Source organism: Aeromonas sp. s7(2024) (assembly GCF_040907825.1).
GTDB lineage: Bacteria > Pseudomonadota > Gammaproteobacteria > Enterobacterales > Aeromonadaceae > Aeromonas > Aeromonas veronii.
The window spans coordinates 400230-512549 of record NZ_JBFOCM010000016.1; the positions used below are offsets into that span (position 1 = coordinate 400230).

The 112320-nt window shown below is 56.4% G+C and carries 116 protein-coding genes, 3 tRNA genes and 3 pseudogenes (2 of these 122 running past the window's edge); 51 read left to right on the forward strand and 71 right to left on the reverse strand.

Annotated features, from left to right (window positions below; translation table 11 throughout):
- From rsxC to AB5Y73_RS06820, 4 genes are all read right to left on the reverse strand, one after another.
- Window positions 1-590: the 5' end (the start) of an electron transport complex subunit RsxC gene (gene rsxC / locus AB5Y73_RS06805; protein WP_107682338.1), read on the reverse strand. Its footprint begins 2164 nt before the window's first position; only the first 590 of its 2754 coding nucleotides appear in the window; the start codon lies at window positions 588-590; the stop codon falls past the left edge of the window.
- A 14-nt stretch (window positions 591-604) separates the two neighbouring features.
- Entirely contained in the window at window positions 605-1183 is a 579-nt protein-coding gene (rsxB, locus tag AB5Y73_RS06810) for an electron transport complex subunit RsxB (RefSeq protein ID WP_005350799.1), read from the reverse strand.
- Window positions 1184-1185: 2 nt separating this feature from the next.
- Window positions 1186-1767 (reverse strand): electron transport complex subunit RsxA, encoded by a 582-nt coding sequence (gene rsxA / locus AB5Y73_RS06815; protein WP_107682339.1) that lies wholly within the window; start codon window positions 1765-1767, stop codon window positions 1186-1188.
- Between the two features lie 182 nt (window positions 1768-1949).
- Complete coding sequence (locus tag AB5Y73_RS06820) at window positions 1950-5093, reverse strand: DUF3427 domain-containing protein (protein WP_107682340.1); 3144 nt, start codon at window positions 5091-5093, stop codon at window positions 1950-1952.
- 154 nt (window positions 5094-5247) lie between these two features.
- On the opposite strand from AB5Y73_RS06820, the gene AB5Y73_RS06825 reads away from it, so the two are divergent.
- Window positions 5248-5715 (forward strand): hypothetical protein, encoded by a 468-nt coding sequence (locus AB5Y73_RS06825; protein WP_107682341.1) that lies wholly within the window; start codon window positions 5248-5250, stop codon window positions 5713-5715.
- Between the two features lie 163 nt (window positions 5716-5878).
- The gene (locus AB5Y73_RS06830) at window positions 5879-6247 is read left to right on the forward strand and encodes a VOC family protein (protein ID WP_107682342.1); all 369 of its coding nucleotides are present in this window, start codon (window positions 5879-5881) and stop codon (window positions 6245-6247) included.
- A gap of 123 nt (window positions 6248-6370) precedes the next feature.
- Here the strand turns inward: AB5Y73_RS06830 and AB5Y73_RS06835 are convergent, their stop codons facing one another.
- On the reverse strand, window positions 6371-7951 hold the full coding sequence (locus AB5Y73_RS06835; RefSeq protein ID WP_107682343.1) for a carboxylesterase: 1581 nt from the start codon (window positions 7949-7951) through the stop codon (window positions 6371-6373).
- 345 nt (window positions 7952-8296) lie between these two features.
- Between AB5Y73_RS06835 and AB5Y73_RS06840 the strand changes: the two genes are divergently transcribed.
- On the forward strand, window positions 8297-8419 hold the full coding sequence (locus tag AB5Y73_RS06840; protein WP_005337590.1) for a hypothetical protein: 123 nt from the start codon (window positions 8297-8299) through the stop codon (window positions 8417-8419).
- Window positions 8409-9425: a 23S rRNA pseudouridine(2604) synthase RluF gene (gene rluF / locus AB5Y73_RS06845; protein ID WP_107682344.1), complete on the forward strand. Its 1017-nt coding sequence runs from the start codon at window positions 8409-8411 to the stop codon at window positions 9423-9425. Before AB5Y73_RS06840 ends, rluF begins: the two co-directional genes overlap by 11 nt.
- Before the next feature lie 67 nt (window positions 9426-9492).
- Here the strand turns inward: rluF and AB5Y73_RS06850 are convergent, their stop codons facing one another.
- On the reverse strand, window positions 9493-10755 hold the full coding sequence (locus tag AB5Y73_RS06850; protein WP_107682345.1) for a cyanate transporter: 1263 nt from the start codon (window positions 10753-10755) through the stop codon (window positions 9493-9495).
- A gap of 176 nt (window positions 10756-10931) precedes the next feature.
- On the opposite strand from AB5Y73_RS06850, the gene AB5Y73_RS06855 reads away from it, so the two are divergent.
- Entirely contained in the window at window positions 10932-11774 is an 843-nt protein-coding gene (locus AB5Y73_RS06855) for a LysR family transcriptional regulator (RefSeq protein ID WP_107682346.1), read from the forward strand.
- A 73-nt stretch (window positions 11775-11847) separates the two neighbouring features.
- Here the strand turns inward: AB5Y73_RS06855 and rsmS are convergent, their stop codons facing one another.
- Window positions 11848-12003: a pleiotropic regulatory protein RsmS gene (rsmS, locus tag AB5Y73_RS06860; protein WP_005359642.1), complete on the reverse strand. Its 156-nt coding sequence runs from the start codon at window positions 12001-12003 to the stop codon at window positions 11848-11850.
- Between the two features lie 95 nt (window positions 12004-12098).
- Window positions 12099-12566, reverse strand: a complete 468-nt coding sequence (locus AB5Y73_RS06865; RefSeq protein ID WP_181497433.1) for an acyl-CoA thioesterase — start codon at window positions 12564-12566, stop codon at window positions 12099-12101.
- Window positions 12567-12704: 138 nt separating this feature from the next.
- Between AB5Y73_RS06865 and AB5Y73_RS06870 the strand changes: the two genes are divergently transcribed.
- Together AB5Y73_RS06870 and AB5Y73_RS06875 are read left to right on the forward strand one after the other, a co-directional pair.
- The gene (locus tag AB5Y73_RS06870; protein ID WP_042656069.1) at window positions 12705-13343 is read left to right on the forward strand and encodes a tellurite resistance TerB family protein; all 639 of its coding nucleotides are present in this window, start codon (window positions 12705-12707) and stop codon (window positions 13341-13343) included.
- Window positions 13344-13497: 154 nt separating this feature from the next.
- Complete coding sequence (locus tag AB5Y73_RS06875; protein WP_181497432.1) at window positions 13498-13956, forward strand: GNAT family N-acetyltransferase; 459 nt, start codon at window positions 13498-13500, stop codon at window positions 13954-13956.
- A 91-nt stretch (window positions 13957-14047) separates the two neighbouring features.
- On the opposite strand, the gene AB5Y73_RS06880 is transcribed toward AB5Y73_RS06875, so the two are convergent.
- Window positions 14048-15463, reverse strand: a complete 1416-nt coding sequence (locus AB5Y73_RS06880) for a PLP-dependent aminotransferase family protein (protein ID WP_058058766.1) — start codon at window positions 15461-15463, stop codon at window positions 14048-14050.
- Window positions 15464-15585: 122 nt separating this feature from the next.
- Here AB5Y73_RS06880 and AB5Y73_RS06885 point away from each other — a divergent pair, with 122 nt between their 5' ends.
- From AB5Y73_RS06885 to cydX, 3 genes are read left to right on the forward strand one after another with little or no spacing between them, the layout of a single operon-like run.
- Window positions 15586-17157: a cytochrome ubiquinol oxidase subunit I gene (locus AB5Y73_RS06885; protein WP_107682348.1), complete on the forward strand. Its 1572-nt coding sequence runs from the start codon at window positions 15586-15588 to the stop codon at window positions 17155-17157.
- Complete coding sequence (gene cydB, locus AB5Y73_RS06890) at window positions 17157-18284, forward strand: cytochrome d ubiquinol oxidase subunit II (RefSeq protein WP_039215757.1); 1128 nt, start codon at window positions 17157-17159, stop codon at window positions 18282-18284. The genes AB5Y73_RS06885 and cydB overlap by 1 nt, the downstream gene beginning before the upstream one ends.
- Before the next feature lie 27 nt (window positions 18285-18311).
- On the forward strand, window positions 18312-18425 hold the full coding sequence (gene cydX / locus AB5Y73_RS06895; protein WP_005310033.1) for a cytochrome bd-I oxidase subunit CydX: 114 nt from the start codon (window positions 18312-18314) through the stop codon (window positions 18423-18425).
- A 63-nt stretch (window positions 18426-18488) separates the two neighbouring features.
- Here the strand turns inward: cydX and AB5Y73_RS06900 are convergent, their stop codons facing one another.
- Window positions 18489-19661: an MFS transporter gene (locus AB5Y73_RS06900; RefSeq protein WP_107682349.1), complete on the reverse strand. Its 1173-nt coding sequence runs from the start codon at window positions 19659-19661 to the stop codon at window positions 18489-18491.
- A gap of 348 nt (window positions 19662-20009) precedes the next feature.
- Between AB5Y73_RS06900 and AB5Y73_RS06905 the strand changes: the two genes are divergently transcribed.
- A complete protein-coding gene (locus AB5Y73_RS06905; protein WP_233267785.1) occupies window positions 20010-21020 on the forward strand; it encodes an HAD family phosphatase in 1011 nt (336 codons plus the stop codon).
- A gap of 160 nt (window positions 21021-21180) precedes the next feature.
- On the opposite strand, the gene dkgB is transcribed toward AB5Y73_RS06905, so the two are convergent.
- The 3 genes from dkgB to AB5Y73_RS06920 form a co-directional block, all read right to left on the reverse strand.
- Complete coding sequence (gene dkgB, locus AB5Y73_RS06910) at window positions 21181-21984, reverse strand: 2,5-didehydrogluconate reductase DkgB (protein ID WP_181497431.1); 804 nt, start codon at window positions 21982-21984, stop codon at window positions 21181-21183.
- A gap of 46 nt (window positions 21985-22030) precedes the next feature.
- Entirely contained in the window at window positions 22031-22327 is a 297-nt protein-coding gene (locus AB5Y73_RS06915; protein WP_118854015.1) for a putative quinol monooxygenase, read from the reverse strand.
- A 634-nt stretch (window positions 22328-22961) separates the two neighbouring features.
- Window positions 22962-23348 carry a DUF6404 family protein gene (locus AB5Y73_RS06920; protein ID WP_118854781.1) on the reverse strand — a complete coding sequence of 129 codons (387 nt, stop codon included), beginning with the start codon at window positions 23346-23348 and terminating at the stop codon, window positions 22962-22964.
- Window positions 23349-23539: 191 nt separating this feature from the next.
- Between AB5Y73_RS06920 and AB5Y73_RS06925 the strand changes: the two genes are divergently transcribed.
- Window positions 23540-24442, forward strand: coding sequence for a LysR substrate-binding domain-containing protein (locus AB5Y73_RS06925; RefSeq protein WP_107682356.1), 903 nt, complete (start codon window positions 23540-23542; stop codon window positions 24440-24442).
- Window positions 24443-24613: 171 nt separating this feature from the next.
- Here the strand turns inward: AB5Y73_RS06925 and AB5Y73_RS06930 are convergent, their stop codons facing one another.
- The 4 genes from AB5Y73_RS06930 to AB5Y73_RS06945 form a co-directional block, all read right to left on the reverse strand.
- The gene (locus AB5Y73_RS06930; RefSeq protein WP_113738681.1) at window positions 24614-24847 is read right to left on the reverse strand and encodes a hypothetical protein; all 234 of its coding nucleotides are present in this window, start codon (window positions 24845-24847) and stop codon (window positions 24614-24616) included.
- Window positions 24848-25039: 192 nt separating this feature from the next.
- Complete coding sequence (locus AB5Y73_RS06935) at window positions 25040-27016, reverse strand: methyl-accepting chemotaxis protein (protein ID WP_118854014.1); 1977 nt, start codon at window positions 27014-27016, stop codon at window positions 25040-25042.
- Between the two features lie 225 nt (window positions 27017-27241).
- The gene (gene glpK / locus AB5Y73_RS06940; protein WP_005337546.1) at window positions 27242-28744 is read right to left on the reverse strand and encodes a glycerol kinase GlpK; all 1503 of its coding nucleotides are present in this window, start codon (window positions 28742-28744) and stop codon (window positions 27242-27244) included.
- Between the two features lie 54 nt (window positions 28745-28798).
- Complete coding sequence (locus AB5Y73_RS06945) at window positions 28799-29647, reverse strand: MIP/aquaporin family protein (RefSeq protein ID WP_005350866.1); 849 nt, start codon at window positions 29645-29647, stop codon at window positions 28799-28801.
- Window positions 29648-30136: 489 nt separating this feature from the next.
- On the opposite strand from AB5Y73_RS06945, the gene glpT reads away from it, so the two are divergent.
- The 9 genes from glpT to AB5Y73_RS06990 all read left to right on the forward strand — a co-directional run bounded on the left by glpT (window position 30137) and on the right by AB5Y73_RS06990 (window position 40048).
- The gene (gene glpT, locus AB5Y73_RS06950) at window positions 30137-31495 is read left to right on the forward strand and encodes a glycerol-3-phosphate transporter (protein ID WP_005337540.1); all 1359 of its coding nucleotides are present in this window, start codon (window positions 30137-30139) and stop codon (window positions 31493-31495) included.
- Window positions 31496-31597: 102 nt separating this feature from the next.
- Complete coding sequence (locus AB5Y73_RS06955) at window positions 31598-32356, forward strand: DeoR/GlpR family transcriptional regulator (protein WP_005347045.1); 759 nt, start codon at window positions 31598-31600, stop codon at window positions 32354-32356.
- 317 nt (window positions 32357-32673) lie between these two features.
- Window positions 32674-34161, forward strand: a complete 1488-nt coding sequence (gene glpD / locus AB5Y73_RS06960) for a glycerol-3-phosphate dehydrogenase (RefSeq protein WP_118854013.1) — start codon at window positions 32674-32676, stop codon at window positions 34159-34161.
- A gap of 106 nt (window positions 34162-34267) precedes the next feature.
- Window positions 34268-35356 (forward strand): glycerophosphodiester phosphodiesterase, encoded by a 1089-nt coding sequence (glpQ, locus tag AB5Y73_RS06965; protein WP_005337531.1) that lies wholly within the window; start codon window positions 34268-34270, stop codon window positions 35354-35356.
- A gap of 218 nt (window positions 35357-35574) precedes the next feature.
- A complete protein-coding gene (gene eco / locus AB5Y73_RS06970; protein WP_005337529.1) occupies window positions 35575-36057 on the forward strand; it encodes a serine protease inhibitor ecotin in 483 nt (160 codons plus the stop codon).
- A 298-nt stretch (window positions 36058-36355) separates the two neighbouring features.
- The gene (locus tag AB5Y73_RS06975; protein WP_005350885.1) at window positions 36356-36727 is read left to right on the forward strand and encodes a DUF413 domain-containing protein; all 372 of its coding nucleotides are present in this window, start codon (window positions 36356-36358) and stop codon (window positions 36725-36727) included.
- Window positions 36727-37599: an HTH-type transcriptional regulator HdfR gene (gene hdfR, locus AB5Y73_RS06980; protein ID WP_040067774.1), complete on the forward strand. Its 873-nt coding sequence runs from the start codon at window positions 36727-36729 to the stop codon at window positions 37597-37599. The genes AB5Y73_RS06975 and hdfR overlap by 1 nt, the downstream gene beginning before the upstream one ends.
- A gap of 170 nt (window positions 37600-37769) precedes the next feature.
- Entirely contained in the window at window positions 37770-38711 is a 942-nt protein-coding gene (locus tag AB5Y73_RS06985; protein ID WP_279499259.1) for a hypothetical protein, read from the forward strand.
- 146 nt (window positions 38712-38857) lie between these two features.
- Window positions 38858-40048 (forward strand): amino acid aminotransferase, encoded by a 1191-nt coding sequence (locus tag AB5Y73_RS06990; RefSeq protein WP_019446765.1) that lies wholly within the window; start codon window positions 38858-38860, stop codon window positions 40046-40048.
- A 106-nt stretch (window positions 40049-40154) separates the two neighbouring features.
- Here AB5Y73_RS06990 and AB5Y73_RS06995 read toward each other — a convergent pair whose 3' ends face one another.
- Window positions 40155-40658: a DUF2062 domain-containing protein gene (locus AB5Y73_RS06995; RefSeq protein WP_107682359.1), complete on the reverse strand. Its 504-nt coding sequence runs from the start codon at window positions 40656-40658 to the stop codon at window positions 40155-40157.
- Window positions 40652-41170, reverse strand: a complete 519-nt coding sequence (locus AB5Y73_RS07000) for a DUF2062 domain-containing protein (RefSeq protein ID WP_005350890.1) — start codon at window positions 41168-41170, stop codon at window positions 40652-40654. The genes AB5Y73_RS06995 and AB5Y73_RS07000 overlap by 7 nt, the downstream gene beginning before the upstream one ends.
- Window positions 41171-41197: 27 nt before the next feature.
- On the opposite strand from AB5Y73_RS07000, the gene AB5Y73_RS07005 reads away from it, so the two are divergent.
- The 11 genes from AB5Y73_RS07005 to AB5Y73_RS07055 all read left to right on the forward strand — a co-directional run bounded on the left by AB5Y73_RS07005 (window position 41198) and on the right by AB5Y73_RS07055 (window position 51405).
- Window positions 41198-43399 (forward strand): DNA internalization-related competence protein ComEC/Rec2, encoded by a 2202-nt coding sequence (locus tag AB5Y73_RS07005; RefSeq protein WP_162895373.1) that lies wholly within the window; start codon window positions 41198-41200, stop codon window positions 43397-43399.
- A 104-nt stretch (window positions 43400-43503) separates the two neighbouring features.
- Entirely contained in the window at window positions 43504-45267 is a 1764-nt protein-coding gene (msbA, locus tag AB5Y73_RS07010; RefSeq protein WP_107682360.1) for a lipid A ABC transporter ATP-binding protein/permease MsbA, read from the forward strand.
- Window positions 45267-46262: a tetraacyldisaccharide 4'-kinase gene (gene lpxK, locus AB5Y73_RS07015; RefSeq protein ID WP_279499258.1), complete on the forward strand. Its 996-nt coding sequence runs from the start codon at window positions 45267-45269 to the stop codon at window positions 46260-46262. The genes msbA and lpxK overlap by 1 nt, the downstream gene beginning before the upstream one ends.
- A gap of 122 nt (window positions 46263-46384) precedes the next feature.
- Window positions 46385-46573, forward strand: coding sequence for a Trm112 family protein (locus AB5Y73_RS07020; protein ID WP_005347033.1), 189 nt, complete (start codon window positions 46385-46387; stop codon window positions 46571-46573).
- On the forward strand, window positions 46570-47319 hold the full coding sequence (kdsB, locus tag AB5Y73_RS07025; protein WP_107682362.1) for a 3-deoxy-manno-octulosonate cytidylyltransferase: 750 nt from the start codon (window positions 46570-46572) through the stop codon (window positions 47317-47319). The genes AB5Y73_RS07020 and kdsB overlap by 4 nt, the downstream gene beginning before the upstream one ends.
- A gap of 212 nt (window positions 47320-47531) precedes the next feature.
- On the forward strand, window positions 47532-48176 hold the full coding sequence (gene uvrY / locus AB5Y73_RS07030; protein WP_005337448.1) for a UvrY/SirA/GacA family response regulator transcription factor: 645 nt from the start codon (window positions 47532-47534) through the stop codon (window positions 48174-48176).
- Between the two features lie 127 nt (window positions 48177-48303).
- On the forward strand, window positions 48304-50157 hold the full coding sequence (gene uvrC / locus AB5Y73_RS07035) for an excinuclease ABC subunit UvrC (RefSeq protein ID WP_162895372.1): 1854 nt from the start codon (window positions 48304-48306) through the stop codon (window positions 50155-50157).
- Between the two features lie 199 nt (window positions 50158-50356).
- Entirely contained in the window at window positions 50357-50911 is a 555-nt protein-coding gene (gene pgsA, locus AB5Y73_RS07040) for a CDP-diacylglycerol--glycerol-3-phosphate 3-phosphatidyltransferase (protein WP_031227442.1), read from the forward strand.
- Between the two features lie 181 nt (window positions 50912-51092).
- A tRNA-Gly gene (locus AB5Y73_RS07045) sits at window positions 51093-51168 on the forward strand.
- 35 nt (window positions 51169-51203) lie between these two features.
- A tRNA-Cys gene (locus tag AB5Y73_RS07050) sits at window positions 51204-51277 on the forward strand.
- Between the two features lie 41 nt (window positions 51278-51318).
- A tRNA-Leu gene (locus AB5Y73_RS07055) sits at window positions 51319-51405 on the forward strand.
- 377 nt (window positions 51406-51782) lie between these two features.
- Here the strand turns inward: AB5Y73_RS07055 and AB5Y73_RS07060 are convergent.
- Window positions 51783-52505: a peptidase M15 gene (locus tag AB5Y73_RS07060; protein ID WP_234829675.1), complete on the reverse strand. Its 723-nt coding sequence runs from the start codon at window positions 52503-52505 to the stop codon at window positions 51783-51785.
- A gap of 883 nt (window positions 52506-53388) precedes the next feature.
- The gene (locus tag AB5Y73_RS07065; RefSeq protein WP_107682363.1) at window positions 53389-54030 is read right to left on the reverse strand and encodes a TetR/AcrR family transcriptional regulator; all 642 of its coding nucleotides are present in this window, start codon (window positions 54028-54030) and stop codon (window positions 53389-53391) included.
- A gap of 93 nt (window positions 54031-54123) precedes the next feature.
- Here AB5Y73_RS07065 and AB5Y73_RS07070 point away from each other — a divergent pair, with 93 nt between their 5' ends.
- Window positions 54124-54822, forward strand: coding sequence for a hydrolase (locus AB5Y73_RS07070; protein ID WP_107682364.1), 699 nt, complete (start codon window positions 54124-54126; stop codon window positions 54820-54822).
- 127 nt (window positions 54823-54949) lie between these two features.
- On the opposite strand, the gene AB5Y73_RS07075 is transcribed toward AB5Y73_RS07070, so the two are convergent.
- The 25 genes from AB5Y73_RS07075 to AB5Y73_RS07195 form a co-directional block, all read right to left on the reverse strand.
- On the reverse strand, window positions 54950-56566 hold the full coding sequence (locus AB5Y73_RS07075; protein WP_107682365.1) for a hypothetical protein: 1617 nt from the start codon (window positions 56564-56566) through the stop codon (window positions 54950-54952).
- Window positions 56563-57132, reverse strand: a complete 570-nt coding sequence (locus tag AB5Y73_RS07080; protein ID WP_279499257.1) for a hypothetical protein — start codon at window positions 57130-57132, stop codon at window positions 56563-56565. Before AB5Y73_RS07080 ends, AB5Y73_RS07075 begins: the two co-directional genes overlap by 4 nt.
- Complete coding sequence (locus tag AB5Y73_RS07085) at window positions 57129-57989, reverse strand: hypothetical protein (protein ID WP_234829674.1); 861 nt, start codon at window positions 57987-57989, stop codon at window positions 57129-57131. Before AB5Y73_RS07085 ends, AB5Y73_RS07080 begins: the two co-directional genes overlap by 4 nt.
- Before the next feature lie 17 nt (window positions 57990-58006).
- Window positions 58007-58246 (reverse strand): hypothetical protein, encoded by a 240-nt coding sequence (locus AB5Y73_RS07090; protein WP_118854010.1) that lies wholly within the window; start codon window positions 58244-58246, stop codon window positions 58007-58009.
- On the reverse strand, window positions 58246-58854 hold the full coding sequence (locus AB5Y73_RS07095) for a hypothetical protein (RefSeq protein WP_279499255.1): 609 nt from the start codon (window positions 58852-58854) through the stop codon (window positions 58246-58248). The genes AB5Y73_RS07090 and AB5Y73_RS07095 overlap by 1 nt, the downstream gene beginning before the upstream one ends.
- Window positions 58820-59389: a hypothetical protein gene (locus AB5Y73_RS07100; protein ID WP_279499254.1), complete on the reverse strand. Its 570-nt coding sequence runs from the start codon at window positions 59387-59389 to the stop codon at window positions 58820-58822. Before AB5Y73_RS07100 ends, AB5Y73_RS07095 begins: the two co-directional genes overlap by 35 nt.
- The gene (locus tag AB5Y73_RS07105; protein ID WP_279499253.1) at window positions 59389-60114 is read right to left on the reverse strand and encodes a phage tail protein; all 726 of its coding nucleotides are present in this window, start codon (window positions 60112-60114) and stop codon (window positions 59389-59391) included. Before AB5Y73_RS07105 ends, AB5Y73_RS07100 begins: the two co-directional genes overlap by 1 nt.
- A 42-nt stretch (window positions 60115-60156) precedes the next feature.
- The gene (locus AB5Y73_RS07110) at window positions 60157-60849 is read right to left on the reverse strand and encodes a hypothetical protein (RefSeq protein WP_368147402.1); all 693 of its coding nucleotides are present in this window, start codon (window positions 60847-60849) and stop codon (window positions 60157-60159) included.
- Complete coding sequence (locus AB5Y73_RS07115) at window positions 60842-62029, reverse strand: baseplate J/gp47 family protein (RefSeq protein ID WP_257725874.1); 1188 nt, start codon at window positions 62027-62029, stop codon at window positions 60842-60844. Before AB5Y73_RS07115 ends, AB5Y73_RS07110 begins: the two co-directional genes overlap by 8 nt.
- On the reverse strand, window positions 62026-62364 hold the full coding sequence (locus tag AB5Y73_RS07120; protein ID WP_257725877.1) for a DUF2590 family protein: 339 nt from the start codon (window positions 62362-62364) through the stop codon (window positions 62026-62028). The genes AB5Y73_RS07115 and AB5Y73_RS07120 overlap by 4 nt, the downstream gene beginning before the upstream one ends.
- Window positions 62364-64283, reverse strand: coding sequence for a phage tail tape measure protein (locus tag AB5Y73_RS07125; RefSeq protein WP_257725873.1), 1920 nt, complete (start codon window positions 64281-64283; stop codon window positions 62364-62366). Before AB5Y73_RS07125 ends, AB5Y73_RS07120 begins: the two co-directional genes overlap by 1 nt.
- Window positions 64284-64474: 191 nt before the next feature.
- Window positions 64475-64738, reverse strand: a complete 264-nt coding sequence (locus AB5Y73_RS07130; RefSeq protein ID WP_029299933.1) for a putative phage tail assembly chaperone — start codon at window positions 64736-64738, stop codon at window positions 64475-64477.
- The gene (locus AB5Y73_RS07135) at window positions 64735-64929 is read right to left on the reverse strand and encodes a hypothetical protein (protein WP_368147404.1); all 195 of its coding nucleotides are present in this window, start codon (window positions 64927-64929) and stop codon (window positions 64735-64737) included. Before AB5Y73_RS07135 ends, AB5Y73_RS07130 begins: the two co-directional genes overlap by 4 nt.
- Window positions 64862-65305: a hypothetical protein gene (locus AB5Y73_RS07140; protein ID WP_257725871.1), complete on the reverse strand. Its 444-nt coding sequence runs from the start codon at window positions 65303-65305 to the stop codon at window positions 64862-64864. Before AB5Y73_RS07140 ends, AB5Y73_RS07135 begins: the two co-directional genes overlap by 68 nt.
- Window positions 65302-65763: a glycoside hydrolase family 104 protein gene (locus tag AB5Y73_RS07145; protein WP_279499250.1), complete on the reverse strand. Its 462-nt coding sequence runs from the start codon at window positions 65761-65763 to the stop codon at window positions 65302-65304. The genes AB5Y73_RS07140 and AB5Y73_RS07145 overlap by 4 nt, the downstream gene beginning before the upstream one ends.
- Window positions 65753-66076, reverse strand: coding sequence for a phage holin, lambda family (locus tag AB5Y73_RS07150; protein WP_029299936.1), 324 nt, complete (start codon window positions 66074-66076; stop codon window positions 65753-65755). The genes AB5Y73_RS07145 and AB5Y73_RS07150 overlap by 11 nt, the downstream gene beginning before the upstream one ends.
- A 21-nt stretch (window positions 66077-66097) precedes the next feature.
- Entirely contained in the window at window positions 66098-66307 is a 210-nt protein-coding gene (locus AB5Y73_RS07155) for a TraR/DksA family transcriptional regulator (RefSeq protein ID WP_042067759.1), read from the reverse strand.
- 9 nt (window positions 66308-66316) lie between these two features.
- Window positions 66317-66772, reverse strand: coding sequence for a DUF2597 family protein (locus AB5Y73_RS07160; RefSeq protein ID WP_257725869.1), 456 nt, complete (start codon window positions 66770-66772; stop codon window positions 66317-66319).
- Window positions 66773-66775: 3 nt separating this feature from the next.
- Window positions 66776-67900 carry a DUF2586 domain-containing protein gene (locus AB5Y73_RS07165; RefSeq protein ID WP_279499249.1) on the reverse strand — a complete coding sequence of 375 codons (1125 nt, stop codon included), beginning with the start codon at window positions 67898-67900 and terminating at the stop codon, window positions 66776-66778.
- Window positions 67901-67904: 4 nt separating this feature from the next.
- Complete coding sequence (locus AB5Y73_RS07170) at window positions 67905-68591, reverse strand: phage virion morphogenesis protein (RefSeq protein WP_279499248.1); 687 nt, start codon at window positions 68589-68591, stop codon at window positions 67905-67907.
- Window positions 68588-69100: a phage tail protein gene (locus AB5Y73_RS07175; RefSeq protein ID WP_368147406.1), complete on the reverse strand. Its 513-nt coding sequence runs from the start codon at window positions 69098-69100 to the stop codon at window positions 68588-68590. The genes AB5Y73_RS07170 and AB5Y73_RS07175 overlap by 4 nt, the downstream gene beginning before the upstream one ends.
- Before the next feature lie 8 nt (window positions 69101-69108).
- On the reverse strand, window positions 69109-69570 hold the full coding sequence (locus tag AB5Y73_RS07180; protein ID WP_368147407.1) for a head completion/stabilization protein: 462 nt from the start codon (window positions 69568-69570) through the stop codon (window positions 69109-69111).
- A 117-nt stretch (window positions 69571-69687) separates the two neighbouring features.
- A complete protein-coding gene (locus AB5Y73_RS07185) occupies window positions 69688-70413 on the reverse strand; it encodes a terminase endonuclease subunit (RefSeq protein ID WP_368147408.1) in 726 nt (241 codons plus the stop codon).
- Between the two features lie 3 nt (window positions 70414-70416).
- On the reverse strand, window positions 70417-71466 hold the full coding sequence (locus AB5Y73_RS07190; RefSeq protein WP_203091160.1) for a phage major capsid protein, P2 family: 1050 nt from the start codon (window positions 71464-71466) through the stop codon (window positions 70417-70419).
- Between the two features lie 9 nt (window positions 71467-71475).
- A complete protein-coding gene (locus tag AB5Y73_RS07195) occupies window positions 71476-72348 on the reverse strand; it encodes a GPO family capsid scaffolding protein (protein ID WP_279499245.1) in 873 nt (290 codons plus the stop codon).
- A gap of 174 nt (window positions 72349-72522) precedes the next feature.
- Between AB5Y73_RS07195 and AB5Y73_RS07200 the strand changes: the two genes are divergently transcribed.
- Genes AB5Y73_RS07200 through AB5Y73_RS07210 form a run of 3 tightly spaced genes read left to right on the forward strand, consistent with a single transcriptional unit; the run spans window position 72523 to window position 75657 of the window.
- On the forward strand, window positions 72523-74337 hold the full coding sequence (locus AB5Y73_RS07200; RefSeq protein WP_279499244.1) for a terminase family protein: 1815 nt from the start codon (window positions 72523-72525) through the stop codon (window positions 74335-74337).
- Window positions 74334-75347 (forward strand): phage portal protein, encoded by a 1014-nt coding sequence (locus AB5Y73_RS07205; protein ID WP_279499243.1) that lies wholly within the window; start codon window positions 74334-74336, stop codon window positions 75345-75347. The genes AB5Y73_RS07200 and AB5Y73_RS07205 overlap by 4 nt, the downstream gene beginning before the upstream one ends.
- A gap of 58 nt (window positions 75348-75405) precedes the next feature.
- A complete protein-coding gene (locus tag AB5Y73_RS07210; RefSeq protein ID WP_042067783.1) occupies window positions 75406-75657 on the forward strand; it encodes an ogr/Delta-like zinc finger family protein in 252 nt (83 codons plus the stop codon).
- Window positions 75658-75763: 106 nt separating this feature from the next.
- Here the strand turns inward: AB5Y73_RS07210 and AB5Y73_RS07215 are convergent, their stop codons facing one another.
- The 13 genes from AB5Y73_RS07215 to AB5Y73_RS07275 all read right to left on the reverse strand — a co-directional run bounded on the left by AB5Y73_RS07215 (window position 75764) and on the right by AB5Y73_RS07275 (window position 83730).
- Window positions 75764-76807: a hypothetical protein gene (locus AB5Y73_RS07215; protein ID WP_279499242.1), complete on the reverse strand. Its 1044-nt coding sequence runs from the start codon at window positions 76805-76807 to the stop codon at window positions 75764-75766.
- A 522-nt stretch (window positions 76808-77329) separates the two neighbouring features.
- Window positions 77330-78133: a hypothetical protein gene (locus tag AB5Y73_RS07220; protein WP_368147410.1), complete on the reverse strand. Its 804-nt coding sequence runs from the start codon at window positions 78131-78133 to the stop codon at window positions 77330-77332.
- Window positions 78120-78395, reverse strand: a complete 276-nt coding sequence (locus tag AB5Y73_RS07225; RefSeq protein ID WP_368147411.1) for a hypothetical protein — start codon at window positions 78393-78395, stop codon at window positions 78120-78122. The genes AB5Y73_RS07220 and AB5Y73_RS07225 overlap by 14 nt, the downstream gene beginning before the upstream one ends.
- Window positions 78396-78643: 248 nt before the next feature.
- Window positions 78644-80872, reverse strand: coding sequence for a replication endonuclease (locus tag AB5Y73_RS07230; RefSeq protein ID WP_279499238.1), 2229 nt, complete (start codon window positions 80870-80872; stop codon window positions 78644-78646).
- 3 nt (window positions 80873-80875) lie between these two features.
- Window positions 80876-81121, reverse strand: coding sequence for a hypothetical protein (locus AB5Y73_RS07235; RefSeq protein ID WP_236351446.1), 246 nt, complete (start codon window positions 81119-81121; stop codon window positions 80876-80878).
- Window positions 81118-81567 carry a hypothetical protein gene (locus AB5Y73_RS07240; RefSeq protein ID WP_279499236.1) on the reverse strand — a complete coding sequence of 150 codons (450 nt, stop codon included), beginning with the start codon at window positions 81565-81567 and terminating at the stop codon, window positions 81118-81120. Before AB5Y73_RS07240 ends, AB5Y73_RS07235 begins: the two co-directional genes overlap by 4 nt.
- Window positions 81564-81761 carry a hypothetical protein gene (locus AB5Y73_RS07245; protein ID WP_279499235.1) on the reverse strand — a complete coding sequence of 66 codons (198 nt, stop codon included), beginning with the start codon at window positions 81759-81761 and terminating at the stop codon, window positions 81564-81566. Before AB5Y73_RS07245 ends, AB5Y73_RS07240 begins: the two co-directional genes overlap by 4 nt.
- Window positions 81758-82018 carry a DNA-binding transcriptional regulator gene (locus AB5Y73_RS07250; RefSeq protein ID WP_252412272.1) on the reverse strand — a complete coding sequence of 87 codons (261 nt, stop codon included), beginning with the start codon at window positions 82016-82018 and terminating at the stop codon, window positions 81758-81760. The genes AB5Y73_RS07245 and AB5Y73_RS07250 overlap by 4 nt, the downstream gene beginning before the upstream one ends.
- A 2-nt stretch (window positions 82019-82020) precedes the next feature.
- The gene (locus tag AB5Y73_RS07255; RefSeq protein WP_041213699.1) at window positions 82021-82209 is read right to left on the reverse strand and encodes a hypothetical protein; all 189 of its coding nucleotides are present in this window, start codon (window positions 82207-82209) and stop codon (window positions 82021-82023) included.
- A 66-nt stretch (window positions 82210-82275) separates the two neighbouring features.
- Window positions 82276-82734 (reverse strand): hypothetical protein, encoded by a 459-nt coding sequence (locus AB5Y73_RS07260; RefSeq protein ID WP_252412270.1) that lies wholly within the window; start codon window positions 82732-82734, stop codon window positions 82276-82278.
- Between the two features lie 10 nt (window positions 82735-82744).
- Window positions 82745-83254, reverse strand: coding sequence for a phage regulatory CII family protein (locus tag AB5Y73_RS07265; RefSeq protein ID WP_279499234.1), 510 nt, complete (start codon window positions 83252-83254; stop codon window positions 82745-82747).
- Window positions 83247-83516, reverse strand: a complete 270-nt coding sequence (locus AB5Y73_RS07270; protein WP_368147413.1) for a regulator — start codon at window positions 83514-83516, stop codon at window positions 83247-83249. The genes AB5Y73_RS07265 and AB5Y73_RS07270 overlap by 8 nt, the downstream gene beginning before the upstream one ends.
- A 25-nt stretch (window positions 83517-83541) precedes the next feature.
- Window positions 83542-83730: a Cro/CI family transcriptional regulator gene (locus AB5Y73_RS07275; RefSeq protein WP_075111818.1), complete on the reverse strand. Its 189-nt coding sequence runs from the start codon at window positions 83728-83730 to the stop codon at window positions 83542-83544.
- 124 nt (window positions 83731-83854) lie between these two features.
- Between AB5Y73_RS07275 and AB5Y73_RS07280 the strand changes: the two genes are divergently transcribed.
- The 12 genes and pseudogenes from AB5Y73_RS07280 to AB5Y73_RS07335 form a co-directional block, all read left to right on the forward strand.
- Window positions 83855-84550, forward strand: a complete 696-nt coding sequence (locus AB5Y73_RS07280; RefSeq protein ID WP_368147415.1) for a LexA family protein — start codon at window positions 83855-83857, stop codon at window positions 84548-84550.
- Window positions 84550-85167, forward strand: coding sequence for a WYL domain-containing protein (locus AB5Y73_RS07285; RefSeq protein ID WP_139401284.1), 618 nt, complete (start codon window positions 84550-84552; stop codon window positions 85165-85167). The genes AB5Y73_RS07280 and AB5Y73_RS07285 overlap by 1 nt, the downstream gene beginning before the upstream one ends.
- Window positions 85168-85236: 69 nt before the next feature.
- Complete coding sequence (locus AB5Y73_RS07290; RefSeq protein WP_252601038.1) at window positions 85237-85680, forward strand: hypothetical protein; 444 nt, start codon at window positions 85237-85239, stop codon at window positions 85678-85680.
- 180 nt (window positions 85681-85860) lie between these two features.
- Window positions 85861-86916 (forward strand): site-specific integrase, encoded by a 1056-nt coding sequence (locus tag AB5Y73_RS07295; RefSeq protein ID WP_107682149.1) that lies wholly within the window; start codon window positions 85861-85863, stop codon window positions 86914-86916.
- A 185-nt stretch (window positions 86917-87101) separates the two neighbouring features.
- Window positions 87102-88178, forward strand: coding sequence for an acyltransferase (locus AB5Y73_RS07300; RefSeq protein WP_107682181.1), 1077 nt, complete (start codon window positions 87102-87104; stop codon window positions 88176-88178).
- A 381-nt stretch (window positions 88179-88559) separates the two neighbouring features.
- Window positions 88560-89582, forward strand: coding sequence for a site-specific integrase (locus tag AB5Y73_RS07305; protein ID WP_107682150.1), 1023 nt, complete (start codon window positions 88560-88562; stop codon window positions 89580-89582).
- Between the two features lie 226 nt (window positions 89583-89808).
- Window positions 89809-89994, forward strand: a complete 186-nt coding sequence (locus AB5Y73_RS07310) for a hypothetical protein (protein ID WP_147277440.1) — start codon at window positions 89809-89811, stop codon at window positions 89992-89994.
- A gap of 110 nt (window positions 89995-90104) precedes the next feature.
- A complete protein-coding gene (locus AB5Y73_RS07315) occupies window positions 90105-91502 on the forward strand; it encodes a DUF5906 domain-containing protein (protein ID WP_107682151.1) in 1398 nt (465 codons plus the stop codon).
- An 854-nt stretch (window positions 91503-92356) separates the two neighbouring features.
- A complete protein-coding gene (locus AB5Y73_RS07320) occupies window positions 92357-93397 on the forward strand; it encodes a plasmid recombination protein (RefSeq protein ID WP_235655488.1) in 1041 nt (346 codons plus the stop codon).
- A 381-nt stretch (window positions 93398-93778) separates the two neighbouring features.
- Window positions 93779-94504, forward strand: a complete 726-nt coding sequence (locus AB5Y73_RS07325) for a hypothetical protein (RefSeq protein WP_107682152.1) — start codon at window positions 93779-93781, stop codon at window positions 94502-94504.
- Window positions 94492-96219: a hypothetical protein gene (locus AB5Y73_RS07330; protein WP_107682153.1), complete on the forward strand. Its 1728-nt coding sequence runs from the start codon at window positions 94492-94494 to the stop codon at window positions 96217-96219. The genes AB5Y73_RS07325 and AB5Y73_RS07330 overlap by 13 nt, the downstream gene beginning before the upstream one ends.
- Window positions 96220-96268: 49 nt before the next feature.
- A pseudogene (locus AB5Y73_RS07335) lies at window positions 96269-96376 on the forward strand (IS1595 family transposase); the annotation flags it as partial.
- Window positions 96377-96474: 98 nt separating this feature from the next.
- On the opposite strand, the gene AB5Y73_RS07340 reads toward AB5Y73_RS07335, so the two are convergent.
- The 3 genes from AB5Y73_RS07340 to AB5Y73_RS07350 all read right to left on the reverse strand — a co-directional run bounded on the left by AB5Y73_RS07340 (window position 96475) and on the right by AB5Y73_RS07350 (window position 98402).
- Window positions 96475-97023, reverse strand: a complete 549-nt coding sequence (locus tag AB5Y73_RS07340; RefSeq protein ID WP_146163473.1) for a hypothetical protein — start codon at window positions 97021-97023, stop codon at window positions 96475-96477.
- A gap of 131 nt (window positions 97024-97154) precedes the next feature.
- Entirely contained in the window at window positions 97155-97928 is a 774-nt protein-coding gene (locus tag AB5Y73_RS07345; RefSeq protein ID WP_107682154.1) for a hypothetical protein, read from the reverse strand.
- Between the two features lie 3 nt (window positions 97929-97931).
- Window positions 97932-98402, reverse strand: a complete 471-nt coding sequence (locus AB5Y73_RS07350; RefSeq protein ID WP_162895370.1) for a DUF2846 domain-containing protein — start codon at window positions 98400-98402, stop codon at window positions 97932-97934.
- 757 nt (window positions 98403-99159) lie between these two features.
- Between AB5Y73_RS07350 and AB5Y73_RS07355 the strand changes: the two genes are divergently transcribed.
- The gene (locus tag AB5Y73_RS07355) at window positions 99160-99324 is read left to right on the forward strand and encodes an Arm DNA-binding domain-containing protein (protein ID WP_234829673.1); all 165 of its coding nucleotides are present in this window, start codon (window positions 99160-99162) and stop codon (window positions 99322-99324) included.
- A 56-nt stretch (window positions 99325-99380) separates the two neighbouring features.
- On the opposite strand, the pseudogene AB5Y73_RS07360 reads toward AB5Y73_RS07355, so the two are convergent.
- Window positions 99381-100280: pseudogene (locus AB5Y73_RS07360) on the reverse strand (IS3 family transposase); the annotation flags it as partial.
- A 61-nt stretch (window positions 100281-100341) separates the two neighbouring features.
- On the opposite strand from AB5Y73_RS07360, the gene AB5Y73_RS07365 reads away from it, so the two are divergent.
- Window positions 100342-101490 (forward strand): IS110 family transposase, encoded by a 1149-nt coding sequence (locus tag AB5Y73_RS07365; RefSeq protein ID WP_234829672.1) that lies wholly within the window; start codon window positions 100342-100344, stop codon window positions 101488-101490.
- A 135-nt stretch (window positions 101491-101625) separates the two neighbouring features.
- On the opposite strand, the pseudogene AB5Y73_RS07370 reads toward AB5Y73_RS07365, so the two are convergent.
- The 5 genes and pseudogenes from AB5Y73_RS07370 to AB5Y73_RS07390 form a co-directional block, all read right to left on the reverse strand.
- A pseudogene (locus AB5Y73_RS07370) lies at window positions 101626-101886 on the reverse strand (transposase); the annotation flags it as partial.
- Between the two features lie 118 nt (window positions 101887-102004).
- On the reverse strand, window positions 102005-102181 hold the full coding sequence (locus tag AB5Y73_RS07375) for a DUF3606 domain-containing protein (RefSeq protein ID WP_005337420.1): 177 nt from the start codon (window positions 102179-102181) through the stop codon (window positions 102005-102007).
- A gap of 254 nt (window positions 102182-102435) precedes the next feature.
- A complete protein-coding gene (gene lpxH / locus AB5Y73_RS07380; RefSeq protein ID WP_107682156.1) occupies window positions 102436-103167 on the reverse strand; it encodes a UDP-2,3-diacylglucosamine diphosphatase in 732 nt (243 codons plus the stop codon).
- Entirely contained in the window at window positions 103164-103961 is a 798-nt protein-coding gene (locus AB5Y73_RS07385; protein WP_107682157.1) for a DUF4269 domain-containing protein, read from the reverse strand. Before AB5Y73_RS07385 ends, lpxH begins: the two co-directional genes overlap by 4 nt.
- Window positions 103951-104448, reverse strand: coding sequence for a peptidylprolyl isomerase (locus AB5Y73_RS07390; RefSeq protein WP_005337417.1), 498 nt, complete (start codon window positions 104446-104448; stop codon window positions 103951-103953). The genes AB5Y73_RS07385 and AB5Y73_RS07390 overlap by 11 nt, the downstream gene beginning before the upstream one ends.
- Window positions 104449-104660: 212 nt before the next feature.
- Here AB5Y73_RS07390 and cysS point away from each other — a divergent pair, with 212 nt between their 5' ends.
- Complete coding sequence (cysS, locus tag AB5Y73_RS07395) at window positions 104661-106037, forward strand: cysteine--tRNA ligase (RefSeq protein WP_041208491.1); 1377 nt, start codon at window positions 104661-104663, stop codon at window positions 106035-106037.
- Between the two features lie 608 nt (window positions 106038-106645).
- Here cysS and AB5Y73_RS07400 read toward each other — a convergent pair.
- From AB5Y73_RS07400 to AB5Y73_RS07410, 3 genes are all read right to left on the reverse strand, one after another.
- The gene (locus AB5Y73_RS07400) at window positions 106646-109627 is read right to left on the reverse strand and encodes a DEAD/DEAH box helicase (RefSeq protein ID WP_368147419.1); all 2982 of its coding nucleotides are present in this window, start codon (window positions 109625-109627) and stop codon (window positions 106646-106648) included.
- Window positions 109628-110923: 1296 nt separating this feature from the next.
- Entirely contained in the window at window positions 110924-111679 is a 756-nt protein-coding gene (locus tag AB5Y73_RS07405) for an ABC transporter substrate-binding protein (RefSeq protein ID WP_107682159.1), read from the reverse strand.
- 139 nt (window positions 111680-111818) lie between these two features.
- Window positions 111819-112320, reverse strand: partial view of an ABC transporter substrate-binding protein gene (locus AB5Y73_RS07410; RefSeq protein ID WP_107682160.1) — the 3' portion only. It continues 245 nt past the right edge of the window; the window shows 502 of its 747 coding nt (coding positions 246-747); its start codon lies off the right edge, out of view; it ends in the stop codon at window positions 111819-111821.

Sequence of the window (112320 nt, forward strand, 5' to 3'; positions counted from 1 at the left end):
CCATCCATGATCTCGTCGGCATACTGCTGCATCAACCGATCGTCGGTGGTGATATAGGGTTCGCACTCCAGCCCATTGACGATCAGGATCTCGGTGAGCTGGCCGCGGCCGTCGAGTTTGCTGTGAGTGGGGAACACGGCGCCGCCAAGGCCCGCAACTCCCGCCTGCTGGATGCGCTCGAGCAGCTCACCCCGCTCCAGATTCCAGTAATCGGCTTTGCCATTGCGCTCGCCCCATTCATCTTCCCCATCCGGGGTGAGGATGACACAGAGATCGCCGAGTCCGGAGGGGTGGGCAACCGTGTGGTTGCCAATCTCGGTGATGGTGCCGGAGGTGGAGGCATGGACAGGGACGACCCGCCCCTTGGCATAACGGGTCAGCGGTTGCCCTTTTTTGACCTTGTCGCCCACCTGCACCAGCAGATCGCCGGCGGGGCCTGCGTGCTGGCGCAGTGGAATAATGAGGCGCGGCGGTAGACCGGCGTCTACTACAGGGCTCTGGCTTGATTGCAGCTTGTTGTCGGCGGGGTGAATGCCGCCGTGAAAGTCCCAGAGCGTGCCGGCTTTGATACGTTCGAGTAAGGAATGCATGGTTGCTCCGCTGTTTATTCCACTATCTTGACCGGAATCTTGCCCGGAACATGCACGTTATTGAGATCCCACTTCCAGTTATCGACCGTGGTGGGCACCGGGATCATCTCGATGCAGTCGGTCGGGCAGGGATCGACACAGAGATCGCAACCGGTGCACTCGTTGGCAATCACGGTATGCATCGCCTTGGTGGCGCCGACGATGGCATCCACCGGGCAGGCCTGAATGCACTTGGTACAGCCGATGCACTGATCTTCGTGGATAAAGGCGACCTTCTTGACTGGCACGGCGGCCTCGTCACTGCCCCCCAGTGGCTGGGGCTCGACCCCCATCAGATCGGCAATCTTGCGCATGGTGGCCTCGCCACCGGGCACGCACTTGTTGATCTGATCGCCGTTGGCGAGCGCCTCGGCGTAGGGTTTGCAACCGGGATAGCCGCACTGGCCACACTGGGTCTGGGGCAGCAGGGCATCGAGCTGATCGACGATGGGGTCTGCTTCCACATGAAACTTGACGGCGGCAAAGCCCAGGATAATCCCGAACGCCAGCGCCAGCAGGGTGAGCACCAGAATGGCAAAGAGAATATGGATCATGGTTATATCTTGATAAGGCCGGTAAAGCCCATAAAGGCCAGCGACATCAGACCGGCGGTGATCATGGCAATCGACACCCCGCGAAACGGCGCGGGCACATCGGCGGCGACCAGACGCTCGCGCATGGCGGCAAACAGGATCAACACCAGCGAGAAGCCGATGGCGGCGCCAAAGCCGTAGATCACGCTCTGGATAAAGTCGTGTCGCTCATTGATGCTGAGCAGCGCCACCCCGAGCACCGCGCAGTTGGTGGTGATGAGGGGCAGGAAGATCCCCAGCAGGCGATAGAGGGTCGGGCTGCTCTTGCGCACCACCATCTCGGTAAACTGCACCACCACGGCGATCACCAGAATAAAGGCGAGGGTGCGCAAATAGGCGATATCCAGCGGCAGCAGGATATAGTGCTCCACCAGATAGGAGCTGGCACTGGCGAGGGTCATAACAAAGGTGGTCGCCAGCCCCATGCCGATGGCGGTTTCCAGCTTGCCGGAGACCCCCATAAAGGGGCAGAGGCCGAGGAATTTCACCAGCACGAAGTTGTTAATCAGCACGGTGCCGATCAATAAAAGCAGGTACTCAGTCATCAATTACCGTCACTGAAAGTCGGGTTATCGGGGTTTGAAGGCGGGCGGTATTATCTGACGTTAGGGCCAGTTAAACAACCGCAAGGCCGCATGGTTATTATGCAACTGGATAATTTAGACGGGGTTTTGGGCGAGAATCCGGTGGGTTTTGCGTCATATCACCCACCGGGTGAGAAGCCTTACTAACCAACAGCCAGTTTGGCGGCCTCTTTCCACATAAATGGCGGCATCGGAGTAGTGAGACGCCATTTAATGTTCATCGGTTGGCTGCCAGTGTGGGATACGTACTCCACCTCACCAAAGTTCACAAAGCCAAGGGTGCGGCCAAATTCATCTTTGCTCTGCTCGCGGACGAACAAAAACAAGCGCTTACCTTCTGCTCTGTGGTTTATGTAACTCAGCCCCTTGCCCCGTTCTGGGCGAGCGCTGTTTTGGCTCTGCCAATGAAACAGCGACTCGTTGATGGCGTAGTCGTGATAACGGGTAGTGGGGGAGAAGTGCTGTTCCGTTTTGTTCAAGGTCACGAACAGCAACTCGATATTTTGCTCTGCGATGACATAGACCCCTTCGCGAGCCGTGGGTTGCTGCGCGAAGGTGGTCGCGCCAAAGCCAACCAGCACCTGCTCTCTGGCATAGCGAGCATGCAGTTGCAGCGGATTACCGGGAAGGTTTGGCATGGCGCTTTGTTCGTGTTGCACCCGGTTGATCAGCATGGGCAACAGATCTGCCAGCTCGGCCCTTAATTCAGGTTGATTGAGTTGTTTCAGGCTGTGCGCCAAGGAGCTAAAGCCTGCAGTGGGGCCGCTCTGTTGCCAGAAGTCGTAATGGCACATCAAGGCCATCCGCTCATCGTGCTCAGCCGTTAAGGTAAAGGCGCTTTCCACCAAGGTTTGTAAGAAGTTCAAGTAATGGAGCGCATCGCAGCCCAATAGCCGGGTTTTGATGGCCCGGGTGTAGAGGGTCGACAGCTTCTCATCGCTCATTTCAGAAATGGTATGGTTGCGGGCCTGTTTGACCAAGTTGGTCCAATTGCCGCGCTTGTAGATCTCCTCAAGGCTGATGTGAGGGTAGAACTTCAAAAAGTTCGCCAGCGTCAGTGGTAAATCACAGTCCTGTGAGAAACGGCGGATCAGGCCCATGAGGCGTGAGGTATTGAGGGTCGCCTTTTTGATATTTTTCAGAATTAACTCTTGGGTTTGTTTTGAGAGTTCGATGCGGCAGCCCAAGGGGGCATGAGGGAAGCCCTGTTTGATCTCGTGGCTGATCGCCTTATTAGTTTTACCCACCAGTGCCCGGAATTTCTGGGCAAAGTCATACTCAGCACGGGCATTGCCAACAAAGTCCAACACGGTGCAGCACTCTTTATCGCTCGCCAGCCGCAGGCCGCGCCCTAATTGCTGCAAGAAGATAGTGAGGCTTTCCGTTGGTCGTAAAAACAGCAAGGTATCGACTTCCGGGATATCAACCCCTTCGTTGAAGATGTCCACCACGCAGAGAATATTGATAACCCCAGTGCGCAAATCTTGTTGTTTACTATGCCGCTCGTCTCGATTATCGCTGGTGAGGATGTCAGCCTTGATGCCCTTCAATAAAAATGCCTTGCACATAAAGTCGGCATGTTCACGGCTCACACAAAATGCCAGCGCTTTGATCTTGGTAATATCGGTGACGATCTCATTGAGGCTCTGGACTATTTTCTGTACCCGCTGCTGATTGTGGGTATAGATATTGGTGAGTTCAGTGATGTCATAACGGCCATTTTTCCAAGCCACTTGGCGCAAGTCAGTATCATCATCGATACCAAAATATTGGAACGGACAGAGATGGCGACGATTGATGGCCTCGGGCAAGCGGATCTCTGCTGCGATGACACCACAAAAGTCGGCAAGAATATCACCGCCATCATGGCGCTCTGGCGTTGCGGTTAACCCCAACAGAATGTGAGGTTCAAAGGCGGCGAGCAAACCACGATAACTGGCCGCCGCAATATGGTGAACCTCATCAATGACGATGTAATCGAAATAATCTGGGCTAAGACGTAAATTAGCCAGCTGGTTATTCAAGGATTGCACCGAGGCAAATAGTTGACGGTAGTGGGTTGGCACGGCGCCGCCGACTAAGAGTTCGCCAAAATTGGATTGCTTGAGCACACCGCGGTACGAGGCTAATGCTTGGCGCAAGATCTCCTCTTTGTGGGCGACAAACAGGAACTTGGCGTCGGGTTTGGTTTTCAGAAAACGCGTAAAATCAAAAGCGGAGATCAGGGTTTTCCCTGTACCGGTGGCCGCAACCACCAAGTTACGGAAGCGCTGGTGTAAAGCGCGCTCCATCGCCAATTGTTCAAGGATCTCCAGTTGATGGGGAAACGGCGTGATATCAAAGAAATAGGCAGGGCTATTTTTGTCCCCATCCCCACGGGCCTCTTGTAGTGCATGCTGCAATTTTGTACGGCTTTCGAGCTTGCCATCAAACAGCTCAAAATCATCGGATTCCCAATAGGTTTCAAAGGTACTCAGAGATTTCTCGATAATATGAGGGATCTCTTGCGAGGTGATTTTTAGGTTCCACTCCAAGCCGCTAGTGAGGGCTGAGTGAGAGAGATTGGAGGAACCTATATAGCCGGTATGAAAGCCGGTATTTCGGCAAAAGAGATAGCTCTTGGCATGCAACCGCTCGCGCTGGGTGTTATAGCTGAGTTTGACTTCGGTATTGGGGAGGTTGGCTAAAAATTCAACTGCCTTGGCATCGGTCGCCCCCATATAAGAGGTAGTAATTACTTTTAATTGGCGGCCGCTGCGAGTGAACTCTTCCAGCTCATGACGGAAAATCCGGATACCTGCCCATTTGATAAATGAGACCAGCCAGCAGATGCTATCTGCAGACAATATCTCCCGTTTAATCTCCGACTCCATCGACAAACCCGCATTGCTGCCGCAGAACAGCTCACTTTGCGTTAGACCGGTCAGAGGGAAAATATCCTCGGCATATTGCTTTAAATTGGCGGAGATGGGGTTATCCAACTGGTAGAGCGCGGTCAGAATTTTTCCCTGACTATCAATGAGGTTCTCGCCAATAAAGTCTGGGTCTTGTGTGCGATCCTTTAGCCAAAGTAATAACTGGTTAGCCAGCTCAATCTGCCGTTGCAGCTGATCCTCTCCAGTTACCGAGCCCACCGCATATTCCAAAACCCGGCTCAGAAATCTGGATAACCAAACTGCCGCTTCGGCAGGCTCAAGTTGGCGTTCCCCCACGTAAAAGCGCTCGCGGTCGAGTCGAGATGTCAGCAGTTGAGTAATGAGCTGTTCATAAATACCGCATTGTTGCATCGCACTTTAGCCTTGAACGTTGTACATGTGGGTGGCGAGAAGAGTATCATTTTTTCCAACCAAATCAGTAAGCTGTTGTCACCTGTTACTCGTTTGAAAATCGCCCCGGTTTTCGGTAATAAAGCCCGGCAGTGACAACCACAGGGAGGTGGTGATGGATCCGGTTTCCTATCTTTTTTCGGCTTATCTCAATCTGGTACAGCAGCAGGTTGCGGATATCTATGGCACTGAGGCCAAGACGCTGGTGGTGCAGTATGAGGGGGAGTCGGTCCCGTTCTCTTTTCAGCTGTGGCAGATCCAGCAGCCGAGCGTTTGTCGTCCCTACCAGCAGGATGTTCGGCGTTTTAGCCAGTGCACGGTCAAGGCGTCCGCCCTGTTTCACAAGCTGTGCGATGACTTGACCCGGCAGGATGACAGCAGTTGGCAACTGCCCAAATTTCGCACCATGTACTGCTCGGCGGCCATCAGTTATCGGCCGATGATTGCAGAGATTGGGGATGCCAAGCAGAGTCCTGCCAAGCTGGCGGAGCGCGCCTGCAATCAGGCGATTCTGGCGGCAATGGACAGTGACGATGAAGCCCTGCTGGCCCAGCGGGAGAAAGCGTGCGCTGCGGTGCAGTAACGCGAATTTATCTGACCAGAACATTTGCGCTCTCTTTGCGCGCCACGGCACACATGGGTTTCCCCTTGCCGGGTATGATGGGGTAGCCCGCTGTGGTGGCAACAGTCGGATGTTTGCGGGCATATGTCGGTCACATCAGCCAGATCACCACCAGGAGGTAACCATGATCAGCCATATCGACCATCTGGTATTGACGGTCAGTGATATCGAACGGGCCGTGGCGTTTTACAGTTCGGTGCTCAATATGGAGGCCATTACCTTCGGTGCGGGGCGCCGGGCGGTAGGGTTTGGCAACCAGAAGATCAATCTGCAACTGCTTGGGCAGGAGCCGCGCAACCGGGCGCAGGTGGGGTCGGGGGATGTCTGCCTTATCACCCGCTGGCCGCTGAAGCAGGTGATGGCCCAGCTGGCCTGCCACGGGGTGGAGATTGTCGAGGGGCCTGTGACCAAAAGCGGGGCTTGCGGGCCTATAGAATCTGTCTATTTCCTCGATCCAGACCAAAACCTGATTGAGGTCAGCCGTTATCCCTGAGTCCACCAAGCCATCAGTTCCATCGCCATCATCAATAGAAAGGGGCCGTCACTTGACGGCCCCTTTCTCGTATCGCTATCGCGCCAAGTGCCCGCGCAGCTTCGCCGATTCGCCACACACGCCCTAGAAAGGCGGGCTGCTCTCGTCGCTCTCCTGTAAAAACTGCTCCAGCTCGGCCTGATAGGCCGCATCATATTGACCGCTGCTGGCAGGGGGGACGGCAGCAGACGGGGCGACGGGAGGGGCGGTGAGGGTCTCCATTACCCGCTGCTGCAGATAGGGGTAGAAGGGGTTGGAGGAGGTGCGGGTGAGGGCGCCGGGGTTGACGATCAGCACGCCGCGCTCGCCACGCAGGGCCAGACCGCCGAGATTGATGCCGTATTGCTCCCGCTGCTGCGGGCGCGCTGCCATGCCATAGAGGGGGTCGTCCATCGGGAAGGGGAGCGCCACATGGGAGAGGGAGTAGATCTCCTTGGGATAGTCGATACCCAGCGAGCAGAGCTGCTCAGGCTGATCTGCGCTGGCCAGCGTTCTGGCCTGCGTCGCGGGGGCGGTTGGTGCGACATTGCCCACCACGGTGAGGCGATAGTGCCCGGGGGCGTTTGGCAGCAAGCGGTGCAGCGCCAGCTCGGAGGCCGAGCTCATCAGCGGGCCAAACAGGGTGCTGCGGTTGATATCAAACAGCACCAGTTCGCTGCCGTTGGCCGGCAGGTAGTGGTAGAGATCGGCAATGATGGAGCGGGTGCTGACGGTATAGTCCATCACCGACTGGAAGGTGAGGGCGGGGGGAAACGCCGCCAGCTCGCCACTGGCGGCCAGTTGGCGCACCTGCTGCTGGATGGCGTGGGTCAGGCGATAGGACTGGCGCGCGCCGTTGACCGGGAACGAGTTGTACTTGAACGGGTTGAACTCCGGCATGGTGTCGAGCCAGGCGGCGTTGGCAAAGGCGGGCAGCAGGGCAGGCACGGCCTTGAGCCCGGCGAAGCGGGCAAAGCGGGTCACCCCGATCATCGGAGAGATCAGCACCAACCGATCCGGTTTTGCCAGAGTGCCGCTCGGGTCGGCCAGCGCATCGAGCGCATATTTCACCGCCAGCGCGCCGCCGTTGGAAAAGCCCACCAGATGGAGCGGCTGCTTGCCCGGTGCCAGCAATCTGGCCTCCCGCACCGCCAGTCGGGTGGCGGCCAGCCAGGTCTCCCAATCCACATCCACGAGGCCAGCGGGCACGGTGCCGTGGCCGGGGATCCGCAGCCCCAGCGCGATAAATCCCTGCTGCTGATAGCGTCTGGCCAGATGGCGCAGACTGTAGGGGGAGTCGGTCAGGCCGTGCAGCAGCACCGCCACCCCTTTGACTTCCCCCTCGGGGCGCAGCAGGTAGGAGCGATTCCAGTTCTGCTGAAAGCGGGCGGGATTGATGGGGGCGTCCTGATAGTAGCGATTGCTGGCCAGTTGCTGCTCCGGCGGTGTCTTGGCGACCACCTCGGTGGCCACCAGTTCGAACAGCTCTGCTTCGCGGGCCAGATAGGTTTGCCAGTCGCTACTGTCGAGCTCATCGGCGCTGAGTTCGGGGGGCACCACTGTGTGCCACAGCTGCAGCGGCGCCGCCTGCCAGGCGAAGTAGGCGATCACCGCCCATGCAGTCAGCAACAGCAGCAACAGGGTCAGCAGAGCACGGCGAACAAGGCGGCGAGTGTGAGCCAGCATGGTGCAATCCTTGGCGATAGGGGTAGGGCCGCCTTTGGGCGGGCGAGTTTGGCGCAGCACATTGGGCGCAGCCAACCGGCTTAAAGCCTAATGGAAACAAGGTGATATGTATAGTTGATGGCGTTCGTCCGCGCTGGCTGTGGGCGCCTGATCCTGCCGTTGGCATCAGGCTGGCCGTTCGAAGGCTGCATCGCGGGCCATCTGGTGGCGTGAACTTGTCCGCAGATGCCCGCTTGGGCGCTGCTATCTTGCAACTATCTGCCCCTGAAAGGGGGCAATTATGCTACTGTAGCGGCGTTTTTTGATGGATAAGCTGGCATTGGCCTTTTTTGAAGATGGAATGGTATGCAGAACTTTGACGTAGTGAATTGGCTGATGCAGCAGACAGCCTCCCCGGCGCAGCCGGAACAGGCGATGGCACAACCGGGCGCGGCCCAGAACCTGTGGCAGGTGACTCATGCTGGCTAACGAATCCATGCGCCTGAACAAATACATCAGCGAGAGCGGCATCTGCTCGCGCCGTGAGGCCGACCGCTTTATCGAGCAGGGCCACGTCTTTATCAACGGCAAGCGGGCCGGGATCGGTGATCAGGTGCAGGTTGGCGATCTGGTCAAGGTGAACGGTCAGGTGATCGAGCCGCGCGAGGCGGACAGTCTGGTGCTGATCGCCCTCAACAAGCCGGTGGGCATCGTCAGTACCACAGAGGCGGGCGAGAAGGACAACATCGTCGATTTCGTCAACCACAGCACCCGGGTCTTCCCCATCGGGCGGCTCGACAAGGATTCGCAGGGGCTGATTTTCCTCACCAACCACGGCGATCTGGTCAACAAGATCCTGCGGGCGGGCAACGATCACGAGAAAGAGTATCTGGTGACCGTCGACAAGCCGGTGACCGACGAGTTTGTGCGCGGCATGGCGGCCGGGGTGCCGATCCTCGGTACTGTAACCAAGAAGTGCAAGGTGAAGAAAGAGGCGCCGTTTGTCTTTCGCATCACCCTGGTGCAGGGGCTTAACCGCCAGATCCGCCGCATGTGCGAGCACTTCGGTTTTGAAGTGACCAAGCTGGAGCGCATCCGCATCATGAACGTCAGCCTCAAGGGGCTGCCGGTGGGCGAGTGGCGCGATCTCACCGACGACGAGCTGATCGATCTGTTCAAGCTGATTGAGGACTCCTCCTCCGAGGTGAAACCGGCCAAAGGCGACAAGCCCAAGGCGGCCAAGGCTCCTGCGGCGCCAAGCGCCAAACCGGGGCAGGGCAAGAAGCCGCGCCGCGATGACGATCACGAGATTGGCGGGCGCCCCAATGTGCCGGGCCCGGAAGCCTTTGAGAAGAAGCTGCCGGTGGTCAAGGGTGGTGCGGGCAAAGGTGCAGCCAACAAGGGCGGTGCTGGCAAAGGGGCTCCCAAGGGAGGCAAACCGGCCGCTGGCAAGCCGCGCACCGCTAACACCGGACGGCAGAAGAAGGGGCGCTGAGTTGCTCCCCTGAGTGGCGTCAGCCTACCTTGTCATCCCTAACACGGTTATCCCCAACACACCGGCCTCAGGCCGGTGTGTTGCTTTGGGTCGCAGAGTCGGTTGGGCGGGGCGCCGAAAGGGTTGGCTCGCTGGCGGTCGGTAACCGCATAACGCGGGGATAGTGGCGTGGGTCGAGGCGCAGCACCAGCAGGCTCATCAGCAGCAAGCCCCCCAGTTGCCACTGCCAGGCGGCCGCAAAGTCGCCCATATAGTGATAGAGCCGCGCCGCCACCCAAGGGCCGGTGGCCGCCAGCATAAAGCCGAACCCCTGCATCAGGGCGCTCAGGGTGCCCGCGCGGCGCGGGTCGGGCAGGTGATCGAGCGCAATCACCATGATCAGCGAAAAGCTGCCGCCAAGACCGGCACCACACAGCATGCACCAGAGAATGGGAGCACTGGCTGGCGCCAGCCAGAGGCCGGCAAATCCCGCCAGCTGCATGGCGATGGCAAGGCCCATCCACCGTCGCCGATCCAGACTGCGCGCCGCCAGCAGCGGCAGACCGAGGCCGCTGGCGGTCTGGGCCAGTGCCAGCCAGGCGACCAGCTCGCCCGCCTGTGCGGCGCTCCAGCCATTCGCCATATAGGCGGGGGCCAGCCAGGCCACGACGATGCCGTAGCCACTATTGATGATGCCAAAGCAGACGATCAGCAACCAGCTGCGGGGCAGGGTGATCAGCCGCTGTTCGCCGTGAGGAATAGCGACTGCCGCGGTGCTTGGCAGACGCACTTTCCACCCCAGCCAGATGAGGGCCAGCAGCACCGGCAGGCTCCAGAGCGCCAGCGTCCGCGACCAGTCGAGGCTGACTGCCAGCCTTGGGGTAAGGCTGGCACCGAGCGCCCCGCCCCCCATCATGCAGGCAGAGAAGATCCCCATCACTTGCGGCACCTTGCGGGCAAAGTGCTGCTTGATAAGGGCGGGCAGCACCCCCTGCACCAGCGCCGAACCCAGGCCACAGAGCGCAGCTGTGGTGATCAGCAGGGCGCCGCTCTGGGCATCAAAACGCAGGGCACTGCCCGCCGCGAGCAGCAGCAGGGCCGCCCCCAATAGTTGGCACGCACTGGCGCGTCTACGCAGGCTGGGAGTGAGCAGCACGCCAATCCCGATGAGCCACAGCGGCAGCAGGGTGAGCCAGGCCAGGGTATCCATCCCGAGCGACAGGGCGCGGCCAATCTCGCCGCTCAGCGGGCCGATGGCGGTAAGAAAGGGGCGCAGATTAAGGCCAATCAGGATCACCAGCACCAGCAGGGCAGTCTGGCCTGCGGGTTGATCCGCATTTCGTTGATTCATCGGGTGCAGTTTCCGGTTCTGGGAGAAGTGGGATGCATTCGGGACGCGGAGTCATCGGGGCTGAACATGGCAGATCACCGTCAAAGGAGGCAAAAGCGCCAGCCTAGCGGGCTCGAAAGTCATTTGGAAATTAAATGATAGAATGGAGTTCAGTGGTTTTGTAAATGGAGTGCCCCATGCTGGATCCCCTGTTACTGCGCAGTTTTGTCGCCATTATCGACACCGGCAGCTTTACCCGCGCCGGTGAACGGGTCCATCTGACCCAATCCACCATCAGCCAGCAGATCCGCCGCCTTGAGCAGCAGCTCGGCTGCCCGCTGCTCGATCGTGCTGGCCGTCAGGTGGTGGCGACGGCGGAGGGGGAAAAATTGCTGGGGCTGGCCCGCCGCATTCTGGCGCTGCTGGCGCAGGCCGAAGAACAAGTGACGGAAGGGAGCGTGGCGCTCAGCCTCGGGGTGCCGGAGGATTTCGCCGCAGGTGCCATTACCCCGGTGCTGGCCGCTTTTGCCCGCGACTACCCCGAGGTACGGCTGGAGGTGCAAAGTGGCCTGAGCCACGAGATCTGGCAGCGCTTCGAGGCGGGAGAGCTGGATCTGGCGCTGGTCAAGCAGGTGCGCGGACAGGGTTCGCCCCTTGCCAGTTGGCGCGAGCCGCTGGTGTGGGTCGACAGTCGCGACTGGCCCGCACGGGAACGGGATCCGCTGCCGCTGGTGGTATTCCCGAGCGAAGGGCTCTATCGGCGGCAGATTACCGAGGCGCTCGATGGCCTCGGTCGGCGTTGGCGTATCGCCTATGTCAGCGCCAGCCTTGCCAGCTTGCAGGGGGCGGTGAGCGCGGGGATCGGGGTGAGCTTGCTGCCCAAACGGCTGATGCCCGCCGATCAGCTGGCCCTGACCCATTGGCCCAAGGTGGCGCCGGTGGAGCTGGCCCTCCATGCCGGGGGAAGCGGGAGCGAGCCGCTCACTCGCTTGAGCGCGGCCCTGATCGCCCTCTGTGACAAGGTGATGGGGCCGCAGTGAGTGGCTATGTGAGGAAAAATTCTGTGGGGAAAAACTGAAGCCGGAAAGATAAGGCGGAAAAAGTGCGGGGGGATCAGTGATCCTTCCCCTCCGCCAGCTTGCGCTCGTAGTCATTTTTGACGATGGCCAGCGCCGCCAGCACCAGTTCGGGGGCCAACTGGTTGGTTTCCAGCAGTTCAATCAGATCCACCGCGAGTTTCACCTCGGGCGGGGCAGTTTCCAGTGACATGGGCAGGGTTCCGGTTGCGGGAAGAGGGGGGATTATACAGGGGCGCCGCCGTTGGCCGAAAGCGCCCCCTCTATCGGGCAGGGGAATCACCAAGGTCAGAGGTGCTGGCGCATCTCCTTGTCGATCTCCTCGCGCAGGGCAATCAGCTTTTTGGCGTACTGCTGCAACTGCAGATCGCTCTCGCTCACCGGCTGCCACTGAGGCACAGGGGTCGGTTTGCCCTGCTCATCCATCGCCACGAAGATGATGATGCAGTGGGTGGTCTTGTGGCGCTCGGTGTCGGTGGGGTGGCGGCTGTAGACATCCACCGCCAGGTGCATGCTGGTGGTGCCGGTGTGGATAACCTGGGCGTGCACCTCTACCAGTTGGCCAATCTGGATGGGGCGCAAAAAGCGGATCCCCCCCACATAGACGGTCACCGCATAGCCACCACACCAGCCAGCGGCGCAGGCATAGCCCGCCTGATCGATCCACTTCATCACCATGCCGCCGTGTACCTTGCCGCCGAAATTGACGTCGGAGGGTTCGGCCAGAAATTGCAGGATCAGTTCGCGATTGGGCACAGTTACATCCTTATTGCCTGAAGGGTTTCCCTGAGCTTTGCCCCATCGGCCTGCCCGGTCAAGGGTTCATCCCCGATTCAGGGGGGCGGGGTCACTATCTTGCTCTATCGACGGGAACATAGCCGCAGGAGTGACACCATGAAACAGATGCTGGAACAGTTGCTGGGGGCTGGCAAAGGCTGGCTCAACGAAGGCGGAGACAAGCGCAAGGGGCAGATGCAGGGGGCGCTGGCCGGTGGTGCGCTCGGTCTGTTGCTGGGCAATAAAAAAGTGCGCAAATATGGCGGTAAGGCCGCTGCCGTGGGCGGCGCTGCGGCCCTTGGCGGGCTGGCCTACAAGCTCTATCAGGATTGGCAGGCCCAGCAGGCGGCACCGGCCCAGCCCACCCATCCCATCAGTGGGCTGGAAGGCAATGCGCTGGATGCCCGCGCGGCGCTTTTGGTGCGCGCCATGGTGGCCGCGGCCCGGGCCGATGGACATATCGACGGCGCCGAGCGCCAGAAAATTCAGGAGTACCTGACCGAACAGGGTCAGAGCGATGTCGCCCGCTGGATTGACGCCGAGCTGGCCCGTCCCCTCGATCCCCACGCGCTGGCGCGGGAAGTGACCGATATGGAGCTGGCCACCGAGGTCTATCTCGCCTCCCTGCTTGCCATCGAGGTGGATCACTTTATGGAGCGCGGCTATCTCGACGAGCTGGCGCGGGCCCTCAAACTCGATGACAACCTCAAAGGGAGCATCGAGCGGCAGGTGGCCCAGCTTAACGCCCCCGCCTGATAGCCCTCATCGCCATGGATTGCCGATAACGCCCCGCTCAAGGGGCGTTGTTTTTTCTGCTGCCCGCCAAAAGATGCGGATGAGCCTATTTGGATTACGGGGTACAGCCCCTAAGATGGCGCAGGACCATCACCTTTTTTGCAAGGAGCAACCGTTGGAGATACGCAAGGCGACCGAACTGGATATCGACGCCATTGTCGAGCTGAACCGGCAGATAGGAGAGATCCACCATCAACACTATCCCGAAGTGTTCTGCCCCCCTTCGCCAGAGGAGCGGGCATTTTTGCTGAGCGCCATCGGCGCGGAAGGGCGTCTGTTCTGCGTTGCCGAGCAGGATGGCAGGGTGGTGGGCTTTTTGACGGCACGGATAGACATAAATGAGAGCGTGCCGTTTCTCACCCGTGCGCCGATTTGCCGCATCGGCTCGGTGGTGGTGGATGAGCAGCACCGCTCCCGCGGGATTGGCAAGGCGCTGATCGCCCATTGCGATGAGTGGGCCAAGGCCCGTGATGCTCAGCAAATCCGGCTGGAGGTGATGGCCTTCAACGAGCGCGCCAAAGCCCTCTACGAGGCGCTGGGCTTCAAGGTGCAGTCGCAGATCATGGCCAGATGATCAGTTTTTTATGGCGAGACAAGGCGCGTCCCCCCAATCACAAAGGCCCGTTGCGGGCCTTTGTTCGTTTCGCCAGCGGCTCCTTGCCTCGTTACTTTTCACCGAGCTGCGCGGCAATCAGTGCGGCCAGCCGGGTGAGGGCCTGCTCCAGCTGTTCGCTCCAGGGATGGGAGCTGTTGAGGCGCAGGCAGTGGTTGTGTTGCCCCTGACTGGAGAAGAGCGCGCCGGGGGCCACTGAAAAACCGCTGCCCAGAGCCTTGGCGTGCAGGGCGCGGCTGTCGAAATGGGCAGGCAGCGCCAGCCAGAGGAAGTAGCCGCCATCGGGGGAGGAGATCCGCACCTCGTCCGGCAACAGCCGTTGCAGGGCCGCCCGCATCTGCTGCTGGCGCTGGGCCAGGGTGTGGCGCAGGCGGCGAAAGTGGGCATCGACCCCGCCCTGGCGCAGCATCTCGGCCAGCGCCAGCTGGCTCGGCACATTGGTGGAGAGGGTGGACATCAGTTGCAGCCGCTGCACCCGCTCGGCATGGGGCCCGGCCACCACCCAGCCGACCCGAAAGCCCGGCGCCAGACACTTGGAAAAGGAGCTGCAGAGCAGGCTGTCGCCACGCTGATCCCAGTGGCGGATCGGCTTGGGGCGTTCGCGGCCAAAGTAGACCTCCGCATAGACGTCATCCTCCACCAGCGGCACCCCATGGCTGTTGAGCAGCGCCATCAGCTGCGCTTTGTGGCTATCCGGCATGGTGTGGCCCAGCGGGTGCTGCACATTGCCCATCAGCCAGCAGGCCTTGACCGGAATGCGGGTGAGGGCGTCTTCCAATAGCGCCAGATCGATGCCCACCCCCGGAATGACCGGGATCTCCACCGCCTTGAGTTTCAGCCGCTCGATGGCCTGCAGGGCGCCATAGAAGGTGGGGGACTCCACCACCACCCAGTCACCGGGCTCGGTCAGAACCTGCAGGCTGAGGGAGAGCGCCTCCATGGCACCTGTGGTGATGATGATCTCCTGCGGATTGACCGCCACCCCATCGCTGGCGTAACGCTGGGCGATGGCGCGGCGCAGCGCTTCGTTGCCGGGGGGCAGATCGGCCACTGTGCTGAAGGGATCGAGCTTGCGCATGCAGCTGGCCAGGGCCCGCCCGAGCTGGGGATGGGGGAACAGGGTCGGGTCTGCTACCGACATGCCAAGGGGCACCAGATCCCGCGATTTGCTCGCCTGCAACACCTCGAACACCAGATCGTTGATATCCACCGAGCCGCTGTAGTGGGTCTGGCTCGGGGTGTGCTGCACGACCTGCGGCGAAGCGGCTTTGACGTAGTAGCCGGACTGGGGGCGGGCGAGGATCCGCCCCTGACTTTCGAGCAGTTGATAGGCCTGCAGCACGGTCATGGGGCTGAGCCCGTGGGTCTTGCAGCTCTGGCGAATGGAGGGGATGCGCTCCCCCGGTTGCCAGATACCATCGTCGATCTGGCTTTGCAGGCGGTCGGCCAACTGCTGGTAAAGGGACATGATCTGGATCAACTGTTATAGGTGTAATTCAATATAACTGCATCTGTTATAGGTGTCATGCTCCGTGATGTACTTGTCACGCACGAAACGTGCAAGGCAAATACAACAAAAGAGAGTGACGCATGATCAATCCGGATGACGTGGTCAGCCTGTCTCGCCTGCAATTTGGCGCCACGGCCCTGTTCCACTTCCTGTTTGTGCCCCTCACGCTGGGGCTGTCCTGGATCCTGGTGATCGCCGAGTCGGCTTATGTGATGACCGGCAAGGTGATCTATCAGGACATCACCCGCTTCTGGGGCAAACTGTTTGGCATCAACTTCGTGATGGGGGTGACCACCGGCATTACCCTGGAGTTCCAGTTCGGTGCCAACTGGGCCTACTACTCCCACTATGTCGGCGACATCTTCGGCACGCCGCTGGCGGTGGAGGGGCTGATGGCCTTCTTCCTCGAGTCCACCTTGGTGGGTCTGTTCTTCTTTGGCTGGGACAAGCTCTCCCGCGGTCAGCACCTGCTGGTGACCATGCTGGTGGCGCTCGGCTCCAACCTCTCCGCGCTCTGGATCCTCATCGCCAACGGCTGGATGCAAAACCCGGTTGGCGCCGAGTTCAACCCCATGACCATGCGCATGGAGCTGGTGGACGTGGCCGCGGTGATCTTCAATCCGGTGGCCCAGGTCAAGTTCGTGCACACGGTGGCGGCGGGTTATGTGGCGGCCTCCCTGTTCGTGATGGGGGTGAGCAGCTGGTATCTGCTGCGCCGCATGGAGGTGCGCTTCGCCCTGCGCTCCTTTGCCATTGCCTCGGGCTTTGGTCTGGCGGCCATCCTCTCGGTCATCGTGCTCGGCGACGAGTCGGGCTATCGCACCGGCGAGGTGCAGCAGGTGAAGCTGGCCGCCATCGAGGCGGAGTGGCACACCGAGCCGGCGCCGGCCTCCTTCACCCTGTTCGGCTTTCCGGATCAGGCTGCCGAGACCACCCATGCCGCGGTGAAGATCCCCTATCTGATGGGCATCATCGCCACCCGCTCCCTCGATGAGCAGGTGACGGGGCTCACAGATCTCAAGGCGCGACACGAGGCGCGCATTCGCAGCGGCATGCTGGCCCACGAGGCGCTCGAAGCGATGCGGGCCGATGGCAGCAATCAGGCGGCGCGAGCCACCTTCGAGCGTCATCGCCAGGATCTGGGTTACGGCCTCTTGCTCACCCCCTATGCCAAGGAGATTGGCAAGGCGGACGAGGCGGCCATCGCCAAGGCGGTAGCGGACTCCATCCCCCAGGTGGCGCCGCTGTTTTGGAGCTTTAGGCTGATGGTGGGCATCGGCGTGGTGCTGTTGGCGCTGTTTGCTGCCGCCTTCCTGCAACTGTGCCGGGGCAAGCTAGTGCAATCCCCGCGTCTGCTCAAGGCCCTGTTCTGGTCTATTCCGCTGCCCTGGATTGCCATCGAGGCGGGCTGGTTCGTGGCCGAGTTCGGTCGCCAGCCGTGGACCATCAGCGACGTGCTGCCGGTGTCGGCGTCCGTCTCCTTGCTGACCCCGGGCCAGCTCTGGTTCAGCCTGATATCCATCTGTCTCATCTACACCAGCCTGCTGGTGGTGGAGTTGTTCTTGTTGCGTCATGTGATCCGCAAAGGGCCCGCCAGCCTGCAGACGGGTCGCTATCAAGGTGAAGTGTTGCAAAACGGGAGTCCTGCCTGATGGATTACGAAACCCTGAAATTGATCTGGTGGGGGCTGGTGCTGTTCATGCTGGTCGGCTTCGTGGTGATGGATGGCTTCGATCTCGGCGTGGCCATGCTGCTGCCGGTGGTGGCCAAGAACGACGAGGAGCGGCGGGTGCTGCTCAACAGCGTGGGGCCGGTGTGGGAGGGCAACCAGGTGTGGCTCATCGCCGGGGCCGGCGCCCTGTTTGCCGCCTGGCCGCTGGTCTATGCCGCCGCCTTCTCGGCGCTCTACGTGCCCTTCATGTTCCTGCTGTTCGGCCTGTTCCTGCGGCCGGTCGGTTTTGACTATCGCAGCAAGCTGGCGGACCCGGTCTGGCGCCGCTGGTGGGATCGCGCCCTGGTGGTGGGCGGTCTGCTGCCGACCCTGGTGTTTGGGGCAACCCTCGGCTTTTTGCTGCAGGGGCTGCCGTTTCGCTTCGATGCGGCCCTTCGCATCCACTACGGAGCCTTTGACTTCCACTGGCCGCTGCTGTTGACCTGCATGGGAACGGCGCTGGCGCTGCTGTTGCTGCACGGCACCAGCTTCCTGCAGTGCAAGACCCAGGGGGAGATCGCCCGGCGCTGCGCCCGCCAGAGCCTCTGGCTCGGTCCGCTGGCGAGCGGCCTGTTTGCCCTGGGCGGCGTCTGGCTCAGCCAGATGGCCGGTTACCGGGTGCTGGAGATTGGTGATATCAACGGGGCGCTCACCCCGCTGATGAAGGAGGTGGGGGTGGCCCAGCAGGGCTGGCTTGCCAACTTCGTCGCCCATCCCTGGCTCTGGTGCGTGCCGGCACTTGGCCTGGTGCTGCCCATGGTGAGCAGCCTGGCCAGCGCCCGCGAGCTGCCGCGCACGGCCCTGCTCGCCAGCGGCGGCGCCTGCGCCAGCATGATGCTGACCATCGCCATCGCCCTGTTCCCGTTCGTGCTGCCCTCGTCGCTGGATCCTTCCAGCAGCCTGACCCTGTGGGACAGCACCTCCAGCGAGCGCACCCTCTTTATCATGCTGGGGATTGTCGGGGTGCTGATGCCAATCAACATCGGCTACACCCTCTGGGTCTACCGGGTGGTGCGCGGCAAGATGAGCGCCCAGCAGATCCGCCAGCACGGCCACAGCCTCTACTAACCCTCTTTAACCAAAGGATCATGCGATATGTGGTATTTCACCTGGATTCTGGGGCTGGGCTTCGCCCTGTTGTGCGGGCTGGTCAACCTGCTCTGGCTGGAGGCGCGCTGGGCCGCCGATGAGGATCTCAAGGAGTCTTGAGACGCAGCCATGAAAAGGCCGACACAGGTGTCGGCCTTTTTTGCATCTTGCTGGAAGGGTCACTTAGGCGGGGAGGGCAACCCGGGCGGCCTGCCGCTCGCTGACATGGGTCAACCCGTAGGCCAGCAGCACGATAAGGGCACCGATCCATGGGGTGTGCATTAGGCCGAGGTGCTCTACCACAAAACCACCAACCACGGAGCCGAGCGCAATGCCGACGTTGAAGGCGGCAATATTGAGGCCCGATGCCACATCCACTGCCTTGGGGGTGTGCAGCTCGGCCTGTTTGACCACCAGCACCTGCAAACCCGGCACGTTGCCGAAGGCAAAGGCACCCCACACCAGCACGGTGAGCACCGCCAGCACCGGATGGGGTGCGGTGAAGGTGAGGGCAAGCAGCACCAGCGCCAGACCGGCAAACAGCAGCTTCAGCGCAGGCAGGGGGCCCATCTTGTCGGCCAGCTTGCCACCCCAGATATTGCCGACGGCAACCGATACCCCGTACACCAGCAGGATCAGGCTCACCCCACTGGCGCTAAAGCCGCTCACCTGCTGCAGGATGGGGGCGAGGAAGGTAAAAGCCGTGAAGGCGCCGCCATAACCGAGGGCGGTTTTGGCGTAGACCAGCAGCAACGGTTTTTTGGTGAGCACCGAGAGCTGTTCGCGGATGGTCGAGGCAGCCCCCTTGGGCAGGTTATTCGGGATCAGCAGCAGGCTACCCACCATGGCGACGAGGCCCAGCAGGCTTACCACCAGAAAAGTTTCACGCCAGCCAAAGACCTGACCAATCCAGGTGCCGAGCGGTACGCCGGTTACCAGTGCCACGGTAAGGCCGCTGAACATGATGGCGATGGCGCTCGCCGCCTTCTCTTTGGCCACAAGACCCGTGGCGATGGTGCTGCCCACCGAGAAGAAGACCCCGTGCGCCAATCCGGTGAGGATGCGGGCCACGGTCAGGCTCTCGTAACCGGGGGCCTGCCAGGCTAGCAGGTTGCCGGCGGTAAAGAGCGCCATCAGCCCTACCAGCAGCCACTTGCGCGGCACCTTGCCGGTCAGCGCCGTGAGCACGGGGGCACCGATGGCTACGCCAAGGGCATAGAGGCTGACCAGCAGGCCCGCCGAGGGGAGCGAGACATTGAGCTGCTCTGCGATGGTGGGGATAAGCCCCACAATCACAAATTCGGTGGTGCCTATCGCAAAGGCACTCAGGGTAAGGGCAAATAACGCCAGTGGCATAACAACTCCTTGGTTAGGGACTCCCGACGGGAGAATGGCGCCAGTATGCCGATGGGTTTTGTTGGCAAAAATGACGGTGACATCAAATTACTTTTGCCAAATCAGCAGCAATGGCGATGGGGGGGGGGTTGTGCTGCCCGCTGCGTGAGCGCAACGCAGTGATCTGCCTCGCAGAACGGGATGAACGCTGCTCCTTTTCTGAGCTTGCTTAAGCTCCAGTACAAGCTGGCCGCCATAGGATTTTCCCTGTGAAACCCGTGTGTGTTGAACCCATGCGCGCCGGTGTTGTGATGGCCGTGCGCTTTCATCTACAGGCAATAGACAGGCAACATCCAGCTGACAGGTAACATGATGACATTGAATCGACTCTCCTCTCTTTTGCTGCTGTGCGGCGCTTTTGCGGTACAGGCTGGCCAGAGCGATCCCCTCTCTGCCTGGAATGACACGGCAGCCAAGCAGGCGATCACCCGCTGGGTAACCAATGCCACCGATCAGCAGCAGGCCACTTTTATTCCGCCAGAGAAGCGCCATGTGGTGTTTGACAATGACGGCACCCTCTGGCCTGAAGCGCCCATGACCTATCAGCTGCAGTTTGCGATGGACGAGATCAAGCGCCTGGCGCCGGAACACCCGGAGTGGAAGGCCGACCCCATCGTCGCGGCAGTGCTGAACAACGACCTCAAGGCCGTGGCCAAATCGGGGGAGAAGGGGCTCGCCAAGCTGGTGGGACTGACCCACAGCGGCATGACCACCACCGAGTTTGCCGAGCGGGTCACTCGCTGGGTCAACAGCAGCAAGGATCCCCGTTTTGGCTGCCACTACGATCAGCTCGGTTATCTGCCGATGAAGCAGCTGCTGGGGTATCTGCGGGATAATGGCTTCCAGACCTGGATTGTCTCCGGCGGCGGCGTCGATTTTATGCGGGTGATGTCCGAGCAGATGTATGGCATCCCGCCCCAGCAGGTGATTGGATCCTTTACCCTCGGCGAGTTTGCCCTGACCGGGGAGGGCAGCGAGATCCGCAAGACCATGAACGGCGCCTATTTCGATGACAGCAAGGCGAAACCGGCCGCCATTCACCTTTTTATGGGGCAGCGTCCGGTCGGCGCCTTTGGTAACAGCGATGGCGACGTGCCCATGCTGCAATACACCTCGACCAACCCGGATTACCACACTTTTGGTTTGTTGGTGCACCACACCGATGCCAAGCGCGAATACGCCTACGACAGTCATCCACCAGCCAGCGGCAAGCTGATCGACGGGCTGGCACAGGCAAAAGCGCGGGGCTGGGTGGTGGTCGATATGAAATCAGACTGGAATCAGGTGTTCGATCCCGCCCTTTGCCAGAACGCGCCCTGATTGCGGGGCTGTATCTGGCATCAATATGGCGACGGGACGTTCAGCAAGCGCTGCAAAGCGTGAGGCAAGAAAAGAGACAGGGAGAGCATGATGCTCTCCCTGTTTTATCTGGCTTGCTGGCGAGCCAGCCTTTTCTTCGCTTAGTCTCACGCCTTTCGCGTCAGTCCCACGCGGGGGCAAAGTCGGGATTGACGCAGCGCTCGCCCCGATCCAGCGTGGCGATGGCGGCCATCTCCTCGCTGCTCAAGGTGATATCGAGGGCGGCCAGATTGGCGGCCTGATTCTCCCGCTTGGTGGAGCTCGGGATCACTGTCATGTCCTGCTCCAGCAGCCAGGCCAGCGACACCTGCGCCGCTGAGACGCCGTGGCTCTGGCCGATCTCCATCAGCAGCGGCTCGGCGAGCACCTTGCCATAGGCGAGCGGCATATAGGCGGTGATGGCGATACCCTGGGCTTTGCAGAACTCGACCACCTTGCGGTTTTGCAGCAGTGGATGAACCTCGATCTGCTGGTGGGCGATGGCCCCCGGCCCCAAAATATCGATGGCCTGTTTGAGTTGGGCCACGGTGAAGTTGGAGACCCCGATCTCGCGGGCCAGGCCTTGTGCTTTGGCCTCGGCCAGCTGCTCCAGATAGACCGCCATCGGCACTTCATCCTTGGGGGAGGGCCAGTGGATCAGCGCCAGATCCAGATAGTCGGTACCCAGTTTTTCCAGGCTCACCTCAAGGCTCGGGATCACCTTGCTCGGGCCAAATTCGCTGGTCCACACCTTGGTGGTCAGATAGATATCCTGGCGGGGCACGCCGCTCTCGCTCATCAGCTGGCCCACTTCGGCTTCGTTGGCGTAGATCTGGGCGGTGTCGATATGGCGGTAACCAAGTTCCAGCCCCTGCAACAGAGAGTCGTGCAGGGGTTGGCCGGTCAGGCGAAAGGTTCCAAGACCCAGGTTGGGCATCTTCATCATGCTACTCCTCAAACGGGTTGCAAAGGGCGCTCAGTGGCGCGGCGGATCAGGCGTCCAGCGGCTGATAGCGGCGAATGGTGCTGCCAGCAAACCAGGGCTCGGCCTTGGCGACAAACTCGGTAAAGTGGGGTCGGCCCTGATGGGCGGTAAGGGCCGCTTCGCTCTCCCATACCTCATAGAGCATCCAGCTGTGGGGATTGTCCAGATCCTGATGCAGCTGATAGCGCTGGCAGCCAGCCTCTTGCAAGGTGGCCGCAATCAGCGGCTCAAGGGCTGCACGAAACTGTTCGGCATATTCGGGTTTGGCTTCAAGCTGGGCAATCACAATCACGGGTGATGACATCTGAACCTCCTTGGCAAAAACGAAGGGTCAGTATGCCTGCCGTGACTTGCAGGAAACAGGGCGCTGGTCGCAAAACAGTATTGGGGGGAGAGCAGCAATAGCAGTAGTGAGAAATTTTTATGAATGATTGTCTGAATTTGTAGTCAACACCCCTGTTTCTGCATGAGTCACCAGCTCACCTTCGCTGATTGCGCGTTCAATGGCAAACCACCTAAAACCCGCAAAGAGATATTACTGGCCCGTATGGACGCTTTGATCCACTGCTTATCTCACAGTGAGGGCACAACTGTTTGATCATCTGGTGAACTACTTGATTGAACGTCCAAGCTATGGCCAATCACTACAAGGCTGCCATGATGGCCGGATGAAGCTTTTTTGCGATCACCATGCCAAGGAAAATGGAGGCAAATAGAGGGAGAGGATCCCAGCTTCGTCGATAGCTGCGCCAGTTGCCATTGTGGTGGCGGAAAAGCCTGTAGGCGAGAACCAAGAGGCCAATGGCGGTTTGGATGAGGCAGTTAATTGAAAAGCTGATAAAAAATTTAACGAAATCTGGCAAGGTGAGAGTCCGAGTCTGTGAAAGTGTGCTCTTCAGAGCCTGTATTGCACTCAGTTTCAATCGGCAGCAGGAGTTTTAACCTTCTTCTGCTGTGCCTTCACTGATGTGCAGGTGCTCCAACTGCTCCCATGGGGTCAATCCAAGCTGCCGGCGTTTGAGCCAGAGTCTAATTAAGGTGAAAAGACCAAATACGCCAGCGAACATGGCTGTGTTGAACAGGGCTGATAAAAGATCCCTTCCCTCTGGATGCCAGACGAATGTCCACATAATCAGACCCCATAACGGCGCAATAGAGAGGCCGGAACAGAGGAAATTGGTAAGCCAGCCCGCGTAATAAGGCGGCTTGACGGGGACGCCGAGTTTACGCAGCAATTTGAACAGCCACGGATTGTAGTGAAATTCCTTGAGGCCACTGTCAGCCAGTAGTTGATGGGCAATAGCCAGCCGTTCTTCAAACTCCATTAATGTATCCCCTTGATAGCATGGCTTCATACGATTCCTTTTGATAGCATTCAACTGATTAAACAGGGCGAGAGATAGTGATTCTCTCTGGTTATTTCTCTTCGAAAAACAAGATCGTCTCTCTGAGCACGCTTGCTAATCCACAGCGGCTGCGCCTATAAAGGCCCATTAATCTTGTCCGGATAACAGCAATGAAGACCCATTCTGATGAACTGACCCTGTTTGTGGCGGTGGTGGAGGCGGGCAGTTTTCGCCAGGCGGCGGAGAACCTCGGCATGGACAACTCGGTGGTGAGCCGTGGCATCAAGCGGCTGGAGGAGAAGCTCTCAACCGTGCTGCTCAATCGCACCACCCGCCGGGTCAGCCTGACCGAGGAGGGGAGCTGGTTCTATCAGCGGGCGGTGAAGATCCTGACCGAGATGAGCGAGGCGGAGGGGCATCTGCTGATGCGCCGGGAACAACCCGAAGGGGTGTTGAGAGTCGATGCCGCTACCCCCTTTATTCTGCACCGGCTGGTGCCAATTATCGGCGAGTTTCGACGTCGCTATCCTGCCATCGAGCTGCAACTGCACAGCTCGGAGGGCTTTATCAATCTGATGGAGCGGCGGGTGGACATGGCCATCCGCATCGGCGAGCTGACCGACTCCTCCCTGCGTGCGCTGCCGCTGGGCCGTTCGCGGTTGCGGCTGCTGGCCTCTCCCGCCTATTTGAGCGAGCGCGGCACCCCGCGCCAACCGACGGATCTGCTGAGCGGTCACGAGCTGCTTGGATTTTTGCATCCCGATCACCTCAACCACTGGCCGCTGCTAAGTGCCGAGCAGGGGGATCGCTTTGCCATTACCCCCAGCCTGCGAGCCAGCAGCGGCGAAACTTTGCGTCAGCTGGCGCTGGCGGGACAGGGGATTGTCTGTCTGTCGGATTTCATGACCGGGCCGGATCGGGAGAGCGGCGCGCTGGTGGAGGTGCTGGCCCGCAGCAACAGTGGCGCCTCGCGCCCCATCAATGCGGTCTTCTACTCCGATGCCCAGCGGGATATCCGACTGCGGGTCTGGCTCGACTTTCTTAAAGAGCAGCTTGGCAGCCATACCCTGTAGTGCAGGTTGGTTTGTACGGTTTGTTTGAACGGTTCGTCGCTGCGGTTTGCTTGGCGAAGAACAAGCCGCGCCTTCGTTGCGGCCAATCAGCATTAGCCTGGTGGCAGATAAACAGACGGCCGACTTGAGGGTCGGCCGCCGGTTCGGGAAGGTGTGTGAGCTGAAGCGCAGTTAGCGGGGGAGTTTGCCCCATACCCGGCTGAGCAGGGCGCCGCCGATCACCGGTGGAATGGCCAGCAGCAGGGTCCACTGCCAGGAGAGGCCGCCGATGGTGGCGGCCAGTACGATGCAGGTGAGCACCACCAGTTGGGCCACCATCATCAGGAAGGTGCCTTCGCGGGGGGTCAGTGTCTCTTTTTGAGTGGCGACGTGGGCTACGGGCGCTTGATTGGTGGTCGGTTTCATGGCGATATCCCTCTGTTGAGTCTGATATCACTAAGCAATGGCCATTCCACATTTTTTATGTTAATTATCAATGGCTTGCGAGCTTTGTCGTCATTCCCGTTTCGAGATCGCAGGCAAAATGATTTGCAAAATGAAAACGCCATCCTGCGGTGGCGTCTTGGTTATTGAGAGGGAGAGAGGGACGCGCCGGGCCTAGCCAATCCGGTATTGGCGGATCTGCTCGTCGATGGCCTTAGCCAGTTCGAACAGTTCGCGGCTGGCGGCATTGCTCTCCTGCGCGTGTTCCCGCTGGTGTTCGGCCACCATGGCCAGCTCGTCCAGCGCCGTTCTGGCTTGACCCATCTGTTGATTCTGCGCCTGCGCCAGCGCGTTGATCTCGTTGATCTCGAGGGCGGTCTGGTTGATCTGGCTGGTGGCATCAACCAGCACCTCTCTGGCCTGATTCATCCGGTTGTATCCTTCTTCGCTCAGGTTGCGGGAGTCTGCCATCGAGCTGCTGGCCTGCCGGGTTCCCTCCTGCAGGCGCAAGATAAGATCCTGCACATCCTTGGTGGCTGTCTGGGTACGCACCGCCAGCTGGCGTACCTCGTCGGCCACCACCGCAAAGCCCCGTCCCATATCCCCTGCCCGAGCCGCTTCGATAGCCGCATTGAGGGCCAGCAGGTTGGTCTGGTTCGAGACATCGCGGATGAGGTTCATGATCTGGGTGATGTTGTTGCTGTCTTTCACCACCTCATCTAGCAGGGCCGAGGAGCTGCCGATGCTGCTGCGCAAGCTGTCGAGTTGCGCGGCGCTCTGGGTCACATCCTGCTCGATGCTGAGCATATGGTTGGCGATGCGTTGGGTCACGTCGTTGACCCCTTCAGAGCGGCTGGCGATCTGCTCGGCGTTGTCACCGATGGTGGTGACCACAGTGGTCAGCTCCTGAATGCTCTGGGCCTGCTGGCATGCTTCTCCTGCCAGTGCCTGGGCCTGCTGCATGGATTGGGACGACTGGGCGGAGAGGGCGCTGCCTGACTGCTGGAAGCGGGAGAAGCTCTGGTTCAGGCTCTGGATCAGCCGATTGAAGCTTTGGGCCATCAGCCCCAGCTCCGACTCGTCAGAGAAGTCGAGGCGGGTCGCCAGATCCCGATCGGCGGTGATGTGGTGCATGCCATCGGCAGCCTGACGAATGGGGCGACTGATGGAGTGAGCCAGCCAGGCGGAGGCCAGCATGGCGATCCCGCCGATGGCGAGCGAGACCATGATAATGAGCTGGCGGGATTCCTGCAGGCCCTCTTCCAGCTCGGCGCTGTTGATCTCGCCAATCAGCAGCCGGTTGAGGGTGGGGATGTAACGCACCGCGATGAGGTAGGTTTGTCCCTCCAGCGTTAGCGCCTCTACGGCCACCTGTTCCCGGGCATTGGGAATAAGCCGCTTGACGGTATCGAGGAAGGATTGCTGGTGGTGGGCGGCCCCCTCCACCTCCTGCTCGGGGTGGATCTCGATATTGCCCTCCATGTCCGCCAGATAGACCTGACCGCTCTTGCCGATCCGATAGCCGCTGATGAGCTTGCTCAGGGCACTCATGTCAATGGAGGTGCCTGCCACCGCCAGAGTCTTGCCCTCGTGGGTGACGGCGGTGTTGATATAGAGGGAGGCGCGCTTGTCAAAATCCGAGATGTCGAGGTTCAGCTCATAGGGTTTGCTGCGTTTGAGAAAGCCGAAAAACCACCCATCTTTCGGGTCTGATTCGCTCAGCGATTTCTGGGCGGTGGGACCGCCGCTGAAGTTGATCAGGATGTTGCTCTGGCGGGGGGCGATAAAGACGTTGCCGCCGATCCGCCGTTGCAGATCCTGAAAGTAGCGCTCCATGGCGGGCCACTCTTGCTCTGGCATGCCAGTGGTCAGCCAGTCGATGACAAAACGGTTGCTGGCCAGCGCCTGCGCTTCGGTCAGGTGCTGGATAAGCTGGGCGGTCAGCTGGTTGGCAATGCGATCCACGCTGCTTGGCAGCTCGTAGCGTTCGACCCGCTGCTGGGCCTGACTGTGGGATATCTGCTCGAGGATCAAGGTGATGCAGCTGATGGCGATGGCCATCAGTATCGCCACGCCAGCGAGGATCCGGGTGCGGATCCCGAGCCCTGACCAGAGTGAGTGCAGTGTAAAACGGTGTATCGCCCTCTCCATATCGCTCTCCTCATAAATAAGGTCGCATATGCGACCCAGATGATGATTATAGATAGAGAACTCAATTGCGTTGTGACGGATGGTAACAACAGAGGGCGGCAGAAAAAGGGAGGGAGCAATGAGCGGGGAAGGGGGCAGAAAGCGGCAAGGGAAAGCATAAAAAGAGAGGCCGACATTGCGGTCGGCCTCTTTGTTGTTTATCTCAACGGAATGTCGGGTGCCCGATCAATCCTCTTCAGCCCAACGGCGTGAACGTTCAACCGCTTTTTGCCAGCCGCTGTAACGTTTGGCGCGATCGTCTCTGTCCATCTGCGGGATGAACTCGCGGTCCACGCTGAACTTGTCTTCCAGCTCGTCCGAGCTTTTCCAGAAGCCGACGGCCAGACCTGCCAGGAAGGCGGCACCCATGGCGGTGGTCTCGATACGGGTCGGACGTACCACCGGGGTGTGCATCATGTCAGCCTGGAACTGCATCAGGAAGTCGTTAGCCACAGCACCACCGTCTACTTTCAGGGCTGCCAGCTTGATGCCGGAGTCCTGCTGCATCGCATCCAGCACGTCGCGGCTCTGATAGGCGATGGATTCTAGCGCAGCACGGATGATGTGGTTGCGGTTGGCACCACGGGTCAGACCAACCATGGTGCCGCGAGCATACGGATCCCAGTAGGGCGCGCCCAGACCAACGAAGGCCGGTACCAGATAGACGCCGTTGGTATCGCCCACCTTGGAGGCGAAGTAGTCGGTGTCGCGGGCATCGTGGATGATCTTCAGCTCGTCACGCAGCCACTGGATGGTGGCGCCGCCCATAAACACTGCACCTTCCAGCGCGTAGTTCACTTCCCCTTTCGGGCCGATGGCAACGGTAGTCAGCAGGCCGTTGCTGGAGCGAACCGGCTCGGTGCCGGTGTTCATCAGCATGAAGCAGCCGGTGCCGTAGGTGTTTTTGGCCATCCCTTTTTCAAAGCAGAGCTGGCCGAACAGGGCAGACTGCTGGTCACCGGCAATACCGGCGATGGGGATGCGGGAGCCGCCGCCACGGGTGGTGTAGCCGTACACTTCGGAAGAGGGTTTCACTTCCGGCAGCATGGACATGGGGATGCCCAGCTCGTCCAGCATCTTCTCGTCCCACTTCAGCTCGCGGATGTTGTAGAGCATGGTACGGGAGGCGTTGGTCGGGTCAGTGACGTGAACTTCGCCATTGGTCATCTTCCAGACCAGCCAAGTATCGATGGTGCCGAACAGCAGTTCGCCGTTCATCGCCTTCTCGCGGGCACCTTCCACGTTGTCGAGGATCCACTTCACCTTGGTACCGGAGAAGTAGGCATCCAGCACCAGACCTGTGTTCTCGCGAACGTACTCTTCCAGACCGCGAGCTTTGAGCTCTTCGCAGATGGCGGCGGTGCGGCGGCACTGCCAGACGATGGCGTTGTAGATGGGCTTGCCGGTGGCCTTTTCCCATACCACTGTGGTTTCACGCTGGTTGGTGATACCGATGGCGGCGATCTCTTCGCTGCGCAGGCCGGTCTTGGCCAGCACTTCGGTAAAGACGGAGGATTGGGTCGCCCAGATCTCCATCGGGTCGTGCTCTACCCAGCCCGCTTTCGGGTAGTGCTGGGTGAATTCGCGCTGGGAGGTACCGACAATGTTGGCATCCTGATCAAACACGATGGCGCGGGAAGAGGTGGTTCCCTGGTCCAGAGCGACGACATATTTCTTTTCAGCAGACATGATGTTCTCCACGTTTCTATTTTCCACGTTTTTATACGTTGGAGGGGGCCGCTCTTATGCGGCAGCCTCTTCTTTGGCGGTTTGGGTCGCTTGCTCGGTGGTGACGACACGGTTGCCCGGGACGCAGGGAGCCAGCACTTTGACATACAGAGCGGTACCAATCTGGGCGCCAACGATGGGGCCAAGGATCGGAACCCAGAAGTAGGGGTTGTCACGACCACCGGTCAGGGCAACATCACCCCAGCCAGCAAAGAACGCGAACAGTTTCGGACCAAAGTCACGAGCCGGGTTCATGGCAAAACCGGTTAACGGGCCAAGGGAGGCGCCGATCACCGCGATCAGGATACCGATCAGCAGAGCGGCTGCGAAACCTTTGGGAGCGCCGTTGTTGTTGTCACCCAGCGCCATGATGCCCAGCATCAGGACGGCGGTGATCACCAGCTCGACGGCAAAAGCTTGCATATTGGTCAGCAGGGCATTGGGGTAGGTGGAGAAGATCCCGGCGGTGCCGAGGCTCTCGACGCTGCCGCGCACCACGTTATGGGTCACTTCCCACTGGGTGAAAAGGTTACCATAAAGGAAGTAGACAAGGGCTGCGAAGCAGAAGGCACCGGCCATCTGGGCGATGATGTAGGGTACCACTTTGCGCTTGTCGAAACCGCAGAAGGTCATCAGCGCCAGGGTTACAGCCGGGTTCAGGTGAGCACCTGAAATGCCGCCGGTCACATAGATGGCGATGGCCACACCCAGACCCCAGGTAATGGAGATTTCCCACTGCCCGAAGTTGGCGCCTGCCAGCACCAGTGCCGCCACACATCCGACGCCGAAAAATATCAGCAGGCCGGTTCCGATAAACTCGGCGATGCACTCGCCAAGCAGGGTATTGGGTCTTTGTATGCTCATACTTTTGTTCCTTATATCCACCCGTAGAGGTTTGATGTTCCGTTTTATCTTTTTGTGTCTATCCGTTGCTGCCGAAAACGTTTCCTTGTTGTTTTTGCGTCTTGCGCAAACGTTATGCTCGTTTGCGCTCGTTATCGGTCGTGACAGAAAATAACCCTTCCCAATAATTTCACCATCCCCCCTCCATAGGAAATGTGGACAAGATCCCACTCATTGCTAAGAAAATGTGACGTAAAGCATCTTGATAACCGCCGGTTACCACTTAGGGGGTAGCTTGCGACCCTTGCCACACAAGGGCTGGCGCTTGCTGAGCGATTTCTCATTTGGAGCTTTTATTTGTAATAAAACTGCAATATTTGAGCATGCATCACAGATTAAATGAGCGCATATGAGCACAATAGGCTCGCTTACGAATCAGCGGACTCACATGATTCGTCGGAATGGTCAGGGCATCCTCAACCGCCCATAACAACAATAAGGAAGCAGAACATGCTTAGTCTCTTCAGGCCTGCGGCGCACATCGACAGGCTCCCGGCTGACAAGGTCGACCCCTTCTACAAACGCATGCGTTGGCAGGTGTTTTTCGGGATCTTCTTCGGTTACGCCGGCTACTATCTGGTACGGAAAAACTTCAGTCTGGCGATGCCCTATCTGATCGAGCAGGGCTTCTCCCGTGGTGATCTCGGTTTCGCGCTCTCCGGGGTCTCCATCGCTTACGGTTTGTCCAAGTTCCTGATGGGGAACGTCTCTGACCGTTCCAACGCCCGTTACTTCCTCTCCGCCGGTCTGCTGCTCTCGGCTGCCATCATGTTCATGATGGGTACCATGCACTGGGCCACTTCCAGCATTGCCATCATGTTTGTGCTGTTGTTCCTGAACGGTTGGGCACAGGGCATGGGCTGGCCGCCCTGCGGTCGCACCATGGTGCACTGGTGGTCACAGAAAGAGCGCGGCGAAGTGGTTGCGGTCTGGAACGTGGCGCACAACGTGGGTGGCGGCATGATTGGCCCGCTGTTTATCCTCGGGATGGGCTGGTTCAACGACTGGCGCAGCGCCTTCTATGTGCCTGCGGCAGCGGCGGCCGCCATCGCGGTGATCGCCTTCTTCGTGATGCGTGATACCCCGCAATCGGTCGGTCTGCCTCCCATCGAGGAGTACAAGAACGACTATCCGAAGGATTACAACGAGAGCCACGAGCAGGAGTTTTCCGCCAAGGAGATCTTCGTCAAGTACGTGCTGCACAACAAACTGCTGTGGTACATCGCGATCGCCAACGCTTTCGTTTACCTCATTCGTTACGGTGTGCTGGACTGGGCGCCAACCTACCTGAAAGAGGCCAAGCACTTCACCGTCGACAACTCCTCTTGGGCTTACTTCCTCTACGAGTGGGCCGGTATTCCGGGCACCCTGCTGTGTGGCTGGATCTCTGACAAGATGTTCCAGGGCCGCCGTGCACCGGCCGGTATCCTGTTCATGGTGTTGGTGACCCTGGCTGTACTGGTTTACTGGTTCAACCCGGCCGGCAACCCGACCATCGACATGATGGCGCTGGTGGCAATCGGCTTCCTGATCTACGGCCCTGTCATGCTGATTGGCCTCTATGCTCTTGAGCTGGCACCGAAGAAAGCAGCCGGTACTGCGGCAGGTTTCACCGGTCTGTTCGGTTATCTGGGCGGCGCCGTGGCAGCCAACGCCATGCTGGGTTATACCGTTGACCACTTCGGTTGGGATGGCGGCTTCATGGTGCTGACCGTCTCCTGCGTGCTCTCCATCATCCTGCTGGCGATGACCCTCAAGCATGAGAACATTGCCGTTGCGGCCAAGAAAGCGGCTGCCCATAAGGCATAAAACGTGATCCTCAGCTTATTGATCCCAAAGGGGATCAGGTAAACTGCCAAAAGGCCCCGCATCTGCCGGGGCCTTTTTTTGTCTCATCATCGGAGTGCAAGCGTGAAGCAAACCCAACGACATCTGGAGATCCTGGACGTCCTGACGCGGCAGGGATTTGTCTCGACCGACGATCTGGTGACCCACTTTGACGTCAGCCCCCAGACCATTCGCCGGGATCTGAACGATCTCGCCGAACAGAACAAGATCCGGCGCCATCATGGCGGTGCCTCCCTGCATTCGAGTACCGTCAATACCGCCTACAGCGCCCGTAAAGTGATGCAACTCAAGGAGAAAGAGCGCATCGCCCGCGAGGTCGCGGCCAATATTCCCGACGGCTCATCGCTCTTTATCGACATAGGTACCACCACCGAAGCCATTGCCCGCGCCCTGCTCGATCACCGTGAGCTGCGCATCGTCACCAACAACCTCAACGTGGCCAGCATCCTGACGGCCAAGGATGACTTCACCGTCATCATTGCCGGTGGCGAGATCCGCAACCGCGATGGCGGCATCGTGGGGGAGGCGACCCGCGACTTTATCGGTCAGTTTCGCATGGACTATGGCGTCATCGGGATTTCGGGGATCGATAACGACGGCTCCCTGCTCGATTTCGACTATCACGAGGTGAAGATTGCCCAGGCCATCATCGCTCACTCCCGTCAGGTGTTCCTGGCCGCCGACCACACCAAGTTCGGTCGCAACGCCATGGTCAATCTGGGCAATCTCAGCCAGATCCACGCCCTCTTTACCGATCAGGAGCCACCGGAAAAGCTGACGCGATTGATGGCGCAACACCAGATCGCCTGCCACATCTGCTAACGGCGAAACACGCCAAGGCTGTGCCGGTCGCCCGTCAGGGCGGCCTCCTTTATCTTTCTCTCCCCCAGTCCCGCACTCATCTCACCCCTTTATGGGTATTGCCAAAACCACTATTCAATCAGGTTTTTTTGGCTATTAACCCGCCGGTTTTGGCCCGACGCCATTTGCTACGCTGACCTGTCCCCTTTGCCACCTCTGGCGGGCTGTGGCGATCACACTTTCATCATAAAATGTTCGTTTGTTGTATTTTCATGTTCTAAAATGAGCGAAATCAAACATTGCTGTTATAGCAATCATAAAAATGAAAGTAGGTGAACATGAGCGAACATTATGATCTGGTCGTCGTCGGTGGCGGCATCAACGGGGTCGGCATCGCAGCCGATGCGGCAGGACGGGGTCTGAAGGTTGCCCTGTTTGAGGCGCAAGATCTCGCCTCTGCCACCTCGTCCAACTCCAGCAAGCTGATCCACGGCGGTTTGCGCTATCTCGAACATTACGAATTCCGGCTGGTGAAAGAGGCGTTGGCGGAGCGTGAGGTGCTGCTCGGTATGGCGCCCCACATCGCGCGTCCCATGCGTTTTCGCCTGCCGCACCGTCCACACCTGCGTCCGGCCTGGATGATCCGTGCCGGTCTGTTCCTCTATGACAATCTGGCCAAGCGCGACAAGCTCAAGGGGAGCTGTGGCGTGCGCTTCCTGCCGCAAGATGGCTTGACCGCAGGGATCAATAAGGGGTTTGAATACTCGGACGCCTGGGTCGACGACGCCCGGCTGGTGGTACTCAACGCCATGATGGCCCGTGACAAGGGGGCCGACGTGCAGACCCGCACCCGTTGCATCAAGGCGGTGCGCGGTTCCAAACACTGGACGCTCACTTTGGAGCGGGAAGGGGGCGAGCTGTTCACCGTCACCTGCCGTGGTCTGGTCAATGCAGCGGGCCCCTGGGTCAAGACCTTCTATGACGAGAGCCTGCACGAGAAATCCCCCCGCGGCATTCGCCTTATTAAAGGCAGCCACATGATAGTGCCGCGCATCCATGAGCGCGAAGAGGCCTATATCCTGCAAAACGAGGACAACCGTATCGTCTTCGTCATCCCTTATCAGCAGGACTACTCCCTCATCGGCACCACGGATGTGGAGCACCACGGCAGCCCGCGGGAAGCGAAGATCAGCGAGGCCGAGATCAATTACCTGTGCAAGGTGGTCAACGCCCACTTCACTCGCCAAATTGCGCCGAAAGATGTGATCTGGACCTATGCCGGGGTGCGCCCGCTCTGTGACGACGAGTCAGATTCACCGCAGGCGGTGACCCGCGACTACACCCTCGAACTTTCTGGCGAGTCTGACGGTGCGCCGCTCTTGTCGGTGTTTGGCGGCAAGCTCACCACCTATCGCAAGCTGGCGCAGGCCGCCTGCAACAAGCTCAAGCCCTGGTTTAGCCAGATGGGGGATGACTGGACGGCGACCAGCCGGCTGCCAGGTGGCGAGTTTGACTGCTCGGTTCGCGAGCTGGCCCGCGCTTTTGCACTGGAGTTTGACTGGCTCGATGATCGCAGCGCCCTGCGCATTGCCGAGGCCTATGGCGCCCATGCCCGTCTCTGGCTGAAAGAGGATCGCGGCATTCACTTCGGTGGTGGCCTGTACGAGTCGGAAGTGCGTTATCTCATCGAGCGGGAGTGGGCCTGTTCACTGGACGATATCCTCTGGCGCCGCAGCAAGCTGGGGCTGCGCCTGAACGAGTCAGAGCAGCAGATGTTGCAGATCTGGCTCGACCAATACCATCTGGCTCTGCGCAAGGCGAGCTGATGTGTGACGGTGGGCAGTGCGCTGCTGCCCACCGCTTTCCACCGTAAATATGCAACAAACCTCTGATAGAACAATTACCTACACACAATAATAAAGAGCATCACATATGAAAAAACTCGCCGTTTCCCTCATCGCCTTGAGCCTTGGGGCATCCCTCTCATTACCCGTGTTGGCTGCCGATGAAGGCAAGGTGGTGATCGCCCACCGTGGCGCTTCCGGCTACCTGCCCGAGCATACCCTGGAGTCCAAGGCGCTGGCCTATGGCATGGGGGCCGACTATCTGGAGCAGGATCTGGTGATGACCAAGGATGACCAGCTGGTGGTGATGCACGATCACTTCCTCGATGGTATCACCGATGTGGCAGCGCGCTTCCCTGGTCGTGCCCGTCCGGACGGTCGTTATTATGTAGTGGATTTCACTCTGGATGAGGTGCGTTCCCTGCGTATGACCGAGCCATTCCAGCTGGTGGATGGCAAGCAGGTGCCGGTCTATCCGGCCCGCTTCCCGCTGTGGAAGTCAGACTTCAAGATCCACACCTTCCAGGAGGAGATCGAGATGATCCAGGGGCTTAACAAGAGCACCGGCAAGAACATCGGGATCTATCCGGAGATCAAAGCGCCCTGGCTGTTCCGTCACGAAGGCAAGGATATCTCCAAAGCAGTGCTGAAGGTGCTCAAGGAGTACGGCTACACCGGGAAGGACGACAAGGTCTATCTGCAGTGCTTCGATGCCGATGAACTCAAGCGCATCAACAGCGAACTGATGCCCGCCATGGGTATGGATCTGAAACTGGTGCAGCTGATGGCCGAGACCGACTGGAACGAGACCATGGTCTACGACGCCAAGGGCAAGGCGACCCCCTACAACTATGACTGGATGTTCAAGCCGGGGGCGATGAAAACCATCGCCAGCTATGCCGAAGGGATTGGCCCGTGGAAGCCGATGATCGTCACCGAGCCGGGCACTTTGGGCAAACCGGTCTTCACCGGTATGGTAAAAGAAGCCCACGCGGCGGGCCTGAAAGTTCACCCCTATACCTTCCGTCAGGATGAGGGGCAGATCCCGGCCTATGCCAAGGACTTCACCGATCTCCTTAACATCTTCCTCTATCAGGCCGATGTGGATGGGGTGTTCAGCGACTTCCCCGACAAGGCGGTGGCCGTCATCAAGGCCCATCAAGAGGCGGCTAAATAGCACTCTGGCGCCATTTGAATGCAAAGCGAGGCTAATTGGCCTCGCTTTTTGTTTCAGGTTCCCGCAACGGGAGTGTGCGCCCTGTCAGAAAATAGCCAGATCACGTCATGGTGTGCCGGATCTGCATCATTTTACGCAGTTTTTACGTAGCAGATCGCTGGCATGAAATCGGCAGAGCGGTTAGTCTAGCGGCGTTGAACCAACCCCATGAGGTACAGATGAAAACCGTATTGCGTTTTAGCCTGCTGGGCGCCTTGTTGCTGGGTGGCCATGCCTTCGCCGCCGAGCCGAAAAAATTTGATATCAGCATGTTCCCAGCCGCTGACGTGAATCAGGAACGTGTGGTGATCCGCCTGCCTGAAGTCGAGAAAGAAGCCGACATGATGGTCGAGCTGCAGGTCGGCAAAAAGATGATGGTTGATTGCAACGTACCGCGTTTTGCAGGCAACCTGGAACAGCACAGCGTCAAAGGCTGGGGCTACAACTACCTGAAACTGGGCAAGGTCTCTGACCCCATCAGCACCCTGATGATGTGCCCGGATAACCAGCAGAAAGAGACCTTCGTCCAGATCTACGGTCAGGGCTTCTTCGTGAACTACAACTCAAAACTGCCGTTCGTGATTTACGTGCCGCAGGAGTATGAAGTGCGCTACCGTCTGTGGCGTGCCGACAACCTGGCCCAACCGGCCATGATTGAGTAAGCATGTTTGAACCATAGGTTCAGCTGGTTCACCTGATGTGATAAATAAAGCGCCGTATGGCGCTTTATTTTTGCCTGTACAGTCCAAAAAGTGACGTGCAAATTGGCTGCACGTTTACATAAGTTTATTATTTATCAACGTTTTTTGTGTGTTATGCCACAAAATCGGCGTCAGCTATGGGGCAAAGTGACTTCGATAAAAGATATTTATTAACATAGTGAGAAAATTGATTTTGCACTCGGCGATGGCCTGATGATACTTGCCCGCAAAGGTCAAACTAACCAGAAAAAAGAGCACTATGAGCTTCGAATCAGACAAGCGTTTCAACGACTTCAAACATTTTCCCCGTGGCCTGCGTCGCAGTGGCGAATTCACTGTGGCCGAAGCGGACAGTCTGGAAAAGTATGGTACCGCCATGCTGGCACTCTACCAGGGTAATCTGGCACCCCGTGACGATGTCGAGTCCGCCTTCGTCGAGCAGGTCAAATCCGGCGAAGCCGGTGCCAACCCCCATGCCAAGGTGTGGTTCAAATACCTCAAGGTGATCGGTCCCAAGCGCGTTCATCGCCTCTGCACCGTCGTTGGCGGCGCCAGCGAAGAGAGCAGCGGTGGCGGCAGCTTTGATGTCGGTGGTGGCAGCGGCGGTGGCAGTGACGAGTCCATCGATTAATGGATACCGAGCTGCTTCGGACCTTTATCGAGGTGAGCAAGACCCGGCATTTTGGCCGGGCTGCTGAAAATCTCTACCTGACCCAGTCGGCGGTGAGTTTCCGGATCCGCCAGCTAGAGCAGCAACTGGGTGTCAGTCTGTTTGCCCGTCATCGCAACAACATCCGCCTGACCGCCTCCGGTGAGCGTCTGCTGCCCTATGCAGACGCCATCTTGCACACCCTTGGTCGCGCCAAGCAGGATGTGGCGCTCTCACCGGGATTCAGCCAGCAGTTGGCCATCGGCGCGCCCGCGGTGTTCTGGGAGCTCGATTTCAACGACTGGCTCAATCACATCTATGCGCTGGCGCCCGGTTTGGCGGTACGGCTGGAAACAGCCTCCCGCGAGCACCTCTGCCGCCAGTTGCTGGAGCGCTCCCTCGATCTGGCCCTGCTCTCCGAGCCCACCAAGATCGACGAGATTGCCCTGCATCCCATCGGTGAGCTGGTGTTCGAGCTGGTGAGCCGGGATCCGGCCGCCAATGCCGACAACCTGATGCAGATGCCGCACATCCACCTCGACTGGGGCACCAGCTTCGAGCCGCAACCCAGCCGTTTGCAGAGCCTGCAAAAGACCCCGGTGCTGCACTCCAGCTCCGCCAGCATGGCGTTGCAGTTCGTGCTGGCCAACGGTGGTGCTGCCTACCTGCCACGGCGGATGGTCAGCCCCTTCCTCGAAAAGGGGACGCTCCATCTGGTGGAGGGGGGCCAGCCGCTGAGCCGTCCGCTCTATCTCGCCTATCTGGAGAAATCCGATCGCCGGGAGCTGATCGATCAGCTGCTGACCCTGCCACTGGGTTGGCACGACGCCGAGCTGCGTCTCAACGTCGAATAAGCATCGAGTGTTATCCAAGGAAGAGCCCGCCCCACGGTGGGCTCTTCTGTTTGGGGAAATTGCAGGGAGCGAGGTCACGTAATTGGCGCGGGAGGCTTGGCGTCATCGGCCTGTAACGGTACCTTTTCAGGCTGTTTATCCGATTGAGCACTGACAGGGATGGATTGTAATTGATCGACTTTAGTCACCCCGAATGGCGGGCGTTGGCGCAGCAGTTGCTGAGTCACTCACCAGTGGTGATCCGTGGCCGCCAGTGGCAACCGCTGGTGGGCCTGCTCAAGGATAACCAGCTGCTGCTCGCCCATGGCAGCCACAGCTATGAGCTCACCCCGGCCGGGCGGCGCTATCTCACCCGCGAGCTGATGCTGGCCGAGATCGCCACCGCGCCCCCCGAGCCCGAGGAGTGGTTGCATGCTCAGGGCTGGCAATTGGGGGAGCAGGTCAACGAACGGGTGTTGGCGGCGCTCTATCGCAAGAGCGAGGTGAACTTCACCCCCAACGAGCAGATCGATTTCGAGGACAAGGGGATCCGGCTCTGTGCCGATCAGCTGTTGCGCTTGCGCGCCGCCCAGCCGTTCAGCCTCTTTTTCAGCGGCGGAACCCTGATCGATGTTGTCCCCTGGTTGCAGGCGCTGGGGGAGGTGGCCCTACCCGAGCGCACCCTGGCGGGTCTTGGCAAGATCCTGTGGGGGGAGGGGAGTATCGAGCGGGTGATCACCACAGATAGCGTCGGCGCCTTTGCCGAGATGCCCCTTGATATTGGCACCTTGCTGGTGTGGGCCCCCCCATCGGCTCCTCTAGCCTTGCAGCAGGTGGTGGCCGCCTTGCCCCCCAATGTGCTGTGGAGTCATCTCACCGCTCTCGACCCTGCCGGGGTGGATCGGCTGCAGGCGCTGGCCCAGCGGCTGGGTCGTCCGGCCAGCTGGTGGTTGCCCCGTGATCTGGCCCCCATCCTCAGCGCGTATGCCCAGCCTTTGACTGAGGCTAGGCCGTGGGAACCGAGCCGGATCCCCAAGCCATTGTTAGCAGTTTGTAGCGGTTTGGTTGAGTCCAATGGTGGCTTGTCGGCCGAGGTGTGCGCACTGGCGCCAGCGTGGCATGCCATTGGTTGAAATTGGTCTGAAAGCGAGCCAAAAAAGCGGTTTTCCCCCATTGAACGCGGTGATATAAAGAGTTGACGAAGCGCTCGCCAGATGAGCGCTTTTGTTTATCAAGCCGCTTTGCCACCCAACGAACTCAACGGAATACAGGGAAAACCATGTTTGAAAAGGTTGTTGCCGCCCCAGCGGATCCGATCCTGGGCCTGACCGAAGCCTTCCGCGCTGACTCTCGCAGCCACAAGATCAATCTGGGCGTAGGGATCTACAAGGACGAGTCCGGTGCCACCCCCATTCTTCACTGCGTCAAGAAAGCCGAGCAGAAGCTGCTGACCGACGAGAAGACCAAGAACTACCTCGGTATTGAAGGCAATATCGAATATGGCCGCATCGTGCAGCAACTGCTGTTCGGGCAGCACTCTGCGCTGGTTGCCAGCGGCCGCGCCAAGACCGCGCAAGCGCCGGGCGGTACCGGTGCCCTGCGTATCGCGGCCGAATTCGTGGTGCGCAACGGTCTGGCCAAAACCATCTGGATCTCCGATCCCACCTGGGCCAACCACGTAAGCGTATTCCAGGCCGCGGGCCTGACCGTCAAGTGGTACAAGTACTACGACGCCGCCACCAAGGGGCTCGACTTTGCTGCCATGCAGGCCTCGCTGGCCGAAGTGCAGCCGGGTGAGCTGGTGCTGCTGCACGGCTGCTGCCACAACCCGACCGGTATCGACCCCACTAGCGATCAGTGGCGCGCGCTGGCCAAGCAGAGTGCTGCCGCCGGCTGGTTGCCGCTGTTTGACTTCGCCTATCAGGGTTTTGCCCGTGGTATTGAAGAGGATGCCGAAGGCCTGCGCATCTTCGCCGAGTGCCATGACGAGCTGCTGGTGGCGAGCTCTTTCTCCAAGAACTTCGGCCTCTACAACGAGCGGGTCGGCGCCTTCACGCTGGTCAGCGCGACCAAAGAGATCGCCGATGTGGCCTTCACCCAGGTCAAGACCGTCATTCGTGCCAACTACTCCAACCCACCGTCACACGGCGCCGCTGTGGTCACCGCCGTGGTGAGCGATCCGGCTCTCTATGCCGAGTGGGTCGAAGAAGTTGCGGCCATGCGGGTGCGTATTCGCGAGATGCGCGAACTGCTGGTAGAGAAGCTGGCTGCCCTCGGCGTGAGCCAGGATTTCAGCTTTATCCGCGAGCAGAACGGCATGTTCTCCTTCTCCGGTCTCACCAAGGAGCAGGTGGAGCGCCTCAAGAGCGAATTTGCCATCTATATCGTCGGCTCAGGCCGGATCAGCGTGGCCGGAATTACCCGCGCCAATATCGATCCCCTGTGCGAGGCGATCGCCAAGGTGCTGTAATCGCATCACCTTGCGCTCTGGCACTATGCCATGAAAAAGCCCGTCACCTTGGTGACGGGCTTTTTTGATCGCCAACGGCTGATCGTCAAACGATAGGAAGGGGGACTCACTGTTGGCGGGCACCTTGCCACAGCTTGCGCAGTTGTAACAGCAGCGCGGTCAGGACGCCGCCGCTCAGGGCGGTGAGTACCGCCAGCAGCAGGCTGCCGAGCAGGAAGGGGGGCACCAGGGTGGCCGCCTCCTGCTCCAGCCAGTGGAGGGTCCAGCTGAGGTGGAAAGGCTCCGGCGTCTTGTGCAGCACCAGACAGCCGGTGCGATAGGCGTAGAGATACATGAATGGCAGGGTCAGCGGATTGTTGAACCAGACCGCCAGCAGTGCCAGCGGCAGGTTGAGGCTGAATGCCAGCGCCAGACCGACTGCGATAAGCGAGTGCATCGGGATGGGGAACCAGCAGGCGAAGATCCCGGCCGCCACCGCGCCACTCAGGGCGCGGGTGCCCCCTTGCCAGAGGGCTGGGGCAAGCAGTCGCTCACCAAACAGGGCAAACCACTTCTGCTGGCGCAGGGTATCGGGATCGAGCTTGAAGCGGGCAAACCAGCGACTCAGCATGGGCGGGCCATCTTGCGTTTTTGCCACTGGCGCACCGTGCTGATCCGCCAGAAGGTGCGGATCAGGGTGTAACCGATAAGAGAACTGAGCAGGGCCAGGATCAGCGAGCCCAGCAATAGCGGCGGTGCCACTGTGCCCAGTACCGAGACCAGCCACTCCCAGGTGAATTCAATCTCGATCTGCTGCGCTGAATGTCCCAGCAGCTGGCAACCCACCAGATAGGCGCCATAGAGCAGGGGCGGCATGGTAAAGGGGTTGGAGAGCCAGACCAGCGCCACCGAGAGCGGCAGATTGACCCGGCACAGGATGGCGCCACCGGCGGCCAGCAGCATCTGGCAGGGGAGCGGCACCCAGGCCATGAAGAGGCCCACCGCAAAAGCCCCGGCGGCTGACCGCCGGTTGAGGTGCCAGAGGTTGGCATCGAGCAGCAGTTTGCCAAACAGCCGCAGGTGCTTGTGTTCTTTCAGGGTTTGCTGATCGGGCATCCAGCGTTTAATGAGTCGTTTGGGCATATTGAAACCTTGCTAAATACTTGCTCCATGGATCTGCGTCTGTTGTCGTTTGCCCTGGGGGCAAGCTCCTCACTGCTCTGGCCATGGTTACCTTCACTCGCATGGGGGGGCCTGTTGCTGTCCCTGCTGATCCCCCTTGCATATTGCCGTGCCTGGCGGTGGCTGTTTCTCCTGCTCGGCATCCTCTGGATGCAGGCCAATCTTGCCTATCGGCTGGCCTGGCTGGAGCGGTTGGGTGATCAGACGAGCCACATGATAACCGCACAGCTGCAAAGTGCAGAGCCTGAGGGGGATAAATTTGTCCGGCTGCTGCTGCGGGTGAGCACCCTCGACGAGCAACCGGTGACAGCTGAGCCCCTGATCCGGGTCAATGCCTATCAGGCATTGCCCGCCATGACAGTAGGCTGCCGGATCACCTTGGTGACCTCGTTGAAACCGGCTCACGGTCTGGCCAACGAGGCGGGGCTGGATGGGCGGCGTCTGCTGCTGGGCAAGGGGATCACTGCCACCGGCAATTTGCGTCGGGTGATAGATATTCAACAGGCACCTGCGGGGTGGCGCGAACGCTGGTTGGGGGCCGCGACCGAGAGTTGGCGTCCGCTTGACTATGCCCCCTTACTGGCGGCGCTCACTTTTGGCGAGCAGAGCGGCATCACGGATGCCCAGTGGGAGCTGTTTCGCGGCAGCGGCCTGACCCATATCATCGCCATTTCAGGGCAGCACATTGCGCTGGTGGCGGTGCTCGGGTGGTGGCTGGGCAGGTTGTTTGGCCTGCGTGGCGCCATCATCACCTCCCTGCTGTTTGCCACCGTCTACAGCGCGTTGGCAGGGTTTGCGGTAGCCACCGAGCGGGCCCTGATCATGGTGCTGGTGTGGAGTGTGTTGCGCTGGAGCCGGCGAGAGTGGCCGGCCTGGCGCATCTGGCTGTGGGCCTTTGTTGTGCTGACCCTCTGGGATCCCTTCGCACTCTATTCGGCCGGCTTCTGGCTCTCGTTTCTGGCGGTGGCCATCCTGCTGCTGGTGGGATATGTCCACGACAAGCCGGGGCTGTGGCAGATCCAGCTCTGGCTGCTGCTCGGTCTGCTGCCGCTGCAACTGGCGTTGTTCGAGGGGATAGCGCCCCTTGCCATGGTGATCAACTTGTTGGCGGTGCCGCTCTTTTGTATCGCCATCATACCGCTGGCGTTGATTGGGGTGCTGCTGGCGCCGATCTCCACTTTGCTCGCCTACGGCCTGTTCTGGCTGGCGGATCTGGGGCTCGAGTGGGTGCTGACGATCCTGAGCTGGCTTTCCGAACAACTGCAACTGTGGTGGCCACTGCCCGGTTGGTGGCTACCGCTTTGCACCCTGCTGTTGCTGCTCTGGTTCGCCGCGCAGTGGCGCCCGGCACGCTGGCTCTGGCTACCGGGTCTGTGTGCGCTGTTGTTGGCGCTCTGGCCAACGCCAGTCCGCTGGCAACTGCGGGTGCTGGATGTGGGGCAAGGGCTGGCAGTGCTGATCAGCAAGGGGGAGCGTGCCATCCTCTATGACACAGGTGATCGCTATCCCGGAGGCTACAACATGGCGGACGCGGTGATCCTGCCTCAGCTGAGCCATTTGGGGATCCGGGTCATCGATCGCCTCATCATCAGTCACAAGGATCGGGACCATGCCGGCAATCGCAAGCGACTGCTCAGCGCCATGCCGGTGCGTCACGAGCTCTCCTCTTACCCCTTCAGTGAGGGAACAACGCTCTGTCAGCGTGGGCAACAGTGGCGCTGGCAGGGGCTCTCGTTTGCAGTGCTCTGGCCCGAGCGCCCCGGTGGCGGGCGCAATAACGATGGCTGCGTGGTGCGCATCAGCGATGGGCAGCGCAGCATATTGCTGAGCGCCGATATCGAACGGCAGGCCGAACAGCGACTGGTGGCGCTGGAGGGGGAGGGGTTGGCCAGCACCTTGCTGGTGAGCCCCCATCATGGCAGTCGCACCTCCTCCACGCCCCCGTTTGTCGCGGCGGTGGCGGCAAAGGAGGTGATCCACAGTGCCGGTTTTATGAATCAGTGGGGCTTTCCCCGTCCCGATGTGGTGGCCCGCTATCGGGATGCCCGCCAGTGGATCACCGGTCAGCAAGGGGCGATGCTGGTCGAACCCACCGCAGCGGGCTTGAGCGTCACTGCCGAGCGAGATTCAGGCCCTTGGTACCGACGCAGTGGCGACTGGTGGCAACCGCGAGTGTGGTTTGAGCAATAATCGGCCATTTCTGCCGTGGAGGAATGCGATATAGGTGGCGGCGCTTGGTGTAAGCCTGCGCTTTGGCTAGAATAGCCCGTCATTTCCATTACCAACGGCTATTCATGCAACAAGAAACCTCACAAGAGAGCTGGCCAGTATTCAAACGCCTGCTCGGTTATGTCCGTGATCGCAAGCTGGGCCTGGTCGGTGGCATCATAGGGATGCTGGGCTACGCCGCCGTGGATACCACCTTTGTCTACTCCATCAAGCCGCTGATCGATCAGGGCATCAATGGCAACGACAGCACCGTTCTGAAATGGATGCCCTTCTTCGTCCTCGGCATCGTGGCCCTGCGCGGTGTCGCCAACTTTCTCTCCAACTACTGCATGGCCTGGGTCGGCAACCACGTTGTGATGCGTCTGCAACAGCAGGTGTTCAATCACATGGTGGCAATGCCGATGAGCTTCTTCGACCGTCAGAACACCGGTCATCTGCTCTCCAAGGTGACCTATGACGCCAGTCAGGTCTCCTCGGCGGCGAGCACCACGCTGGTGACCCTGGTGCGGGAAGGGGCGACCGTGGTCGGCCTGCTCGGCCTGATGTTCTGGCACTCCTGGCAGCTGTCAGTGATCTTTTTGGTGGTTGGCCCGCTGGTGGGCATCATCATCGGCCTTATCAGCCGCCGTTTCCGCCAGATCAGCCGTCACATCCAGCAGGCGGTAGGGGATATCACCACCTCCACCGAGCAGATGCTCAAAGGGCACAAAGAGGTGCTGATGTTTGGGGGCCAGAAGGTAGAAGAGAAACGCTTCTTCCAGGTCAGCAACAACATGCGCCAGCAGACCATGAAGATGGTCGCTGCCGATGCCATCGGCAGCCCTGTTGTGCAGATGGTTGCTTCCATCGCACTGGCGGCCTTCCTCTACGTCGCGACCATTGACAGCGTCAAGTCAACCCTGACTGCCGGTACGTTTACCGTCATGATCACCTCCATGATGATGCTGCTCAAACCGCTGAAAAGCCTGACCGACGTCAACAACCAGTTCCAGCGCGCCATCACCGCCTGCCACAGCCTGTTTGGCCTGCTCGACACCGAGCCGGAGCAGGATACCGGCACCCTTACTCTGGAGCGTGCTCGCGGCGAGATCGAGTTTCGCAACGTCACCTTCACCTACCCGACCAAGGACACCCCGGCGCTGCACAACGTCAGCTTCAAGGTGGAGGCGGGGAAATCGGTGGCGCTGGTGGGCCGTTCCGGCTCTGGCAAGAGTACCATTGCCAGCCTGCTGACCCGCTTCTACGACATCGATCAGGGCGAGATCCTGCTGGACGGCATCAACATCCGCGAATACAAGTTGAGCGAGCTGCGCAAGCAGTACGCGCTGGTCTCCCAGCATGTCCACCTGTTCAACGACTCGGTGGCCAACAACATCGCCTACGCGGCAGAAGACAAATACAGCCGCGACCAGATCGTGCAGGCCGCCCGTATCGCTCATGCCGACGAGTTCGTCAGCAAGATGAGCAACGGGTATGACACTGTGGTTGGCGAGAACGGTGCATCCCTCTCCGGTGGTCAGCGCCAGCGTGTTGCCATTGCACGGGCTTTGCTGCGCGATGCGCCGGTTCTGCTGCTGGATGAGGCCACCTCGGCCCTCGATACCGAGTCCGAGCGCCACATTCAGGCGGCTATCGACGAGCTTTGCAAGGCGCGTACCTCGCTGGTGATCGCCCACCGTCTCTCCACCATCGAGAAGGCGGACGAGATCCTGGTGATCGACGAAGGCCATATCGTCGAGCGCGGTAACCACGAAGCACTGATGGAGCAGCGTGGCACCTATGCCCAGCTGCGCGCCATTCAGTTTGGCAACGCGGGAAGCAAGGCTTGATGCTGGAACGGCTCTGGTATCGCAAAAGTGGCTGGCGCTGGTTGCTGGCCCCCTTTGCCCTGGTGTTTGCCATCATCAGCGGCAGCCGCCGCTACGCCTATCGTCACGGCTGGTGCAGGGGGTATCGCGCCTCCTTGCCGGTGATCGTGGTGGGCAATATTTCGGTGGGGGGCAACGGCAAGACGCCGGTGGTGGTCTGGCTGGTGGAGCAGTTGCAAGCCCGCGGCTATCGCCCCGGGGTGGTGAGCCGTGGTTATGGTGGCAAGGCGCCCCATTATCCCTATCGGCTGGATGAGACCAGCACCACGGCGCAGGCCGGAGATGAGCCGGTGCTGATTGCCCGGCGCTGCGGCTGTCCGGTGGTGGTTGCCCCGAAACGGGCCGACGCGGTACGACTGCTGGAGCAGAGCGGTGAAGTGGATATCATCATCACCGACGACGGTCTGCAGCACTATGCGCTGGCCCGCGACATCGAGCTGGTGGTAGTGGACGGCGCGCGCCGTTTCGGCAACGCCTGCTTGCTGCCCATGGGGCCGTTGCGCGAGCCGGTCACTCGTCTCAAACGGGTGGACGCCATCATCTGCAACGGCGGCGAGCCGGGCAAGGGGGAGTACCCCATGCAACTGGTCGCCGACACCCCGCGCCGGGTGCGCGACGATGCGCCGCTGGCGGCCCCTCTCGCATGCCTGGTTGATGCGCTGGCGGGGATCGGTCATCCACCCCGCTTCTTTGCCACCCTGGAAGGGCTCGGCTATCAGCTGGATCAGCAGGCCGCCTACGGCGATCATCACCCCTTCGATCGGGATGAGCTGGTGGGCCGCTTTGCCAGCAAGCCGCTGCTGATGACCGAGAAGGATGCGGTCAAGTGCCGCCCGTTTGCCCTCGATAACTGGTGGTATCTGCCGGTCAGCGCCGAGTTGCCCGCCTCCCTGCTCGATGCCCTGCTGCACAAGCTGGGGACGAAGGGGAAGGGCGCGGCCAGGGCGCAAGATTAATCTCTCTCGCCTGATGGGGGAGAAGTGGACCAATAGCGGTCCCGTATGGAATATCTGGTTGCTCGACATCCATCGCTGGCGTGATGAAGCCGCCAGCGCGACATCGTTGAAGGAGTATCGTTTTGGCTTTGGACATCAAGTTGCTCGACATCATCGCCTGCCCGGTCTGCAAGGGTAAGCTGCACTACAACAAGGCCGTGCATGAGCTGGTCTGCCGCTTTGACAAGCTGGCCTATCCGCTGGAGGAGGGGATCCCGGTGCTGCTGGAGAACCGCGCCCGTCCGCTCAACAGCGATGAGCTGCCGTCATGAGTTTCGTCGTCGTCATTCCTGCCCGCTATGCGTCAACTCGGCTGCCGGGCAAGCCGCTGGCTGACATCCATGGCAAGCCCATGGTGCAGCACGTGGTGGAAAAAGCGCTGCAATCCGGTGCCGATCGGGTGATCGTCGCCACCGATGACGAGCGGGTGCAGCAGGCACTGCTGAGCACCGGCGTCGAGGTGTGCATGACCTCACCGAATCACCAGTCCGGCACCGAGCGTCTGGCCGAGGTGTGCCGTCACTACGGCTTTGCTGCCGATACCATCATCGTTAATGTGCAGGGGGATGAGCCGCTCATTCCGCCCGCCATCATTCGTCAGGTGGCAGACAATCTGGCTGCCGCCACGGCGCCGATGGCGACCTTGTCGGTGCCGATCAAGGATGCCGAAGAGGCGTTCAACCCGAACGCAGTGAAAGTGGTGACTGACAAGGATGGCTACGCCCTATACTTCAGTCGCGCCAGCATTCCCTGGGATCGGGATCGCTTTGCCAAGAGCCATGAGCAGATTGGTGACCACTACCAGCGTCATATCGGTATCTATGCCTATCGCGCCGGCTTTATCCAGCGTTACGTAGACTGGGCACCGAGCGTGCTGGAGCAGGTCGAGGCACTGGAGCAGCTGCGGGTGCTCTGGTACGGGGAGAAGATCCACGTCGCCCAGGCCCTTGAAGCGCCGCCGGTCGGGGTGGATACCCAGGCCGATCTGGAGAAGGTGCGCGCCTTTTTGGCCCAGTAATGGCCACAGCACTAACGTCATGAAAAACGGTGTCGCAAGGCACCGTTTTTTGTTTTGAAAATTTATATAATTATTTGATTTTAAACGCTAAACATGGGTTTTCTCAAACTTTTGGCGTGCATGGTTTGCCAAAGCGACGAGTTTGGTTATGATGCAAGACGCCCTGTTAACCCTAACCGGGCGGCTAAAACGAGATAACACGGGGTGTTTGGGTGATAAATGTATTCCTGGTCGATGATCATGAGCTGGTGCGTACAGGGATAAGACGCATTCTTGAAGATGTGCGCGGGATCAAGGTGGTGGGTGAGGCACAGAGCGGCGAGACAGCAGTTACGTTCTGTCGCCAACACCATCCGGACGTGATCCTGATGGACATGAACATGCCGGGTATTGGCGGTCTGGAAGCGACCCGCAAAATTCTGCGGATCCGCCCCGATGTGCGCATCATAGTGCTGACCATTCATTCAGAAAATCCGTTCCCCACCAAGGTGATGCAGGCAGGCGCCGCCGGTTACCTGACCAAGGGCGCTGCCCCCGACGAGATGATCCAGGCGATCCGGTTGGTGCACTCCGGTCAGCGCTACATCTCCCCGGAGATTGCCCAGCAGATGGCCCTCAGCCAGTTTGCCTCCGCTGACGAGAATCCCTTCAAGTCCCTCTCCGAGCGCGAGCTGCAGATCATGATGATGATCACCAAGGGGCAGAAGGTGACTGATATCTCCGAGCAGCTCAACCTGAGCCCGAAGACGGTCAACAGCTACCGCTATCGTCTGTTCAGCAAGCTGGGGATCAACGGTGACGTGGAACTGACCCATCTGGCCATTCGCTATGGCATGCTGGATGCCGATACCCTCTAATCGGGTGGCGTGTGGTCACAAAGGCGGCGCGTGCCGCCTTTTTGCTTTTCTGCCCTTTTGCTTTTCAGGCGGCGGGGGCAGTATGCTCTGCCCGTCAATTTTTGCCTTTGTGTGAGCCGAGTAGCTGATGATCCTCTCTCCCGAACCTCTCTTCGACAGCAAGGCGTTTCTGAGCGCCGTCACCCATCAAAGTGGCGTCTACCGCATGTATGACAGCGGTGGCACCGTGATCTACGTGGGCAAGGCCAAGGATCTGAAAAAGCGGCTCGCCTCCTACTTTCGCACCAACGTCGACAGCATCAAGACCCGCACCCTGGTGCGACAGATCGCCGATATCCAGGTCACCGTCACCCACACCGAGACCGAGGCGCTGATCCTCGAGCACAACCTGATCAAGCAGTACCAGCCCCGTTACAACGTGCTGCTGCGGGACGACAAATCCTACCCGTGGATCATCATCACCGCGCATCAGCATCCACGCATCGGCGTCCATCGCGGTGCCCGCAAGATCAAAGGAGAGTACTTCGGCCCATACCCTTCTGGCGGCGCGGTGCGCGAGAGTTTGCATCTGATGCAGAAAATATTTCCGGTACGCCAGTGCGAGGATGCGGTCTATGCCAACCGCACCCGTCCCTGCCTGCTCTATCAGCTCAAGCGCTGCGCCGGCCCTTGCGTACCTGGGTTGGTGAGCGAAGCCGAATATGCCCAGCAGGTGGAGCTGGCCAAGCTGTTTCTGGCGGGCAAGAACCAGCAGGTAATAGGCGAGCTGGTGGGCAAGATGGAGTCCGCCAGCGGCGATCTGCGCTTTGAAGAGGCAGCCCGCTATCGGGATCAGATCCTGGCGCTGCGCCGGGTCACCGAGCAGCAGTCGGTGAGCGGCAACGTGCTGGACGAGCTGGATGTGGTGGGGGTCGCCTTTCAGCAAGGTGCGGCCTGCATCCACGTGCTCTTTATCCGTCAGGGCAAGGTGCTCGGCTCACGCAGCTACTTCCCGAAAGTGCCGGCTGACACCCAGCTTGACGAGGTGGTGCAATCCTTCCTGCTTCAGTTCTATCTCTCGGGGCAGGGGGGGCGGCAGATCCCGAGCGAGGTGCTGCTCGATGTGGCGTTGGAGGATGAGAGCGTCATCGCCGAGACCCTGAGTCAGACCGCAGGCTACAAGGTGCGGGTGGTTAGCCGTACCCGCGCCGAACGGGCCCGCTTTATAAAGCTCGCCTCCATCAACGCCGAGACGGCGCTGCGATCGCGGCTGGCTCACAAGAGCACCATCACCGCTCGCTACGATCAGCTGGAAGAGCTGCTGGAGCTGGAGCGCCCCATCGCCCGCATGGAGTGTTTCGATATCTCCCACACCATGGGGGAGCGCACCGTGGCCTCTTGCGTGGTGTTCAACCGGGAGGGGCCGCTCTCATCGGAATATCGCCGTTTCAATATCGACGGTATCACCGGCGGTGATGACTACGCGGCGATGGAGCAGGCACTGGAGCGCCGCTTTGGCAAACAGCAGGAGCCGGACAAGGTGCCGGACGTGCTGTTTATCGACGGCGGCCTCGGCCAGTTGCGCCGCGCCGAAGAGATCCTGGCGCGCCAGCTGGAGTTTCTCGGCGGCAAATACCCGCTGCTGGTGGGGATTGCCAAGGGAGTCACCCGCAAGGCGGGGTTGGAAACTCTCATTATGGGGGAGAGCCACGAAGAGCTGCATTTGCCGGCAGATATGCCCGCTTTGCACCTTATTCAGCATATTCGCGATGAATCCCACCGTTTTGCCATTACCGGCCACCGGGCCAGACGGGCCAAGGCCCGCACCAGCAGCAGTCTGGAGGATATTCCGGGGGTGGGGCCAAAGCGGCGGCAGGCGCTGCTCAAATATCTGGGCGGCCTGCAGGAGGTCAAAAAGGCGAGCGTGGATGAACTGGCCAAGGTACCCGGCATCAGTCAGGAGCTGGCCCAGACCATCCACGACGGCTTGCACAGCGCCTGAGCAGGGTTAGCGGCATGGCAACATCGCTAACTCCTTGATGCACAAGAGCCGTGACGCGGGGGGGCCGTAAATGCCATAATGGCCCTCGCATTTTGAGAAGATTGATGGATTAAAAAGACCAAGACGGGCGCCAGTGCGGTTGCATCGCAAATCGGCTTTGGCGCACTATGTAGCGACGTACAAGAAGTGGCTGAAAATAATGACAAACATACCTAACCTGTTGACGTTTTTCCGGATTTTGCTCATTCCCGTCTTCGTCATCCTGTTCTATCTGCCTTATCAATGGTCCTATCTGGCTGCCGCCATCATCTTTATTCTGGCCGCTGCCACCGACTGGTTTGATGGCTATCTGGCTCGCAAGCTCAATCAGTCCACCGCCTTTGGCGCCTTCCTTGACCCGGTTGCCGACAAGATCATGGTCGCCGCCGCACTGGTGGTTATCGTCGAACACTACAACACCATCTGGGTCACCATCCCCGCCATGACCATGATTGGCCGCGAGATCATCATCTCCGCCCTGCGTGAATGGATGGCCGAGCTCGGCAAACGCTCCTCGGTGGCGGTCAGCTGGATTGGCAAGTGGAAGACCATGATCCAGATGGTGTCACTCACCGGTCTTATCTGGCAGTACAACGTCTGGATGGTGTGGCTCGCCTACGTGATGCTCTATGTCGCCACCGTGCTCACCTTCTGGTCGATGTTCCAGTACATGAAGGCAGCCTGGGGCGATTTGACCCACCACGCCAACCTGTGAGTCACTTGCGCCGCAAGGTGAGGTTTCTGCTGATTTGAGGCAGGAAACGGCCAAAGGCGCTAAAACTGTTCAAAAAGGGCAAAAAATGCCCGAACGATCAGGTAATTAAATATTTCTGGTTGACTGGGCGAGGAACATCGCTAGAATGCGTCCTCGTAGTCAGGCAGTCAGCCAGAGCAATGCGGGAATAGCTCAGTTGGTAGAGCACGACCTTGCCAAGGTCGGGGTCGCGAGTTCGAGTCTCGTTTCCCGCTCCAAATTCAGACAATAGAGAGCCAACTCTCTTTTGCATGGCGCGTTAGCAAAGCGGTTATGCAGCGGATTGCAAATCCGTTTAGTCCGGTTCGACTCCGGAACGTGCCTCCATATTGACAAGCCCGCCACGCGAGCTTGATACCGATTGCGGTGCCCGAGTGGTGAAATCGGTAGACACAAGGGATTTAAAATCCCTCGACGTTCGCGTCGTGCCGGTTCGATTCCGGCCTCGGGCACCATTAAAATCAAAGAGTTACGAAAGGCCACTAGAAATAGTGGCCTTTTTCTTTTGCCTAAATGGCGACAGAGTGGCGACAGCGCTTTGATGGCTTAGTAATCCTGCTTCTTCCGGAGGTTTCAACCGATGGCAAGTATCCAAGTTCTCACTCGAAAAACCGGCAAGTCCTATCGTGTTCAGTTCATGCGTAACAGCAACCGTGTATTCACGGTTTTACCAGCAAAAAAGACGCAGAGCAGTACCTGGTTCAGGTCACTGCATCTGACGAGCTGGCAGATGTCTTAACCAACGTCACCCCATGAGTAGAGGAGCACGGCTATGAGCTCCTCTTATAAACTGCATTTGATTGCTGCGATCGGCAGAGGGGAGATTACGGCTTTAGCTCATGTTGAGAGACGTCAGCCAAGCTTTGTATTCTTGGGTATGGTCTCCTTCATGATTGTCCATCCCCGGTTTGGTTAGTATCCCCTTTGAATTGGAGATGTAGCTGTTAATCGTCTTTTTGGGGCGCTCATGCCACGAGATATTGAACGCAGCCAGTTTTGGGAAAAAATACATGGCTGAGTAATCAGGGATGTGATCGTGAATCCACCAGGCCAGAGCTTGCCAATGCCCGGTGTTTTCGTAATAGGGGAGAAAACTGGTGACTACAATACATGCGGTGGCGCCTATGCAACCATCCTGATCACGATAGTCCCAGATATGTTGAGCATAGTTGGCCTCATTTTTAGCGCAGTTGTATTGATTACCATTTTCAGCTCCCTTGGCATTTACCAGTGGAGAACGATAGGCTGAGCGGATAGCTATACGGCCTAAGCGTTGCTGAATGGGTTCCAGCACCTTTGTGCAGAGTTGGTGGCCAGTCTCTATAGCAAGGTCAGGGTAATCAGGTATATTGGGTATCCCCTCGATCTGAGCGATCTCTGAGTAGAGAAAATCGCGCATAAAGAAGCTGGGGGATAGTTGGACTCGTCCTAATTCTTCAAGCGATTTGACAGTTTTTGGTGACTTCACTTCATGTGCCCTGTTTTGGTCAGAGAGGGTTATCAATTTAGCAGATGGTGCTTCGAGAATTGAGCTAAGCACTGTTTCGTAGCTCACGTATCAAAGCAAAAATTTTCATATGACACCCTTCGATGATTGTTTTGGGGAATCAATCGGCCCCCGTCGGTTGCTCCTGCCTACAGGATAGGGCCAGGATGAACACATATCTGCATGTCGTTGGCGTGTGAGTTCTGTGGTTAAAAATGTGCAAAGTGTGCAAGCCCATCTCAACTTGAGCCAACCTGAAATAACTCAACCTCTCTTGATTCAATGGCTTAAGAGTCGTCCTATCCTTAGGAAACCGCAGCTTCTGGATTCAAAATCCACCGCTCAATAGTCGTACTTGTTCGAGTTCTAATTGGGGTGCTATTAGAATTCAATGACTTAAGGCCATCCAATCGGATGGCCTTTTGTTTCTCTGGGGGAGGGCGGTAGCGATTCTGGTGATCGGTTTCATTCGGTGTTCACTCCATCAAGTGTGACCGGACACAAACAGTAAAAAACCTCTTTTACGTGGCGTGCTCGTCTCAGCTCCCGCTCAGCTCTGTGCCGTCTCAATATTTCAGTTTCCATAATCTCTCAATTTAAACCTAACCAACTGAAACAAAAGATATTTAGCAAAGAAGGCCGCGCACAACTAGATCCCCCGAGATCGTCCCAATCCCCACGGAAAACACGTGTACCCCAGTAAAATCAGCAACTTGCATTTTCCCACCTGCTTAAACCCGGAGGCGATAACTGCAAAACAGTGAAAAAATGATCCTCCTTTTCAGATCCTCACCTCGCCAGAGATCCTTTATTTGGCGCGGCCTGGGCATATGGTTTTGCAGTAATCCACTTTTGCAAAAAATTTTCCTGATGAAGCCCGCAGGCGGGAGCGGATGAGCGCGGATTCCGTGACGCAGACGCGGCGGCGTAGACCCCTTGCTAAGTGTTGTACCTATCCTCGCACCAGGCCGGGCAGTACTAGGGCAACGGCGGCGGCGATTCGCTGGCGGATGTCGCTGCCCGGCGGCAGCAAGCCGAGAGCCATCTGGCGTAGTGGCTCTGCTATGGTCATCGCCAGCAGCAGATCGCTGGTTTGGGCGGTGTCCAGCTCACGAAGCCAGCCCAGTTTATGCTGGTTTTTCAGCCAGCTGGCCAAGGTCGCTCTGCCGCGCACAATGCCATTCTCCTGATAAGCCGTCAGCAGGGCATCGCGCCCTACGAAGTCATGCTGCAGTAGCCGGAACATGCCGATCGCCTGCGCACTCAATACCTGGCTTGCAATGGCCTGCAGGCCCTGCTCCAGCATTTCGCCAAGCGCGTCGGGGTGAGTGGCATCTTGCTCGAATGCCGGTTGAAAGGCATCGGTCCAGCTGCGAACTGCCTGCGCCACTAGCTCGTCGCGGTTAGCAGCGAAGCGATACAGTGTCTTCTTGGCTACCCCCGCCTGTTTGGCCACCGCATCCACGGTCGCGGCGCTATACCCTCCTTTAAGCAACAAGGCTAGCGTTGCCTCGGCCAAGGCTGAACGCAGCTCAGACTCCGGGGTTATCGGACGACCCCGTGAACGTGTTTCTTCATCGGTTTGGTGCGACATGATTGGCTCCTAGAAAGCATTGACAGACCCAGCATACAGGCATAGCCTAATTTAGGAAACGAAATTCGTTTCCTAAATTATAGGAGTCTCATCATGAATACTTCCGCATTGCTTGCCCCCTGGGCTGTTGATGACATTAATGAGTTGCTCAGGCCTCAACCACTGCGCTTGGAAATGGGTCTTACCCGTAGCACCGATGGTCTGCTGACGGTCGCCATCCGCACCGATCTGCACGGTTGCAAGGGGCGAATGCTGGATTGGTGGTTCACTTTCTTCGAGACGACCCAGCATATCAAATGGTGGCACCCGCACGACCACGTCGAGCATCGGGGCTGGGACCATCACTGGAAAAAAGGAGAGCGCTATGTGGGGGCCAGCATAGATGCGGTGGAGTGGCTTGCCGAGCTGCCACCAGTGGCTGCTCGCCTAAAGTTCCACCCTGCCGAAGAAGTGTTCGCCTCACAGCCGCTGTACGAGGCGCGAGAGACGCAGGCATTGTCTGCTGCGATCTGTGCCCGCATCGGCTTTGGTGATGAGGTCGTGCTGGATGAGCAGGGGGCGCCGCTGGACGGCGAGATGTTGCATTTGGCACGCGATACCCATTATGGCTGTGTGCTGCGCAGCCGCTTCCTTCTAGGCAAGGCCTGCGCCAATCCGCTTGATGAGGTACCGGACGAGATCGGCTTCAATCTGATGCGTCACTGTTACAGTGAGTTCAGCTATCTAGCGCAGTTTCTGCCGTCGCTCTACTACGCGGAAAACGGTCGTGAACCAGCGCCACGGTTCTGGTGACGGAGTCGACAGCTGACACCAAACGTGGCTAGTGAAAATAAAGCAATAAAAACAATGCCGGTCAGTCTTAACTGACTGGCATTGTCACGATGCGGGGCCTTCGTTGCTTGGTTACTCGGTGGGTGGGTTATTCGATGATGGGTGAAAGGGTCGATACCAGTTCACCAGCCAGCTTGCTCTGGGTGTTGAATGCGTTGGCATATGGTGGGACAGGTGGCGGGCCGCCGTGATCATGGTTAGCAGCAGAGGCGGCCAGCTGCTCCACCACTTTCATCAGTTGGAGCAACAGGTTGAATATGTTCACGTCGTCGGTACCCACCCACGAACGTGGCGCCTCGAAGTGCTGGAGTTCACCGGCCACACTGCGCCGCAGTTGCCCAATCACCTCCACCAGATCGCCGGCAGTGGTCTGGCTCATGTTGCCCAGGCTCCCCAGCACCATGTCATCACCGGCCAGCAGCTCGATGGCCCCGAGCGCCTCGATGCGCTTCATTGCCCCGATCTGCTCCACGCTGTGTTGCAGGGTGGTGATCTGGTGCTGGCCAAACTCGCCCAGGTATTCGTCAGCCTCGCGGTGCATTCGCATCGCCTTGTCATGTTGGCGGCGGTCAGTATGGCGTGACTGGTTGCCCACAGTATCGGTACGGCTGAACACTTCCGCCCGTTGCTGCTGGAGCTGTTCGCCCGGGGCGATATCCGGCAGCGGCCAACCGGTGCCCAGTACGGTGCGAATAAATGGCCGGTCAGCGCGGCCGAAGGCAAACCCCAGCTCAACGATCGTCCCCTCGATGGGGTACTGCAGCAGCCCCTGCTCGTGCCCGCCGAACATCACCGGCAGAGGTACGGCGCGATAGAGTGGGGTTGCCTTGTCCGGTTGGCCATCTTCACCCAGCAGTTGCACATCCACCGCATAGCGCGGGCGAAACGGGTCATCGAGCTGGCCAGCTGCCGCGCTGTCGCTGATGGCCTCGACCCGCCCGAACTTGGGCAGGTGCATATTGTCTGCCAGCTCCGGGAACACCCCCTCCATCTTGCGCCGCTCCGGCGACTTCACCGGTTTACCTGGTGTCGCCGTGGTGAGGGTCATCTCGTCACCCTTGAGGCGTACCCGCTCCACTCGCTTGCCGTTGAGGATGACCCCCGGGCGCATGGCCGGGATCGGGGCGGTGGTGAGGGTGTTGCCCGCCTGGCGGCCAGAGAAGGCTGGATCCAGTTCCACCGGCCTGTCTGCCCACCGACTATGGGCATGACTGCCCACGAAGATGGCGCCATCTGGCTGTTGATGCCAGATGAAGTCCGGCACCGCAAAGGCGCGCCCCGCATTGTTCAGCAGCTGATATCCGGTACCGGCGCTGGTGAAGTTGGGGATCGGCTTGTCGGTGTAGTCGGCCCCATCAGGCAGCAAAAAGGTGAGCTGGGTCTGGTCGCTCAACCATGCCAGCAGGCTGCGCAAGGTGGCATGCTGGATGCTGACAGGGAAGGCACTGCCCAGAATACCGGCCAGCTCGCGGCACAGCAGTTTGCTGGCGCTGTTACTGGCTGGCTGCACGTCATACACGTAACCGGTAAACCAGCGGCGCAGCTCGCCGTTGTAGCCTAGATCCACAGTCAGGGTTTGCCCCTTCTTGGCGCTACCCTTGATGGTGAGGGCGGCGCGGCCACCGGCGCAGAGATCCAGCACGATATCGTGGTCGATAAGGTTGGCCGGTTGCCCGCCCAGGGTCAGGTTGGTCGAGAGTTTCACGCCATCAGGTCTCCCAATTTGTTATCCAGCCCCTTGATGGCCTGCTCCCAGGAGCTCAGTTGCTCTTGTTCGGTGGCTGGTTTCCCATTGTTACCATCGGCAGGCTTGGCAGCTTTGGCGTTCGCTGTGCCCTGGCCCACGGTGGCCGGTGCTTTTGGCATCCGCTGTTCCCGCTTTTCCGGTACCGAGTTGTGTTCGCGCAGGGTGAACTGCACTTGCCACGCTAGCAGCCCCTCCTGCTCGCTGGCAGTGATGCGCCCGGCAAACTTGGCCTGGCGCACCTTCACCGACTTTGCCAGCAGCGACCCGACTCGGTAGATATGGCGCTTGCCACCATCGTCCTTGGCGTCGGCCAGCTCAAACAACCTGCTCAGGGTCTGTTCATCCTTGAAAGGGACAAGGCCAGAGATATCGAGCTCCTTGGCTTTGGCCCCTTGCTCCGAGCTACTGGTCGAGCTGGTTTGGCCGTTGCTGTCCTTGTCCTGAAACTGCATCGACGCAGAGATCCGCATCGACTTCATCACAATTGGCTCACCGTCCAGGGTGAGCATGGCGGTTCGGCTCATCGGGTTAACTCCAGCCAGAAGGTGAGCGGGGAAGGGGAGAGCAGCAGCGCGCCGACCGTCATGCTATGGCTATGGTCTGGCGGGCTGCTTTGGCCCAGCTGGGCGGCAAGGCTGGCCGCATCGCCTTGTCCCTGCCAGTGCCACAGCTGGCCGCTGATGGTAGCCAGCTGGTCGAGCGCCTTCTCCAGCCCTGCCAGTCTGGCCGCGCGGCGTTCGGCCACGGCTGCCAGCTTGGCAATCGGCGTGGCGGCCCCCTGCGCCAGGCTCTCCAGCTGTGCCAACTCGGCCCCCAGAGCCATGCGGGCAGGGCGCAGCGGATCCCAACTCAGCGGCTCATCTGCTTTCCAGCGTGGCACCTTGGCGGCGGTGGGCTGGCTCATGGTGTCGTTGTTGGCGGCGAGGCGGCGCAGAGCGGCGCACCACTCCGGCAGCGGCAGGATGGTGCAAAGCGGCGTTAAGGCATCGGCCAGCGCTGTCTCGCTGTTGCCAGTGACCAGCCAGGCGATGGCGTGCAGCTGGCCTGTCGGCAGCAGGGGATCGGCCCCGTCTTGCAGCTTGGCGGCAAGGGTCGCCACCGCATTGGGGGCGGCGAGGCTGTACTGGTTGCTCTGGTGCTGGCCCACCCCATGCTGATAGGGGGTTACGGTCAGGCAGCGACCAGTGACCAGCAGCCTGTCCAGTTCATCCCGCAACCCCGCCAGCGCGGCAGATGCCTCGCTGAGCGGGTGGGGCCGGTACTGAGCCCGCTCCGCCAGCCCTTGCAGGCGGTTTACCGCGGCTGACTGGTTGCCTGAAAGTTGACCCAGCACACTCGAACACTGCTGATTGATAGCGGTCAGCGATGGCGGATACTTCATAGTGGATGGAGTCCACATCAGTGAGTAGTTTCCATTGACTCGAACACCCCCAGTTCAGCAAGCGCCGCCAGAAGCGCTGGCGTTACAGGGCTGTCCAGATCGGCGATGATGACACGCGCCAAGGCACTGGTTTCGGCCAGCGCCTCCAGCTTTACTCGCTGTTCCAGAGTCAACATTGACCGCAGAGTGATGGGCTGGGTGGCAGCAGAACCGAATGCAGTGGCGCCGGGGCCATCGATAATCACGTAGTTTGTCATCACTTAACCCTCAGATATAAATTTGGCGTGTATTGCTGCGCACCGACAAATGCGCTGTCCTCTGTCGCAACTGAGCTGGCCGCGCCATCTGACAAAACCAATAATGATTTCCCATTTAGCGTCGCGTATGAATACTGGTATTTATCTTTAAAGCTGCCCATATTAATTTCGGATGGTTTGGCTACTGTCCGATTAAAAATCTCGCCATCCGATGTAATAAACCCGACACCAGATGAAGTACTGAGCAATAAAGCTGCGTCAGGTAGTTGTATAAATGTGTATGTACTAATTTCCCCGTTATATTGTCCAACCAGAGAGCTATCAACAATCCAGTTTTTCATGTCGCGCGACCGTTTGATATTTCCCGTTAATCGATCAAACGTCATATACCAGCCGGCCACCTTAGCACCTTTCACGTGCTGGCCGATCCCGAATGTAGACGACTGCCAGGCAACCCCATCGCGAGTAGAAATTACATTCCCCGAATCAGGCGAGCCAGGGTAGTTTTCAGCCATGCAGGCGATGATTATATCGTCATCACTATAAACCACTGATGGATGGTTAAATGAACCATCAATGCTTTTTTGATACAGACCATGTTGTTCCACGGTCAGAAGTAGTCAAAAAGGCCGCTTTCGTTGCGTCGTTCAACAGCAATAGCTTCCCTGCAATTTTTGTGAGCGCGTGATATGTGGTCGGCGGGTTAGATGTCGGCGTTACATCTGTAAACGATAAAAAATCCGCGGTACGAAAAATTTTTGCTGCCCCGGACAGAAACCAATCACCACCCAAGAAAACGATACATGCCATATTCAGGTTCTGTGGGGTTGCATGCTTCGTTACAACGCCTTTTTTTATCAACAGAACCTGATTTCCATGCAACTTATTCAAGATGGCGATATCACCAGACGGTGACTGGGCGAATGAACCATTTGCGGTAACGGCGCCGGGCAGGGCAGATGTGTCATACGCAACATCAACGCGGCCATCTACGAAGGGGAAATCGGGATAGGTAGCCGATGGAGCGATAACTCCCGACCGTAGATACTCCTGATCCCCCAACGTCAGTTTAGGCTGCGTTGATGGTAAAAATACCATGGTACCTACGTCTGTAATGGCAGCGCGGCCTCCCAGATCGATCATTAGCTGACCCTCCATGTTCCGTTTATTTTTTCAAAAACAAATTCACGGCCGCTCTCGATGAGGCGCACCTGTTGATCTGCTCCCAGCGGGGTGCTGATGGAGCCTGTCGATAGCCGGATGATGCAATCCCCTGCCGCCATATCCACGCTGTGATCGACAATCACGCCGAGGCGGCTACCGTCCGGCCATGTTTCATCCAGGGTCACAGCGGCCGGTTTCATAAATCTCAGGTGTGACGGGTATTTCCCGTTGGCGGGCAGCGAACTGTCGGCAGTGATCGCCGATGCACTGAACCCGGTGCGCAGCCCATCGCTGATCGCGGTGTTGATGTAGTCAGTGAAATCAAACTGCCATGTCTCCGGCGTGATGGTCACATCCAGCGCGGCGCTGGCGCGGGCGAAGGCCAGAATGAAGTTGCGGATCAGGGTATCCCCTGGCTGGTTGGCATCCTTGGCCACCTTGACCGTATCAGGCAAATAGGAGACCGCGACCAGGGTGCCATCGCGGGCTTCCAGTCCCATCCAGTTGAAAGTAAACGGCCCCACGGTCGGTTCCAGCAGCAGGGAATAGACCACCTTGTCCGGCGAGATCGCGGAGGCCCTGGTGACCGGTCCCCGATATTTGATTTCTCCCGGTGCGGGATCCGGTTCATCCGGATTCACCGGGTCGGTGTAGTTCAACCCCGGCTTGTAGGCCAGCACCATCTTGTCGATGTGGGTGGCCACGTTCAGGGGCGAGATTCTGGGTGATGAGCATCATCCCCCGATTCAGGATTTCGGCCATTTAGCCTCCGTAGTTACATAGCTGGCAGAGATCGGCTGGGCAGCTCTCACGCAATGCCCCCAGACCGAACCGGCCAGCTCGACATCCGTTGATGCGGTGATGGTTTGATAGCTGGCCGAAAACTCGGCGCAGCCCAACTGCTGCTGGTCGGTGAACGCGGTCACGCCCACGTCATAGCGGCGACAGGTGCGGCGGTACTGCTTCACCAGCTCGTGGGCCAGCCGCTCCGTCAGTTGGTCGCTGTGCTCATCGAGCAACAGCAGGATGATGTCCCAGTCCATGCCGTCGATGCGCTCCATCTGGGCGCGCAGGGTGATATCGAATCGGCCAAAGATATCGACAAAGCCAGCGGTGCCGCCCGCGTCTCTGGCGTTGATGAAGGCGAACTTCACCCGCTTGCGAAACAGGTCGAGCGGCTCGCCCTTGAAGCGCGTGATATCCCGCTCCCAGGCGAGCAGTGCCAGCAGGGACTCGGAGCAGGTCAGCGGGTCTTGTTGCGCCAGCGGCTGCACCAGCCAGCCGCGCAGGCGGCGCCACAGGGCCATGATGCCCCGGGCCAAGAAGGCGGACTCCTGCACACCGTCCGCGATGCTCTTGCCATCTTCCCACCACGGGGCGGTGCTTTCCGGCAGCTGGGGCGCGGCGCTCAGATGGTCGATGCCGGTGGTTTTATTCATGGAGCGTCACCTCCAGCCCCGAGAGGCGCGGGATGGCGAGCCCCGAGAGGATATCCAGCTCGGTGAAGTGCAGGCTCCTGATCTCGGGGAATGCCTGATGCAGCTCGCGGCCCAGCTGGCTTAAGGAGAAACGGGACTGCGGCCAGGTGCGGGTCACGGTCGGATAGTCAGCCGACAGCCGGAACGCCGCATTGACCAGCTGCCTGACCCCCGCGACCAGGGCGGCCCGCTGGGGCTCGCCAAGGTTATCGACGGGCCACAGCTCCAGATGCAAGCTGTGCTCGGTTTCCGGTATCGCCATCACCTGCAGATCATCGCCGTGGCCGTGGTTGCCCTGGTTGGTCACGTAGTCGTTAAGCTTGCTGATGAGGCTGGCCGGTGTGGTCCCTACTTCCAGCAGGATGTAGGCATTGGCGGTCCCTGGCCCGCGCGGGGCATCGTGCTCGAAGAAGATATGATCGGCGCGAATACCCGCGACGCTGGCCAGCATCGAGCGATAGACGGCATCGATGTGATAGCGCCCCACTGCCGAGAACTGGTTCTTGATGCGCAGGCCCAGCGCATCGTTGCTCTCGGCATCGGCGCCCGGGGTGATGATCCACTCCTTGTCATCGTTGCGAGCCGAGAGGATGCCGGTCACCGGTTCACTGAGCAGGTTGTAATAGCCCGGGGCCAGATTCCAGGCCGCGCCCGCGAACTCGGCCTCGCACACCACGCGGGCCACCGCTTCACCGGCTGGGCTGACCATGGCCTGTACCGGCTTCACCCGGTAGATGGTGCCGTTGATGCGCTCGGTGCTGACCCAGATATCGGCCGGGATGGCGGTGGCTTCGCTCGGATTGGCCTTGACGAAGTTGATTACCCCTCGGGTCTTCTGGTCGCCTTTGCGGGTGAGATCCACATCCCACGCCTTGAGGTCGAGATAGGTATCGGTGGCGGTGGCGGCAAAGGTGTTGGGCAGCACATGACCAGCCAGCAGGGTGCGGACAAGCCAGAGCGCCGGGGTGATGACCACCCCGCGCACCAGTCGCCAGAAGGGGCTCACATCGCTGTCGTTGGTGATAAGGGAGCCGGCGGCCTCGACCTCTTTTTTAAGCTCGGCCTCCATGGCCTGTTCGGTGGTCGGGATGCCGGTCTCTGCCAGCAGGGCCATAAAATCCACGTTGGGGCGCAGGTTCACAGGGTTACCTCCAGATTGCCAAATTCATAGGTGCGGGCGGTGACCAGCACCCGCTCGATATCCTCCTCGCTGATCACGATGGTGCCCGGGATCAGCCGCTCGTCGTTCTCGACCAGCAGCTCTATCTCGGTCATCACATCGGCGCGCAGGGTCGGGCTGCGCTCACCGATCAGCTTGCGGGCCAGCCCCGACTCCATGATCCGGTGTTTGATGTCCTGGCCGATGCTGTGGCGGTCCTGGGTGTAACGGGGCTGGCCACCGGCATCGAGCTGCCATGCGCCGTTGATTACCAAAATGTCGATGTACTTGGGCTCACGGTTCAGGGGCTCGCTCATCATGGGGTCTCCAGCCAGGCGTTTTCGGCCATCTGTTCGGGGGTCATCGGGTTCTGGAAGTGGTTATGAACTTCCCCGATGCTCAGGGCTTTGGCCGGTTTCTGGTTGGCAGTGGTCGCGGCCGCGTTGGCCTGGATCAACTGCTTGCCCAGCCCACCTGATGGCACTGAACTTTGCTCTTGCTGGCGGTAGCGGGCGAGGGGCGCATTGATGGTCTCTTGTTGCTGCTCTGGAGCCTGAAGGTTCATTGCCCCCGGCATGACCGGCACATTGAGCGGAGAGACGGCAGGCATGGCCAGTTCAGGCATGGAGCCAAACTCGATATTGACGCCCGGGATCATGTTGAGCTTGTCGATCAGCCAGTCCACCGCTTTGCCGATCAGCTGAAAAGGACTCAAGTCAGCGAGCAGTTGCATGAAGCTGGCCCATCCTGCGGCGGCCCCATCGACCATTGCTGTCATGGCCTCGAACACGCCCCAGTCAGCCAGGGTTTGCTTGAGGTCATCCCAGTAGTAGATCGCCAAGCCAATGGCACCGACAAGCAGCCCGCCGATGAGATAAGCCAGCAGCACGGCAGGGTTGGCCGCCATCATGATATTGACCGCCAGCATGATGGCCCGAAACGACACCAGGCCCGCTTTCAGCAGGTTGAGCGGGGCAATGATGATTGACCAGGCGATACCAAGCCCCAGGGTGGCCAGCTTGGCCAAGCCAGCGATCAGCATCCAGGTACCGGTGACCATGCTCAACCCCACGATGGCCAGCAGGGCATAGCTGATGACCTTGGTCAGGTTCGGGAAAAGATGCGTCCAGCGCAGCACGTCATTGGCACCGTCGGCAAAGACGCTGACCACGGCGTTGATGGCGGGCAGCACCACCCCGAACGCGGCGGCACGGATGGCGAACCAGGCTTGCTCGACCCGCTGCCACTGGTCGGTCATGGCGGCGGCCATTTGCTCGGCCTTACCCATGCCGTGGGTGTTGGCCAGCGCGTTGATGTTGGTGGCGAGCCCCTTGGTGTTGGTCATCAACAGTTTGATCATGCTGACTGCCTCATCCGAGCCGAACGCCTTCTTGAGCTCGTCCCCTTCGGCCACGCTCAGGGTTTCGCCATAGCGCGCCTTGAGCTTGTCCAGCATGGTGAGCACCGGCAGCATGTTGCCCGCGGCATCGGTGAACTGGATGCCGAGCGCCTTCTGGGCATTGCCGACGCCAGCCAGAAACGCCTTGAACTTGGTACCGGCTTCGCCGCCGCTCATGGTGGCTTGCAACTGGCCGAGCACGGCGAACTGTTCATCCATCGAGATCCCAGCGGCGGTGGCGTTGGCCCCGATCGCCCCGAAGGCGTCAGCCATCCCCTGGCCGGTGGTTTTGAACATCTGCACAGCTGCGGCTGTTTTGCCAGCCAAGTCTTCCACCCAGTTGGCCTTGCCCATCATCTTGGCCTGCTGCTCGAAGATGCCGTACATGGTGCCCATGTAGTTGGTGATGGTGGCGGTGTCGGCCTTGGTCGCCTTGGCCAGGGTGGTCGAGGCGCGGGTGAAGGCGGGCAGCTCGTTACCTTCCAGCCCCGCAATCGCCGACTGGATATCGTAGGAGGAGCGGACAATCTCGGTTGCCGATTCCCCATACTGGATAGAGAGCTTCAACGCCTCGCTGCCGAGCGCCCCGAGCACATCCTTTTGCACATCGAGCGAGGCCACTTCCCCCAGTGCCCTGTCCATCTCGATGGCGGGGCCCAGGGCGGACTGGATCGCCATGCCGCCGGCGGCCACCGTGGTGGCCCCCATTGCCATGCTGCTCCAGCCCTGGTGGCCAGTCTTGCTGACCTTGTCCATCTGGGCATTGATGCCGGCAAGGGGCTTGGTGACCTGATCCACCAAAGCCACCTGCATCATCAATTTTTCCATCCAGGCCATAGGTCGTTATCCGTTGAATGCTTTAGCGATGCCCTCAGCCACGGCGGCGGCGTTGGACTCCCGGGCGTGTCGGTCTAACCAGAGGGCGCGGGCCAGGCTGTCGATGTCGTCATCGTCATGGGGCAGGTAGTGGCGCCGCAACGCCAGCGCCTGCTCCAGGTGGTTGCGCTCGATGGCCTCGGCGCGCGCCGTCAGTTTTTTACCGTGATCTCCAGATCAGGGGCGAACTGCTGGTTAATGGCACCAGCCAGCTGCAGCGCTGCGCCCGGGCGTTTGAGCAGCTCATCGAGCGCCTCCTTGCTCTCCTGGCAGACGATCTTTTTCAGGTAGTTGTGGGCCGGCGCCACCTTGTCGCTTGGCATCATGTCGTTGATAAAGCCGTTGTAGGCCACCATGGTGGGGGCGAATTTCAGCTCTTTGCCGGCGACGTCCAGGGTGATGATCGGTGTGGTCATGGGGTGGTTTCCTCTTGTTCAATCCAATGGTTCAGGGTGTTGATTTGGGTCTGGCAGCGGCGCAGCGCCATCTGCAGGGTGGGGATAAACCGCACGGCGTCGCCGTAGGTGCGCCCCGTGAAATCAGGCTCCGGGCAGTGGGGCACCAGCCCCAGCGGCGGTAGCCGCTTTACCACCTGCGTTTGCACCACGGTCTGGGGCTGGCTGGAGCAGGCGCAGAGCAGCGTCAGGCAGAGGCTCGCGAGCACAGTCCGGGCGGCCCGCCGGCGGCGTGGCCAGCGCTTGTTGCAGTTCATCGGCGGTTTTCCTCTGTTGTTGGTCGAGCTCGGCCAGGGCGGCGTTCTGGGACCCCAGCAACTTGCGCAGCCCCGCGGCATCGCGTTGCAGCGTCGCCAGCTGACTGGCCTGCAGCTGGTTGGTCTGCTGCAGGGTGTTGATGGTCTCGTTGGCGGTGGCGAGTGCCTTGCCCCGGCTCTCCAGTATCCGGCTGCCAAGAAACAGGGCGGCGCCCATCACCAGCACCAGGACCAGCAGCACATTGGAGAGCAGTGCCTTGAAGGTGCTCATGCCAGTACCCCGCCGAACTCGGTGAATTTGGCCTGCAGGTCGGCCAGCGGGTGCTCGCGCTGACCGTAGCCGGCCCCCGGCAGGCTGGCCCAGATGTTGGCGCACTTGGTCACCGCTTGGGGGATACGACCCTTGTGCACATCGTCCAGCGCCTTGCGTTCTCGAATAAGCTGGATAGCCCAGCAGTCTTGCGACTCGGGGCCAAAGTCCGGCAGACCGAGCTGGTCGCGGTAGTGTGCCCAGTGCTTTGACAGGAACTGATAGCGGCCGGCCGCGGTGTTGCTCAGGGTCTTGTTGACCTGCACCAGCACGTTCGGGTGGGTGGCGTAGCTCTTAAAGCATCCCGCCGGATTGACCAGCTTGTTGTACCCGTCATCGCCCCGGCCTTTGGTGCCTTCGGCATAGGCAATCATGTCGAGAAACGCGGCCACCTGTGGGTGGCAGTGACTACGCGGCATCGTTGTTCCCCCTTTTGCTGAGCACGGTCTTGGCCTTTTCGCGGATGATGTCCACCCCGAGCAGCCCCACCACGCCCCCGATAAAGGGGGCTGCCTCGTAGGGGACGCCGAGCAGAGTGGTCCCCGACGCTGCGGCCAGAGTGATGAGGCCGCACAGGGTGGATTCGATCAGACGGCGGCGCCCGCTGCCGCCGTCATAGGTGATGCGCATGAAGGAGATGCTCAGCGCCAGCAATGCCCCGGACACGGCGGGCCAGTTGTCCATCAGCCAGGCCATCAGGGCGGCCCAGAGGGTGGGGTCTTTGTTCGGCATAGGGTTCATATCCCGTTCTCGTTATTGCCCGCGTCGCTCGGCGCGGCTTTGGCAGGGGACGCACAGCCGCACCCCCGGCACATGTTGGCGGCGTGCTGCCGGGATGGGGTCGTCGCACTCTTCGCAGTGGTGCCGGCTCTCCCCCTGGTAGCGCCCTTTGCCCACCTGGTTGGCCAGATGCACGGCCAGCATCCGGGCGGCGTGGCTGTTTGCGCGGTCGATATCGTCCACCTGGCCCCCTTACCCTTTGAGGTGGCGGGTGTCGTCATCCGAGAGGTACGGCACGCCATTGATGTGAACGAAGTCGGGGGAGGTGACGATGCCCTTGAGCTTGTGCACCCCCTTGCTGCCCCCTTTAGGGTCGATGTCGAGCAGGTCGGCGATCTGCAGCTTCACCCCGAAGGCCTCCACCTTCATGGTTTCGTCGCCGGTGTCGGCGTAGAACAGCACATCGTCCGGTTTCAGCCCGCGCCAGCTGCCGGCCCGTCTGGCGGCATCGCTCAGCAGCTTGAAGTTCTTGGCATCGAACTCGAACTCGCACTCGGCCGATACCTCGCCATCCACATAGCCGTCAGGGATGCCGCGGGTTTGCGCCACGGCGCTGCTGTCGGTGATGGTGAGGCTGGCCTTCTCGACGTGCACCATGGTGCCCAGCAGTTCAATGTCGAAGCTCTGCCCTGAAATGCGTCTGGTCATGGGTTAGCCCTCCCCATTGGTGAGGCTCAGATCGAGCATGATGTTGATGGTGATCCCCTTGGGGCAGTCCACGGTGCGGATCACCACGTAGATGGAGACGTGGTTGTTGTCGGTCCACTGGATAGCGATATCGCCATCCCGGGGAGAGGTGATCTCGCCTGGGAACGGCTGGCCGTTGATGGTGCTGGTCCTGGCCATCTCGCGCAGGTCTTTGCCAAAGTAGAGAATGGCGGCGGCCGTGCTGCCCGGGGTGGAGTTGAACGAGCGATCGCCGATACGGGCAATGGCGCGCACTCGCATCCGGCGCGCCACCTTGTAGGCCACCCGCAGGTTTTCGATCACCTGGTAGTCGCCGCCCTCGGCGTCCAGGGTGCGGCCGTCGGCCCAATAGATGCCGTCATAGTCCGGGTACCACATCGGCACCGAGTAGCGGTTCTGCTCCAGGGTCTGCAGGGTCGCCAGCGGCAGCTCGAGCCCGTCCTTATCCTTGGGCTTGTTGCCAAGGCCCACCAGGGCGCCGGTTTTCACCCGGCACGGGGTATCGGCAATGCTCACCGCCCGGTTGCACAGGCGTCCGGCATAGGCGCCGGCGAGGTTGGGCCACAGCTGCGGCAGCAGGGTAACGGACTCGGCCTTGATGCCATCTTGCATGGTGACCAGGGCCGCCTCGTAGTCGCTCCAGCTCTGGCCATCCTTCTCGGCGGCATTGATCCCCGCGACTGCCAGCAGCATGAACTGCCAGCGACCCCACTTGGCGATCAGCTCCTGGTTCAGCGCGTAGGCGGCGTTGATTTTTGCCTCGTCCCACTCCTGCCCCAGCACCACCACCCCTTCAAAGGATTGGGTTTTCTGGGCCTCACGGACGGCATCTTTCCAGTCCATGTCGGTGGGCAGCACGAAGGCGGCCGCCGTCCAGTTCTGGCCGGCGTTGGCCATGGCGGCCTGCAGGTTGGTTTTGAGCGCGCTGGCGGGCTCGCCCAGCAGCTTGTCAAAGTCGCTCTGGGTGTTGAGGGAGAGCAGCTTGCCGGTATTGCTTGGCGCCGTGCCGACAAACAGCAGGTGGCGTTCGACCTCGGTCACAGGCCCCTGCATCTGGTTCAAGTTGTTGATCTGTACATAAGGCCACATGGCGTTATTTCCCCTTCATCTCTTGCTTGTTGACGTCCCAGCCGTAGTCGATGCTCTGCAGGGCGCGGGCAAAGGCTTGCTCCCGTTGTTTGGCGTTGGCGCCGAGGAACGGGCGGGCAGGGAGCTCAATCTCCCAGCGCGTTTTCACCGGTTCATCCTTGAGCTTCCTGATGAGCAATCCCGCCTGGGCGTAGTTGAGATTGCCGGTGATCCAGCCAAGCGAGGCCGAGCGGTATGACCCCTTGCGCGCGCCCGGGCGCTTGAACCCGAGCTCGCGCAGCTTGCGGGCCTGCGCTTTGGTGGCGGGCTTGAGTTTGCAGCCCTCGCTGTTCGCGATGCGGCGCCGGCTGGCCGCGGTCACCTGATAGGTGTGTCCCTTTTGGTGGGTGTTGGCGATAACCCCGGCGTGGGCGTTCATCGTCCCCCGTTTGAACCCGAGCTCGGCCATGTCCTGGCTGGGGGCGTGGATCTCCAAGAGCTTGGGCAGGCCGCGCAGCATCTTGCGTTTGCCCCGCTTGCGCGGTGCCCAGGGCTTGCCGTTGGGGTCTTGTTGCTGGCGCACATGACGGGCCGCCAGCTTTTTAAGCTCGGCCGCGGCGCGCCACACCAGGCGCTTGCGCTTCTGGGGCGGCAGGGCCAGCAGGTTGAGCTGGTCCCGGCTGCGGCGAGCGTCCAGGGTGATGGTGATCATGCCGGGCCACCTACCTGGTGATGGCCGGTGTCACCGACATTCATGTCGATGTGGTCGGCCACCCAGATCTCATAGGGGGCCACCTGCCAGCGCTTGCCGAGCCAGTTGATGGGGCCGCTCGGGTGCTCGATAAGGCGCAGCGGCTCGGTAAAGGCGAGCTGGATCTCGAGGTCGGCACTCTTCTCATCGTTCGGGGTCACCGCGTATTCCGGGTCGGCCAGCTCGAACTGTTCGCGAAACGAGTCGTGCTCCTGTACCCAGGCGGCCACCGTGGCTAACACGATGGCCGGATCCAGCTCACGAAAGGGCAGTTGCTCGACGATGAACACCGCCTGATAGGTGAGCCAGGCCACGTCTACGCCGGTCGGCCCCATATTGCGGGATTCGAGTCGGATCGTTCCGTTCTCCATCCAGCTGTCGAGGGACTTGCGGCACTTGGTCGGCAGCACCCGGTTGAGCTCGGCGTGGAGGGCGTGCAGGAAATAGCCCTGGGCCTGCTGTTCGTTCATCTCTTTACTCATATCAACGAGACCCCCGCCCGGTGTTTGCCCTTGATGCTGCGCACCAACTGCTGACTCTCGGCCAGCAGTTGGGCGCGCTGTTCCGGTGCCCGCTCGGCCAGGTTGTTGGCTGCCGGCCGCTCGGTGACGCTGGCGAACTCCGGCAAGAGGGCCGCCTTGGCGCGGGCAAACACTGCGGCCAGATACTGCTCAGTCAGGGCATTGGTGCTGCCTTGCAGGCTTGGCCCCGGCACCTCGGCGGCGCTGGCATAGCCCTCGGCCATCAGTGCGGCCTGGCGCATCGCCAGCTGCAGGTTGATTTCCGAGATGGCCGCCAGCAGGGCGGCGCCGGTGGTCTGTGGGTCAAGGTCGGCAGGCAGGGCGCGGCGGCGTTCAAAATCGGCCACGGCCACATCGGGCCAAAACCGGTCATTGCGGATGGTGGCGGCGCTGTAGTCGATATCCTTGCCTGCAAACATCACTGACCTCGTCTGAAAAAAGGGCTCCCCTGTAGCCACGGATCGCAGGATTCGGCGCGGGCCTTGCGGCTGGCCTATCCTCCCCGCCGGGGAGCGACGGCGCGGAGAGTCGGTTTGTTATTCGGGATTGAGCACCCGCAGGCGCATGGCAATCTTCTGGCGCAGGGTGCCGACGCCCACCTTGCTGTGCAGCTTCTCTGCCTGGGCCAGCCAGTGGTCGGCCTGCTCCAGCGTTGCGCTGTCACCCACGGCGCTCGGGCGTGGCTGACCGTCCTGGTCACGTAGCAGCAGACAGCCAGCGGCCTTGAACCACTTGGCGGTGAGCCGCTCGTTAAGGCGCCAGTCACTTCGTACCTTGTCGAACACCCGGGAGAACCAGGGCTCGACTGCATGGCCTTCGGCCGCTTGTTTCTCGGCCCACTCCAGCACGGTGTCAGCCACAAAGTGGGCCCAGTCCCGCTTGATATTGCTCGGGGTGCGCTGGCCTTGAGCGATGGCAAGTTCGGCCCAGGCGATGCCAGTGTCGAAATCCCCGACATCGAAGGCCCAGACGGTGAGCAGCTGAAACAGCTCGTTCTGATAGGGCTGGCCGGACTCGGCCACGCTTGCCAGATAGCGTTCCACATAGGGGCGGTATTTGGGCATCAGCTCGCTGCGTTTCATGTTCACCCGGTCCCCAATGCGGGCCAGCTTGCGCAAACGCGCGATGTCCTGTTCCAGGGCAATCATCTGCAGGTGCAGGCTGTCCGCCACCGCGCCGGTGGCCATGCCCGTGCAGGCGGCCTGCGTGGCCCCCTGCATGGCTTGTACCCGTTGCTTGTGGCGTTGACCCGGTGAGCTCATGGCTTACTCGCTCGGCGCAGTGGGGGCGGCGCCGATCTCGATGTCGGCCTCTTCAAAGCCGCCATAGGCCAGGTATTCGCCGATGGCGTAGCCTTCCATCCGCCAGTACTGGTTATCGAAGCACTTCTTGTCCTGGTTATCGTCGGCCTTGCGCTTGCGGGTGCCGCGCTGGGTGTAGATGTGCAGGTTGTCGAGGGTGGTGACCACCATTCGCTTGCCCGGGAAGAAGGGCGGGATGTAGGCCTTGCGCCCGGCAATGGACTCGGCCAGCTTCTGGGCGGCGATCTGCTCGGTCGGCTTGGTCGCTTCGCTGTAGAGCTTGGCCTGGGCCGAGGCCACCAGGTCGGTGCCGACCAGCACGACCAGGCGCGGGTCCTGGCGGAACAGCGGATCGATGGTGGTGTTGATAAGGTCGGAGGCCATCTCGTCCAGGGTCTTGTAATCACCCTTGCCATCCGGGTCGAAGTGGATCTTCTTGCCAGCCTCGGCCTTGATGATCTGGCTGCCTTCGTTCCACTCGCGGGCCAGCTGGTGCCAGCCTTTGTTGACGTCTTCGCCGAGCGGGTTCTTCTCCGGATCGGTGGTGTCAGCGGCTTTCACCCCGTTCCAGCCGACGCGCAGCATGTCCAGGGCAAACGCCTTGTTGATGAAATCGCCCACCAGGCGCAGGAACTCGCCCTCGCTGCCCGCATTGGCCCAGACGCACAGGGTGGCCCAGTCGAGGGAGGCGCAGGAGTCGGTCTCGGTCAGCTCGTAGGTGTTGCCGGCGACGCCAATCTTGCCGTTAAAGCGGCCATCCTTCTTGCGGCCGGTAAACAGCTTGCCAATGCCAACTTGCACCACCTGACCCTTGATCTGGTCTACGTCGAGGCAAGTGATGAGGCCCAAGAACTCGACGGAGGCGAGCAGCGCAGCGCGCAGGCCGGTTTCCACCGGACCGGTAACGCTGAACTGCTTGGCCAGTGCGTTGACGGGGATGCCGTAGGCCTTGGCCAGGGCGTTGCTGTATTGCTCCAGGCGCTGCATGGCCTGGACGGTAAGGGTCTGGCTCACGGTCGCTCCTTAATAGACTGCGGGGGTATCGTCACCGCCGAGGGCGCCCGGGCGCTGGCCCGGCTTCTCGACAGAGAACTGGTCGATCTTGCTGTTCAGCTCGCCGAACTTGTCGGTCAGGTTGGCCAGGGTCTGTTCCAGCTTGCTGAACTGCTCGGTGGTGATGCCGGGTTGCTCATCCGCCTTGGTGGGCTCGGTGACCGGTTGGGTGGTGTCGTCGGTGGCCGGTTTGGCGTCCAGCTTGGCGCTGAAGGCATCGATCTTGGTGCCAAGGCCATTAAGGGCCCCCAGCATCTGATCGAACTGTTCTGGTTTCATTTCCTCATCCTCGGGTTGGCTGGGGGGAGTCATGGGCGCTTGCTCGCCATCACTGGCCAGGAAGCTGAAAAACTTGGCGATCAGGCCATCGGCCTTCTCGTGCTTGGGTAGCTTGAACATGGAGAGGTCCAGCGGCTCGCTGGTGCCAACGGTCTGTCCCTTGTTGCTGTTGCTGAACTTGAGATGGGTGGTGCCGGTGCTGGCGGGTTCGTCGGTGACACCGAGGCCCAGCAGGTAGGTACGCCCCAGATCGGCGAAGTTCTCGAAGGGTTCGATGGAGCAGAACTGGTACTGGCCGTTCTGGTTGTAGTAGATGAGATCGCGATTCGGGCATAGGATGGCGAACAGCTTGAGCTTGCCGTCCACCTCTTCGGTCTTGAGTGCCTGCACCGTGCCATAGCTGGACCAGCGATCGTGCTCCGGCCAGATGACGGCGGTGTAATAGGTCGGATCGTAGGTCTCGGCCATGTCGGTGAGCCAGTCGCGGGTAATATCCCGCCCATACACCGCTTTGCCTTCGGTGGCGATACAGACCCAGCCAGTTCTCAAGGTTGATTCGTTCATGCCTGCTCCCAATAGATGCGGGGTCAGGCTATCGGGTCGGCAAGGGGGTTTCATCCAGTTGTGTTCGTGGCGATTCGGATCCAGCGGGATATCCGAATTGCTTGGAACATCAGTGAGATAAGCAAGGGGAGGGGCTGGCTATGATGGCACCATCATTCACCTGATGGAGGCGCCGTGGCGTATCCCGAAGAGATCCGCAATGCCGCGCGGGGACTCTACCTTAAACGATGGACACCCCAGGAGATCAAGGACGAACTGGGGCTTAACTCCTGCCGTGTGGTCTACTTCTGGGCCGAGAAGTACGGCTGGCGTGACCTGCTGACCGAAGAGGCGGTGGAGGATGCCATCGCCCGCCGGGTGCAATCGCTGCTCGGGCGTGAGAAGAAAACCAGTGCCGAGCTGGACGAACTGGATCGGCTAATCGGCCACCATGTCAGCCTCAAAGAGAAGGCCATCAAGTGGGCCGAGCGGCAACAGGCTCTCAAGGCCAAGAGTGAAGCGGGAGAGGATCCCGCCTCGCCGCGAACCCCACGCGGGCGTGGTGGCCAGGATGGCGGCCGCAAGGGGAAGGGCGGCAAGAAGGGCAAGAATGAGGTCGGCCACCTGACGGAGGCAGACTTTGCCGAGTGGCTGGGTACCCTGTTTGGCTATCAGCTGCGCTGTCGGGAGGCCAAGAACGACCCGGCATTGCCGCGCACTCGCAATATCCTTAAATCCCGCCAGATCGGCATGACCTACTACTTTGCCGGCGAGGCGCTGGAAGATGCCGTGATCACCGGCGGCAACCAGATCTTCCTGTCCGCCACCCGTGCCCAGGCAGAGGTGTTTCGCTCCTACATCTGCAAGATTGCCCAGACCTTCCTCGGCGTCACCCTGACTGGTAACCCCATCGTCCTGTCGAATGGCGCGGAGCTGCACTTTTGCTCGACCAACTCCAACAGCGCCCAGTCCCGCTCCGGCAACGTCTATATCGACGAGTATTTCTGGATCCCCAACTTCGAGAAGCTCTCGGACGTCGCCAGCGCCATGGCGACCCAGAGCCGCTGGCGCAAGACCTACTTCTCGACGCCATCGAGCAAGGTTCACGAGGCGTACCGGTTCTGGACCGGGGATCGCTGGAAGGGGCAACGCCCGAGCCGGGTGACCATCGACTTCCCGAGCGAACATGACCTGCGCGATGGCGGCCGCGTCTGCCCGGATCGGCAGTGGCGTTACGTCATCACCATCGAAGATGCCATTCGGCTTGGCTGCAACCTTATCGACATCGAAGAGCTTAAAGACGAGTACCCGGAGGAGGTGTTCGACAGGCTCTACATGTGCCGCTTTATCGACGATGCACTGTCGGTGTTCAAGTTCCAGGACATGGAGCGGGCGGGGGTAGACCCGAGTCGGTGGGAGGATTACAAGCCCGGGCGGCCTGACCCGTTCGGCCGGCGCGAGGTGTGGATGGGCTACGACCCGAGCCGCACCCGCGACAATGCCACCCTGGTGGTTGCCCCGCCCATGGTGGCTGGCGAGCGCTTTCGGGTGCTCGAGAAGCACTACTGGCGCGGGCTTAACTTCCAGTATCAGGCGCAGGAGATTGAGCGCATCGCCAAGAAGTTTCGGGTCACCTATCTCGGGGTCGATGTCTCTGGCATCGGTGCCGGGGTGTATGACCTCTTGAAGCCCACCTTCAAAGGCATATGCCACCCCATCAACTACAGCATCGAGAGCAAATCGCGGCTGGTCCTCAAGATGATCGACGTGGTGGAGGCAAACCGCATCGAGTGGGACAGCGCAGATCGGGATATACCGCTGGCGTTCCTCGCCATCAAGCGCAGCACCACCGGCGGCGGTCAGATGACGTTTCGGGCCGCCCGCGACAATGTGACCGGTCACGCCGACGTGTTTTTTGCCATCGCCCACGCCGTGGCTAACGAGCCGCTCGATACCACCCGCAAACGTAAATCCACCTGGGCAACCAGCCAGGAGAGAAAGGCAGCATGACCAAGCGACACAAACCCCAACCGGCCCGGGCGGCAACACCAGCAAAGAGCGCGGTGGCGTTCAGTATGCCGGAGGCCATCGACCCCACGGCCTGGATGACCGATTACACCGGGGTGTTCTACAACCCCTACGGCGAATATTACCAGCCCCCCATCGAGCGCAAGGGGTTGGCCAAGGTGGTGCGGGCCAATGCCCACCACGGGGCCATCCTGATGGCGCGCCGCAATATGGTGGCGGGGCGCTTTACCAACCAGCGCACCACGGTCACCGCCTTTGCCCACAACTACCTGCAGTTCGGGGACGCGGGCCTGCTCAAGCTGCGTAACGGGTTTAACCAGGTGGTGGGGCTGCTGCCGCTCTCCAGCGTCTACCTGCGCCAGCGCGAGGATGGCTGCTTTGTCTACCTGCAGCAGGGCAAGCCGAACCTGATTTACCGGCCGGAGGACATCATCTGGCTGGCCCAGTACGATCCCGAGCAGCAGATCTACGGCATGCCCGACTACCTGGGCGGCCTGCAGTCGGCGCTGCTCAATCAGGATGCCACCCTGTTTCGGCGCAAGTACTTCCTCAACGGCGCCCACATGGGCTTCATCTTCTACGCCACCGACCCGAACATGGATGACGACACCGAGGAGGAGATGAAGGAGATGATTGCGAGCAGCAAGGGTGTCGGGAACTTCCGCTCTATGTTCGTCAACATCCCGGACGGCAAGCCCGATGGCATCAAGCTGATCCCGGTGGGGGATATCGCCACCAAGGACGAGTTCGCCGCCATCAAGGGGATCACCGCTCAGGATGTACTGACCTCTCACCGTTTCCCGGCGGCGCTGGCCGGTATCATTCCGACCAATGGCGGGGGAGGGCTCGGGGATCCTGAGAAGTACGATGCGACCTATGCCCGCAACGAGGTGTTGCCGCTGTGTGAGCTTATCCAGGATGCCATCAACAGCGCGGGACTCCCTCGCTCCCTCTGGGTCGATTTTCGGGAGAATATCGGTTCAACTGTATAAACAAACAGTGCTTGCTGTGGCAAGATAGGCTGTTGATTTGGATAGAAAAGGGGGCGTAATGCGGGTTTATTGCAAAGTGTGTGGCCAGCGGGGCCGCATTACCAAGACCAACCGACTGAGCGATGATGTCTCGGATCTCTACTGCCAGTGCACCGATGCAGAGTGTGGCCACAGTTGGGTGGCCACACTGTCGTTCGCCCATACCCTGAGCCCCTCGGCCAAAACCACCAACCAGCTGGTACTGAGCTTGATGGGTTCGCTGACGCCAGAGGGGCGGCAGTTGGTACTGAAAGGACTGGGGGCGCAATAGCGCTCCTACTTAGTACAGTACCGTTATAAATTGCTTGTTTGTCATGGCATGAAACGTCACCGGTCGCAGCGCAGTTTTATCGTGCAACATCGGATGGACCGCAGGCTTAGACATTTTGCTGTCCCGCGAGTGGGATGCGAAGAATGGTCTCATGCTGTTCAAATCGATATTCTGTGACTCTCGAAAGGATCATATCCTGCAAGATCGCAAGCAGTGCAGCTATTGCTCGGACCAGAGGAACAAAATACTGCTCATGATACTCGGCCACCTCTGGACTGTTCTCATGGGCGGAGTGTGCTCTCACAATCGGATATGAGCCGTGCGCGATAGTACTTCTGAGATTGTAGAATTCCTTCACCCAGTTTTGTTGTTTCGATGGCGTACCAATGAGGTTTGCAATTCGTCGCCCTAGGGTTTGTTGTTTTTGCTCCTCTTTCTTAACCAATAGTCCGTCCAGAGCTTGGGAGATGAGTAGCACCTCAGTAATATTGAAGTCATCGTAGCGGGCCATTTCAAGTAATGAAAATAGGGCTCGCTGCACTGGGGTGGCTGCGATATCCAAATCATGAACGCCACAATCGATTAACCATTGCCATGTGTCTCTGAATGGAATCTGTCGATATTTTGGCCATCCTTCGTCTCGTCCAAAGCGTGCACAGTCCTCGAAGTAGTAACAATACATTGAAGGCGGTGGCGAACCTTCGGGATCTAAATTAGTTATTTTGTAGAACTTGCATGAGGCGGGCAGGCATAAGTTCGCTGCAATGAAAATCTCTTGAAGCAACAGGTCGACTAGTCGCCGTGGTGTGTGAGGACAGTCGGTTGCCGGTTTATTGACCGGTCTAAGCCTAAACACCAGCTCTATACCACATTTGAGGTTAGAGAAAAATTTGTCGGACAGGTCAGTACGGTCGCCACTTGCCGTACTGTAGTCATGAGCAAGTCGAAGATCCTTAATGACTTGCGATGCATCCACATCAACAATGTACTCGGCCACCTTAGATATGTCATGAGTGCGGGCTGCTATCTTGTAGCTTGAGAAGAAATCGTTAATTTGCTCCCAAAGGGTAATGATCGGCTCAATTGGAGTTCTTGCGTCTTCTGGTAAGACATTTATCGTACCAATGCGTATTAGGTGTTCAGGTGCCATAAGTGAATACCAAAACTTCTAAGGTTGCCAAAGTGTGCTGCTTTTAGTGAAGGCGAAGCCGCAACGGAACAGCTGTCGCTGTACTTAGCCTTGTTAACTTTGCACATTATTTGTTTACGGTAGGGGTTATTTTCAAACCGAGATTGTTTAAAACCGACACCTGATCTGAATTGCTTAGCAACTCACAATTGCATGGGTTGTTAGCCTCTTTAAGGTTATCGTTCGAATACTCTAGGTATAGACGAAGTGATTTTACTGCATACTCAAACGCGGTCCTAGTATCAGTAAATCGATGCATAGGAGAAGAAAAATCCGAGTACATCCCAGCGTAAGTTCCGTCGGTAATAAGCTCTTGCAAGTGAACAAAGTAGCCGTTCTGTTCCTGCCGAAGCATTACGCGCATCTTCTTGTTGTTGTTTGTTTTAAAATCAATGTCTTGTAAGGGACTCATGGATTCTCCTAATAAGTTAACTTCGACTTAACTGTTGGCACATGATGTCGTAAAAACTCAATTTTTTAGACTTATCGGTAGCCCTTAGGTGCATCTGGGTTAGGTTGGTATTTGGATGAATCAGGCTGATATTTAGGGCTTTCAGCGGGATTGATGAAATACAATATTAAAAATACAGCTGCAGCGCCGGCTGAAGTTATTACAGTCCCTTTAAATCTAAAATTGGCGCTAATAAAGCTTCTCCCTAAGCCTGAAATTAAAAACCCTACACCAAGAGCGATAAATATTCTAACTAAATAATATTGCATCCCTGTTTGAAGTCCGACTAGAAATGTTAAAACAAATCCTATCGCCAATAATGAGCAACCTGCAATTACTGACGGAGTGTCAAATTTCGCTGTGTTGAATTTCATCTTTTGATTGCTCATGAAGCCCTCTGTGGAAATGCCTTTTTCTATGAAGCGTTGCATTATTTTTTCTGCTGACTCTTTACGATAGCTTTTTAACAATATTTGTGATGTTTTAAAATAATTATTACTAGTTAGTATGTTTGGAATAGCTAGTTTATCTGAAACAACAGAAAAGGCCTCATTAACAGTAATAAACCATTCGAGAATGTTTTCTATGCTTGTTAACACATCGCTAACTTGTACTTTAGATAAATGATAGTCATTTGATGATATGTTTGTTAAAAATAACTCAAATTCACTTGAAAAATCAGATGTCTTTTTCGTACAGAGATTGAACGCTGATGTAATAGCATCATCATTATTATTTTTTTTAAACTCATGCAAGAGCGTATTAAAGGATGAATCCATTTCATCCTTTTTCCGTAAATAGCAAGTGCTTAGCTCTTTAAATTCATTTGGTTTCATGGTTTGCTTGTTTCTTTGCTGCAATAATAATTTGCTGCAATATGCTTGTGGAACTACTCATTTCCACACTCTCAAAAATAAATTGTTCTTTTCCATGAAGTACTTCAGAGACTATAAGGTCTAGTTCTTTTTCAGAAATAGTTCCGCTGATTGTAACTTTAGCATTTACTTTTATTAATATGGTTAAAGTTTCTTGTTCTGTCAGCGGTTTAGTGTAAAGATATTTTCTTTGTATTAATTTTGCAATTTCTTGATTAGTCATTTTACACCTCAGTTTTTAATGAAAATTCAATAATGATTAGATCAAATGCGGTATTAGTTTGTTTATGTATATATCTATACAACACCGTGTCATTACGGTAACCGCTAAAGAAAAATCACTTTTAAATCATGTTATTACTAACATATGTCAATTGTCTAGGTGTATTCGCCTGACCCCCAGATTTTTGTGGCTAATGTTCTGCTTGCTGTTCATGCCCACTCCTAGCTGTAGTCATCCTGTTCGTGCAGTCACTCCGGTGCATTCAGCCCTTCCAGTACTCGCCACATCTCTGACTGATAGGGTTGCGGCAGCATCTCGATCCAGCGGTGTGCCCCGGCGTGGCCTTGTGCCTGGTAGACCTCACCGCACAGCTCAACCAGCATCGGCCAGTCCGGATCATCTTCCGGTACCGCGTATTCATCCAGCTGACTCTGTTCTGCAGACGGCTGGCCATCGAGCTCCCAATCCGGCTCGCTTGGTAGCGATCTGCACGATTGCAACTGTCCGTTCTCCAGCCAAAGGGTGAAACCGTCAGCCCTTACACTGGCGCCAGCCCGCAAACGCCCGATAGAGAAGGGCGATAATCCCCATTGTTCCCTCATGATCTGGTCTGCGAAGGCATCAGGATCTGGCCGCGTACAGTTATTGTCAGAGCTCCAAGGTGCCGGGCTGTCGCCCGTCTTAACCCCAACCCCCCTCGCTGCAGCCTCGGCGGCTTTCCTGGCTTCATGGGTGCCAGCGGGCACAATTTCCCACCCTTGCAGGCGGGTCTTGATGCCAAGGCGAGCGGAGGTAATGCCCATCAGGCGCTTGATGTCTTCGCCATAGCTGTTGGCTTGCTCCTCAATGAGGTGGGCCAGCTTGATGGGGTGTTCGGCACGGGTGGCCAGTGCGCCGCCCATGGCGTGCAGATAGCAGCGAAAGATGCCGTTATCCGCAGCAAAGCGGGCCGCCTCAAAGCGCGGGTCTTGCAGCACGGGCTTCGGCGGGCCCACCAGTTCGGCATGCTTCTTGGCATTGCTGATGCGGCGCAGCTCGCGCCATACCCCGACCGGGGCGCCGCCGATCTGCTGGAAGGTGCGAATGCCCCACCAACTGGCCCAGGCCACGGCATGCAGGGCGCCCTCATCGGCGGCGGTGCCGGCCTCTTCGTCATCGTCCAGGTAGGCGCCGTCGATGTTCTTGGCAATGTATTTGGCGATATAGCCCGCGGCATCACCCTTGGCCGGATCTATCTCTTTCCAGTCGAAGCGGGGAGTAAAATCGGTAAAGGGTGGGGTGCCCTTGATATCCCGTACCAGCTCTTCGTGGTCATCGGTCAGGGCATAGCGTTGCAGGATGCCGATCACCCGGTTGCGATCTTCCGGGCGCATAAATAGCAGCAGATGCCAGTGCGGGGTGCCGTCGTGGTGAGCCTCGCACACACGAAATCCATAAACGGGGGCGTTCCACCGTTTGAGGGCGGCTCTGGCGCGGCTCCATAGCTTGGCCAGATAGGCGCAGGTCTCCCGCGGTGTGGCCCCTTGATATCGCTTGTTCTCTACCGCTTTGCCGTTGTGCTTTTGTGTCCAGGCATGAAAGCGGCTCGGGGCTGTCCAGGTGAAGAAGACCCCCACATGACCCTGCTCCTCGGCATAGTCATTGAACCCCCGAGCACGCACCATCATTTCGTTGCGGCGGTTCACCGGGTTGGCGTTGCTGGCCTCCCAGCAATCCTTCATCGACACGACCAGATCATACTGCTCGTTGACCACTTCCGACTCGGCCAGCCAGCGCATCATGGCCCGCTTACGTTCGCGCACCACCTTCATGGTGGCGTTCGATACATAAGCCGACACGCCCTTGCGTACCTTGCCGAGCAGAATATTGATCTGCTCCTGCAGGCGGTCCCAGCAGCGGTTGACGCGCTTCTCCCACCACTTGGCAGAGAGCAGGCGCACCAGCACGCTCAGGATCCAGTTATCCCGCACCTCGTCGGATTTGAACTTGGGCATCTTGCCGATAAAGCCCCACTGATCGGCCGGCTGGCGCATCAGCTCCCAGGTCTGCAGCAGATCCGGCTCGGCGCCCTCTTTGATGTCCTGTTCGATGTTCTTGTAAATAGCTGCGGTCTGGTTGGCGAATTGGTGGGCCACCTTCTTGCGGCCGTCTTCATCGCGCATCTCCCTTGGGTTGACCGGGATGGAGTGGAGCAGCTGGCGCACCCAGCGTGTGCGCTCACGCAGCCAGATATTGGCCGCCCGACAATGGGTGAAACTGCAATCCTTGCGGCGCCGCGCGTACTGCTTGAACAGGTCGCGGGTTAGCTCGGGGGAGAGGCCATCGAGCAGCTGGATGGCCCACAGCAGATCGTATTGGCCGCGTGGGCCGCCGAAAACGGCGTCAAAGTTGACGCCGGGCAGAGAGTTGCAAAGGGTGTTGATACGCTGCAGCTGTGCTTTTCTCGACAGCGGCAGCCGGGTGGTGAGCTTGGTCATGCGTTAAGCGGATAACGTCTTGATGCGAAACAGGCATCCACTGATGCGTTGTTGGGCATGGTTTTTCATTCGACGGGCGGCCGCACACTGACGCAGCAACAACTTGATGCTGACGTGGGGGCGGGCAGGTAGCCGACGCGCATGGGCCAGCTCCCGCTGATAAAGACGCAGCCGCGCTGCGTCCTCCCGATAGGTTTCTTGCCAGCGATACATCTGGCTGGTCAGTTCCTGCTGCAGGTGATGGGTCACTTGATCACCTCACCTTGTCCATGCAGTGGCGCGCACTCGTGCCACCACTCGCCGATCTCTTTGGCCAGAGCGGTTTCGCCCTGACCCAGCGCCAGCCAATAGACAGAACGCACTGCACCGAGCGCCAGCAGCTCCCGGGGGATATCCCGATCGCCTCTGGCCTCACCGCCGGCGGCGATAAACTCGGCGCGGGCTGCCAGCCAGTGGGTGGTCAGCTGGTTGTGAGTGGGGAATGATGCCGCCTCTTCATCGTCTCCGTCGCCGTCATCATCAAGCAGATCAGCCGGGTTACTGGTCGCAACCAATTGCAGCTGGATGTACTGCTGGCCAGAGTAAACTCCGCCCAGGGCGATGCGGTTATCTTCGGCATTGGCGGCGAACATATCGGCCAGCAGTCCCTCGACCACCTTGGGGGCTTGGCGGGCAATCTTGATGATGTCACTCATTGGCAGGCCCTCCGGTTGATGCTGAGAAACAGCTGATGCCAGCGCAGGGCACGCTGTGCCTGGGCTAACAAAGTTTTACCCTCCGTTCCTCTGAGGCATGAGGAGTGACGGGCTTTGGCGGTGAGCCGCTGGCGCAGGCACGGCAACTCGGCCAGTGCCTCCTGCTCGGATACGGGATGGAAGATTTTGCTCATACCCGAACCTCCTGCGTGGCGGTGCCGGTCAGCAGCCAATCGACGTGGGATTTCAGCTCCGGGTGGTTGGCGATCAGCAGGAACAGGCCGCCCCCGATCTCGCGGTATCCCAGCTCGTAGTTCTTGAGCGTGGTGGGCGGAATGCCGAGCAGGGCGGCAAACTTGGGGCGGCTCAGCTTCAACTGCTCCCGCAACTGGCGCAGGCGCTTGGCGGCATGGTGGTTGAGCAGATTGATTTGGGTCGGTTGTGCGTTCATGGTCAGGCTCCTTGTTGAGTGGTGCAGGGGTTGATGCGGCTGAACAGAGAAGCCCAAGCCAGTGCGGTTGACCGCTCGATAAGCGCAACCCCGTCCGGGTGTTGGCTAAGACGGGCGCCATAGCGGCCCGTCAGCTTGCGTTGTTGGATGCGAAGGTTGCGCAGGGCGCAGGGGATCGCTAAAGTTGCCATGTCGACTTCCTCATACGTTGTTGATAAAGGCCCGCTTGGAGTTGCACCTCCGTAATGCGGGCTTTTTTATTGCCCAATTGGTCGTGGGCCTTGCCCGGTCATCTGGCTTGCTGCCAGCACCGCGCGTTTCATGCGCAGCTTTGCTGCTCTCTCTTTCTTCTCCCTCTCGATATCCCTGATAGATCTGGTGACCGGTGCCGGGTGCCATACCTTGGTGTCACAGCCGCCGCGAAATTCGCCTTGGTACTCCAGTGCCATCACGGCAAGGCGGATCGCCTCGCGCTGCGCATGCGGCAATGCCGACAGCGTGGCGCTCATCAGTTCGCCCCGAGGTTGGCGGGCGATGGCACAGATAGCCGCTTTCTTGGCCTGGCCCAGTGCCAGCCAGTCGGTGTCGAGGCTCGAGCGCTTCTTGCCGAACATCTCGCGCAGCAGCATGCAGCCGGCGGTGTTCATGGCCACCTGTTCCTCTGGCGTCAGGCCAGCCAAATTGCGTTGTTCATGGTCAATGCGTTGGGTTTGCATGGGTTCCCCCTTACATGGTCATGGTTTGCATCAGGATGTCTGACGCACAGGCCAGGGTCGGCACCGCCTGAAAGCGGGCCTCAATGTCGTGGATCAGGATGGCGAGTGACCCCATAGCCGAGGTGGCTACGCTCACCAGGGTGTTGCGCTCTGAGCGGGTGATCCGGCCGCGGTCAGTCAGCTCCAGCGCCCGCTGGCCAATGCTGGCGATCTTGGCGTTCAGATCGATTGCCTGGTGGGGCAGGGAAGGGGCCCGCTCTGCCTTGGGAATTGCCACTGCAGTGAGGTCGCACTCCAACAACAGGCCGTCGAACAGGGTCTCGTCCCCCTCGGTGGCGTGATAGATAGCCACCAGTTCCCGAGCGGTGAGTTGATGCGGTTGTGCCGGGTTCAGCTTGTTGCGCAGTACCTGCTCACCGATACCTGCAGCGCGAGCCACTTCGGCCAAAGAATGGTTGGCGGCAAAGCGCGAGCATGCAGACTCAAAGTGATGATGTTTGCTGCAAGTTTGCTCAAACATGGCTTTCATCCCTCTGCTTGCGCGACACTCTAGGGCGGCGGACAGGTGCCGGTGCAGGTTCCAGACCAGTCTGATTCATGGCCTGCTGGGTGTAGAGCACCAGGTTGATCAGCACTTTTTCAGATCGGCCTTGCTTGGGCATGATGGGAATGCGCCCGGCACGCACGTAGTTCTCGATCGTGCGCTGGGTCAAACCGGTCCGTTCGGAGAAGCTCTCGACCGTGCAAACCGGGGTGTCGATATGAATGGGGGCGATAATCATGGATGGGTGCCTCCTGCTGGTTCAGTTACGCGCGACCTTGCGCGGTATGGTGCTGATCGGCTTTCAACTTGCCGCCGGTAAGCACTTCGATTTGGTAGGAGCGCAGCTCTGGGACTTTCTCTTTCCATTGAGAGATCGCCTGTGTTTTTACGCCCAATGCCTTTGCTAATGGGGCGATTCCCCCAAAGTGAGCTACTGCGTCTGCTGTTTTCATGGTCGATAGCACCTTGGTTAACTAACTTACGAAACTTACTTTACGGTCATGGAAAGCTCGAACGCAAGTTAATTTACCTAAAAAGTAAATCTAATTACGTAACTTGGGGTGTAATCTCTCTTACATGAACGTAAGCGAACGCATTAAGACCCGGCGATCAGCCTGTGGGTTTACACAAGATCAGTTAGCTGCCCGAGTTGGTGTAACTCGGGTGGCTGTCAGTCATTGGGAGAGGGGAGGCGCAGAGCCAAAAGGGCGTTATCTCAATGATTTAGCCGAAGCCCTTGGCGTGACAGTGGATTGGTTGTTGACGGGAAATGGCACTGGTTCCGAAGTGTCACCCACTCAACCAATACCAGGGTTCCACAACGTCGAATCGGCGGTGATACCCCAGGGTAAGCGGATCCCTGTAATCAGCTATGTTCAGGCTGGTAACTGGCGTGAGATGTGCGAGCAGGCCACCACTTTCGATGGCAATGTTGAGTATGTTACGGCTAGTGTCGATATTGGGCCCTGTGGCTTTGGCCTCTGGCTACGTGGCGATTCCATGTTGCCGCAGTTCAAAGAAGGGGACTTGATCATCGTTGACCCCGACGAAGCGCCGCAACCCGGGGACTACGTTGTCGCCAAGAACGGCAGTAACGAGGCCACTTTCAAAAAGTACCGGCCCCGCGGCATCGACGAGAACGGGCAAGAGGTGTTTGAACTGGTTCCTCTCAACGACGATTACCCCACCATGCACTCCGATCGGCAACACATCCAGATCATCGGCGTGATGGTAGAGCACCGAATATTTAGAAAAAGGCAAACAGGGCGCTAATGCGCCCTGAATTTATTGGAGGGGCAGTCATGAACTATTTGCCAGTTTTTTTAATTTCTTTGTTTTTGTTAATGGCTGTTTTCCTTTTGGTAAAGGCCATTCGAATTCTTCGTCTTTCCCCAGAAGAACGGAGCAAAAAAATTTATGCGTTGAAAACAGCACAAAGTGAGCTCAAGAAAGAAAGACGCTTATCATCTTCCAAAAAATCTGACGTAGATATTCCAATTCGATATACAACAAATGATGAATATGCAACTCGTCCTTCAGATGGGAAGCTAGATCCAAAAATAATTCGTATTCATGAATTCGAACAAAGTCTGACGACAATGTGGGCAGGTGATGCCAAGCCCGTTGAGTTCACCTATGTTGATCGGAATGGAGATAAAACCAGAAGGGTTGTCAATGTTGATGAGGTATCTTTCAATGGAAAAGGACAGTTTTATTTACGAGGTGAATGTGTTGCCAGTAATGAACGCAGGACGTTCAAGGTAGACAATATTGTAACTAAGCTCAAGGTAGGTTCGAATCGCTATGATTTTGAAGAGTGGTGTGTTTATAAGCTTGATATCCTACCTTCTGAAAGCTTTCCTAGTGCATATTTTTACCGTGATGAGTAGTGTGATTGCTAAGTTAGTTTGAACTAATCATTTCTTATAAATAAATTAAAATTGGGATCAGATATAGTTATGGCTATTTCTAACATTGAGCGTTTCGATCGTACCGTCGTTCTTGTATTGGCAGAGCTCTATACACGTTTCCCAATGCGTAAAGCGCTGAGTGCAGGCCGGTTCATCCTAACGGACGATGGCCAGCAAATTGAAGCTCTTTCATCGCGAGATGAATGCGAACTGGATTTGAGTGACCCTTATTTTAAGCGCAAACAGTTTGCTTTTGAGTGTATGCATTGGCTCGTCGAAGCCGGTTATCTTCAAGGTAAACCAAAACCCTATGACTACATTGAAGATGCCGTGCTGACGGAAAAGGGACTGGATGTGCTCAATGCCACTCCGGACAGTCTGCAAGAAACCCTAGGCGAAAAGTTGCAGCAGGCGGCCAAAAATGGTGCTGGAGAAACGTTCCGTGCGCTGATCGGCCAAGTTATTGGGCTTGGGGTGGGTTTGGTGACTTGAGCAACAAACGGTGGTCTATTAGCTGGATGTGGAAATTCAATCGAGCTCCATTGACCCGTGATGCGAAAGAAACTCTTTCAGAATCCAGAGTATCCTCCTTGTATAATTCCGCGTTAGCTAAACACTGCCAATAGCCTTCAGCTGCTGTATATAATTACAGTGTCTTGATGGAGGAGAACTATGGCGGTACGTAAACAAACATCCGGTAAATGGCTTGCTGAGATCTACCCTGAGGGACGGCCCTGTAAGGCAAACCCCAATGCACCCCGGATCCGCAAGCTATTCGCTACCAAGGGCGAGGCGCTAGCTTTTGAGCGCTTTGTGCTGGATCCAGACAAGGGCAAGCCTTGGCTGGAAGAGCAGGGGGCGCCGACCGATGGTCGGCGTCTTTCCGATCTGGTAGAACTCTGGTTTGGTCGTCATGGTCAGAGTCTGCGCGATGGTGAGGCTCGTAAATCCAAGCTGCTGACGGTTTGCCACTCCCTCGGAGACCCGCTGGCGGTCAATTTTACCGCCCGTGACTTTGCCGCCTATCGTGAAGCACGCCTTTCGGGGGATATCACCGACCGACGAGCCATCAACCAGGAGAAGCAGGGCGTCACTCCCAATACGGTGAACCGCGAACATGCCTACCTGCGTGCGGTCTTCAACGAACTGAAAAGGCTAGGGGAGTGGCAGGGAGAAAACCCCCTCGATGGTCTGCGAGCTTATAAGGTGGCCGAGGCCGAGTTGGCTTTTCTCTACCCTGATGAACTCAAGCGCCTGTTAGCCGCTTGCGCCGATAGCCAAAACCCCGATCTTCTGTTGGTGGTGAAACTCTGCTTGGCCACCGGTGCCCGTTGGTCTGAGGTGGAAGAGTTGACCCAGTCCCAGGTATCCCCCAACCGCATAACCTTCACCCGTACCAAGAGCAAGAAAAGCCGCAGTGTACCCATCAGCCCCGAGCTCTATGCCCAGTTGCCCAGAAAGCGTGGCCGCCTGTTCGGTGACTGCTATCGCGCCTTCGAGATGGTGGTCGAACGGGCAGGGCTGGAACTGCCACCCGGGCAAAATACCCATGTTCTGCGCCACACCTTCGCCAGTCACTTTATGATGAATGGCGGCAACATCTTGGTGCTGCAGAAAATCCTGGGCCACTCCACCATCGCCATGACCATGCGATACGCACATTTTGCCCCTGATCATTTGGAAGACGCGGTGAGGCTGAATCCTTTGAGTGTCTGCGGTCTCAGCTGATTTTGATTGTTATGAGGCTTTCCTCTGTACTTCTGGTTAGAAGGATTAGATCATATGTCGCTAAACGAGTCAGTAAACGACTGAGGCACAAAAGATAAGCTGCCACAATCTGCAGCCTGTTGGGCATCGAGTGGCTCATAGTGGTTTCTCAATTTTTGCATATTTGTTATTTTAAGGGGGGAGAGTTGAAGTTATCTGAACTGTTAAGGAAAGAAAACAATAATATAGACATTTTTAGAGTTATTGCTGCAAGTATGGTTATTTACGGCCATGCTTATGCTATATCTCCTGAACTAGGAAAATCCGATATTATAGGTCGCCTAATGCAGGTTGACTATTCTGGTTCAATAGCTGTAAAAGTTTTTTTCTTTCTTAGTGGCTTGGTAGTTACTAACTCACTGCTAAATAATGGTGATTTACTTCGCTTTGTTATATCTCGTTTTTTCAGAATTTGGCCAGCTCTCATCCTGTCAAGTATAGTGACAGCCTTTGTTATAGGTCCAATGCTTACCTCTTTATCACTTGTGGATTACTTACACCAGAAAGAGGTATATGACTATGTATTAAAAATTGCTGGGATGAATATTCAATTTACTCTTCCAGGTGTTTTTGTTGATAATCCATATCCGAATTCGGTAAATGGATCGCTGTGGACAATACCCTATGAAGTGTTTGCATATATCTTGTTATTTGCGCTGTATGCAGTTGGGGTTCTGAGCTCCAAAAAACTTAGTGTGGCAATATTCCTGGTTATTTTGATTGAGCCATTCTTGAGCTCAAGAATGCTGTTTCCTTGGGTTGTCCCAAATCATGAGGTAGATTTTTTAGCGCCATGCTTTGCATTCGGTGCAATCCTTGCTCTTAATAAAGATCTGATAGCAATACGCTTTGCACCTTGTCTTGGATTTGCAGTGCTTTATATTGTGCTGAGAGATACTATTTACTCATCATATTTTGCATACGCATCTATTTTCTTGTTTATACTTTATGCTTCATCAAGGGACTTTATCTTAAAGTTAAAACCAAAAGCTGATATTTCTTATGGTGTTTACCTGTGGGGATTTCCAGTTCAACAAGTAATGGCTCACTATTTTAGCTCCCATGGTGTTTTGTTTAATCAAATATCATCACTGTTTGTGTCAATTGCTCTTGGATATTTATCTTGGCACTTATGTGAGAAGCACTTTATTAAATATGGTTCGAACGTGTCCATTTTCATTAGGGGTAAATATCAAAGCCTGTCAACTGCTTCGGTAAAGTGATTGTTAATGGTGATTGCTCTCAACCGTTTATTTATACATTCTGTTAATGTGGTATGTGTAAAGAGGCGGTTGAGACTCGGCACGATAGACTTGAATCTGCACCCTGCTTTTTGCATGAGAAAAAGTGGCGACAGAGTGGCGACAAAATTTTAAATAGGTGGTCATTTTTGGTCGTTACTGGTTCACTAACTCTTTGATTTTTATGTAAGTGCTTGTTTTCTCATAGGGCCAAGTCAGATTTAAAATCTCTCGACGTTCGCGTCGTGCCGGTTCGATTCCGGCCTCGGGCACCATCTAACACCTTGATTTTAAAGGTAAAGCCACAAACTTAGTCAGTGTGAGTTGACATCTTCTAGGCGCAATCAGGCGGAGAGATGTCGAATGGCTAAAGTTCAAGAGCGAAAAGGTGTAAAAGGAAAAACCTACCGTGTGGAGTTCATGCGGGAGGGTTCTCGCGTATCTATAACATTTAGAATTAAAAAGGAAGCGGAAAAATTCGCTGCTTTGATTACCCTCAATGCTGATTTGGCCGGAACATTGGCTAACGTCACGCTCAATACGTTATCTCTCCAAGACGCTATAGCTGAGTATCTCGACCAGCACACCGGCAAAGACCCCAACGTGAAAGGGCGTCTCAACTGGTGGGCCTGTGCGATTGGTGCCGACAAGCTAATCGGCAGAATCACAAAACAAGACGTTAAAAAGTGCCTTCAGTCGATGTTGGATGAAGGCATGGCTGCTGCTACCCACAATCGGTACAAGTCCGCGCTGTCCTCCGTGTTCGAGTTCATAAATGACCGTTATGATTGTCAGCACAATCCTGCCCGTCAGATAAAGCAAATCAAAGAGGCCCGCCAGCGTGAGCGTTTTGCATCTCGTGAGGAACTGGATCGACTATTAGCAGCTTGTAAAGTGAGCCAGTGGGAGCGTCTTCACTTGCTTGTACTGATGGCTGTAAGCACAGGGGCTCGGCGCTCCGAGCTCCTGGGATTACGCTGGAGCTCGATCAACTTCCAAGATCAGACCGCATACCTAAGTGACACTAAGAACGGCACAGACCGAGTTTTACCGCTTACTGGAGCTTGCCTGACTGAACTAACAGAGTTTCGAGAGGTCGGGAATGGCTGGTTGTTTCCTCACCCTGATGATCCCCTTTTTCCATTCAAACACTTCGATAAGCATTGGTATGCCGCTTTGACGCAGGCTGAGATCACCGGACTTGTATTCCACAGTCTAAGGCATACAACAGGCTCTTATCTTGCGATGAGTGGTCAACCGCTGTCGGTTATCAAAGAGGTCTTGGGGCACAAGACAATCGTCACAACACAGCGGTATGTGCACCATTCAACAGAGAATAAAAAACAAGCTATCACAGCGGTGTTTGGAGACATTCTTAATACTTAACAATATTATTCTTCCCTCTGAAGAGTATTAATATTACAGAGAGTTAAAGTTAACAAATATGAGCCAAAATATAATTTCTTAGTAATTATAGAAAGTGAAAATATTGCTTGATATATTCTGAATTTTGCTGATAGGCTGTATGTGTCAACTCACATTGATTAACTCAATTCATTATTAACACTGTTTTGGAGATTGCTTTATGAGTAATATGGTTCAAGAGCTCGCTATGAATATTGATAATTGGGTGCCAGTTAGAGAAGCAAGTATAGACGGTATGAATTATCAGATATTATTGCGCTGCTTAAGTAAAAGAAGTACAGATGCTGCACTTGGAAAATGTTGTCGCAAGATTGGCAATCGCTTATTTATTAACACTAAGCTCTTCGGTCTATGGATGGCCGGAGAGTTATAATTACATATCCGAAAGTTTAATTTTCACTTTGTAATCTTTGTTCTATACAGTACTTTTATTTAATATTTTAGCGCTACATACGGTGGTATTATAATTACGAGGAAATTAATATGTCTGAAAAATACGGTAGGGTTGATGATCGCCGACAAAGTGAGGCTACGATTATAGATCTAAAGTCAACCAATCAACAGGCAAGGATTTTGAGCGAGCATTTGGGGTCAGTAAAAGTAGATCTGTTATCTTCATATGTGTATCGCTATACAGGGAGTTTTTGGGAGTATATGAGCGATGCTAGGTTACGCAGGGAGTTAGCGGGGATATTTGAAAGAAACCATCTGAGCTTTAGTAGTTCAAAGTTGGAGATGGTTGTTCATACTATGAAAGATATTATTCCTGAGATTCCTGTATCCGATGATGAGTTGATAGGTTTTTCTAATGGTGTCTATGATATGGCAACTAACCAGTTTCGTACTCATGATCCGGATGATGGGCTGCTCGCTCATAATGGAATAATCTATACAGCAGCTAACTCAGCGGAATCAATTCAGGTTCATGCTCCAAATTTTTTCAAATGGCTGAGTTATGCTGCTGAAGGATGTATGGATAAGATGGATCGGATTACAGCAGCATTATTTATGGTATTGACCCATCGTTATGATTGGCAATTATTTCTTGAGGTGACAGGCTCGGGCGGAAGTGGTAAATCAATCATGGCAAACCTTTGTGCGTTGCTTGTCGGTAGCCGAAATATTGGTAGTAGCTCAATGAGGCTTTTGGATAGTGATTTTGGATTGGAAGGTTTATGGGATAAGCGACTAATATTGTTACCCGATCAGCCTAAATACATAGGCGATGGTGCTATTCTGAAAGCAATCACTGGCGGAGATGCTGTAGCTATCAACAGAAAGGGTAAGCCAATGTTTAGTGCCAAGGTGCGTGCTGTTGTACTGGTAACAAATAATGCTCCTATGGAAATGACTGAAAGAAATGGTGGGATAGCAAGACGTAGGGTTATATTCAGCTTCAATAATGTCGTTACTGATGAGGATTCGCAAATTGAAAGTAAAATTTCTAATGAACTTCCGGTCATTATCCGATACCTCTTGTCTCAGTATCCAGAGCCCATGAAAGCCAAAAGGCAGCTGCTGGCACAGAGGGGTTCAATGGATGCGATTGTAGTTAAGCGGGAGGCGGACCCACTTTTTGATTTGTGTACTATGGTGGAATTTATGCCAAAAGCCAACGGGTTGCGAATGGGTGGTAAGACGGATATCAAAAGAGAGCCACACAAATTCTTTTACCATCTTTATTTGTCTTACATGCATTACCATGGGATTGATAATACACTTTCAGTTAATGCGGTCAGTCGGGCATTGAAACAGATAGCAAAGGAACTAGGCAGTGAGTATCGAGTCAGGAGCAGCAACGGTACTGTCACTAATATTGTGCTGACCAAGAGGGGTGATGAATTTTTGCTTGGAGCTACTGACTATATGGAGAGTGAGTAGGCTAATTTACCGGCGCTGATGTTCCATGTGCGATATGATGTTACAACAATAAAAGCTTCCAATACTTCCGGTTTTTTGAAAAGCCTATAGTGCAAGGCTTAGACATATATAGACATTAACTACAATGCATCCAAAATGGAAGTAATATTAAAAGGTTTAATAATAGTATTGTTGGTCGGTTGTTTTATGATAATCGTCATTGAGTGAAATAGAAGTTTTTTCAGTAGGTATTCTGTATTTTTTATATGTTGAGTGGAAATATTTGAATTTATAGTGTCCCAGAAATTTTACTACTTGCAACCGAAACAAGGAGCATGAATGAAATTTATAAATATTTTTACTGTATTCCTTTTTATTTGTGGTCTGGTTATATTTTAATGGTAAATCTTATGGTTCAGATATACATCATCAAAATTCATGTTTTATTTTTTTTCCCCGCAGGGCCGACGCTTATGTTGATTGATGCCGAAGGTCTCAATCACATAAGCATAGTCGGTCACTTGGTGTATGTATTTTGATGTGATGGAATATCTCAACTAATACGAGTGCGAGTGTCACGTTACTTTGGGGGTTATATGGCAGGATATCAATTTGCGCATTTGGATGGCTATGGCAGAAGGGGAGGGAAATCGAAAGCTGGGCGTGTTATGTCAGCACAAGATATTGCTGATGAAGCTGAAAGAAAACCCGGTGCACATGACCATGTTAGTGAGCCGAGGATGCCCGTGCAACACTTTGGAGTAACACCATCTGAAGCAGTAAAGCTTGCCCACTAGTGGGCTGCTAAGGCAAAAGATCCAAAGGGAAGAAAGGTTAGAATTGATGGGCTATGTCTAGCCGCGGGCGTGGTTAGTGTGCCTGATAATTTTCCGCATGATAAGTGGCCGGAATATCGGGATGAAATAATTAAACATCTGCAAAAAAAGTATGGTGAAAGATTAAAATCTGTAGTTGAGCATCTTGATGAAAAATACCCACATATACACTTTTATCTTGTCCCCCTATCAGATGAGTCTTTCGGTTCAGTACATCCAGGGGTTGCTGCAGCACGCGCGTCAGCTGCTCGTGGGGAGCGAAAGGGAATGCAAAATAGTGCTTATAAGAAAGCGATGATTGCATGGCAAGAGGATATCTATACGGTCTCACAGAGTTTTGGCTTGGCTCGTATTGGACCACGCCGTCGTAGGTTGTCTAGAGATGAGTGGAAGGCTGAACAGCGAGCCCTGTCTGCCCATGCAGCACTCAATATATCTGATAAACCAATAGGGTTGAGCATGGGAAGGATCAAACAGATTATTGCCAAGCAAGTCGTGGAACACCGAGCTGGATTGTTGGGTAAGGGACGGGCACTTTACACTGAAGAACAGTTAATTAAGGTAGCCAGAGAAGCAGCATTATATGGTGCTCAACATGTTAAAATGCAGAGACTTGATGTATTAGGTGCCGTGATCCTGCACTCGTCCAAGATCGAGGCGGCAGAAGCAAGACTTATTAAGTTAGCAGAAGAGGAGGTGACATTAGGGATTCGAATTGCAGAAGCGAATGATAAAGTCAAAGCTGTTGATAAAGAGGCTCTAGAGCGCATGCGTATGGCACTATTAAAAGCTGAGCAGGCTGAGGATATGGCACAACAAGCTGAAAGCTGGACCAAACTGACAGTTATTGAGATGGAAAAAAGGATGAAAATGGTGCTATCTCCCATTCTGGCTACGCTAGCAGCTATCATCCATGATCCTAATGTAGTAGAAGCCCAGCTGGAAGCTGATGCTGCAATTAGTGCTTTGGAGGAGCTAAGGCCGCTTGCTCTCGAGATTCAAAGGGCGTTGCACCCTGTGGCGAAAGCAGCTAATAAAACAAATAAAGTTAAGCATGCCTTAGGACTTGAGCCTGACTAGTAGGGTGAAGCCTTTTTTGTTGACGTTTCTTATCTTTTGTGGATTTGTAGTGGTCTAATCATCCCGTACACCATTTTAGGTGGTACAGTCGCCACCATGACCTGAGGTGTTCAATGTCCATTTTAGTTGGCCACTACAATTGCAGCAATAGCCAACAGAATTAATGATTCCATACGGCGCTAATTTGGTCATCGCCTTCTTCTCTCTATTCTCCAGCTTTGGTAAGCTAATGTGCAGTAACATGATGTTAAAATCATGATTTAGGCACTCCCTTTTCTTACCTAAACTCGAATCCAAGCACCTAGGTTCGCGGGATATGTCTGATCATCTTGGGTCAACAACCCCCTTCGTCTTGGTGCTTGTAGTTTGAGGAAAGAACTCGTGAATAAAGCGGTTTTAATGGGCATAGTGGTTGTGAGTCTACTGACTGGCTGTTCGACACAAGGAAGTGGCGTCCTACCCATAATCGGCCCTCTAGCCAGTCTGGGTACCTATGAAACTTTGTGGACGTTTCCGACCACCGTGGGTGGTTACTATGATTCCAAAGTTCGCCGCAATCGTATGGACGATACCTACGACATGACCTTTTATGGTTCCCTGATTGGTATTCCCATCCATGGCATGACAGGATTTACCTCCCTCGACAGCTGGCCAACTTCTCGCCAGGGCGGGGTCGTCATTGTGCGAGGGGCTACGGTCTCCTGTAAAACCGCACAATGGCTTATCAGTTACCAGCCGGACGGTATGTCCATCAAACACTTTCCAGAGTGTGAACCTTATACCGCCAATAGGCAATCGGGGGACGGTAAGTACATCATGTTCGAAGATCCAACCCATGAGAGTGACTCGCTGTTTGCTTACGATATTCACAAAGACCAATTAGGTCAGTACGAATACGAACAGCCGCCAGTGAAGAAGACTTCGACACAGACCTCCACCTCACCGCAGAGTCGCGTTGCCGCTGGCAAGCCCAGCGCATCGAAAGCCAAAGCGGCGATCCCATCTCCACCCAAGATCACCAGCGTTAAGGAGTATAAGACCGGTTCAATCCAGATCCAGCAGGTGCCAGCCGATAAGGGACAAAAGGCTGTCACATGGGAGAAGTAAAACTACGATTTGCACATCTGGTATCCACGAAACTATTTTGGATGACGGTGATCTACCTTGTCTGCGAGCTTGCCTTTAGTGCTGATTTGCTAGCCCTGTGCAGCCGTGAAGCCACGATCGAAGAGATCGATGCGCTAGAAGATATTGGAAGATTGCTGACTGGTACCGCCATCTCACTGCTGTTTATCGGTCTGTTCATCGACAAGCAGAGTATTCACCCCCTTCTTCGCGCTGTCTATTCGTTGATACTGATCGCAGGCTTTACTTGGCTCAACCATCAGGCTCAAGACGCCTTTATCGACCACCGCATCGCCTCTGAATTTCACAGTGCCGAAGCACGAAAGGGGGCTTTCCTGCTAACCATGGCAGGCCGTAGCCTCTCTAATGGTACCTTGAACATCCGTAGTATTCACACACCCGATGTTCTAGAACACAAACCATCATTGATGGCGTTCGTGGCCATATTCCCGTCCTTGGCATTCAACTACCCCAACGTTCAGTCCGAGATGAATAGTCTGCTGAAAAAGGCTATCGCCATTAACGTGATGAAACCCTGTGAGGACATGAAGCATCGAGATGGGTGCATGGGTTCACCGGCACAGTTCAATAATGAGATCTGGCCAGAGGTTATAAAAGAAGTAGAACGTCGGTATGCCGACTACACCAATGGATTTAATGAAACAATTAAACGTACTAGTCCAAGTAGCTTACAGTCTACTGCGGACAATGCTTGGGTTCGTTATGTCAAAAAGCTGCGTGGCAAAGGGGTCACTCCTGATCGTGTTCCTTCACGCCGGTTTGGCATGGTCAGGATTGAGGTTCGCAAAATGGGTGTGCCGGTTCCGGATGACTGGCACCCTGCAGATCGCCAAACCTTCAACGCCATCGTGCGTCAGAAAACCTATAGCAATACTTGGAAAGCCTTAGGTAACAAAGTTGGCACCAGCAATCCGACCAAATACATGAGTATTCAGGCCTTTATGCTGACAGCGAAAGTTCAGCAGTCCGTGCAGAAAAAATTGGGCGCACCAAAGGGTCGCCAGATCCCTCTTGTCACCCGTTTTGACGACATCAAGCGCCTAGTTTACCTTCCTATTGCTAACCAGGCCATTAGCAAGCTTCATGCGGAGGTCGACTCTGCAGCAACGCGTTTTGTCGGAGACGGGCCGCTTGTTGAAAAGGCCGACTCCGCCGTCAAAACACTGGTCGTTGTACCATTGGCCTTGCTAATGTCGCTACTCGGTGGTTTTGGCCATATGATCAAGATTACCACCCTGCTCCTACGCTGCCTCCTGCGTAAAGAAAGTTCTGCCAGGACATTCAAGGCTGTGCTGGGTGCAATCGTCTTCGTCGGCGGAGGTATATTCTTCCTATACCAGGTTGCCAACCCGCTTGTCGAGACAAAGGCATATCAAACGTTCTCTCTGGCGACCGCCATTTACAGTGGCAACACCTTTGCCATGGGGCTGGAGTTCATCATCAGGTTGCAGGAGTTTGCCTACCCCATCAATGCGATAATCTTGACATACAAAAACGTGATCGTACCGACTCTGTGTTTCTTGGCGCTCTTCTGTTTTTGTTACTTCAACGATAATCGACTACTGATGATGCGCTCTGATGCGGAAACCAGAGCGATAGAAAAAAAACGTGCTCGTGTGGCACGGCAACAAAGGCGGACTGATGGAGGGAGCGATTTGCCCATGACACAGCGTTGAAGGGATGTGGATGAACAGGTTATCACTGTTTCAGTTAGTTTAATTGAACTACATCCAGACTCTAAATAACTACGTGAGTCGTTGGCGGAAATGGATGGCAAAATTTCACGGGGTGGGCACTGCTTACTTGGAAAGCTACTTGGCTTGGTTTCGAGTCGTAAGTTGTGGCTACTTAATAAAGCATAATATTAATGAAAGAGGGGTAAGCATGAATGTGAAGTTGCATCAATCTTACCTCTCCATGAGTCCACTTTATTAACGATGTTTACTTAATATAACACCTAGATAGCCTGATTTGAGATCGTCTTCACCCATTAGGAATATAGTTATATCTCTATGCCCATCAGTAAATGTTGCAGAGTATGAGCCACAGTTAACATCAGCCACACATTCAAAAAATGAATTGTTGCGAGTGGCTGTTTCAGTCAGTTCTGGTTTTATACCTAGATTGCTATAAACTTTGTTTTTTAATACATCATAGTCATCTATGGCTTTTTTTAACGATGCTGGAGAACTATCCAAGTATGAACTTATATGAATATGAATTGAATTCAGTTGTTTTTTGTGGAAAACGTACTGATATCTTTTTTTATAATCTAGAAATGAAAGTGCACTTGTTTTCGGTATGCCATTGTAATATCTCGCGTCAAAAACTGATGGTCCCTCTGGTTTGAAATTATAATTTTTATTTTGTACTGATGCCAGACTCTCACCAATATGAAATCCGATAATGTCTTTTTCACTAGCAATTACTTGGCTTATAGATTGAATAAAGAAGATAAAAAACAAAAAATATCTATTCATGATTATATGCATTAATCTTGGTGTTTGAGGGGGGCAGTCTGCATTTGTGTTGATAATCAACTAAACTCGCTGCACAGTTATTTAATTTTATTTGAATGCCATACTAACACTGGCATTAATAGATGTTTGTATTAGTTGTGTTGACGAATATAGTCACTAACAAATTCATCCAATGCATGGCAATGTGATGTCATGTCATCAGTTTCAGCAGATGACCCGATATAGGCGCCATAGTAAAAGCCAAAGAATGCAGGCAGAACAAGCCACCAATGTAGGCCTGGGCCATAAAAAAGCACTTTAAAGAAGCTCTCATTTATAAACCAGCTTGAAAAATCTTCCTGAAATACTTGAAGCCAAGCACTACACATATAGGTGGCTGAAATAAACCAAATAATGGATGTTTGTACGCGAGTTCGGAAAATTAAATTCCTTAATGTTATAAAAAATAATATTGGGCAAAAAATGGGCAGCATCATTATAGTGCTAAATATAACATCGTTTTTTGATTTTTCACCAATGGTATTTTTAATTGAAGTCTCGTTATATTCTCCATTAGCGTCACTGATCTCACCTGTATTAATATTAACGATGCGCTCTATATTGTTTGTATTGTGGTTTTTAAAAAATACAAGTGAGTGACCAGGGAGCACACCCAAAGTATAATTTTCGCATGTGAACTTAGTTTCTTTTTGTGTTTCTGGATCACGAAGCCATATGTCCTGAGATACATGATGAGTTACAGTAGATGATATGTTTTGTTGGCCTGCCGCGCCCCCGCTACTTTCGACTTTTGTGGAGCTGTATTTGTGAGTGTTTTCATTCAATACAATAAACTCTTCAATCTCATAGGTATCAGATATGTTCATATAAAAATCACCAATTTTTTGACGAATGAAAGGCATCATGTATCAGATGCTGGGCACTGACATTTCAGAGTTCTTGATGGACTCTTGGGCATCTTCGATATCTTTTGGCTCGGTCTTCATTTCAAAGTCAGCTTGGCCCCAGATCAGACCGAAGCGGGTATAATGGCGAACATAGTAGATCTTTCCATTTTCAGTTTCGATATCTATCTTATTGTTTCCAAACTCGCTGTTGGTTTCCAGATGCACAGTCTTTCCAGCATCAATCTTGAGCAGGTAAAAGTGCAGATTTTCTGATTCACCCAAAGGATTTCCATCGAGAAACAAATCGATGTTAATACGGCGACCAAGCCAGCCATCTCGGTAAATATAGACGTGGGCTTTTCCTTCAGCAGGAGGTGAGAAACTTTTGGCTTCATTGACGACAGCCTCATCGGTGACGGTTGGCACTGAGGAGCAGCCACCAAGCATCATGGCGCAGAGCGCCAAGAAGATCATTACAAACGTATTACGCATTTGTTTACCCATTGTGCTGAAAGTTTATTGATGTTTTTGATTATTATTTTGTTGAACATCTGATACTGATGTTTCTTTTGCTACATGATTGTCTGTGAGCGCTATGACATTTTCAATAGGGTCTTTGAGTTTTTTTATAACTATTCGATGGTTAATTGTTTCGCACCTAATAATTAGAAAAAGTCCTTTTATATTAATTGCTTACGTATCCGTACTTTATCGTGGAGGTAATGTGATTTTTGTCACATTATATGTTTGTCAAGACATGTGACTGGCGAAAGATGGAGAGAGCTTGATGCTCTCGTGCGTTGTCAGATGGGCTTTAAAATCCGATCTATCAGGCGTAAACTAGGAGTAACGTGCCCAAAAAAAGCGTGAAATCAGGCATTTCATGTAAACTTGAAGTCCTTATAAATCAATCATATAAATTTTACGTCAACTCACTATTGGCTTTTAAAATCCCTCGACGTTCGCGTCGTGCCGGTTCGATTCCGGCCTCGGCACCAAACTATAGTTTCATACAGTCTCAAGACATACCATAAACCCGCATAGCCAAAGGCTTTGCGGGTTTTTTGTTGTCTCTCGTCGTATCATAAGGCCCCTCATGACATCCCCCTGAGTTGGGGGGTACATGTTTCCACTGGGATAAAAAGTACCCCCACATGCCCGCAATCCCGCGCCATTCCTGGCCTGTGAGGTGGAGGCTTATACCCCTAGCGTCTGTCATGTACCCCTAATTGAACCGGGAGATACCCCCATGCCGCTATCTGATACCGCAGCTCGACAAGCCAAGTTCACTGGTGAGCAGCAGAAGCTGTCTGATGAAAAGGGACTCTTTTTACTTATAACTTCATCGGGGAAGTACTGGCGCCTCAAGTTCCGCTTTGGTGTAAAGGAGAAGGTCTTGGCGCTAGGTGTTTGAGGGTTAAGAGAGAGGAAGCACGAAGGCTGCTGGCTGATGGCATCGATCTGTAGTGGTCAACTAAATCCGGACACTTGGTTAGGCCGAACCTCGGCTTTTGCTGGCGGTATCCCGTCATTGTGTTGATGTGGACGCCGCCAGTTGTAGTAATCCATCAGGTAATAACTGATATCCCGCTTTGCCTCCCGTACGCTCATGTATTCCGTTGCAGGGAGCCACTCTGACTTCAGGCTTCTGAACAACCGTTCCATCGGGGCTTTATCCCAGCAGTTGCCACGCCGACTCATGCTCTGGGTCATGCGATAGCGCCACAGTCGTTGCCGAAATGCCCGGCTGCCGTATTGACTACCCTGGTCGGAGTGAAATAGCACACCAGATGGGCAACCCCGCTGCTGATAGGCCATCTCCAGTGCTTTGATTGCCAATTCTGCATCAGGTTTATCAGATATCGCCCAGCCCACGACCCGCCGGGTGTGCAGGTCAAGAACCGCTGCCAGGTAATACCAGCGACCACCGGCCCAGACGTAGGTGATATCGCCACACCACACCTGATTGGGTTGCTGGACATCAAATTCTCGGGCCAGCAGATTGGGAATATCCGGTCGTTCAGACCGTGCCACCTTGTAACGGTGTGCGCCCGGCTGTTTGGATACCAGCCCGGCCTCCTTCATCAGGTTACGTACTTTGAATCGGCCAATCTGATACCCCAACTCTCGCATCATCGACATCAAGGCGCGGCTGCCCGCTGAGTTCCGGCTTTCTTTGAACAAACGGCGCAACTCAGAGCGCTGCTGCATACGTTCACGGTTAATCGTCCGCCTGCGAGCCAGATAATCGTAAAAACAGGAGGTGGGAACATCGAAGGCGCAGCAGACCAGAGTGATGAGGGCTTGCTCCCTTAATCGGTCTATCAGCGCGTACGTGTGAACTCGTCCGCCATCAAGAGAGCAGTAGCCTAATGGGATGGTCTGCTCCATCCACCCCGCTATGCTGGAGTCAGCATCAAGGAGGCTCATCATGACTCAAGCGCAGATTTACATTTACTGGATCGATTTAGGCAAAAATTGGTTTCACCTGGTGGCGATGGATCGCATGGGGCATGTATTGACCAAGCAAAAGCTCACGCGTTCACAACTGAAACAGTTCATTAGCACGACCCCACCCTGTCGGGTCGCCTTCGAGGCATGTCCTGGTTCGCAATACTGGGGGCGCCTGTTTCAACAGGCGGGGTTCGAACCCAAGATTATCCCTGCCCAATTTGTGAAGCCCTACCTCAAATCAAACAAGAATGACTTCAACGATGCTACCGCCATTGCCGAGGCTGGTAGCAGAGGCACTATGCGCTGTGTCCCGTTGAAATCTCATGAGCAACTGGCATTACAGGCGACTCATCGCGTCCGTCAGCGTTTCATCGTCGAACGTACCGCTACTGTCAATCAGATGCGAGCGTTGCTGCTGGAATATGGGCTCACCGTGCCAGTCGGCAGAAAAGTCTTCGAGCGCTCTCTGCCGACGATCCTTGAAGATGCCGAGAATGGCTTGCCTGACTTTATCCGTGCCCTGGTATTACGCCTGAGAGAACGGTGGCAACAGCTGGATATTCAGATTGATGACATGAGCCTCATGCTCGGACAAGCCTCAAGCGCATCAGGTTTGTGCCAAAAAATCAGTACCGTCCCCGGCATTGGACCGATTGTCCAAACCGCGTTGATTGCAACGATTGGCAATGGATCACAATTCAAGAAAGCCCGCGACCTGTCAGCCTGGTTGGGGCTGGTCCCCAGGCAATACTCAACGGGCGGCAAATCTTCGCTCGGCGGGATCAGGAAGCGTGGCAATAGCTATTTAAGGCAAATGGTTATTCAAGGCGCCAAAGCGCTAAAAATTCACATGAAGCGTGACAAATCATCGTTAGGCGAATGGGTCGCCAGGCTGGAGGTCGGCCATCACCACCATGTGGTCCTTATCGCCCTGGCCAACAAGATAATGCGAATTTGCTGGAAAGTGCTGACATCCGGCATGGATTACCAACCGTATCCCAACACAAGTTCAGCCGTCTACCTGATAGAACTCATACCCGGTTTTGCGAGCCAAAAACAGATGACAGAAGCGTTCACCCCACGACGTTGCAGCCTGGCTAAAAAAGCAGTCTCTCATGACTGGTAGCTTTATTAGGACGACGACGTGCGGATCCCATCAAGGCCAGAGCCGGAAAACGGCTCACAGACAGGCCGGATACATTGACGCAAACGACTTCTGGAAATCAGTTCACGCTTGCAGATAAGGAGCAGACCATACATTTTTTAGAATGTCCTTTTCACGTTCGAGACGATTGATACGGGCTTCCAGCGCCTGAATTTTCTGCTGCTCCGGAGTCAATGCTTTGCCGATTGGGGTTGTGCCAGTTCGTCCGGATTGCAGTTGCTGAACCCAGCGGCGAAGTACGGTTTCACCGACATCCAGTGAACGGCTGGCTTCAGGGACAGAATATCCCTGGTCGAGCACCAGGGATGCGGCTTCGAGTTTGAATTCGGCAGTAAATGAGCGATGTAATCTTGTCATTGAACACCTCAGGTCATGGTGGTGACTGTACTACCTAAAATGGTGTCCGGGATGATTAGACCACTACAACATGAGAAGAGCCCGCAAGCGGGGCCGGGTCTGTGACGGGGTGGAGCCCTCACTTCTTGAGGTATTTTCTGATCGCCTTGCCTGAGGTGCCGACTGCCTTGACCGCCCGTTTCAGCTGGACTTCGGTGCACTCGAACATTTTGATCCACTGCTTCATCTCATAGGGATCGTTGACATTGATCTTCTTGGCATCGAACGGGTGAGCGACCGCATTGCTGTCAGGCATATAAACCTCAACTTGTTGAAATAGTTGGCGAGAAAAATGTTTCTGCCTGAGCGCCATCATCCTCTCAATTGGCAAGGAGCAAGGTGACGGAGTTCACACAACCCGGGGCCTGAAGGAGGAGTGCAGGTTTGCTTTGCTGATCTGTGAGCGATCACCACTTATTCGCTCGCGCCTGATGGGCAGTGAACCGGATGGCGCGAACGATGGGGAGTGATGGGGGCCGGCGCTTGGTGGTCAACCGTACTGGCGGGCTATCAAGCCTCTGCCAGCGCCCGCATTTCCAGCCGCTGCTCGCCGGGGCGGCAGATCAGCACCGAGCCCTGCTCGAACCAGTCTCCCAGCACGATGCGGCGGGCGGGGTGACCATCGAGGGTGAAGTCGTGGATGGCGGGTCTGTGGGTGTGGCCGTGGATCATCATCAGGCAGTCGTGGGCGCGCAGGGTGTCGTCCACTGCCGCGGGCGTTACATCCATGATGATCTGGCTCTTGTGGGCATTTTCCATCTGGCTTTGGCCGCGCATCTTGCAGGCGATGGCCTGACGGCGGGCGAGCGGCAGCCGCAAAAAGAGCCAGCGCAGCCACTTGAGCTGGGTGATGCGACGAAACTTCTGATACCCCTCATCCAGGGTGCAGAGCAGATCGCCGTGGCTGAGCACTACCCGCTCCCCATAGAGCTCGATAACGCAAGGATCCCCCAGCAATGTCATCCCCGCGCGCTTGGCAAACTGTTGCCCCAGCAGAAAGTCGCGGTTGCCGTGGATAAAGTAGATGGGCACGTTCTGCTGGCTCAGGGCCAAAAAGGCGTCGGCCATCTGTTGATGGAGCGGATTGGGGTCATCATCGCCAATCCAGAATTCGAAGAGATCCCCCAGCACATAGAGGGCATCGGCGCCGGGGGCGTCGTGCTCGAGAAAGCGCACCAGTGCCGCGGTCATATCGGGCCGCTGGGCAGAGAGGTGAATGTCACTGATAAAGAGGGTGCTCATGATGTGGGGATCGGGCTCTCGGTCGAAACAGGGCAAACAGGGGTGGCAGAGGTAGTAGAAACAACTGGGGACGAATCGCGCGCAGCGGGCGCCATCGCGCCAGTTGAGGTATGGATATCGTCACGGGATGGCGGCTGCCATGCTAGCTCGGCCAGATTGCATCCCTCCAGCGTCAGCAGCGCTTCATAAGGATCGCCCGCCAGACCCAGCAACCGGCACATGGCCGCTTCCCCTTTCAATCCCTCTTCAAGGCGCAGGCGCAGCACTTCGCGGTAGAAGGCATCACCAAACCGCTCGAGCAACGCGGCCATCAGGGTGAGGTGGCGCCAGCCATTCAGCGTCTCGATGGGGGCGGCGGTGACGTACAGCTCCACTGGCCAGCTGGCCTCGCTCTTGTCGCAACTGCTATCGACACTGTGCTGGTCGAGGCAGGCAAAGATGCGCTCCAGCAACCAGATATTGTCGCCCTTGGCGCTCGCCTGCCAGCCTTGCTCTGCAAAAATAGCGGCAAACTCGGCGGGATCTGGATGCTGGCAGAGGATATCGAGATCGCTGCCGGGCCGATCGAGGCCGATGGCGAGCGTGCTCACCAGCGCCATATCGCTGCACTGCGCGGCCAGCTCATCCCACAAACCGGCGGTGAGCAGGGCATGGGCCGAGCGCTGGCGCGGGTTGCCGTGGGCCAGATAGTCGAGGCGGCGCCAGTTCGGACTGGCAGTGGGGGAGGCAGATGGAAAAACTGCGGCCGGGGCCGCAGTTTTGTCAGTGCCGAGTCGGCAGAGATCAGTCAGCAAGGGTCACCTTGGTGATCACCACGTCTTCTACCGGCACGTCCTGGTGGATGCGGCCGTAGTTACCGGTCTTGACGCCCTTGATCTTGTTGACCACGTCCATACCGGCGGTCACTTCACCGAATACGCAGTAGCCGAAACCCTGGGTGGTAGCGGATTTGAAGTCGAGGAAGTCGTTGTTGTTCACGTTGATGAAGAACTGGGCGCTGGCAGAGTGCGGCTCCATGGTGCGGGCCATGGCGATGGTGCCGATCTTGTTGGACAGACCATTGGCCGCTTCGTTCTTGATGGGGGCGCGGGTGTCTTTCTCTTCAAAGCCCGGGGCATAGCCGCCGCCCTGGATCATGAAGCCGTCGATAACGCGGTGGAAAATGGTGTTGTCGTAGTGACCGTCACGGCAGTATTGCAGGAAGTTGGCCACGGTTTCCGGGGCTTTTTCAGCATTCAGGGTGAGGGTGATGTCGCCGTGATTGGTGTGCAGAGTGACCATGATATGTCCTTTCATTTGATGCGGGCGACGAAGTGCCCGCAGGTGTATGGCATAAAGTGGTGGCAATTCTAGCCCATCAGGGGCTGGCGGCATAGTCTCTCAGGCGCCGTAACCGTGCTGGCAGGCGGGATTGGCCCGCTTTTCTGCCTCGTTTTCTGCCCCTGAACGGGGTATTATGACCAACCATTTTACTCACAGGCAGTGGTTAGAAGATGCTGAAGATATACAACACACTCACTCGTCAAAAAGAAGAATTCAAACCTATCCACCCGGGCAAGGTGGGCATGTATGTGTGTGGTGTCACCATCTACGATCACTGTCATATCGGCCACGGCCGCACCTTCGTCGCCTTTGATGTGGTGGCTCGTTACCTGCGTTACGCCGGTTACGACCTCACCTACGTGCGCAACATCACCGACGTGGATGACAAGATCATCAAGCGTGCCGCTGAAACCCAAGTGACCTGCGACGAGCTGACCGAGCGTCTGATTGGCGACATGCACGCCGACTTCGACGCCCTTGGCATGGTGCGCCCGGATATCGAACCGCGCGCCACCCAGCACATCGAAGAGATCATCGAGCTGGTGCAATCCCTGCTGGAAAAAGAGCACGCCTACGTGGCGGATAACGGCGATGTGATGTTTATCGTCGAATCCTACGCCGACTACGGCAAGCTCTCCGGGCAGGATCTGGAGCAGCTGCAAGCCGGTGCCCGCGTTGATGTGGTGGATGCCAAGCGCAACCCCCTCGACTTCGTGTTGTGGAAGATGTCGAAGCCGGGCGAGCCGACCTGGGAAAGCCCCTGGGGCCCGGGCCGTCCTGGCTGGCACATCGAGTGCTCCGCCATGAACTCCAAGCACCTTGGCAACCACTTCGACATCCACGGCGGCGGCTCCGATCTGCAGTTCCCGCACCACGAGAACGAGATCGCCCAGTCCTGCTGCGCCCACGGTGGCGACTACGTCAACACCTGGATGCACAGCGGCATGGTGATGGTGGATAAAGAGAAGATGTCCAAATCCCTTGGCAACTTCTTCACCATCCGCGATGTGCTGGCCCACTACGACGCCGAAACCGTCCGTTACTTCCTGATGTCTGGCCACTACCGCAGCCAGCTCAACTACTCGGAAGATAACCTCAAGCAAGCCCGCGCCGCGCTGGAGCGCATGTACACCGCCCTGCGCGATCTGCCGGTTGCCGCTGCTGCCGGTGGCGACGAGCAGGTGGCCCGCTTCAAGGAAGCGATGGACGATGATTTCAACACCCCGGAAGCCTACTCCGCCCTGTTCGATCTGGTGCGCGAGATCAACCGCCAGAAGGGTGAAGACATGGCCGTTGCCGCCGCGCTGGGCGCCCGTCTGCGCGAGCTGGGCGCCGTGCTCGGCATCCTGCAGCAAGACCCCGAGGCTTTCCTCAAGGGTGATGAAGCGGACGAAGAGGTTGCCGAAATCGAGCGCCTGATCGCAGAGCGCAATCAGGCCCGTGCCGACAAGAACTGGGCTGCTGCCGATGCCGCCCGCAACCGTCTCACCGAGATGGGTATCGTGCTGGAAGACAGCGCCGGCAAGACCAGCTGGCGCCGTGCGTAAGGGCAGTGGGCCTTGTTGGCGTCTGGAGCCAACAGGTTAAGCCAATAAAAAACCGCAGCCCTAGGGCTGCGGTTTTTGTTTGTGTCTCTTCCCTCGACACCTCTTAAGCCTCTGCGATCTGCTTAAGCCTCGGTGGCCTGCGCTCTGATCCCCTCTCCCCTTGTGGGAGAGGGTTAGGGTGAGGGGGGCTAACGTCATTCCTGGGCGGAATGCCGTCCAACGTATAGGACGAAGCGCTGCAGACGGCACTTTGGCCTACGCCATCCATGGCTTCGGCCAAAGCCCGCTTCGAACATCCTTGTTCTCGCGCCAAATCGGGGGCGAGCAGTGCTCACCCTGATCCGATTTGGCCCCTATGCCGGTTGCGGCTGCGCCATCATCCCTGATGGCGCTCCTGACCCGTTGAACTCGACTCGGCGGTTTACAGGGGGAACCAATACCGTGTCTGCCTGTAGGGCTATCACCCTGTAGTTTGTATTTATTGTTTTACGAAGTGCTCGTTGCTTAATTCTAGTTAATTTGAAAATAATAAAAATTTCACGAAATAACTAGGGGTAGGTAAAGCCACTGTACTAGTCGTGGATTTCTAATTGCGTGATTGAGAAAAGTTATTTGCTTGTAATAACTCTAAGTTTAATACCACTTACCTCATCGATATAAGAAGATGTTGCTCCCAATATCGACAACTGATCATCGGACACTTCAGCTTTTGAGATTGCTGGTTGAACAATGGTGATACCGCATTTGAAAGTGGCATATCTGGCAATTCTTGCTAGCGTATATAGATTTTTTAAATTGCCTTTTTCTATTCTTGATGCTTTCTTGTTTTTTAATCTTAGTTTTTCACGTGATATTAATCTAAGAATTAATTCTTCTTTATTTCCAAACCATTTTATACTTTTTGCCGCTTGGCCGGCCACTTGATAAACATCATCAACTCTTGCACCCGGCTTTGCCACCCCATTGCTTTTAGTACAATATTTACAGTGATATATATCTATCGTTAGCTCTGTATCATCAGTGTTTTTTATAGCAACGATATCGGCAACTTCTCCAGCACCATCATCATCAAAAACAAAATCGTACTTATTTATTATCTTTTTAATTGTGTGGTACTGGATGGAGTTTTCTATCTTGCTTGGAGTCTGAGATTCAATAGATATATCAATGCCTGACCAATCCCAGTCTTCAATATTGTTTTTGCTATATGGGTAGGCATATTGTTCATTAGAATAATATCTAAGTCCGCCATCTATTATCGATGTGTCAGACATAAATATAACAGGTGGATAGGAATTAAAGTACTCAGTAAGTTTAATTTCATTTTCATTGATTTTTATGGAGAGCTCATCTTGAGAGCTAAAAACGACCTCTCCCTTACTATGAATATGTGCACTTATGAAGCTTTCATTGTGTTCTGTTTTTAGTTTTATCTCGAATCCTTTATTGTCATCAATGAACTTTGAGAAAAGTAACTCACATAGCATCAGGCTACCTTCCCATGTTGTAGTTTTGATATTAATTTTTAGTTCGTCTTTTCGAAGTAACTCAGTGGGCCATTCTACGGATAAGGGCTGAAGTTTCGGATACTTATCTATTTCTTCAGCCTGCATCGCCGTTTTCATGACTTGGTTGGTATCTATAGAATCATCCAGTATTTTACTGCCGATATTATTGCACCATGTTATCCACTTATCTAGAGAGTCACTATCCATTGCCCATATTTTCCCCTTATAAGAGCAGCCAATACTAACAGGCGCTCCATTTTCATATCCCTTGCCAAAAATATTTGATTTTATAGCTCGATTCGCCTCAATGTCAGGTATTTGTTCGTTTACTTCTGTACCGGTATGCATTGAATAGCGTAACCCTCTTTTATTTTTATTCAGACCAACATTTTGAAGTTTTAGTCTCTTTAATCCCGCAAGTGCCCTGAATACACATTCACCTTGAACTTGTGATGCATTTTTAGCGATTAAATCAACTAGGCGTTTTACTAACCCATCTTTTGCAGATGAGTGAACATAAAGCAGTCCTTGTGCTTTATTGTAATATGCAATGTATAAATCCCATGATTCATCAAAAAATTCTTTTGAGCTTGTCCAAGCAACTGGAATGTATGCTTTAACTGAAAACATAAGGAGGTTTTTTTCATCATTAATACTTGACTCGACCACCTGAAAATATTTATTTCCAAAATCAACAATCCTATTTGGTGTCCATTTAACCAAGCTCATCTTATATATTGTGGAGCTAATGGTTGGAGTTATACCTAAATCTAGAAGTTTTCCTGGGTTTGAAAATTCTGATTTTAAATCTTGATAAGACCTTTCATCTTGTATTTTTCTTGAACTGATATTGCTTATGATGGAATTCCAGTCTGAATTTTCCCTATAAAGTTTTTCCAAACAACTATTCATGTTAGAGTTTGCTATGTTAGCAACAAACTTTGCATCGCCTACGTCTTGTGTTGTTCTAGTAAATCTACCAGTGAATTGCAGAGTTATATTTATACTTTTATGTGGATCGTGTAAAGCAGATATTTTTAGTTGAGGAAGATCAAAACCCTCACCTAACATATCTACACAAATTATTATTTTATGTTTTCCAGCTTTAATGGATTCTAAAACAGCTTTCTTTTTTTTAGTTTTGCTGTTTATTACTACAGGGCAAAGATCGGTCTCCTTTGAGTATATTTTAAATAATTTTTCAGATCTTTCGATTGTGCTAGTCCTTGCCATCATTATATGGTTGAGATTAGATTTTAAATCATCTCTGAGCAATGACACTGCCTTCTTTGCAATTTCCAAATCTGAATTTTCATCAATAAACTCACAAATAGGATGGAATTCTATTGGTTTAAAATAACCATCTTGTTGAGCTTTTTTTAACGAGTAATTAAAAATTATCTTACCGCCGATTTTAGTTCGGTCAGTTCTGAAGGGGGTCGCTGTGAACTGAAGTACATGTTTTTCATTAAAGTAGTTTTTTATCTTTGACCAAGTCATAGCGGTGATGTGATGGGCTTCATCGACAATCAGATTAGAGCACTTATTAGTTAGATCAGATAAACATTCTTCAGAGAATAGAGAGAGTGAGGCTGCTGAAGCTACAATAACATTTGCCTGTAATAGGGTATCTAGCTCATTTTTATTCTTAACACCGTGCTTTATTGTGGCAACAATCGGGTTGTGTGTTTCATCATTTATTAGTTTGAACTTTCTGAGTAGTTCTAACTGTAGGAATTTATTTCTTATCTGTTCACGTAAAGCATCTGAAGGCACAATCACTAATGTTTTTCTGAACTTTCCGGCAATTACAATAGATAGAATTGTTTCAGTTTTCCCCGTTCCTGTTGGCATTACTATTGTTGCCGCGTGCCTTTCCTCTGATTTCGTAAAACCAAGTGCAGAGAATATACCACCTATTTGTGGTGGGCGTAGGCCAAGAACATCATCATGCTCCTCTATAAAGTTGAATGAATTATTTTCCCATGAAGTAAGTACATCTTCATGAGAATATATAATATCTTTTAGCGGGTGATAACTTAATGTGCTCTTACCTACAGTTGTTACACGTAGTGAAGTCATATTTCCTCCTATTGACTGAGAGCATTTTCCTAGGCGATAAATACTGAGAGTTAAATAAGTGGGTGTTTTGATACTAAATAACTGATCCCAATAGTGCTACACCTTCGCTGTGTCATAGGGCTGTAGGTTCGATTAGCGAAGCGTAATCGGACGTTCGAGAAATAAGGTGTTATTACGGTGCAATACGCACTGTCAGGCCTTCAATATAAAACCGTTCCCCGATAGATATCTGCGACATTTGCAGCTCTGACACCATGATTTTTCACCTATGCAACCATATCGATAGAGCCTGTTGCATAAGTGCGACAATCTAATCTCGTAATAGAGTGGGCGAGGGGCGGATCAGAGATAACAACCCTCCCGATCATTGCCCCGAATAGATAGGGGGCTGTTAACTTGCCTCGGGGCGGCGGGCTGTGTGTTGCCCCCTGTTGTTCGCCGAGGTGAGGGCACAAGGTCAGGAGCGCCGTCATGGACGACGACGCAGACGCAGGCGGTACAGGGATGTACCGTCTGCGTCGTTCCGCCAACCTTTTGCCTGAACCGAGGGAACCCGCCGTAGGAGGGCGAACAAGTGGGGGTGGCCTTTCTTTTGGTGACTTTTCTTTGGCCACGCAAAGAAAAGTCACTCGCCAAGCCGCGCAGCGGCGGCGAAACCCCGTCGAGGACGGAGTCCTCGTGTCCTGCATGGCGAAGCCATGCCAATACCTTGTTGCAGGGCAAAGGCGTTACCGACCCCTCACCCTAGCCCTCTCCCGCAAGGGGAGAGGGGACTGTTACCGCGGACGATTACGCTTTGCTAATCGACCCTACTGGCGAAGCCGTGCCAATACGTTGTTGCAGGGCAGAGACGTTACCTAACCTCTCACCCTAGCCCTCTCCCGCAAGGGGAGAGGGGACGGTTACCGCGGACGATTACGCTTCGCTAATCGACCCTACGCTAAAGTCGCTACCGCCCCTGACTGTCGCTACCAGATTGCGCCGTTGACCATTGATCTTGGAAAAGGGGTCAACAGACGCCCGTCGCCATATTACGGAGCCAGAGTGGTCTTATCTATGGTTTTGATGAGCTAACTATCAGAAAAGAGTGATTTTTTGCGCTGGCACAAACTTTTATTAATTAGCGATTAGTTGTTGGTTGTCGGGGCTTGGAGCTGGCGGGGCGGTGGGGTGACGCCGCGAGAGGAGTACAAACGGTAAAAAAAGAGTGAAGCGCAAACGGTAAAGAAGGAGAGCGCAAACGGTAAAAAGCGAAGGGGCCCGCTGTGGGCCCCTTGTTGTTGGCGCTCGATGCCGCTATTTGGCGGCGGGGGTAGGGAAGTATTTGCTGTGCAGCAGCGGGTATTCGCTGCTCGCCAGCACCTGGGTCAAGCCGGTCTGGAACTCCTTGACCAGCTCGTCGTTCACCGGATGGCTGAAGGCGAAGCAGAACTGCTCGGAGCTCAGTACCCACTGCTCCTTGAAGCGGGCGGGATCGAGTTTTTGTTCGACGATCAGCTGCTCCATGGTGGTCTTGTTGGTGGAGACCAGATCGACCCGGCCGGAGGTGAGCATCTTGAGCGCCTGTGCCAGCCGGTTGGCGGCCATCAGTTTGGTCTCGTCAAAGCCGTTGTTGAGCAGCAGTTGCTCCCCCACATCGGCCCGTACCGCGCCGATATTGAACGCCTTGGCATCGTCGAGCTTGGTGATGGTGATATTGCGATCGGCCAGCCCCACCAGCACGATCTCGGCATACCCGATAGGGCAGGCCCACTTGAACAGGGGGTCCCGTGCCTGGGTGCGGGCGGTGGAGAAGAGCACCGCATTGGGCTTTTGGGTCAGCAGGTAGTAGCCGCGCGCCCACGGCATGATGGTGACGGGCTGCGCCGGTGTATTGGTCTTTTTCCATACCAGTTGCAGCAGTTCGACCGCGAGGCCGGTGGGGGTGCCGCTGGCATCGGCGTAGTTGTAGGGTTTGTACTCTTCGGTGATGTAGTGCAGTTTGCCGAGCTCAGGACTCGCCTGTGCGAGGGTGGCCAGCAGCGCCCCGGCCAATCCAATCCATGGTTTCATTTTTGCCATCCTGATCAAGGGAATATCTGCTCAAGTGTGACCAAGCTGGCCGATTTCGCCAAGGTGACGGAGCATGTTTGGCAAAAATGCGCGAGTGGATGCCGCCATCTTGCGCCCAATGTCGGCGGCGATCAGGGCGTTAGCGCAGCGGCAGGTATTTGGCTTGCAGGGCCGAGAAATCCGCCGAGGCGACGACATGGGTCAGCGCCTGCTGAAAGAGGGCGACCTCACTGTCGGGCACCTGACGGCTGAAGGCGTAGCAGAGCGGTCTGGCATCCAGCACGAAGGCGACATGAAAGTCATCCGGCTTGAAGCCAAGCTGCTGCAGGGTTTGATAGCCCGCCAGCTTGTTGGTCGCAAACAGATCGGCACGACCTGAGGTGAGCATTTTGGCCGCCTGGGTGAGGCGGTTGGCCAGCATCAGCTGGCGCTCATCGATACCGCGTTCGAGCAGCAGCTGTTTGGAGACGGTAGAGCGCACCACGCCGACCTTGTAGCGGCTGACCTCGGCCACGGAGCTTAGGGTAATGTTGTCCGCCTTGCGCCCCAGCAGCACAAACTCCGAGTGATCGATGGGGCAGGCCCACTTGAAGAGTGCTTCCCGCTGCGGGGTGCGGGCGGTGGCAAACAGCACCACATTG

Bases quoted from the DNA above. Each gene is read 5' to 3' on its own strand.
- AB5Y73_RS07305 (WP_107682150.1), top strand. From the start codon at position 88,560: ATGGCTAAAGTTCAAGAGCGAAAAGGTGTAAAAGGAAAAACCTACCGT.
- AB5Y73_RS06920 (WP_118854781.1), bottom strand. From the start codon at position 23,348: ATGGAGTTTGAAGAACGGCTGGCTATTGCCCATCAACTACTGGCTGAC.
- AB5Y73_RS07345 (WP_107682154.1), bottom strand. From the start codon at position 97,928: ATGATGCCTTTCATTCGTCAAAAAATTGGTGATTTTTATATGAACATA.
- AB5Y73_RS07085 (WP_234829674.1), bottom strand. From the start codon at position 57,989: ATGAAGTATCCGCCATCGCTGACCGCTATCAATCAGCAGTGTTCGAGT.
- glpT (WP_005337540.1), top strand. From the start codon at position 30,137: ATGCTTAGTCTCTTCAGGCCTGCGGCGCACATCGACAGGCTCCCGGCT.
- glpD (WP_118854013.1), top strand. From the start codon at position 32,674: ATGAGCGAACATTATGATCTGGTCGTCGTCGGTGGCGGCATCAACGGG.
- AB5Y73_RS06925 (WP_107682356.1), top strand. From the start codon at position 23,540: ATGAAGACCCATTCTGATGAACTGACCCTGTTTGTGGCGGTGGTGGAG.
- AB5Y73_RS06930 (WP_113738681.1), bottom strand. From the start codon at position 24,847: ATGAAACCGACCACCAATCAAGCGCCCGTAGCCCACGTCGCCACTCAA.
- AB5Y73_RS07000 (WP_005350890.1), bottom strand. From the start codon at position 41,170: ATGCCCAAACGACTCATTAAACGCTGGATGCCCGATCAGCAAACCCTG.
- AB5Y73_RS07330 (WP_107682153.1), top strand. From the start codon at position 94,492: ATGGGAGAAGTAAAACTACGATTTGCACATCTGGTATCCACGAAACTA.
- AB5Y73_RS07390 (WP_005337417.1), bottom strand. From the start codon at position 104,448: ATGGTCACTCTGCACACCAATCACGGCGACATCACCCTCACCCTGAAT.
- AB5Y73_RS07255 (WP_041213699.1), bottom strand. From the start codon at position 82,209: ATGGCAACTTTAGCGATCCCCTGCGCCCTGCGCAACCTTCGCATCCAA.
- AB5Y73_RS07355 (WP_234829673.1), top strand. From the start codon at position 99,160: ATGCCGCTATCTGATACCGCAGCTCGACAAGCCAAGTTCACTGGTGAG.
- AB5Y73_RS07220 (WP_368147410.1), bottom strand. From the start codon at position 78,133: ATGAAACCAAATGAATTTAAAGAGCTAAGCACTTGCTATTTACGGAAA.
- hdfR (WP_040067774.1), top strand. From the start codon at position 36,727: ATGGATACCGAGCTGCTTCGGACCTTTATCGAGGTGAGCAAGACCCGG.
- AB5Y73_RS07080 (WP_279499257.1), bottom strand. From the start codon at position 57,132: ATGAGCCGAACCGCCATGCTCACCCTGGACGGTGAGCCAATTGTGATG.
- AB5Y73_RS06935 (WP_118854014.1), bottom strand. From the start codon at position 27,016: ATGGAGAGGGCGATACACCGTTTTACACTGCACTCACTCTGGTCAGGG.
- AB5Y73_RS07310 (WP_147277440.1), top strand. From the start codon at position 89,809: ATGAATATTGATAATTGGGTGCCAGTTAGAGAAGCAAGTATAGACGGT.
- AB5Y73_RS06840 (WP_005337590.1), top strand. From the start codon at position 8,297: ATGCAGAACTTTGACGTAGTGAATTGGCTGATGCAGCAGACAGCCTCC.
- AB5Y73_RS06915 (WP_118854015.1), bottom strand. From the start codon at position 22,327: ATGTCATCACCCGTGATTGTGATTGCCCAGCTTGAAGCCAAACCCGAA.
- AB5Y73_RS07125 (WP_257725873.1), bottom strand. From the start codon at position 64,283: ATGGCCTGGATGGAAAAATTGATGATGCAGGTGGCTTTGGTGGATCAG.
- pgsA (WP_031227442.1), top strand. From the start codon at position 50,357: ATGACAAACATACCTAACCTGTTGACGTTTTTCCGGATTTTGCTCATT.
- AB5Y73_RS06945 (WP_005350866.1), bottom strand. From the start codon at position 29,647: ATGAGCATACAAAGACCCAATACCCTGCTTGGCGAGTGCATCGCCGAG.
- cysS (WP_041208491.1), top strand. From the start codon at position 104,661: ATGCTGAAGATATACAACACACTCACTCGTCAAAAAGAAGAATTCAAA.
- cydB (WP_039215757.1), top strand. From the start codon at position 17,157: ATGGATTACGAAACCCTGAAATTGATCTGGTGGGGGCTGGTGCTGTTC.
- AB5Y73_RS07165 (WP_279499249.1), bottom strand. From the start codon at position 67,900: ATGTGGCCTTATGTACAGATCAACAACTTGAACCAGATGCAGGGGCCT.
- glpK (WP_005337546.1), bottom strand. From the start codon at position 28,744: ATGTCTGCTGAAAAGAAATATGTCGTCGCTCTGGACCAGGGAACCACC.
- AB5Y73_RS07090 (WP_118854010.1), bottom strand. From the start codon at position 58,246: ATGACAAACTACGTGATTATCGATGGCCCCGGCGCCACTGCATTCGGT.
- AB5Y73_RS07265 (WP_279499234.1), bottom strand. From the start codon at position 83,254: ATGTTTGAGCAAACTTGCAGCAAACATCATCACTTTGAGTCTGCATGC.
- AB5Y73_RS06820 (WP_107682340.1), bottom strand. From the start codon at position 5,093: ATGCAACAATGCGGTATTTATGAACAGCTCATTACTCAACTGCTGACA.
- AB5Y73_RS07070 (WP_107682364.1), top strand. From the start codon at position 54,124: ATGAATACTTCCGCATTGCTTGCCCCCTGGGCTGTTGATGACATTAAT.
- glpQ (WP_005337531.1), top strand. From the start codon at position 34,268: ATGAAAAAACTCGCCGTTTCCCTCATCGCCTTGAGCCTTGGGGCATCC.
- AB5Y73_RS07225 (WP_368147411.1), bottom strand. From the start codon at position 78,395: ATGACTAATCAAGAAATTGCAAAATTAATACAAAGAAAATATCTTTAC.
- AB5Y73_RS06975 (WP_005350885.1), top strand. From the start codon at position 36,356: ATGAGCTTCGAATCAGACAAGCGTTTCAACGACTTCAAACATTTTCCC.
- AB5Y73_RS07280 (WP_368147415.1), top strand. From the start codon at position 83,855: ATGAACGTAAGCGAACGCATTAAGACCCGGCGATCAGCCTGTGGGTTT.
- AB5Y73_RS07275 (WP_075111818.1), bottom strand. From the start codon at position 83,730: ATGAAAACAGCAGACGCAGTAGCTCACTTTGGGGGAATCGCCCCATTA.
- AB5Y73_RS07180 (WP_368147407.1), bottom strand. From the start codon at position 69,570: ATGTTTGCAGGCAAGGATATCGACTACAGCGCCGCCACCATCCGCAAT.
- AB5Y73_RS07215 (WP_279499242.1), bottom strand. From the start codon at position 76,807: ATGGCACCTGAACACCTAATACGCATTGGTACGATAAATGTCTTACCA.
- AB5Y73_RS07175 (WP_368147406.1), bottom strand. From the start codon at position 69,100: ATGAACGAACAGCAGGCCCAGGGCTATTTCCTGCACGCCCTCCACGCC.
- AB5Y73_RS07245 (WP_279499235.1), bottom strand. From the start codon at position 81,761: ATGAGCAAAATCTTCCATCCCGTATCCGAGCAGGAGGCACTGGCCGAG.
- AB5Y73_RS06870 (WP_042656069.1), top strand. From the start codon at position 12,705: ATGAAACAGATGCTGGAACAGTTGCTGGGGGCTGGCAAAGGCTGGCTC.
- AB5Y73_RS07005 (WP_162895373.1), top strand. From the start codon at position 41,198: ATGGATCTGCGTCTGTTGTCGTTTGCCCTGGGGGCAAGCTCCTCACTG.
- dkgB (WP_181497431.1), bottom strand. From the start codon at position 21,984: ATGATGAAGATGCCCAACCTGGGTCTTGGAACCTTTCGCCTGACCGGC.
- AB5Y73_RS06905 (WP_233267785.1), top strand. From the start codon at position 20,010: ATGATGACATTGAATCGACTCTCCTCTCTTTTGCTGCTGTGCGGCGCT.
- AB5Y73_RS06880 (WP_058058766.1), bottom strand. From the start codon at position 15,463: ATGTCCCTTTACCAGCAGTTGGCCGACCGCCTGCAAAGCCAGATCGAC.
- AB5Y73_RS07315 (WP_107682151.1), top strand. From the start codon at position 90,105: ATGTCTGAAAAATACGGTAGGGTTGATGATCGCCGACAAAGTGAGGCT.
- AB5Y73_RS07295 (WP_107682149.1), top strand. From the start codon at position 85,861: ATGGCGGTACGTAAACAAACATCCGGTAAATGGCTTGCTGAGATCTAC.
- AB5Y73_RS07285 (WP_139401284.1), top strand. From the start codon at position 84,550: ATGCGCCCTGAATTTATTGGAGGGGCAGTCATGAACTATTTGCCAGTT.
- uvrC (WP_162895372.1), top strand. From the start codon at position 48,304: ATGATCCTCTCTCCCGAACCTCTCTTCGACAGCAAGGCGTTTCTGAGC.
- kdsB (WP_107682362.1), top strand. From the start codon at position 46,570: ATGAGTTTCGTCGTCGTCATTCCTGCCCGCTATGCGTCAACTCGGCTG.
- msbA (WP_107682360.1), top strand. From the start codon at position 43,504: ATGCAACAAGAAACCTCACAAGAGAGCTGGCCAGTATTCAAACGCCTG.
- AB5Y73_RS06990 (WP_019446765.1), top strand. From the start codon at position 38,858: ATGTTTGAAAAGGTTGTTGCCGCCCCAGCGGATCCGATCCTGGGCCTG.
- lpxK (WP_279499258.1), top strand. From the start codon at position 45,267: ATGCTGGAACGGCTCTGGTATCGCAAAAGTGGCTGGCGCTGGTTGCTG.
- AB5Y73_RS07400 (WP_368147419.1), bottom strand. From the start codon at position 109,627: ATGACTTCACTACGTGTAACAACTGTAGGTAAGAGCACATTAAGTTAT.
- AB5Y73_RS07120 (WP_257725877.1), bottom strand. From the start codon at position 62,364: ATGAGCGAGCCCCTGAACCGTGAGCCCAAGTACATCGACATTTTGGTA.
- AB5Y73_RS07205 (WP_279499243.1), top strand. From the start codon at position 74,334: ATGACCAAGCGACACAAACCCCAACCGGCCCGGGCGGCAACACCAGCA.
- AB5Y73_RS06830 (WP_107682342.1), top strand. From the start codon at position 5,879: ATGATCAGCCATATCGACCATCTGGTATTGACGGTCAGTGATATCGAA.
- AB5Y73_RS07170 (WP_279499248.1), bottom strand. From the start codon at position 68,591: ATGATCACCATCACCCTGGACGCTCGCCGCAGCCGGGACCAGCTCAAC.
- AB5Y73_RS07375 (WP_005337420.1), bottom strand. From the start codon at position 102,181: ATGCCTGACAGCAATGCGGTCGCTCACCCGTTCGATGCCAAGAAGATC.
- rsxB (WP_005350799.1), bottom strand. From the start codon at position 1,183: ATGATCCATATTCTCTTTGCCATTCTGGTGCTCACCCTGCTGGCGCTG.
- rluF (WP_107682344.1), top strand. From the start codon at position 8,409: ATGCTGGCTAACGAATCCATGCGCCTGAACAAATACATCAGCGAGAGC.
- AB5Y73_RS07260 (WP_252412270.1), bottom strand. From the start codon at position 82,734: ATGCAAACCCAACGCATTGACCATGAACAACGCAATTTGGCTGGCCTG.
- AB5Y73_RS07350 (WP_162895370.1), bottom strand. From the start codon at position 98,402: ATGCGTAATACGTTTGTAATGATCTTCTTGGCGCTCTGCGCCATGATG.
- AB5Y73_RS06885 (WP_107682348.1), top strand. From the start codon at position 15,586: ATGATCAATCCGGATGACGTGGTCAGCCTGTCTCGCCTGCAATTTGGC.
- AB5Y73_RS06850 (WP_107682345.1), bottom strand. From the start codon at position 10,755: ATGAATCAACGAAATGCGGATCAACCCGCAGGCCAGACTGCCCTGCTG.
- AB5Y73_RS07145 (WP_279499250.1), bottom strand. From the start codon at position 65,763: ATGCCGCGTAGTCACTGCCACCCACAGGTGGCCGCGTTTCTCGACATG.
- AB5Y73_RS07230 (WP_279499238.1), bottom strand. From the start codon at position 80,872: ATGACCAAGCTCACCACCCGGCTGCCGCTGTCGAGAAAAGCACAGCTG.
- AB5Y73_RS07100 (WP_279499254.1), bottom strand. From the start codon at position 59,389: ATGATCGATCTGGGAGGCCGCGCTGCCATTACAGACGTAGGTACCATG.
- AB5Y73_RS07065 (WP_107682363.1), bottom strand. From the start codon at position 54,030: ATGTCGCACCAAACCGATGAAGAAACACGTTCACGGGGTCGTCCGATA.
- AB5Y73_RS06835 (WP_107682343.1), bottom strand. From the start codon at position 7,951: ATGCTGGCTCACACTCGCCGCCTTGTTCGCCGTGCTCTGCTGACCCTG.
- AB5Y73_RS07210 (WP_042067783.1), top strand. From the start codon at position 75,406: ATGCGGGTTTATTGCAAAGTGTGTGGCCAGCGGGGCCGCATTACCAAG.
- AB5Y73_RS06900 (WP_107682349.1), bottom strand. From the start codon at position 19,661: ATGCCACTGGCGTTATTTGCCCTTACCCTGAGTGCCTTTGCGATAGGC.
- AB5Y73_RS07365 (WP_234829672.1), top strand. From the start codon at position 100,342: ATGACTCAAGCGCAGATTTACATTTACTGGATCGATTTAGGCAAAAAT.
- rsxA (WP_107682339.1), bottom strand. From the start codon at position 1,767: ATGACTGAGTACCTGCTTTTATTGATCGGCACCGTGCTGATTAACAAC.
- AB5Y73_RS07110 (WP_368147402.1), bottom strand. From the start codon at position 60,849: ATGAATAAAACCACCGGCATCGACCATCTGAGCGCCGCGCCCCAGCTG.
- AB5Y73_RS07130 (WP_029299933.1), bottom strand. From the start codon at position 64,738: ATGACCACACCGATCATCACCCTGGACGTCGCCGGCAAAGAGCTGAAA.
- AB5Y73_RS06855 (WP_107682346.1), top strand. From the start codon at position 10,932: ATGCTGGATCCCCTGTTACTGCGCAGTTTTGTCGCCATTATCGACACC.
- eco (WP_005337529.1), top strand. From the start codon at position 35,575: ATGAAAACCGTATTGCGTTTTAGCCTGCTGGGCGCCTTGTTGCTGGGT.
- AB5Y73_RS07185 (WP_368147408.1), bottom strand. From the start codon at position 70,413: ATGAGCTCACCGGGTCAACGCCACAAGCAACGGGTACAAGCCATGCAG.
- cydX (WP_005310033.1), top strand. From the start codon at position 18,312: ATGTGGTATTTCACCTGGATTCTGGGGCTGGGCTTCGCCCTGTTGTGC.
- AB5Y73_RS07150 (WP_029299936.1), bottom strand. From the start codon at position 66,076: ATGCCGAACAAAGACCCCACCCTCTGGGCCGCCCTGATGGCCTGGCTG.
- AB5Y73_RS07250 (WP_252412272.1), bottom strand. From the start codon at position 82,018: ATGAACGCACAACCGACCCAAATCAATCTGCTCAACCACCATGCCGCC.
- AB5Y73_RS06995 (WP_107682359.1), bottom strand. From the start codon at position 40,658: ATGCTGAGTCGCTGGTTTGCCCGCTTCAAGCTCGATCCCGATACCCTG.
- AB5Y73_RS07240 (WP_279499236.1), bottom strand. From the start codon at position 81,567: ATGAGTGACATCATCAAGATTGCCCGCCAAGCCCCCAAGGTGGTCGAG.
- AB5Y73_RS07140 (WP_257725871.1), bottom strand. From the start codon at position 65,305: ATGAGCACCTTCAAGGCACTGCTCTCCAATGTGCTGCTGGTCCTGGTG.
- AB5Y73_RS07160 (WP_257725869.1), bottom strand. From the start codon at position 66,772: ATGACCAGACGCATTTCAGGGCAGAGCTTCGACATTGAACTGCTGGGC.
- lpxH (WP_107682156.1), bottom strand. From the start codon at position 103,167: ATGAGCACCCTCTTTATCAGTGACATTCACCTCTCTGCCCAGCGGCCC.
- AB5Y73_RS07290 (WP_252601038.1), top strand. From the start codon at position 85,237: ATGGCTATTTCTAACATTGAGCGTTTCGATCGTACCGTCGTTCTTGTA.
- AB5Y73_RS07405 (WP_107682159.1), bottom strand. From the start codon at position 111,679: ATGAAACCATGGATTGGATTGGCCGGGGCGCTGCTGGCCACCCTCGCA.
- AB5Y73_RS07270 (WP_368147413.1), bottom strand. From the start codon at position 83,516: ATGATTATCGCCCCCATTCATATCGACACCCCGGTTTGCACGGTCGAG.
- AB5Y73_RS07340 (WP_146163473.1), bottom strand. From the start codon at position 97,023: ATGAATAGATATTTTTTGTTTTTTATCTTCTTTATTCAATCTATAAGC.
- rsmS (WP_005359642.1), bottom strand. From the start codon at position 12,003: ATGTCACTGGAAACTGCCCCGCCCGAGGTGAAACTCGCGGTGGATCTG.
- AB5Y73_RS07195 (WP_279499245.1), bottom strand. From the start codon at position 72,348: ATGAACGAATCAACCTTGAGAACTGGCTGGGTCTGTATCGCCACCGAA.
- AB5Y73_RS06825 (WP_107682341.1), top strand. From the start codon at position 5,248: ATGGATCCGGTTTCCTATCTTTTTTCGGCTTATCTCAATCTGGTACAG.